The 115,343-nt window shown below is 74.5% G+C and carries 101 protein-coding genes and 1 pseudogene (1 of these 102 running past the window's edge); 39 read left to right on the forward strand and 63 right to left on the reverse strand.

Features of this window, described 5'->3' with window-relative positions:
• The first annotated feature begins 201 nt into the window (after positions 1-201).
• The 3 genes from ACI782_RS10470 (at position 202) to ACI782_RS10480 (ending at position 2,909) form a co-directional block, all read left to right on the forward strand.
• Complete coding sequence (locus ACI782_RS10470; protein ID WP_456908822.1) at positions 202-432, forward strand: acyl-CoA carboxylase subunit epsilon; 231 nt, start codon at positions 202-204, stop codon at positions 430-432.
• Positions 429-1,037, forward strand: a complete 609-nt coding sequence (locus ACI782_RS10475; protein ID WP_456908824.1) for a Maf family protein — start codon at positions 429-431, stop codon at positions 1,035-1,037. Before ACI782_RS10470 ends, ACI782_RS10475 begins: the two co-directional genes overlap by 4 nt.
• Before the next feature lie 111 nt (positions 1,038-1,148).
• The gene (locus tag ACI782_RS10480) at positions 1,149-2,909 is read left to right on the forward strand and encodes an acetyl/propionyl/methylcrotonyl-CoA carboxylase subunit alpha (protein ID WP_456908826.1); all 1,761 of its coding nucleotides are present in this window, start codon (positions 1,149-1,151) and stop codon (positions 2,907-2,909) included.
• A gap of 54 nt (positions 2,910-2,963) precedes the next feature.
• Here the strand turns inward: ACI782_RS10480 and ACI782_RS10485 are convergent, their stop codons facing one another.
• Both ACI782_RS10485 and ACI782_RS10490 read right to left on the reverse strand, forming a co-directional pair.
• Positions 2,964-4,718 (reverse strand): reprolysin-like metallopeptidase, encoded by a 1,755-nt coding sequence (locus tag ACI782_RS10485; RefSeq protein ID WP_456908828.1) that lies wholly within the window; start codon positions 4,716-4,718, stop codon positions 2,964-2,966.
• 181 nt (positions 4,719-4,899) lie between these two features.
• Positions 4,900-6,303, reverse strand: a complete 1,404-nt coding sequence (locus tag ACI782_RS10490) for an NAD(P)H-quinone dehydrogenase (protein WP_456908830.1) — start codon at positions 6,301-6,303, stop codon at positions 4,900-4,902.
• A gap of 117 nt (positions 6,304-6,420) precedes the next feature.
• Here ACI782_RS10490 and ACI782_RS10495 point away from each other — a divergent pair, with 117 nt between their 5' ends.
• Entirely contained in the window at positions 6,421-6,909 is a 489-nt protein-coding gene (locus tag ACI782_RS10495; RefSeq protein ID WP_456908832.1) for a gamma-glutamylcyclotransferase family protein, read from the forward strand.
• Between the two features lie 138 nt (positions 6,910-7,047).
• On the opposite strand, the gene ACI782_RS10500 is transcribed toward ACI782_RS10495, so the two are convergent.
• The 6 genes from ACI782_RS10500 to ACI782_RS10525 all read right to left on the reverse strand — a co-directional run bounded on the left by ACI782_RS10500 (position 7,048) and on the right by ACI782_RS10525 (position 15,732).
• Positions 7,048-7,947, reverse strand: coding sequence for a type IV toxin-antitoxin system AbiEi family antitoxin domain-containing protein (locus ACI782_RS10500; protein WP_456908834.1), 900 nt, complete (start codon positions 7,945-7,947; stop codon positions 7,048-7,050).
• 196 nt (positions 7,948-8,143) lie between these two features.
• Entirely contained in the window at positions 8,144-9,142 is a 999-nt protein-coding gene (gene meaB, locus ACI782_RS10505) for a methylmalonyl Co-A mutase-associated GTPase MeaB (RefSeq protein WP_456908836.1), read from the reverse strand.
• Positions 9,143-9,185: 43 nt separating this feature from the next.
• A complete protein-coding gene (gene scpA, locus ACI782_RS10510) occupies positions 9,186-11,387 on the reverse strand; it encodes a methylmalonyl-CoA mutase (protein ID WP_456908838.1) in 2,202 nt (733 codons plus the stop codon).
• Positions 11,384-13,279 (reverse strand): methylmalonyl-CoA mutase subunit beta, encoded by a 1,896-nt coding sequence (locus tag ACI782_RS10515; protein WP_456908840.1) that lies wholly within the window; start codon positions 13,277-13,279, stop codon positions 11,384-11,386. The genes scpA and ACI782_RS10515 overlap by 4 nt, the downstream gene beginning before the upstream one ends.
• 36 nt (positions 13,280-13,315) lie before the next feature.
• A complete protein-coding gene (locus ACI782_RS10520) occupies positions 13,316-14,563 on the reverse strand; it encodes an amidohydrolase (protein WP_456908842.1) in 1,248 nt (415 codons plus the stop codon).
• Positions 14,560-15,732, reverse strand: coding sequence for a glutamate--cysteine ligase (locus ACI782_RS10525; protein ID WP_456908844.1), 1,173 nt, complete (start codon positions 15,730-15,732; stop codon positions 14,560-14,562). Before ACI782_RS10525 ends, ACI782_RS10520 begins: the two co-directional genes overlap by 4 nt.
• Positions 15,733-15,834: 102 nt before the next feature.
• On the opposite strand from ACI782_RS10525, the gene ACI782_RS10530 reads away from it, so the two are divergent.
• From ACI782_RS10530 to ACI782_RS10550, 5 genes are read left to right on the forward strand one after another with little or no spacing between them, the layout of a single operon-like run.
• Positions 15,835-16,644 (forward strand): purine-nucleoside phosphorylase, encoded by an 810-nt coding sequence (locus ACI782_RS10530; protein WP_456908846.1) that lies wholly within the window; start codon positions 15,835-15,837, stop codon positions 16,642-16,644.
• On the forward strand, positions 16,641-17,504 hold the full coding sequence (locus ACI782_RS10535) for an NAD-dependent epimerase/dehydratase family protein (protein ID WP_456908848.1): 864 nt from the start codon (positions 16,641-16,643) through the stop codon (positions 17,502-17,504). Before ACI782_RS10530 ends, ACI782_RS10535 begins: the two co-directional genes overlap by 4 nt.
• Complete coding sequence (locus ACI782_RS10540; RefSeq protein ID WP_456908850.1) at positions 17,501-19,150, forward strand: phospho-sugar mutase; 1,650 nt, start codon at positions 17,501-17,503, stop codon at positions 19,148-19,150. Before ACI782_RS10535 ends, ACI782_RS10540 begins: the two co-directional genes overlap by 4 nt.
• 4 nt (positions 19,151-19,154) lie before the next feature.
• Positions 19,155-19,853 carry a haloacid dehalogenase type II gene (locus ACI782_RS10545; protein WP_456908853.1) on the forward strand — a complete coding sequence of 233 codons (699 nt, stop codon included), beginning with the start codon at positions 19,155-19,157 and terminating at the stop codon, positions 19,851-19,853.
• Positions 19,850-20,230, forward strand: coding sequence for a VOC family protein (locus ACI782_RS10550; protein WP_456908855.1), 381 nt, complete (start codon positions 19,850-19,852; stop codon positions 20,228-20,230). The genes ACI782_RS10545 and ACI782_RS10550 overlap by 4 nt, the downstream gene beginning before the upstream one ends.
• A gap of 6 nt (positions 20,231-20,236) precedes the next feature.
• On the opposite strand, the gene ACI782_RS10555 is transcribed toward ACI782_RS10550, so the two are convergent.
• Positions 20,237-21,238 carry an ABC transporter substrate-binding protein gene (locus ACI782_RS10555; protein WP_456908857.1) on the reverse strand — a complete coding sequence of 334 codons (1,002 nt, stop codon included), beginning with the start codon at positions 21,236-21,238 and terminating at the stop codon, positions 20,237-20,239.
• 364 nt (positions 21,239-21,602) lie between these two features.
• Here ACI782_RS10555 and ACI782_RS10560 point away from each other — a divergent pair, with 364 nt between their 5' ends.
• Together ACI782_RS10560 and ACI782_RS10565 are read left to right on the forward strand one after the other, a co-directional pair.
• Positions 21,603-22,019, forward strand: coding sequence for a DUF6318 family protein (locus ACI782_RS10560; RefSeq protein ID WP_456908859.1), 417 nt, complete (start codon positions 21,603-21,605; stop codon positions 22,017-22,019).
• 306 nt (positions 22,020-22,325) lie between these two features.
• Positions 22,326-22,928 carry a hypothetical protein gene (locus tag ACI782_RS10565; protein ID WP_456908861.1) on the forward strand — a complete coding sequence of 201 codons (603 nt, stop codon included), beginning with the start codon at positions 22,326-22,328 and terminating at the stop codon, positions 22,926-22,928.
• A gap of 78 nt (positions 22,929-23,006) precedes the next feature.
• Here ACI782_RS10565 and ACI782_RS10570 read toward each other — a convergent pair whose 3' ends face one another.
• Together ACI782_RS10570 and upp are read right to left on the reverse strand one after the other, a co-directional pair.
• Entirely contained in the window at positions 23,007-23,894 is an 888-nt protein-coding gene (locus tag ACI782_RS10570; protein ID WP_456908863.1) for a Gfo/Idh/MocA family protein, read from the reverse strand.
• A 2-nt stretch (positions 23,895-23,896) separates the two neighbouring features.
• Entirely contained in the window at positions 23,897-24,520 is a 624-nt protein-coding gene (upp, locus tag ACI782_RS10575; RefSeq protein ID WP_456908865.1) for a uracil phosphoribosyltransferase, read from the reverse strand.
• Positions 24,521-24,594: 74 nt separating this feature from the next.
• On the opposite strand from upp, the gene deoC reads away from it, so the two are divergent.
• The 4 genes from deoC (at position 24,595) to ACI782_RS10595 (ending at position 29,485) form a co-directional block, all read left to right on the forward strand.
• On the forward strand, positions 24,595-25,590 hold the full coding sequence (gene deoC / locus ACI782_RS10580) for a deoxyribose-phosphate aldolase (RefSeq protein WP_456908867.1): 996 nt from the start codon (positions 24,595-24,597) through the stop codon (positions 25,588-25,590).
• Between the two features lies 1 nt (position 25,591).
• Complete coding sequence (locus ACI782_RS10585) at positions 25,592-27,040, forward strand: aldehyde dehydrogenase family protein (RefSeq protein WP_456908869.1); 1,449 nt, start codon at positions 25,592-25,594, stop codon at positions 27,038-27,040.
• A 73-nt stretch (positions 27,041-27,113) separates the two neighbouring features.
• Positions 27,114-27,986 (forward strand): aldehyde dehydrogenase family protein, encoded by an 873-nt coding sequence (locus ACI782_RS10590; protein WP_456908871.1) that lies wholly within the window; start codon positions 27,114-27,116, stop codon positions 27,984-27,986.
• Positions 27,987-28,057: 71 nt separating this feature from the next.
• Positions 28,058-29,485 carry a hypothetical protein gene (locus tag ACI782_RS10595; RefSeq protein WP_456908873.1) on the forward strand — a complete coding sequence of 476 codons (1,428 nt, stop codon included), beginning with the start codon at positions 28,058-28,060 and terminating at the stop codon, positions 29,483-29,485.
• Between the two features lie 176 nt (positions 29,486-29,661).
• On the opposite strand, the gene ACI782_RS10600 is transcribed toward ACI782_RS10595, so the two are convergent.
• Together ACI782_RS10600 and ACI782_RS10605 are read right to left on the reverse strand one after the other, a co-directional pair.
• Positions 29,662-31,194: a DEAD/DEAH box helicase gene (locus tag ACI782_RS10600; RefSeq protein ID WP_456908875.1), complete on the reverse strand. Its 1,533-nt coding sequence runs from the start codon at positions 31,192-31,194 to the stop codon at positions 29,662-29,664.
• Positions 31,195-31,424: 230 nt separating this feature from the next.
• Positions 31,425-32,501: an adenosine deaminase gene (locus tag ACI782_RS10605; RefSeq protein ID WP_456908878.1), complete on the reverse strand. Its 1,077-nt coding sequence runs from the start codon at positions 32,499-32,501 to the stop codon at positions 31,425-31,427.
• Between the two features lie 317 nt (positions 32,502-32,818).
• Here ACI782_RS10605 and ACI782_RS10610 point away from each other — a divergent pair, with 317 nt between their 5' ends.
• Positions 32,819-34,003 (forward strand): serine hydrolase domain-containing protein, encoded by a 1,185-nt coding sequence (locus ACI782_RS10610; RefSeq protein ID WP_456908880.1) that lies wholly within the window; start codon positions 32,819-32,821, stop codon positions 34,001-34,003.
• A gap of 23 nt (positions 34,004-34,026) precedes the next feature.
• On the opposite strand, the gene ACI782_RS10615 is transcribed toward ACI782_RS10610, so the two are convergent.
• The 8 genes from ACI782_RS10615 to ACI782_RS10650 all read right to left on the reverse strand — a co-directional run bounded on the left by ACI782_RS10615 (position 34,027) and on the right by ACI782_RS10650 (position 43,030).
• The gene (locus ACI782_RS10615) at positions 34,027-34,848 is read right to left on the reverse strand and encodes an ABC transporter permease (protein ID WP_456908882.1); all 822 of its coding nucleotides are present in this window, start codon (positions 34,846-34,848) and stop codon (positions 34,027-34,029) included.
• Positions 34,845-35,750, reverse strand: a complete 906-nt coding sequence (locus tag ACI782_RS10620; protein ID WP_456908884.1) for an ABC transporter ATP-binding protein — start codon at positions 35,748-35,750, stop codon at positions 34,845-34,847. The genes ACI782_RS10615 and ACI782_RS10620 overlap by 4 nt, the downstream gene beginning before the upstream one ends.
• Before the next feature lie 158 nt (positions 35,751-35,908).
• On the reverse strand, positions 35,909-37,189 hold the full coding sequence (locus ACI782_RS10625) for a thymidine phosphorylase (RefSeq protein WP_456908886.1): 1,281 nt from the start codon (positions 37,187-37,189) through the stop codon (positions 35,909-35,911).
• On the reverse strand, positions 37,186-37,635 hold the full coding sequence (locus ACI782_RS10630) for a cytidine deaminase (protein ID WP_456908888.1): 450 nt from the start codon (positions 37,633-37,635) through the stop codon (positions 37,186-37,188). The genes ACI782_RS10625 and ACI782_RS10630 overlap by 4 nt, the downstream gene beginning before the upstream one ends.
• Positions 37,635-38,912: an ABC transporter permease gene (locus ACI782_RS10635; RefSeq protein WP_456908890.1), complete on the reverse strand. Its 1,278-nt coding sequence runs from the start codon at positions 38,910-38,912 to the stop codon at positions 37,635-37,637. Before ACI782_RS10635 ends, ACI782_RS10630 begins: the two co-directional genes overlap by 1 nt.
• Positions 38,909-40,144, reverse strand: a complete 1,236-nt coding sequence (locus ACI782_RS10640) for an ABC transporter permease (RefSeq protein WP_456908892.1) — start codon at positions 40,142-40,144, stop codon at positions 38,909-38,911. Before ACI782_RS10640 ends, ACI782_RS10635 begins: the two co-directional genes overlap by 4 nt.
• Positions 40,141-41,727, reverse strand: coding sequence for an ABC transporter ATP-binding protein (locus ACI782_RS10645; protein WP_456908894.1), 1,587 nt, complete (start codon positions 41,725-41,727; stop codon positions 40,141-40,143). The genes ACI782_RS10640 and ACI782_RS10645 overlap by 4 nt, the downstream gene beginning before the upstream one ends.
• 241 nt (positions 41,728-41,968) lie before the next feature.
• Positions 41,969-43,030 carry a BMP family lipoprotein gene (locus ACI782_RS10650; RefSeq protein ID WP_456908896.1) on the reverse strand — a complete coding sequence of 354 codons (1,062 nt, stop codon included), beginning with the start codon at positions 43,028-43,030 and terminating at the stop codon, positions 41,969-41,971.
• 299 nt (positions 43,031-43,329) lie between these two features.
• On the opposite strand from ACI782_RS10650, the gene ACI782_RS10655 reads away from it, so the two are divergent.
• Entirely contained in the window at positions 43,330-44,598 is a 1,269-nt protein-coding gene (locus tag ACI782_RS10655; RefSeq protein WP_456908898.1) for a D-alanyl-D-alanine carboxypeptidase family protein, read from the forward strand.
• On the opposite strand, the gene ACI782_RS10660 is transcribed toward ACI782_RS10655, so the two are convergent.
• From ACI782_RS10660 to hisC, 4 genes are all read right to left on the reverse strand, one after another.
• A complete protein-coding gene (locus ACI782_RS10660; RefSeq protein WP_456908900.1) occupies positions 44,501-45,502 on the reverse strand; it encodes a YihY/virulence factor BrkB family protein in 1,002 nt (333 codons plus the stop codon). The genes ACI782_RS10655 and ACI782_RS10660 overlap by 98 nt on opposite strands.
• Before the next feature lie 112 nt (positions 45,503-45,614).
• Positions 45,615-46,184 (reverse strand): 2'-5' RNA ligase family protein, encoded by a 570-nt coding sequence (locus tag ACI782_RS10665; protein ID WP_456908902.1) that lies wholly within the window; start codon positions 46,182-46,184, stop codon positions 45,615-45,617.
• A complete protein-coding gene (trpS, locus tag ACI782_RS10670; RefSeq protein ID WP_456908904.1) occupies positions 46,181-47,203 on the reverse strand; it encodes a tryptophan--tRNA ligase in 1,023 nt (340 codons plus the stop codon). Before trpS ends, ACI782_RS10665 begins: the two co-directional genes overlap by 4 nt.
• Positions 47,204-47,266: 63 nt before the next feature.
• Positions 47,267-48,379 carry a histidinol-phosphate transaminase gene (hisC, locus tag ACI782_RS10675; protein ID WP_456908906.1) on the reverse strand — a complete coding sequence of 371 codons (1,113 nt, stop codon included), beginning with the start codon at positions 48,377-48,379 and terminating at the stop codon, positions 47,267-47,269.
• 57 nt (positions 48,380-48,436) lie between these two features.
• Between hisC and galE the strand changes: the two genes are divergently transcribed.
• Positions 48,437-49,393 (forward strand): UDP-glucose 4-epimerase GalE, encoded by a 957-nt coding sequence (gene galE, locus ACI782_RS10680; RefSeq protein ID WP_456908908.1) that lies wholly within the window; start codon positions 48,437-48,439, stop codon positions 49,391-49,393.
• A 72-nt stretch (positions 49,394-49,465) separates the two neighbouring features.
• Here the strand turns inward: galE and ACI782_RS10685 are convergent, their stop codons facing one another.
• Positions 49,466-50,800 (reverse strand): hemolysin family protein, encoded by a 1,335-nt coding sequence (locus ACI782_RS10685; protein WP_456908910.1) that lies wholly within the window; start codon positions 50,798-50,800, stop codon positions 49,466-49,468.
• Between the two features lie 197 nt (positions 50,801-50,997).
• Between ACI782_RS10685 and ACI782_RS10690 the strand changes: the two genes are divergently transcribed.
• A complete protein-coding gene (locus tag ACI782_RS10690; protein WP_456908912.1) occupies positions 50,998-51,879 on the forward strand; it encodes a CAP domain-containing protein in 882 nt (293 codons plus the stop codon).
• 114 nt (positions 51,880-51,993) lie between these two features.
• Here ACI782_RS10690 and ACI782_RS10695 read toward each other — a convergent pair whose 3' ends face one another.
• The 4 genes from ACI782_RS10695 to ACI782_RS10710 form a co-directional block, all read right to left on the reverse strand.
• A complete protein-coding gene (locus ACI782_RS10695) occupies positions 51,994-53,211 on the reverse strand; it encodes an NADP-dependent isocitrate dehydrogenase (protein ID WP_456908914.1) in 1,218 nt (405 codons plus the stop codon).
• Between the two features lie 37 nt (positions 53,212-53,248).
• Complete coding sequence (gene mdh / locus ACI782_RS10700) at positions 53,249-54,202, reverse strand: malate dehydrogenase (RefSeq protein WP_456908916.1); 954 nt, start codon at positions 54,200-54,202, stop codon at positions 53,249-53,251.
• A 125-nt stretch (positions 54,203-54,327) separates the two neighbouring features.
• Positions 54,328-54,627, reverse strand: a complete 300-nt coding sequence (locus tag ACI782_RS10705) for a DUF3017 domain-containing protein (protein WP_456908918.1) — start codon at positions 54,625-54,627, stop codon at positions 54,328-54,330.
• Positions 54,628-54,700: 73 nt separating this feature from the next.
• Positions 54,701-55,573: a bifunctional methylenetetrahydrofolate dehydrogenase/methenyltetrahydrofolate cyclohydrolase gene (locus ACI782_RS10710; protein ID WP_456908920.1), complete on the reverse strand. Its 873-nt coding sequence runs from the start codon at positions 55,571-55,573 to the stop codon at positions 54,701-54,703.
• A 102-nt stretch (positions 55,574-55,675) separates the two neighbouring features.
• Here ACI782_RS10710 and ACI782_RS10715 point away from each other — a divergent pair, with 102 nt between their 5' ends.
• Complete coding sequence (locus ACI782_RS10715) at positions 55,676-56,311, forward strand: hypothetical protein (protein ID WP_456908922.1); 636 nt, start codon at positions 55,676-55,678, stop codon at positions 56,309-56,311.
• 122 nt (positions 56,312-56,433) lie between these two features.
• On the opposite strand, the gene ACI782_RS10720 is transcribed toward ACI782_RS10715, so the two are convergent.
• The 8 genes from ACI782_RS10720 to ACI782_RS10755 all read right to left on the reverse strand — a co-directional run bounded on the left by ACI782_RS10720 (position 56,434) and on the right by ACI782_RS10755 (position 65,462).
• On the reverse strand, positions 56,434-57,102 hold the full coding sequence (locus tag ACI782_RS10720) for a pentapeptide repeat-containing protein (protein WP_456908924.1): 669 nt from the start codon (positions 57,100-57,102) through the stop codon (positions 56,434-56,436).
• Between the two features lie 11 nt (positions 57,103-57,113).
• On the reverse strand, positions 57,114-58,664 hold the full coding sequence (gene purH / locus ACI782_RS10725; protein WP_456908926.1) for a bifunctional phosphoribosylaminoimidazolecarboxamide formyltransferase/IMP cyclohydrolase: 1,551 nt from the start codon (positions 58,662-58,664) through the stop codon (positions 57,114-57,116).
• Positions 58,661-59,266: a phosphoribosylglycinamide formyltransferase gene (purN, locus tag ACI782_RS10730; RefSeq protein WP_456908928.1), complete on the reverse strand. Its 606-nt coding sequence runs from the start codon at positions 59,264-59,266 to the stop codon at positions 58,661-58,663. The genes purH and purN overlap by 4 nt, the downstream gene beginning before the upstream one ends.
• A gap of 131 nt (positions 59,267-59,397) precedes the next feature.
• Positions 59,398-60,594, reverse strand: coding sequence for a cell division protein PerM (locus ACI782_RS10735; RefSeq protein WP_456908930.1), 1,197 nt, complete (start codon positions 60,592-60,594; stop codon positions 59,398-59,400).
• A gap of 123 nt (positions 60,595-60,717) precedes the next feature.
• Positions 60,718-61,983: a hypothetical protein gene (locus ACI782_RS10740; RefSeq protein ID WP_456908932.1), complete on the reverse strand. Its 1,266-nt coding sequence runs from the start codon at positions 61,981-61,983 to the stop codon at positions 60,718-60,720.
• A gap of 198 nt (positions 61,984-62,181) precedes the next feature.
• A complete protein-coding gene (gene sucD / locus ACI782_RS10745) occupies positions 62,182-63,057 on the reverse strand; it encodes a succinate--CoA ligase subunit alpha (RefSeq protein ID WP_456908934.1) in 876 nt (291 codons plus the stop codon).
• Between the two features lie 38 nt (positions 63,058-63,095).
• On the reverse strand, positions 63,096-64,256 hold the full coding sequence (sucC, locus tag ACI782_RS10750; protein WP_456908936.1) for an ADP-forming succinate--CoA ligase subunit beta: 1,161 nt from the start codon (positions 64,254-64,256) through the stop codon (positions 63,096-63,098).
• A gap of 123 nt (positions 64,257-64,379) precedes the next feature.
• Positions 64,380-65,462, reverse strand: coding sequence for a hypothetical protein (locus ACI782_RS10755; RefSeq protein WP_456908938.1), 1,083 nt, complete (start codon positions 65,460-65,462; stop codon positions 64,380-64,382).
• A gap of 188 nt (positions 65,463-65,650) precedes the next feature.
• Between ACI782_RS10755 and ACI782_RS10760 the strand changes: the two genes are divergently transcribed.
• Positions 65,651-66,547: an esterase/lipase family protein gene (locus ACI782_RS10760; RefSeq protein ID WP_456908940.1), complete on the forward strand. Its 897-nt coding sequence runs from the start codon at positions 65,651-65,653 to the stop codon at positions 66,545-66,547.
• A gap of 323 nt (positions 66,548-66,870) precedes the next feature.
• Entirely contained in the window at positions 66,871-67,605 is a 735-nt protein-coding gene (locus tag ACI782_RS10765; RefSeq protein ID WP_456908942.1) for a M23 family metallopeptidase, read from the forward strand.
• A gap of 295 nt (positions 67,606-67,900) precedes the next feature.
• Here the strand turns inward: ACI782_RS10765 and pcrA are convergent, their stop codons facing one another.
• Positions 67,901-70,198, reverse strand: a complete 2,298-nt coding sequence (gene pcrA, locus ACI782_RS10770; RefSeq protein ID WP_456908944.1) for a DNA helicase PcrA — start codon at positions 70,196-70,198, stop codon at positions 67,901-67,903.
• Between the two features lie 287 nt (positions 70,199-70,485).
• Here pcrA and ACI782_RS10775 point away from each other — a divergent pair, with 287 nt between their 5' ends.
• On the forward strand, positions 70,486-70,758 hold the full coding sequence (locus ACI782_RS10775) for a chorismate mutase (RefSeq protein ID WP_456908946.1): 273 nt from the start codon (positions 70,486-70,488) through the stop codon (positions 70,756-70,758).
• A gap of 9 nt (positions 70,759-70,767) precedes the next feature.
• Here the strand turns inward: ACI782_RS10775 and ACI782_RS10780 are convergent, their stop codons facing one another.
• Positions 70,768-71,175: a YybH family protein gene (locus ACI782_RS10780; protein WP_456908948.1), complete on the reverse strand. Its 408-nt coding sequence runs from the start codon at positions 71,173-71,175 to the stop codon at positions 70,768-70,770.
• 167 nt (positions 71,176-71,342) lie between these two features.
• Between ACI782_RS10780 and ACI782_RS10785 the strand changes: the two genes are divergently transcribed.
• Positions 71,343-71,897 (forward strand): carboxymuconolactone decarboxylase family protein, encoded by a 555-nt coding sequence (locus ACI782_RS10785; RefSeq protein WP_456908950.1) that lies wholly within the window; start codon positions 71,343-71,345, stop codon positions 71,895-71,897.
• On the forward strand, positions 71,894-72,865 hold the full coding sequence (sigJ, locus tag ACI782_RS10790; RefSeq protein WP_456908952.1) for an RNA polymerase sigma factor SigJ: 972 nt from the start codon (positions 71,894-71,896) through the stop codon (positions 72,863-72,865). The genes ACI782_RS10785 and sigJ overlap by 4 nt, the downstream gene beginning before the upstream one ends.
• Here sigJ and ACI782_RS10795 read toward each other — a convergent pair.
• Complete coding sequence (locus ACI782_RS10795) at positions 72,790-75,090, reverse strand: putative bifunctional diguanylate cyclase/phosphodiesterase (RefSeq protein ID WP_456908954.1); 2,301 nt, start codon at positions 75,088-75,090, stop codon at positions 72,790-72,792. The two genes, sigJ and ACI782_RS10795, sit on opposite strands and share 76 nt — an antisense overlap.
• 68 nt (positions 75,091-75,158) lie before the next feature.
• Here ACI782_RS10795 and ACI782_RS10800 point away from each other — a divergent pair.
• Positions 75,159-75,967, forward strand: a pseudogene (locus ACI782_RS10800) (PIG-L deacetylase family protein).
• Between the two features lie 69 nt (positions 75,968-76,036).
• Here ACI782_RS10800 and ACI782_RS10805 read toward each other — a convergent pair.
• Positions 76,037-76,225, reverse strand: coding sequence for a hypothetical protein (locus ACI782_RS10805; protein WP_456908956.1), 189 nt, complete (start codon positions 76,223-76,225; stop codon positions 76,037-76,039).
• Positions 76,226-76,466: 241 nt separating this feature from the next.
• Between ACI782_RS10805 and ACI782_RS10810 the strand changes: the two genes are divergently transcribed.
• The 5 genes from ACI782_RS10810 to ACI782_RS10830 all read left to right on the forward strand — a co-directional run bounded on the left by ACI782_RS10810 (position 76,467) and on the right by ACI782_RS10830 (position 82,652).
• Entirely contained in the window at positions 76,467-77,963 is a 1,497-nt protein-coding gene (locus tag ACI782_RS10810) for an SDR family NAD(P)-dependent oxidoreductase (RefSeq protein WP_456908958.1), read from the forward strand.
• The gene (locus ACI782_RS10815; protein ID WP_456908960.1) at positions 77,956-78,828 is read left to right on the forward strand and encodes a glycosyltransferase family 2 protein; all 873 of its coding nucleotides are present in this window, start codon (positions 77,956-77,958) and stop codon (positions 78,826-78,828) included. Before ACI782_RS10810 ends, ACI782_RS10815 begins: the two co-directional genes overlap by 8 nt.
• Before the next feature lie 37 nt (positions 78,829-78,865).
• Complete coding sequence (locus ACI782_RS10820) at positions 78,866-80,101, forward strand: CDP-glycerol glycerophosphotransferase family protein (protein ID WP_456908962.1); 1,236 nt, start codon at positions 78,866-78,868, stop codon at positions 80,099-80,101.
• On the forward strand, positions 80,098-80,901 hold the full coding sequence (locus ACI782_RS10825) for a CDP-alcohol phosphatidyltransferase family protein (protein ID WP_456908964.1): 804 nt from the start codon (positions 80,098-80,100) through the stop codon (positions 80,899-80,901). Before ACI782_RS10820 ends, ACI782_RS10825 begins: the two co-directional genes overlap by 4 nt.
• 107 nt (positions 80,902-81,008) lie before the next feature.
• Positions 81,009-82,652, forward strand: a complete 1,644-nt coding sequence (locus ACI782_RS10830) for a fibronectin type III domain-containing protein (protein ID WP_456908966.1) — start codon at positions 81,009-81,011, stop codon at positions 82,650-82,652.
• A gap of 58 nt (positions 82,653-82,710) precedes the next feature.
• Here the strand turns inward: ACI782_RS10830 and ACI782_RS10835 are convergent, their stop codons facing one another.
• The 10 genes from ACI782_RS10835 to ACI782_RS10880 all read right to left on the reverse strand — a co-directional run bounded on the left by ACI782_RS10835 (position 82,711) and on the right by ACI782_RS10880 (position 97,549).
• Positions 82,711-84,327, reverse strand: a complete 1,617-nt coding sequence (locus tag ACI782_RS10835) for a polysaccharide pyruvyl transferase family protein (RefSeq protein WP_456908968.1) — start codon at positions 84,325-84,327, stop codon at positions 82,711-82,713.
• 257 nt (positions 84,328-84,584) lie between these two features.
• Positions 84,585-88,220: a CDP-glycerol glycerophosphotransferase family protein gene (locus tag ACI782_RS10840; protein WP_456908970.1), complete on the reverse strand. Its 3,636-nt coding sequence runs from the start codon at positions 88,218-88,220 to the stop codon at positions 84,585-84,587.
• Between the two features lie 17 nt (positions 88,221-88,237).
• Positions 88,238-90,049, reverse strand: a complete 1,812-nt coding sequence (locus ACI782_RS10845; protein ID WP_456908972.1) for a CDP-glycerol glycerophosphotransferase family protein — start codon at positions 90,047-90,049, stop codon at positions 88,238-88,240.
• Positions 90,046-91,806, reverse strand: a complete 1,761-nt coding sequence (locus ACI782_RS10850; RefSeq protein WP_456908974.1) for a CDP-glycerol glycerophosphotransferase family protein — start codon at positions 91,804-91,806, stop codon at positions 90,046-90,048. Before ACI782_RS10850 ends, ACI782_RS10845 begins: the two co-directional genes overlap by 4 nt.
• Positions 91,803-92,903, reverse strand: coding sequence for an acyltransferase family protein (locus ACI782_RS10855; RefSeq protein WP_456908976.1), 1,101 nt, complete (start codon positions 92,901-92,903; stop codon positions 91,803-91,805). Before ACI782_RS10855 ends, ACI782_RS10850 begins: the two co-directional genes overlap by 4 nt.
• Positions 92,900-93,646 (reverse strand): ABC transporter ATP-binding protein, encoded by a 747-nt coding sequence (locus ACI782_RS10860; protein ID WP_456908979.1) that lies wholly within the window; start codon positions 93,644-93,646, stop codon positions 92,900-92,902. Before ACI782_RS10860 ends, ACI782_RS10855 begins: the two co-directional genes overlap by 4 nt.
• 3 nt (positions 93,647-93,649) lie before the next feature.
• Positions 93,650-94,498, reverse strand: a complete 849-nt coding sequence (locus ACI782_RS10865) for an ABC transporter permease (RefSeq protein WP_456908981.1) — start codon at positions 94,496-94,498, stop codon at positions 93,650-93,652.
• A complete protein-coding gene (locus ACI782_RS10870; protein ID WP_456908983.1) occupies positions 94,495-95,562 on the reverse strand; it encodes a glycosyltransferase family 2 protein in 1,068 nt (355 codons plus the stop codon). Before ACI782_RS10870 ends, ACI782_RS10865 begins: the two co-directional genes overlap by 4 nt.
• 143 nt (positions 95,563-95,705) lie before the next feature.
• Complete coding sequence (locus ACI782_RS10875) at positions 95,706-96,374, reverse strand: response regulator (protein ID WP_456908985.1); 669 nt, start codon at positions 96,372-96,374, stop codon at positions 95,706-95,708.
• On the reverse strand, positions 96,371-97,549 hold the full coding sequence (locus ACI782_RS10880; RefSeq protein WP_456908987.1) for an ATP-binding protein: 1,179 nt from the start codon (positions 97,547-97,549) through the stop codon (positions 96,371-96,373). The genes ACI782_RS10875 and ACI782_RS10880 overlap by 4 nt, the downstream gene beginning before the upstream one ends.
• Before the next feature lie 175 nt (positions 97,550-97,724).
• Here ACI782_RS10880 and ACI782_RS10885 point away from each other — a divergent pair, with 175 nt between their 5' ends.
• A complete protein-coding gene (locus tag ACI782_RS10885; protein ID WP_456908989.1) occupies positions 97,725-98,609 on the forward strand; it encodes a PspC domain-containing protein in 885 nt (294 codons plus the stop codon).
• Positions 98,602-98,904: a hypothetical protein gene (locus ACI782_RS10890; protein WP_456908991.1), complete on the forward strand. Its 303-nt coding sequence runs from the start codon at positions 98,602-98,604 to the stop codon at positions 98,902-98,904. The genes ACI782_RS10885 and ACI782_RS10890 overlap by 8 nt, the downstream gene beginning before the upstream one ends.
• Before the next feature lie 736 nt (positions 98,905-99,640).
• Here the strand turns inward: ACI782_RS10890 and guaA are convergent.
• Genes guaA through guaB form a run of 3 tightly spaced genes read right to left on the reverse strand, consistent with a single transcriptional unit; the run spans position 99,641 to position 103,920 of the window.
• Positions 99,641-101,203 (reverse strand): glutamine-hydrolyzing GMP synthase, encoded by a 1,563-nt coding sequence (gene guaA / locus ACI782_RS10895; RefSeq protein WP_456908993.1) that lies wholly within the window; start codon positions 101,201-101,203, stop codon positions 99,641-99,643.
• The gene (locus ACI782_RS10900; protein WP_456908995.1) at positions 101,203-102,396 is read right to left on the reverse strand and encodes a GuaB3 family IMP dehydrogenase-related protein; all 1,194 of its coding nucleotides are present in this window, start codon (positions 102,394-102,396) and stop codon (positions 101,203-101,205) included. The genes guaA and ACI782_RS10900 overlap by 1 nt, the downstream gene beginning before the upstream one ends.
• A 3-nt stretch (positions 102,397-102,399) precedes the next feature.
• Positions 102,400-103,920 (reverse strand): IMP dehydrogenase, encoded by a 1,521-nt coding sequence (guaB, locus tag ACI782_RS10905; RefSeq protein ID WP_456908997.1) that lies wholly within the window; start codon positions 103,918-103,920, stop codon positions 102,400-102,402.
• Positions 103,921-104,044: 124 nt separating this feature from the next.
• On the opposite strand from guaB, the gene ACI782_RS10910 reads away from it, so the two are divergent.
• Both ACI782_RS10910 and ACI782_RS10915 read left to right on the forward strand, forming a co-directional pair.
• Complete coding sequence (locus tag ACI782_RS10910) at positions 104,045-104,446, forward strand: DUF5319 family protein (protein ID WP_456908999.1); 402 nt, start codon at positions 104,045-104,047, stop codon at positions 104,444-104,446.
• 290 nt (positions 104,447-104,736) lie between these two features.
• Positions 104,737-106,080, forward strand: coding sequence for an S-layer homology domain-containing protein (locus ACI782_RS10915; RefSeq protein ID WP_456909001.1), 1,344 nt, complete (start codon positions 104,737-104,739; stop codon positions 106,078-106,080).
• Positions 106,081-106,155: 75 nt separating this feature from the next.
• Here ACI782_RS10915 and ACI782_RS10920 read toward each other — a convergent pair whose 3' ends face one another.
• A complete protein-coding gene (locus ACI782_RS10920) occupies positions 106,156-106,905 on the reverse strand; it encodes a LuxR C-terminal-related transcriptional regulator (protein ID WP_456909003.1) in 750 nt (249 codons plus the stop codon).
• Between the two features lie 340 nt (positions 106,906-107,245).
• Between ACI782_RS10920 and ACI782_RS10925 the strand changes: the two genes are divergently transcribed.
• On the forward strand, positions 107,246-107,545 hold the full coding sequence (locus tag ACI782_RS10925) for a WhiB family transcriptional regulator (RefSeq protein WP_456909005.1): 300 nt from the start codon (positions 107,246-107,248) through the stop codon (positions 107,543-107,545).
• 141 nt (positions 107,546-107,686) lie between these two features.
• Here ACI782_RS10925 and groL read toward each other — a convergent pair whose 3' ends face one another.
• Together groL and groES are read right to left on the reverse strand one after the other, a co-directional pair.
• On the reverse strand, positions 107,687-109,330 hold the full coding sequence (groL, locus tag ACI782_RS10930; RefSeq protein ID WP_456909007.1) for a chaperonin GroEL: 1,644 nt from the start codon (positions 109,328-109,330) through the stop codon (positions 107,687-107,689).
• Between the two features lie 150 nt (positions 109,331-109,480).
• A complete protein-coding gene (gene groES, locus ACI782_RS10935) occupies positions 109,481-109,789 on the reverse strand; it encodes a co-chaperone GroES (RefSeq protein WP_089402145.1) in 309 nt (102 codons plus the stop codon).
• A gap of 183 nt (positions 109,790-109,972) precedes the next feature.
• On the opposite strand from groES, the gene ACI782_RS10940 reads away from it, so the two are divergent.
• Positions 109,973-111,193, forward strand: a complete 1,221-nt coding sequence (locus tag ACI782_RS10940; protein ID WP_456909009.1) for a class I SAM-dependent methyltransferase — start codon at positions 109,973-109,975, stop codon at positions 111,191-111,193.
• A 33-nt stretch (positions 111,194-111,226) separates the two neighbouring features.
• Here the strand turns inward: ACI782_RS10940 and tsaD are convergent, their stop codons facing one another.
• The 3 genes from tsaD to tsaB are packed head-to-tail and all read right to left on the reverse strand — an operon-like array spanning position 111,227 to position 113,453.
• Entirely contained in the window at positions 111,227-112,261 is a 1,035-nt protein-coding gene (gene tsaD, locus ACI782_RS10945; protein ID WP_456909011.1) for a tRNA (adenosine(37)-N6)-threonylcarbamoyltransferase complex transferase subunit TsaD, read from the reverse strand.
• Positions 112,258-112,704, reverse strand: coding sequence for a ribosomal protein S18-alanine N-acetyltransferase (rimI, locus tag ACI782_RS10950; protein WP_456909013.1), 447 nt, complete (start codon positions 112,702-112,704; stop codon positions 112,258-112,260). Before rimI ends, tsaD begins: the two co-directional genes overlap by 4 nt.
• Positions 112,701-113,453 carry a tRNA (adenosine(37)-N6)-threonylcarbamoyltransferase complex dimerization subunit type 1 TsaB gene (tsaB, locus tag ACI782_RS10955; RefSeq protein WP_456909015.1) on the reverse strand — a complete coding sequence of 251 codons (753 nt, stop codon included), beginning with the start codon at positions 113,451-113,453 and terminating at the stop codon, positions 112,701-112,703. Before tsaB ends, rimI begins: the two co-directional genes overlap by 4 nt.
• Between tsaB and ACI782_RS10960 the strand changes: the two genes are divergently transcribed.
• Positions 113,427-114,107 (forward strand): alpha/beta hydrolase, encoded by a 681-nt coding sequence (locus tag ACI782_RS10960; protein WP_456909017.1) that lies wholly within the window; start codon positions 113,427-113,429, stop codon positions 114,105-114,107. The genes tsaB and ACI782_RS10960 overlap by 27 nt on opposite strands.
• A 39-nt stretch (positions 114,108-114,146) precedes the next feature.
• Here ACI782_RS10960 and tsaE read toward each other — a convergent pair whose 3' ends face one another.
• Entirely contained in the window at positions 114,147-114,596 is a 450-nt protein-coding gene (tsaE, locus tag ACI782_RS10965) for a tRNA (adenosine(37)-N6)-threonylcarbamoyltransferase complex ATPase subunit type 1 TsaE (protein WP_456909019.1), read from the reverse strand.
• Complete coding sequence (locus ACI782_RS10970) at positions 114,593-115,222, reverse strand: uracil-DNA glycosylase (RefSeq protein WP_456909021.1); 630 nt, start codon at positions 115,220-115,222, stop codon at positions 114,593-114,595. Before ACI782_RS10970 ends, tsaE begins: the two co-directional genes overlap by 4 nt.
• On the opposite strand from ACI782_RS10970, the gene ACI782_RS10975 reads away from it, so the two are divergent.
• A protein-coding gene (locus ACI782_RS10975) for a TIGR04222 domain-containing membrane protein (RefSeq protein ID WP_456909023.1) crosses the window boundary here: on the forward strand, positions 115,167-115,343 show its start. Its footprint extends 546 nt past the window's final position; only the first 177 of its 723 coding nucleotides appear in the window; the start codon lies at positions 115,167-115,169; its stop codon lies off the right edge, out of view. The two genes, ACI782_RS10970 and ACI782_RS10975, sit on opposite strands and share 56 nt — an antisense overlap.

Below are 115,343 nucleotides of genomic sequence, written 5' to 3' on the forward strand. Positions count from 1 at the left end.
CCGGGCCCCACTCCTCACGGCCACCGCGACCAGGTGCCGTCCCCCAGCCGCGAGGAGCCCACCCGGCCCCTCGTCGGGGACCCTCCGGGCCCCACTCCTCACGGCCACCGCGACCAGGTGCCGTCCCCCAGCCGCGAGGAGCCCACCCGGCCCCTCGTCGGGGACCCTCCGGGCCCCACTCCTCACGGCCACCGCGACCAGGTGCCGTCCCTCAGCCGCGAGGAGCCCACCCGGCCCCTCCTGAGCGTGGTCAAGGGCGAGCCCAGCCCCGAGGAGCTCGCCGCCCTCACGGTCGCCGTCGCCGCGATGTCCCAGCGCCCGACCCGCCGGCGGCCCACCCCGGTCGGGGCGTGGGCCGCGTTCGGCGACGCCCACCGCACACCACCGCGCCCCGGCCCCGGGGGCTGGCGCGCCGCAGGGAGGTTCGCATGAGTGTCGATCGTCGGCTGGTGCTCGCGTCGGCGTCCCCCGCGCGGCTGACGCTGATGCGCCAGGCCGGCCTCACCCCCGAGGTCGTCGTCAGCGACGTCGACGAGTCGTCCGTGACGGCCCCGCGGGTGGGCGAGCGGGTCGCGCTCCTGGCCGCCGCCAAGGCCGGCGCGGTCGCCAAGCAGGAGACCGACGCGCTGGTCGTGGGCGCCGACTCGCTGCTGGAGTTCCGCGGGGAGGCGCTGGGCAAGCCGGCCGACGCCCGGGACGCGCGCGACCGCTGGCAGCGGATGAGCGGCAAGAGCGGCGTCCTGCACACCGGGCAGGCGCTGCTCGACGTCCAGGACGGCCAGGTGCTGAGCCGGGACGTCGTCGTCGTGTCCACGGCGGTGCACTTCGCCACTCCCACGCCGCAGGAGATCGAGGCCTACCTGGCCACCGGGGAGCCGCTGGCCGTGGCCGGCGCGTTCACCCTGGACGGGCTGGGCGCGCCGTTCGTCCGGCGGGTGGACGGCGACCCCGCGGCCGTGGTCGGCCTGTCCCTGGCGGCCCTGCGCACGCAGCTGGCCAAGCGCGGGCTGGCGATCACCGACCTCTGGCGCCGCTGACCGCCATTGGTTCCGCCGCGCGCGTGAGGGACGTCGTGGGGCGTCCGCCGCGCTCGGGCTCCTCGGCGCTGGCTACAGTCGAGCGGCTCGACAATCGGGAGGAGAGCGCCGGTGCAGAAGGTCCTGATCGCCAACCGCGGCGAGATCGCCGTGCGCGTCGCGCGCGCGTGCAAGGACGCGAGGCTGACCAGCGTCGCCGTCTACGCCGAGCCGGACCGCGACGCGCTGCACGTGCGGATGGCCGACGAGGCCTTCGCCCTGGGCGGGACGACGCCCGGCGACTCGTACCTGGTCATCGACAAGATCCTGGACGCGGCGCGGAAGTCCGGCGCCGACGCGGTCCACCCCGGGTACGGCTTCCTCTCCGAGAACGCGGAGTTCGCCCAGGCGGTGATCGACGCCGGCCTGACTTGGATCGGCCCCTCCCCGCAGGCGATCATCGCGCTCGGCGACAAGGTCCAGGCCCGGCACATCGCCACGAAGGCCGGCGCGCCGCTGGTGCCCGGCACCAAGGACCCGGTCTCCGGCGCCGACGAGGTCCTCGCCTTCGCCGAGGAGCACGGCCTCCCGGTGGCCATCAAGGCGGCCTTCGGCGGCGGTGGCCGCGGGCTGAAGGTGGCCCGCACGAAGGAGGAGATCCCCGAGCTGTTCGACTCCGCCGTCCGCGAGGCGGTCTCCGCCTTCGGCCGCGGCGAGTGCTTCGTCGAGCGGTTCCTGGACAAGCCCCGGCACGTCGAGGCGCAGGTGCTCGCCGACACCCACGGCAACGTGGTCGTCGTCGGCACCCGCGACTGCTCGCTGCAGCGCCGCAACCAGAAGCTGGTCGAGGAGGCGCCGGCCCCGTTCCTGACCGACGAGCAGCGGGCGCGCATCCACGAGTCGGCCAAGGCCATCTGCAAGGAGGCCGGCTACCACGGCGCCGGGACCGTCGAGTACCTCGTCGGCGCCGACGGCTCGATCTCCTTCCTGGAGGTCAACACCCGGCTGCAGGTGGAGCACCCGGTCAGCGAGGAGACCAGCGGCATCGACCTGGTCCGCGAGCAGTTCCGCATCGCCGAGGGGCTCCCGCTCGACGTCACCGAGGACCCGGCCCCGCGCGGGCACAGCATCGAGTTCCGGATCAACGCCGAGGACGCCGGGCGCAACTTCATGCCCGCCCCCGGCCCGGTGCTGCGGCTGGAGATCCCGCAGGGCCCGGGCGTGCGGTGGGACTCCGGCGTCGCGACCGGCGGCGAGGTGGCCGGCGCGTTCGACTCGATGCTGGCCAAGCTGATCGTCACCGGCGCCACGCGTGAGCAGGCGCTGCAGCGCGCCCGCCGCGCGCTGGACGAGCTGGTCGTCGAGGGCATGCCGACCGTCGTCCCGTTCCACCGGGCCGTGGTCCGCGACGAGGCGTTCACCGGCGAGCCGTTCACGGTGCACACCCGCTGGATCGAGACCGAGTGGGACAACCAGGTCCAGCCGTACTCCGCCGCCCCGGCCCAGCACGGCGAGCCGGAGGAGCGGCAGACCGTCGTCGTCGAGGTCGGCGGGCGCCGGCTCGAGGTGTCGCTGCCCGCCGGGCTGGCGACCGGAGGCGGTGCGCCCGTGGCGGCGGCCGGCGCCAAGCCGCGCAAGCGGGGCTCCGGGCACGGCGGCGCGGCCGTCTCCGGCGACGCCCTCACCAGCCCGATGCAGGGGACGATCGTCAAGGTCGCGGTCTCCGACGGGGACACCGTGGCCGCGGGCGACCTGGTCGTCGTCCTCGAGGCGATGAAGATGGAGCAGCCGATCGCCGCCCACAAGGCCGGCACGGTGACCGGCCTGTCGGCCGAGGTGGGCGCCACCGTCACCAGCGGTGCGGTGATCTGCACGATCGCCGACGGCGAGTAGCGCGCGGCGCCTCGAGGGCCCGCTCCCGGCACCCGGGGGCGGGCCCTGCGTCGTTCAGCTGCGGGCGCGGGCCCGGACGACGGCCCGGCCGGCCAGCGCGACGACGCCGAGGCCGCCAGCCGCGAGCGCCGCGAGCGGCGGGAACGGCGGGAACGGCCACCCGGCGTCGGTCGAGGTCTGCGCCGCCGTCGCGACCTCCACCGCACGCAGCGCGTCCGCGATCGACGGCGCAGCGGCGGTGTCCGGGTTGCCGAGCACCGTGCCCGGCGCCCCCGCGCCGGAGGTGCCGCCGGCGTCGTCCACCGCGACCGCGGCGGCGCGGGCCGGGGCACCCTCCGGACCGCCCGGCAGGACCTCGGGAGCCGCCCCGGTCGGCTCCTCCGACAGCGAGGTGGTCGCGGCGCGCTGCCCGGCGGCGCCGGTCACGGTGACCGTGGCGCCGGCCGCGGAGACCGCGTCCACCGTGACGGTGAGGTCGCCGCCCGAGACGGGGACGGGCACGCCCACCGGCAGGGCCACCTGCAGGTCGTCGTCCCAGTCCGCGGCGGCGGCCGGGGTGGCGTCGAGGAGCAGCGCGGTGTCCGGCAGCGCGCCGGCGCGGTGCAGCAGGACGCCGTCCTGCAGGCCGAAGAGGTTGTCCGCGGCGCCGAGCCAGGCGTCGCGCCCGGTGGCGGCGCGGTACTCCAGCCAGTAGGTGGCGCCCTCGGGGTCGGTCAGCCGCACGGCGCGGGTGCCCTGCCGGCCGGACAGCGGGGCGAGGGTCACCGTGGTGGCCGGGGCGTCCGCCGCGACGGCGAACTGGGCCGAGGCGGGCAGGACGTCGAGCAGCGCCGCCTGCGGGGCGTTCAGGGCGCCCAGGGAGCTCCAGGAGGCGCCCATGACGTCGTAGTAGTCGCGGTAGGCCGCGGTCCGGCAGGCGCCGGTCTCGACGGCGGCGTCGCACTGGTGGCCGGAGGAGTGCCCCAGACCGAAGTTGTGGCCGAGCTCGTGGGCGATCACCGAGGGCAGCACGTCGCGCACGTAGAGGCGGCCGCCCGCGCCGGGGCCCGAGCCGACCTGGCCGAGGGCGTAGGAGCAGCCGGGCAGGTGCCGGGGCAGGCTGCTGACGTAGAGCAACAGGTGGCGGCCCGGGCCGGCCTCGAAGCCGACCCGGGCGGCGACCTCGTTCCACAGCGCGGTCGGGTCCGCGCAGCCCGCGGCCGTGTGGATCCACGGGTGGGTCTCGGTGACGCCGAGGGACACGGCGCCGTCGGTCTGCTCGGCCCAGAAGTCCGCGACCGGCCCGTCGACGGCGGCCGCGACCTGCGCCGGCGTCGTCCGGTCCTCGGTCCCGCCGGCCGGCACCACGAGGGCCACGGTGACCCGGTTGGTGAGGGAGGCGGTTCGGATGGTCGGCGCGTGCTCGGGCGCGGCCTCGACGACCTCGGCCTCGAGGACGTCGCGGGCGGCCTCGTAGCCGTCCTCCCCGGCGGCGTCGGCCAGCCGCTCCCCCACGGTGACCTCGACGGTCGACCCGACGGGCAGGTCGACGACGGCCTCGGTGGGCACCCGCACGGCCTCGCCGCCCTCGGTCTCGACCCAGCTCAGCGGGGCCTCGGCGGCCTCGTCCTCGGCGGAGTCGCCCCCGGCGGGGGAACCGGCGAGCTCGGTCTCGGGCCAGGCCTGCACGAGCTCCCCGACGACGGTGTCGCCGGGCTCGTCGGCCCGCGCCGCCGCGATCGGCAGCGCGAGGGACACGACGACCGCGGTCGCGACACCGGCCAGCGCGCGGAGGCGGCGGGCGGCGGGGGCGTTCCGGGAGGGGTGCATCCCCTACGCCATCGGCGGACGCGGACCCCGTCGGCACCGGCGGCCGGGACTGCAGCCGAACCCGGTGTCACATCCGTCCCGGGTGCCCCCGCCACACCAGCCGATCCGCCGCCTCGGCGTCCTGGTGCCTGAGCCCCGTCCCGGGTCCCGCCCAGGGCCTGGGGAGGACGGGGTCCTCTTCTCAGGCGAGCGCGTCGGCGCCCATCAGCCGCCGTCCGGCCTCGGTGATCGAGCCGGACAGCGACGGGTAGATCGCGAACGTGTGCGCCAGGTCGCTCACCGTGAGCCCCTTGGTGACCGCCAGGGCGATCGGCAGGATCAGCTCGGACGCTGCGGGGGCGACCACGACCCCACCGACGACGACCCCGGTGGCCTGCCGGGCGAACAGCTTGACGAAGCCGTCGCGCATGTCGGCCATCTTCGCCCGCGCGTTGGTGGCCAGCGGCAGCCGGACGACGTCGATCTGCGCGTCCTCGGGCAGCGACTTCTCCTGCACGCCGACGGTGGCGATCTCCGGGTGCGTGAAGACGTTGGCCGCGACCGTCTTCAGCCGGATCGGGGTCACCGCCTCGCCGAGCGCGTGCCACATGGCGATGCGGCCCTGCATCGCGGCCACCGAGGCCAGCTGGAAGACGCCGGTGACGTCACCGGCCGCGTAGATGCCGGGCACGCTGGTGCGCGAGACGCGGTCGACGACGACGTGGCCGGACGGCGCCAGCTCCACCCCGCACCGCTCGAGGTTGAGCCCGGCGGTGTTGGGCACGGTGCCGACGGTCATCAGCGCGTGCGAGCCGTCGACGGTGCGGCCGTCGGTCAGCTCGACCGAGACGCCCTTCTCGGTGCGCCGGACGCCGGCGGCCCGGCCGCGCTCCAGCCGCCCGCCGCGGGACTGGAAGACCTGCTCGAGCACCTCGGCGGCGTCGGAGTCCTCACCGGGCAGCACCCGGTCGCGGGAGGACACCAGCGTGACCGGGACGCCGGCCTCCAGGTAGCCCGAGGCGAACTCGGCCCCGGTGACACCCGAGCCGACGACGACCAGGTGCTCGGGCAGGTCCTCGAGGTCGTAGACGTCGCGCCAGTCGAGGATCCGCTCGTGGTCGGGCTCGGCGCCGGGCAGCACGCGGGGATCGGCGCCTGTGGCGATGAGGACGACGTCGGCCTCGAGGGTCTCGGTCACCGCGCCCTCGCCGTCCACCACCTCGACCCGGTGCTCGACCAGGCCGCGGACGTCGTCGGCCATCCGGCCCTGCCCGGGGAGCACCCGCACGCCCTCGGCGACCAGCCGCGCCTTGATGTCGGCCGACTGCGCGACCGCGAGCCCCTTGACGCGGTGGTTGACCGCGGCGAGGTCGATGCCGACCGCCGCCAGCTCGGCACCCTGCACCCCGAGGGCGGCGGAGTCGCGCACGTTGGTCATCGCGCCGGCCGACGCGATGAAGGTCTTGGAGGGGACGCAGTCGGTGAGCACGCTGGCCCCGCCGACGCCGTCCCGCTCGACGACGGTGACCTGCGCACCGAGCGATGCGGCGACCAGCGCGGCCTCGTAGCCGGCGGGACCGCCGCCGATGATCACGATGCGGGTCATGAGGGTCCTCGGGGGGTGCGGGCGGACGCGTGCGGAGCTCATTCTCCCCGCTGCAGGGGTGGCCGCACGCCATCCGCCGGGGAGGCCCGTGCCACACGACCGTAGGCTCGCGAGGCGATGGGCCTCTACGCCGCGTACGGGTCGAACATGGACCCCGCACAGATGCTCCGGCGCTGCCCGTCCTCTCCGCACACCGGGACCGGGTGGATCCGCGGCTGGCGGCTGACCTTCGGCGCCGAGGAGTACGGGTGGGACGGCGCGCTGGCGACCCTCGTCCCCGACGACACCCTCCCCCCGGGAGCCCCGCTCGGTGAGGCGCTCACCCCCGGCGTCTTCGTGGCCCTCTACGACCTCACCGAGGCCGACGAGCGGGCGCTGGACGCGTGGGAGGGCGCCGACCTCGGCCTCTACCGCAAGCTGCACCTGCGCGTGCACACCCTCACCGGCGACCAGGTGGCCTACGTCTACGTGCTGGACGCGTTCGAGGGCGGGCTGCCGTCGGCGCGCTACCTCGGTGCGCTCGCCGATGCTGCGGAGGCCGCCGGCGCCCCCGACGACTACCTGGTCGAGCTCCGCTCCCGGGAGTGCCGCTCCACCGGCATCTGACCTCGACTGCGGGCTCCGGCTCCGGCTCCGACTCCGGGCTCCCGGCTCCCGGCTCCCGGCTCCCGGCTCCCGGCGATGATGGAGCTGCGGTGGCGACACACCGCCGTCCAGCTGCGTGTCGCCACCCCAGCTCCATGATCACCGCGGGAGAGCCATGCCCAGGGCGCGCGCCGTGGTGGTGAGCATGCGCTCGTGTTGCCGGTAGACGTCCGCGGCGGTGAAGTGCAGCAGTGTCCAGCGCTGCTCGGTGAGCCAGTTGTGGCGCCGCCGGTCGTCCCGGAGCTGCTGGGATGTCAGGTGTGCCTCCTGCCCGTCGAACTCGGCACCGACGCGCTGCTCTCGCCAGCCGGTGTCGAGGTAATGGGAACGCCCGGCGGCGATGATCCGCATCTGGACGTCCGGTGCCGGCAGCCCGCCGTCGATGAACCGCCAGCGCATCCGCGACTCCATCGGCGAGTCGACGCGGCCGTCGGCATGCGGCGCCAGCGCCCGCAGCCGTACGACCTCCCGGAGGCCGGCCTGGCGCTGCGCTTCGACGACGAGGTCCTGCCGCGTGCACCACGCGGTCTCCACTGCCGCGTCGAGGGTCGCCAGACCGTCGATCGGAGCGGTGAGCCGGACGACGTCGCAAGCCGTGCGCGCGGCCGGGGTGCACCAGACGCCGTCCACGAGAACCGCGTCGTCGGTGCCGAGTGACGACGGGTGGACCTGAATCCCCGGCCGCCGCCGGTTCGCCAGGCCGGGCGGCCCGAGGAAGTGCAGGGACGTCGCCCCGAGGACGTCGAACCCCCAGAGCAGCGCCGCCGTGGAGTGGCACGCGACCAGGTCGGGACCCACGACCAGCGCCGCGGCCCTCACCTGCAGCAGCGGTGAATCGGGGAACTCGCCATCCGCGAGGACCCCTCGCCAGCGGGTCCGCCGCCACCGACCGGACTCGACCAGCCGGCGGATCTCCCAGGGACTGTGGCTGTCCCGCGCCTGCGCGGTGGTGAAGACGCCGCCCTGACGGGCGATGGTCCGGTAGAGGGTGAAGTCCACGCGCCGAGGCTGTGGCCGCCGGCGGGCGCAGTCAGCAGCTCGACGACATCTGTGGACGGCGTCGCACCTGTGGACCCGCGGCGATCATGGAGTCGGAGTGGCGACACGCCGCTGGCCCGCCGCGTGTCGCCACCACAGTTCCATGATCGCCGCGGACGGGGGGCGGGCGGAGAGGGGCGGGTGACCAGAGCTGGCGTCAGGGGTCCGGGGCGGCGAGGAAGGTCTCCAGCAGCTGCTGCGCGGCCAGGGCGGGGGTCAGCTCCCCCGCCAGCACCGCCTTCTCCAGCTCGGGCGCGGTCGACCGGATGCCGGGGTGCGCCCGCAGCCGGTGCTCGAGCCCGTCGCGGACCAGGTGCCAGGTCCAGCGCACCTGCTGGGTGCGGCGGCGCTCCTCGAACTCGCCCGAGACCCTCATCCGCTCCTGGTGCTCGACCAGCTTGGCCCAGACCGCGTCCAGCCCCTCCCCGGTGAGCCCGGCGCAGGTGAGCACCGGGACGTCCCAGCCGCCCTGGACGTGGCCGCGCAGCATCCGGATCGCCCCGGCCAGTTCCCGCGCCGCCCGCCGCGCGTCGACGGCGCCCGGCCCGTCGGCCTTGTTGACCGCGATGACGTCGGCGATCTCGAGGATGCCGCGTTTGATCCCCTGCAGCTGGTCGCCGGTGCGGGCGAGGGTCAGGAACAGGAACGAGTCGACCATCTCGGCGACGGTGACCTCCGACTGCCCGACGCCGACGGTCTCGACCAGGACGACGTCGTAGCCGGCGGCCTCCACGACCACCATCGACTCGCGCGTTGCCTCGGCGACCCCGCCGAGCGTGCCGGACGTCGGGGAGGGCCGGATGAACGCGGCCGGGTCGACCGACAGCCGCGCCATCCGGGTCTTGTCCCCGAGGATCGACCCGCCGGAGCGGGCGGACGACGGGTCGACCGCCAGCACGGCGACGCGAGACCCCGCGGCGGTGAGCGTCACGCCGAGCGAGTCGATGAACGTCGACTTCCCGACGCCGGGGACGCCGCTGATGCCGACCCGGCGCGCCGAGCCGGTGTGCGGCAGCAGCTCGACGAGCAGCTCCTGCGCACTCTCGCGGTGGTCGGCGCGCTGGGACTCGACGAGCGTGATCGCCCGCGCCACGGCCCGGCGGTTCCCGGCGAGGACCCCCTCGACCAGCGCCGGGACGTCGACCGGTCGGCTCACCGGGTCCTCCGGACGGCCAAAGTGGCCACTTTGGCCGTCGACCTCATGCGTGGCCGAGGCGCGAGGACAGCGTGCGCAGCAGGCCCTGCGCCGCCTCGGCGATGACCGTGCCGGGGAGGAACACCTCGGCCGCGCCCATCTCCTTCAGCGTCGGCACGTCGTCGGGCGGGATGACCCCGCCGACGACGATCACGACGTCCTCGGCGCCGAGGTCGGCGAGCGACTGCTTGAGCGCCGGCACCAGCGTCAGGTGACCAGCCGCCAGCGACGAGACGCCGACGACGTGGACGTCGGCCTCCACCGCCTGCCGGGCGACCTCGTCCGGGGTCTGGAACAGCGGGCCGACGTCGACGTCGAACCCGAGGTCGGCGAAGGCCGTCGCGATCACCTTCTGGCCGCGGTCGTGGCCGTCCTGGCCCATCTTGGCCACCAGGATGCGGGGACGGCGTCCCTCCGCCTCCTCGAACGCCTCGGCCATCCGCCGGGTCTCCTCCATGGGGCCCGATGCTCCCGCCTCCTCGCGGTACACACCCGAGATGGTGCGCACCTGCCCGGCGTGCCGCCCGTAGACCTCCTCCAGCGCATCGGAGATCTCCCCGACGGTCGCCTTGGCCCGCGCCGCGTCCACGGCCAGCTCGAGCAGGTTCGGGCGATCCCGCCGTCCCTCCGCGGCCGCGCGGGCGGCGTCGGTGAGCCGGCGCAGCGCGTCGGCCACGGCCGAGGCGTCCCGCGAGGCGCGCAGCTCCTCGAGCTTGGCCTTCTGCTGGGCCAGGACGTCGGCGTTGTCGACCCGCAGCACCTCGATCGCCTCGTCGGCCTCGACCCGGTACTTGTTGACGCCGATGACCGGCTGCCGGCCGGAGTCGATGCGCGCCTGGGTGCGGGCCGCGGCCTCCTCGATGCGCAGCTTCGGGATGCCGTCGTCGATGGCCTGGGCCATGCCGCCGTGCTCGGCGACCTCCTGGATGTGCGCCCACGCGCGGCGGGCCAGGTCGTAGGTCAGCTTCTCCACGTAGGCCGATCCGCCCCACGGGTCGATGACCCGCGTCGTGCCCGACTCCTGCTGCAGCAGCAGCTGGGTGTTGCGGGCGATCCGGGCGGAGAAGTCCGACGGCAGCGCCAGCGCCTCGTCGAGGGCGTTGGTGTGCAGCGACTGGGTGTGCCCCTGGGTGGCGGCCATCGCCTCCAGGCAGGTGCGGACGACGTTGTTGAACACGTCCTGCGCGGTCAGCGACCAGCCCGAGGTCTGCGAGTGGGTGCGCAGCGACAGCGACTTGGGGTTGCTCGCGCCGGCCTCCTTCATGAGCCGGGCCCACAGCAGCCGCCCGGCCCGCAGCTTGGCGACCTCCATGAAGAAGTTCATGCCGATCGCCCAGAAGAAGCTCAGCCGCGGCGCGAACGCGTCGACGTCCAGCCCGGCGCCCTTGCCCGCCTGCACGTACTCCACCCCGTCGGCCAGCGTGTAGGCCAGCTCCAGGTCGGCGGTCGCCCCGGCCTCCTGGATGTGGTAGCCGGAGATGGAGATCGAGTTGAACCGCGGCATCTGCTGCGAGGTGAACGCGAAGATGTCGCTGACGATCTGCATCGAGGGCTTGGGCGGGTAGATGTAGGTGTTGCGGACCATGAACTCCTTGAGGATGTCGTTCTGGATGGTCCCGGCCAGCTGCGCCGGCGCCACCCCCTGCTCCTCCGCGGCGAGGATGTAGAGCGCCATCACCGGCAGCACCGCGCCGTTCATGGTCATCGAGACGCTCATCCGGTCCAGCGGGATGCCGTCGAAGAGCTGCCGCATGTCCAGGATCGAGTCGACCGCCACGCCGGCCATGCCGACGTCGCCGACCACGCGCGGGTGGTCGGAGTCGTAGCCGCGGTGCGTGGGCAGGTCGAACGCGATCGACAGGCCCTTCTGCCCGGCGGCGAGGTTGCGCCGGTAGAAGGCGTTGGACTCCGCGGCGGTGGAGAACCCCGCGTACTGGCGGATCGTCCACGGCTGGGTCGTGTACATCGTCGGGTAGGGGCCGCGCAGGAACGGCGGCAGCCCGGGGAGGGTGGACAGGAAGTCCAGGCCCTCCAGGTCGGCCGGCGTGTACAGCGGCGGGACGGCGATGCCCTCGGGCGTCTCCCAGGTCGCGTCGGCCACGCTGCGGCCGGTGGTCTCCTCGAACCGCTTGACCCAGTCGTCCGCCGTGACACCACCTGCGGGACGGCCCAGCTCGACGCCGCCGAAGTCGGGGATGCCGCTCATGCCGTGACTCCCAACTGCTCGTGGACCGTGCGGAGGACGTCCAGCGCGTCACATCCGGCGTACACGTACCCGTCGACGCCGTCCACCCCGAGGGACGGCTTCCCGGCCAGCCACACCTGCGTGGCACCGGCCGCGTGCAGCTCGGCGGCGAGGGCTGCTGCGGACTCGCCGTACTCCCGGTCGGTGCCGCAGATGCAGGCCACCGTCGTCCCGGCGTCGGCGAGGCCGCTCACCCCGTCCCCGGACGGCGTGGCCACCCCGCCCGCCTGGAACAGGTTGGCCGCGAACGTCGCCCGCGCGGTGTGCCGGGCGACCGGACCGATCGTGGCCAGGTAGACCCGCGGGCCATGTCCGTCGCCCGCCCGCCCAGCCGCCTCGGCGCGGTCGCGCAGCTCCTCGTACTCCTGCGCCACGCGCACCCGGGGCAGCCCGCCGGAGGGCTGCCCGGCCGCAGCGGGTTCGCGGGCGGGCAGCTGCTCGGCGAGGTCGGGGAACTCGCTGACGCCGGTGATCGCCTCGGTGCGGTGCGCCAGCCGCTCGGCCCGCGTGGCCCAGGCGGCGGCGAGCCGGTCGCGGACCAGCCCGGAGTCCAGCGCCGCGGCCAGCCCGCCGGCCCGCTCGATCTCGGTGAACCACGCCCAGGCGGCGCGGGCCAGGTCGTCGGTGAGGGTCTCGACGTACCAGGAGCCGCCGGCCGGGTCGAGCACGCGGGCGAGGTGCCCCTCCTCCACCAGCAGGCTCTGCGTGTTGCGGGCGATCCGCCGGGAGAAGGCGTCGGGCAGGCCGAGCGCGGCGTCGAAGGGCTGCACGGTGACCACGTCGGCGCCGCCCACGCCGGCGGCGAAGCAGGCGACCGTCGTCCGCAGCATGTTCACCCACGGGTCGTGCTTCGTCGTCATCACCGAGGAGGTGACCGCGTGCTGGCGCTGGGCGCGCACGTCGGGCGCGGCGCCGCTGACCTCGCCGACCCGGTCCCACAGCCGCCGGGCGGCGCGCAGCCCGGCGATCGTCGTGAACTGGTCCGCCGACGCGGCGAAGCGGAACTCCAGCTGGCCGAACGCCTCGTCGACCGACAGGCCGCCGTCGGTCAGCGCCCGCAGGTAGGCGACCCCGGCGGCGAGCGCGCAGCCGAGCTCCTCGACGGCGCTCCCGCCCGCGTCGGCGAAGACGGTGCCGTCGACGACCACCGTGCGCAGCCCGGGGTGGGCCATCGCCCGCCGGGCGAGGTCCGCGAGACCCGAGAGGTCCTGCGGCCGCCCGGAGGCGGCGTGCACCCCGAGCGGGTCCAGGCCCAGTGAGCCGCCGGGCGCCAGGTCGGTACGGCCCTCGACCAGGGGCAGGTACGCCTCGGCCGCGGGGAGCCCGCCGGAGACCGCCACCGGCGCGAGGTCCAGCAGCACGTCGGCGAGCACCTCGCCCAGCGCCTCGACCGGGATCGCGCCCTCGCCGAGCACCAGCCACAGCGAGGTCACGCCGTTCTCCAGGTCGGCGGCGATCGCCTCGCGGGTGACGGCGACGTCGGGGTGCGCGTGCCGCTGCCGGACGTCCCAGCCGCCGGGCACGTCGCTGCTCGCGGCCCCGGCCCGGCCGCCGCGGACGAACGGCGGCAGGCCCGGGACGCCGACCGCGGCGGGCAGGTCGCCGGCGTCCTCGGCGGTGTAGAGCGGGGCGACGCTCACCCCGGTGGCGACCGGGCGGCGGAGGGCGTCCTCGACCGGGGCGGGGAGCTCCTCGCGGCCGGCCTTGCGCAGCACGCCCGCGACGAGGTCGCGCCACTGGTCGCGGGTGACCGGGGGGAACTCGCCGGCGAGCCGCAGGTCCTCGGGGACCGCGTGCTCGGCGGGCACCTCCGCGTCGCCGGGGTGGGCGGGCTGCTGATCGGGCGAACGCATCGTCGGGTCCCCTCCTCAGGGTCGATCGGCGTCTGTCTACCGCCGCTTGCCCGGTTCCGGGCGGCCGGGGTGCGGCGACGGGCCGGGCGGCGGGGTTCCCGCGTCGGCGGCCAGCGCGTGCAGGGCGGTGCGGGCCATCAGCCGCACCCCCACCCCGATCGCGCGCTCGTCGACGTCGAAGGTGCCGCGGTGCAGGTCCAGCGGGGCGCCGCCGCCGTGCGTGCCCAGCCGGGCCAGGGCGATGGGCAGCACGTCGGCGAACCAGCCGAAGTCCTCCCCGCCCATGCTCTGCGGGGACAGGTGCAGGCCGTCGCTGCCGACCGTCTCCAGCGCCGCGGAGCGCATCAGCGCGACCGCCCGCGGGTCGTTGACCACCGGCGGCACGCCCCGGATGTAGTCGACGTCCACCTCGGCGCCGGTCGTGGCGGCCACCCGCTCGACCAGCGAGCGCAGCAGCCGCTCGGCCTCCTGCCAGGTGTCCCGGTCGAGCACGCGCACCGTGCCGCGCAGGTGCCCGCGCTGCGGGATGGCGTTGGCCGCGACCCCGGCGTTGACCGCGCCCCACACCAGCGACATGCCGGCGCGGGGGTCGACCTGCCGGGACAGCAGCGCGGGCAGGTCGGTGATCAGCCGGCCGAGGGCGTCGACCAGGTCGACGGTCAGCTGCGGCCGGGCGGTGTGCCCTCCGGGACCGGTGAGCGTGACGTCCATGCGGTCGCACGCCGCGGTGATCGCCCCGGTGCGCAGACCCACGCTCCCGGCCGGGATCGAGGGGTCGCAGTGCAGCGCGAAGGCACGGGAGGCGTCGTCGAGCACGCCGGCGGCGACCACCTCGGTGGCGCCGCCGGGCACCGTCTCCTCGGCGGGCTGGAACACGCACCGCACCGTGCCGGGCAGCCCGTCGAGACTCGCCAGCGCCAGGGCGACGCCGAGGACGACGGTGGTGTGCACGTCGTGCCCGCAGGCGTGGCACATGCCCTCGCGGGTGGAGGCGTACGGCGCGTCCTTGAGGTCGGGCAGCGGCAGCGCGTCGATGTCGGCCCGCAGCACCACGACCGGATCGCCGGAGCCGACCTCCACGACCAGCCCGGTCCCGGAGGGCAGCCGCTTGGGCTGCAGGCCCGCGTCGCGCAGCCGCTGCTCCAGGAAGGACGTCGTCTCGAACTCGGCGAACGCCAGCTCGGGGTGGGCGTGCAGGTGCCGGCGGACCGCGACGAGCTGCTGGTACCGCTCGGCGGTCCACTCGTCGACCGCCGTCCCCAGCTTCTCCGGGAACTCCGTCATGCCGGACGTCCCCCGGCGGTGCCGGCCGGGTCGGGGGCGGGGAGGCCGTCCCGCAGCTCCGTGAGGAGGCTGTCCACGACGGCCCGCAGGTCGCCGTCGTGGGCGGCCGCGACGGCCCGCTGCCGCTGGTAGGAGGCACCGACGGCGAGGACCCGGTGGACGTCGGCGAGCTCGGCCTCGCACCCGAGCCGCCGGGCGGTGGGCTCGAGGTCCTCGACCAGGTCGGTGATCGCCTGCCGCACCGGCCGGACGGTGCCCTTCTCGTCGACGACGATGTCGGCGTCGAGGCCGTAACGGGCCGCCCGCCACTTGTTCTCCCGCAGCACCCAACCGGCCGGCACGGGGAGGGTGTACCCGCGGTCGAGCTCGCGGTCGAACTGCTCGACCAGGCACTGGGACAGCGCGGCCACCGCGCCGATCTCGTCGAGGGTGGGCAGCCCGTCGCAGATGCGCAGCTCGACGGTGCCGAAGTCCGGGTGGGGGCGGATGTCCCACCACACCTCGCGCACGCTCTCGATGGCGTGGGTGGAGATCAGCGTCTCCATGTACTGCTCGAAGCGGTCCCAGCCGGAGAGCTGGTACGGCAGCCCGGCGGTGGGCATCCCCTCGAAGACCTTGGACCGGGCGCTGGCCAGGCCGGTGTCGGCACCGACCCAGTACGGGGAGGACGCCGACAGCGCGAGGAAGTGCGGCACGTACTGGGTGAGCGCGTTGACGATCGGGATCGCCTTCTCCGGCGCCCGGACGCCGACGTGCACGTGCACCCCGAAGATCTGCAGCCGGCGGGCCAGCCACTGCATCTTCTCGACCAGCTGGAGGTAGCGCTCCTTGGGCGAGATCTGCTGGGTCTGCCAGTCGGTGATCGGGTGGGTGCCCGCGCACATCAGCCCCAGCCCGCGCCGTTCGGCGGCGGCCCGCACCTCGGCGAGGGTGCCCGCCAGGTCGGCCTTCGCCTCGCCGACGGTGGTGCAGACCCCGGTGATGATCTCGATCGTCGACTGCAGCAGCTCGTGCTTGGCCTTGGGGTGCTCCTCGGCGCCGTCCGGCGCGATCTCGTGGAGGATCTCCACCGCGCCGGCGGTCAGCTGGCGGGTCTCGAGGTCGACGAGCTGCAGCTCCCACTCGACTCCCAGGCTGGCGCGCTCGGAGGAGCGGAACGGTATCTGCACGCTGCGGAGTCTAGGCAAGATCACCTCAACCGGCTCCCGGTGCGAGCTCGCGGCGAGACCTGCAGGCGGGCCACTCCGGCGGCGCTGCGTTAGCGTCCGAGCGTGAGTGCACCTCCGGTCCACGACCCCTCCGACCTCGCCGCCCGGGCGGCCGCCGACCTCACCGCCGCCCTCGGCGACGGCCACGACGTCGCCGTCGTGATGGGCTCCGGCTGGGCCCCCGCCGCCGACGCCTTCGGCGCCGCCGCGGCGAGCGTCGCGATCGGCGACCTGCCCGGCTTCGCCGCGCCCACCGCGGTCGGCCACGGCGGGGAGGTCCGCTCGGTGCGGGTAGGCGACCGCCGGGTACTGCTCTTCCTCGGGCGCACCCACCTGTACGAGGGCCGGGGCGTCGAGCCGGTGGTCCACGGCGTCCGGACGGCGGCCGCGGCCGGCGTGCGCACCGTCGTCCTCACCAACGCCGCGGGCGGGCTGGCGCCCGAGCACCGCGTCGGGCAGGCGGTGCTGATCAGCGACCACCTGAACCTGACCGCGCGCTCGCCCCTGGTCGGTCCCACCTTCGTCGACCTCACCGACCTGTACTCCGCGCGGCTGCGCGGGCTGGCCCGCGAGCTGGACCCGACCCTCACCGAGGGCGTCTACGCGGCGCTGCCCGGGCCGCACTACGAGACCCCGGCCGAGATCCGCATGCTGCGCACCCTCGGCGCCGACCTGGTGGGCATGTCGACGGCGCTGGAGGCGATCGCGGCGCGCGCCGCGGGCCTGGAGGTGATGGGGCTGTCCATGGTCACCAACGCCGCCGCCGGCATCACCGGGGAGAAGCTCGACCACGAGGAGGTCCTCGCGGCGGGCAAGGCCGCGGCCGGCCGGCTGGGCGAGTACCTGGTGGAGTTCGTGGGGCGGCTGACATGAGCGGTCCGGTCCTCGTCACCGGGGCCGCCGGGCGGATCGGCACGGTGCTGCGCGGCGGGTTGCCCGAGCGCGGCTGGGCGGTGCGCTCGCTCGACGTCGTCCCGATCGCCGACGCCCGGCCCGGCGAGGAGCAGGTGGTCGCCGACGTGACCGACCTGGCCGCGGTGGTGGACGCCGTCGACGGCGCCTCGGCGGTGGTGCACCTGGCCGGCATCTCCGGCGAGTCCAGCTGGCCGGCGATCTCGCACGCCAACATCGAGGGCACCTACTGCGTGCTGGAGGCGGCGCGGCGAGCCGGTGTCCCGCGGGTGGTGCTGGCCAGCAGCAACCACGCCACCGGGTACACGGAGCGGCCGGCGGCCGGGCTGCTGCGGGAGGCCGACGCCCCGCCGCGGCCGGACACCTACTACGGCGTCTCCAAGGTGGCGATGGAGGCGCTCGGCTCCCTCTACGCCGACCGGTACGGCCTGGACGTGGTCTGCCTGCGGATCGGCAGCGCCTTCCCGGAGCCGACGACGGTCCGGCACCTGTCGACCTGGCTGTCCCCCGACGACCAGGTGGGCCTCGTCGACGCCGCACTGCGGGCGCCCGCCCCCGGGTTCGCCGTCGTCTGGGGCGTGTCGGCCAACACCCGGAACTGGTGGGACCTCACCGCCGCCCGCGCGCTCGGGTACGAGCCGCAGGACGACGCCGAGGTGTTCGCCGAGGCGCTGGTCGAGGTGCACGGCGAGCCCGACCTCGCCGACCCGGTGCACGCCCGCGTGGGCGGTGAGTACACGACGGCGGAGTTCGACGCCGAGCGCTTCGAGCCGCCGGTCCCCCGCGGCGACATCGCCCCCGGCAGCGGGGTGGAGCGGTGAGCGCCCTGCCCCGGGAGGCCATGCGGCTGCTCGACCGGGCCCGCGACTGGGCCGACGCCGATCCGCACGGGGACGACCGCGCCGAGATCGAGGCGCTCATCGAGGCCGAGAACTGGCCCGAGCTGGAGAGCCGGTTCGCCGGGCCGCTGACCTTCGGCACCGCGGGCCTGCGCGGGCCGCTGCGGGCCGGGCCGGCCGGGATGAACGCCGCCGTCGTCACCCGGGCCGCCGCCGGGCTGGCGCGGTACCTGTCCGACGAGGGGCACGCCGGGGGCGGGGTGGTGATCGGCTTCGACGCCCGCCGCCGCTCCGACGAGTTCGCGCACGTCTCCGCCGCGGTGCTGGCCGGCGCCGGGTTCGCCGTCCAGGTGCTGCCGCGGCCGCTGCCCACGCCGGTGCTGGCCTTCGCCGTCCGGCACCGGGGCTGCGTGGCCGGGGTGATGGTCACCGCCAGCCACAACCCGCCCGACGACAACGGGTACAAGGTCTACCTCGGCGACGGCCGGCAGCTGGTCCCGCCGGCCGACCGGCGGATCGAGACCGCGATCGCGGCGGCCGGGCCGGCCCGGGACGTCCCGCTCTCCGACGACTGGGTCACCCTCGGGGACGACGTCCGCGACGACTACGTCGCCGCGGTCATCGGGGCGCTCGAGCCGTCGGCGGTGCCGGCCATCGTGCGGCAGGGGCTCACCGTGGCCTACACCGCGATGCACGGGGTCGGCGCGGACACCACCCGCGCGGTGTTCGCCGCCGCGGGGTTCGCCCCGCCGGTGAGCGTCGAGGAGCAGGACGCGCCCGACCCCGCCTTCCCGACGGTCGTCTTCCCCAACCCCGAGGAGCCGGGCGCGGTCGACCTGCTGACCGCGCTGTCCGCCGACCTCGACGCGGACGTGGCGATCGCCGAGGACCCCGACGCCGACCGCTGCTCGGTGGTCTGCGGCGGCCGGCAGCTCACCGGCGACGAGGTGGGCGCGCTCCTGGCGGACTGGCTGCTGCGCCGCGGCGTCCGGGGCACCTACGCGTCCTCGCTGGTCAGCGGGTCGCTGATGCGCGTGGCGGCGTCGGCGCACGGCGTCCCCACCGAGGAGACCCCGACCGGCTTCAAGTGGATCATGCGGGCCGGGTCGGACGCGGCGCCGCTGGTCTACGGGTACGAGGAGGCGCTGGGCTACGCGGTGGCGCCGTCGGTGGTGCGGGACAAGGACGGCATCTCCGCCGCGCTCGCCGTCGCGCTGATGACCGCGGAGCTCCGGGCGACCGGCCGCACGTTGCTGGACCGGCTCGACGAGCTCGCCGTCGAGCACGGGCTCTACGTCACCGGGCAGCTGTCGGTGCGGGTGGAGGACCTCACGCGGATCGGCGACATGATGGTCCGGCTGCGGACGTCGCCGCCGTCCCGCCTGCTCGGCCGGGAGGTGGCGGCGAGCGACCTGCTCGACCGGAGCCCCGCCGTGGACGCCGTCCGGCTGCTCGGTGACGGGGTGCGGGTGATCGTCCGGCCCAGCGGCACCGAGCCGAAGCTGAAGGCCTACCTGGAGACGGTGGTCCCGGTCAGGGACGCCGCCGAGCTGGACGCGGCGCGCGCCCGGGGCGCCGACGAGCTCGGGCGGCTGCGGACCGAGATGTCCGTCGCGCTGGGGCTGTAGACCGGTGGACATCCACGCGCTGGTCTTCGACGTGTTCGGCACGGTCGTGGACTGGCGCGGCGGGGTCGCCCGAGAGGTGCGGCGGCTGCTCGGCCCGTCGGTGGACGCCCTCGCCGTCGCCGACGACTGGCGCGGGCGGTACGTGCCGTCGATGGACCGGGTCCGCTCCGGTGAGCTGCCGTGGACGCCGCTGGACGCGCTGCACCGGTCCTCGCTGGACGACGTCCTCGCCGACGCCGGGCTGGCCGCCACGCCTCCCGACGTGCGGGAGGAGCTGGTGCTCGCCTGGCACCGGCTGGACCCGTGGCCCGACGTCGTCCCGGGGCTGACCCGGCTGCGGCGCTCCCACGTGCTGGCGCCGCTGTCCAACGGCAACGTGGCGCTGATCGTGGACATGGCCCGCCGGGCCGGGCTGCCGTGGGACCTGGTGCTCGGTGCGGAGGTCGTGCGGCACTACAAGCCCGATCCGGAGGTCTACGACTCCGCGCCGCAGCTGCTCGCGCTGGCGCCGTCCGAGGTGCTGATGGTGGCCGCCCACGTCGACGACCTCGCCGCCGCCCGGGCCCGCGGGCTGCGGACGGCCTACGTGCACCGTCCCGACGAGTTCGGCGGGCGCCGGGTTCCGCCGGTCTCCGACCCGGACGCCGACCTGTCGGTGTCCTCGTTCGAGGAACTGGCCGACGCCCTGGGGGCCGCGCCGTGACCACCGGCTTCCACACGATCGTCCACTCCGAGGACCCCGACGCGACGCGGCGGTTCTCCCGCGACGTGCTGCGGTGGCCGTCCCTCGACGCCGGCAGCGGGTGGCTCCTCTTCAGGACCCCGCCCGGCGAGCTCGGCGTCCACCCCACGGCGGAGGAGCCGGCCGAGCGCTGGGCCACGGTCCCGTTCCACCAGGCGACGCCGATGTGCGACGACGTCTCCTCGACCATCGTGGAGCTGAGCAGCGAGGGCGTCGACGTGCGCGAGGGCGTCCAGGACCAGGGGTTCGGGCTGGTGACCTCGCAGGAGGTCCCCGGCGCCGGCCGGCCGGTGCTCTGTCAGCCGCGGCACGGGCCGGCGTACGAGCTGGAGGGGTGAACCGGGTCAGCTGACCGGCTCCAGCAGCGCGTCGAGGTCGACCTCCCCCTCGAGCAGGCCCTGGGTCTCGGCCAGGTCGGTGAACACCTCGAAGGTCTCCCTGCTCACCTCGGTGTTCCACTCCGGGAGGCGGACCTGTGCGGCCAGCTCCGGCGCGATGTCCAGGTAGGTCGGCAGGACCGCCCGGACCGCGTCGGGGTTCTCCTGCGCGTAGGTCAGCGACTGCTCCATGGCGGTGGCGAAGCGCTCCACCACGTCGGCGTTCTCGGACGCGAACTGGGCGCTGGTGAAGTAGGTCGAGACCTCGATCTGGACGTCGGTGAAGTCGTTCAGCGGGGTGGTGAGGACCTGGACCCCCTGCTGCTCGGCCAGCGTGACGAACGGCTCGACCAGCCACGCCGCGTCGACGTCCCCCGCCTGCAGCGCCGCCGCCATGTCGGGGAAGGGCAGCTCGACGAAGTCGATGGTGGACGGGTCGCCGCCGTCGGCCCGCACCGAGGCACTGACGACGCTGTCGCCGATGGCGTTGACCGTGTTGGTCGCGACCCGCTTGCCCGCGAGGTCCGCCGGGCGGGTGATCGCCGGGTCGGCGGTGACGATGGTGAAGGGGTCGCGCTCGGGGTCGCCCGTGCTGTCGACGGCGCTGGTGATCACCCGGAGCGGGAGCCCGGCGGAGGCGGCGACGACCAGGGAGAAGTTGTTGCCGAACCCGATGTCGATGCTGCCGCTGGCCACGCCCGGCACGATGGCCGCCCCGCCCTGTCCGGTGCTGATCTCGAGCTCGATGCCCTGCTCCTCGAAGAAGCCCTGCTCCTGGCCGAGGTAGACGGGGGCGACGTCGATGATCGGGATGATGCCCAGCGCGACGGTCTGGGTCCCGGTGCCACCCTCGCCGCCGCCTCCGCCGGCCTCCGACCCCCCGTCGTCGCCCGAGCAGCCGGATGCCAGGAGGAGGGCGGTGACGACGGCGGCGGCCGCCCGCAGGCTGCCCGTTCGGGTGGAGATCATGGGCCGATCGTGGCACGGGTCACGCCCGTGCGTGCGTCGGCCCCGGGGTTGCCGGCGTTGCCCGCGGGTTGCCGGTCCTGCAGGACCCGCACCGGACGAGGAACCCCGGCAATGCGATCGGGTGGTTGTCCACAGGGCTGCGTGCCCGTTCGGCCGACGCTCCGTAATCTCCCCGCGACCGGTGGACGACTCGGGGGTGGACGTGGGACGGGGCTGGAGCCTGCGACTGGTGGCGGGCCTCGCTGTGGGCACGGCGGTGTGGAGCGGGTGCTCGGCGGTGCAGGAGCCGGCGGACACGCTGCCGAGCGCGGACGCTCCCGCGACGGAGACGGAACTCCCGCCCCTCGGTCCGGAGGACCTCCCGATGCCCGACGAGGCACGCACCCAGGACGCCGCCGGCGCCGAGGCCTTCGTCCGCTACTACATCGACCTCATCAACCGGACGTCGACCGTCATGGACGCCGCCCCGTTGCGGGAGTTCAGCGATGGCTGCGCTGATTGTGACCGCATCGCTTCGGCTGTCGAATCGGATGGTGCCTCAGACTACCGATACGAAGGCGGAAATCTCACGGTTACGGAGATCGCCTCACCGCTCATCAACGGCCAGACGGCGGAGATGGCGATGCGCGCCGACCAGGCGGCCCTCGTCGTGCTTGACGCAACTGGGACGAGCGTCGAGAACCTGGGCTCGCCCTCATACGAAGGCCTGAGTGGTGGCGCGGCCTTGACCTGGAACAAGACACGCCACTCCTGGCTCATGACCGCACTAACACTTGAGTGACACATGCGCCTTGCTAAGACGGTCGGCGCGATGGCGATTGCCTGGCTGACTCTATTGATGCCGTTTGAGTCGGCTGCCGCCGCGGACTGCGACCGGCGCTTCTGTCCAGTCGTCGAGAATGCGCCTGGCGCCCTCACTGCTGCCTATGTGGCAGCCGAGCCTGGCTCGTCCTGGGTCGCTAGCACGTCGGCCCCCGAGGCCCACCCGTACACGTACCGACTGATCGATCCCTGCGTCGAGAACGACGCGACGACCGGCAGCTGCCAGGGAGTGGACTTCCGAGCCTGCCCGACCTCACCCGATCGCGTGGCGGACTTCCTCCTCGTCCAGCAGCGGCGACTGGTACTGCCCGACGGGACCACCACCGACGGCTTCGCCGTGACGCCAGGCACGCCTCCGGGGACCGGAGTCGGGCCGTGGCTGAACGTCATCCGCACGTGCGTGGACATCACCGCGCTGAACCCGCCGCCGTCCCCCGGCGAGGTGTTCCGCTACTTCCAGACCCTGCCGCTCCCGCAGCTGCCCACCGAGCAGCAGCCGCCGGGCGACGCGCTCGTCGGCCTGCCGGTTGTCTTCCACACCGACGGCCCGACCACGCAGACGTTCACCGTCGACATCCGGGGCTTCACGGTCGACATCCTCGCCACCGCCACCGGCTTCACCTGGCACACCGGCGACGGCACCGTCCTCACCAGCACCGACCCCGGCGCCCCGTACCCGGACCACTCGGTCAGCCACGAGTACGCCAGCGGCACCTACACCGCCTCGCTGACCACCACCTGGAGCGGCACCTTCAGCGTGGACGGCGGAGCCGGCGCCGACGTCCCCGGCACGACGACCACCGACGGCCCGCCCGTGACGTTCGACGTCCTCGAGGCGCGCCCTGTCCTCACCAACCCGTACGACTGACCGCTCCTGAGGTCCAGGCACCACTCCTGCGGTCGTGCACCACCGCAACAGCGGAGGGAACACCGCAGGAGGATCGACTCAGTCCGACACCGGCTCCCGGCAGCCAGACGCCAGGGCCCGCTCCGCCGTCGCCAGCACCGCGACCACCTCGCGGGCGAACCCGACGTCGCAGGGGTGCGTACCGCCGGTCATCGCCGCCTGGCCCAGCTCCTCGACCGCGGCCGACATCGCCTCGACCGGGTGCTCTGTGTCGGGCAGCAGGACCACCCGGCCGGCGTCCCCGTGCACGTAGAACTCGATGCCGGTCGACATCGGCGCCACGGTGTGCGACAGCGTCACTGTCGACGCCACGCCCGCGGAGTGCTGCAGCACCAGGTGGACGGTGTCCCCCGCGCCGCCGCCGGCCTGCACCGAGGTGACCGGCCCGAGCGCGGGCAGCAGCAGGGACAGCGCGTGCGGACCGATGTCCCACAGCGCCCCGTGCTGCCGGCGCCAGGCCGAGTCGAACGGGCTGCCGGCGAGCGCGCTCAGCCACGTCCCGGAGCCGCCGGCCAGCATGGTGCGGCCCGCCTGGGCCAGCCAGCTCGACGTCCCGGCCTGGAAGCGGAAGGTGAAGAAGACGACCGAGGCGACCCCGGAGGAGCGCACCGCCGCCACCACCCGGTCGGCCTCGGCGACCGAGAGCCCGATCGGCTTCTCCAGCAGCAGGTGCTTGCCGGCGGCCGCGGCGCGCTCGACCAGGCCGACCTGCACCGACGGCGGGACGGCGATCGCCACCGCGTCGACCTCGGCGAGCAGGGCGTCGAGGTCCGCGTACCCGGGCACCTCGAAGGCGGCGCCGACGGCCTTGGCCTTGGCCAGGTCCCGCCCCCACACGCCCACCAGGGACGCCGTCGGGTGCTCGGCCAGCGCCGCCGCGTGGACGGTCTGCGCCCAGTGGCCGGTGCCGAGCACGCCGAAGCGCACGCTCACACCGCCCCGAACTGCCGGTCCCCGGCGTCGCCCAGCCCCGGGACGATGTAGGCCTTGTCGTTGAGCCCCTCGTCGACCGAGGCGGTGAACACCCGCAGCGGCAGTCCACTGGCCTCCAGCCGCGCGAGGCCCTCCGGCGCGGCGAGGGTGCAGAGCACGGTGATCGAGGTGGCACCGCGCTCGGTCAGCAGCCCGCAGCAGTGCACCAGCGAGCCACCGGTGGCCAGCATCGGGTCCAGGACGAACACCTCGCGATCGACCAGGGACGACGGCAGCGACGCCATGTAGGCCTCGGGCTGGAACGTCTCCTCGTTGCGGGCCAGCCCGACGAAACCCATCTGCGACTCGGGGAGCATCCCGTGCGCGGTGTCGGCCATGCCCAGCCCCGCCCGCAGCACCGGCACGATCAGCGGCGGGGCGGCCAGCCGGTAGCCGGTCGTCCCGGTGACCGGGGTGGTGATCGGCTCCTCGGCCACCTCCAGGTCGCGGGTGGCCTCGTAGACCAGCATCTGGGTGAGCTCGCGCAGCGCCGCCCGGAACGCGGCGTTGTCGGTCCGTTCGTCGCGCATGCGGGTGAGGCGAGCGCGGGCGAGCGGGTGGTCCACGACGGTCAGCTGCACGCGCGCCACCGTATCGGCCGGGGCCAGGCCACCGTGTCGGCCAGCGGAGATCGACCTCGGGGGAGAATGCCCACATGACCCACGTGCTCGACCCCGACGCCGTGACGGCGGAGACCCCGCCGCGGCGCGAGCCCCTGGCGCCGTTCAGCGACGTGACCCGCTCGGACGCCGCCTTCCGCGCCTTCCTGCACGGCCTGCCCGGTGTCGACCAGGTCGGCGCCGAGGCCCGTGTCGGCGTGCTCGGCACGCGGTCGATCAAGACCACTGCCAAGGCCTGGGCCATCGACACCGCGATCTCGATGGTCGACCTCACCACCCTCGAGGGCGCCGACACCCCGGGCAAGGTCCGCTCGCTCTCGGCCAAGGCCCGGCGCCCCGACCCGACCGACGCGTCCTGTCCGCAGGTCGCCGCGGTCTGCGTCTACGGCGACCTCGCCGGCATCGCGGTCGAGGCGCTCACCGGCACCGGCATCCACACCGCCGCGGTCGCCACCGCGTTCCCCAGCGGCCGGGCCAGCCGAGCGGTGAAGCTCGCCGACGTCCGGGACGCCGTGGCGGGCGGCGCCGACGAGATCGACATGGTCATCGACCGCGGGGCGTTCCTGGCCGGTCGCTACCTCGACGTCCACGACGAGATCGTCGCGGTGAAGGAGGCCTGCGGCACCGCCCACCTCAAGGTCATCCTGGAGACCGGCGAGCTGGTCACCCTCGACAACGCCCGCCGCGCCTCGTGGCTGGCGATGCTCGCCGGCGCCGACTTCATCAAGACCTCCACCGGCAAGGTGTCCCCCGCCGCGACCCTGCCGGTGTGCCTGGTGATGCTCGAGGCGGTCCGCGACTTCCGCGCCTCCACCGGTCGCCAGATCGGCGTCAAACCCGCCGGCGGCATCCGGACGACGAAGGACGCCGTCAAGCACCTGGTCCTCGTCAACGAGGTCGCCGGGCCCGACTGGCTCTCCCCCGACTGGTTCCGCTTCGGCGCCTCCAGCCTGCTCAACGACCTGCTCCTGCAGCGGCAGAAGCTGCGCACCGGCCACTACTCCGGCCCCGACCACGTGACGGTGGACTGAGATGAGCACTGCCTTCGAGTACGCCCCCGCACCGGAGTTGCGGTCGATCGTCGACGTCGCGCCGTCCTACGGGCTGTTCGTCGACGGCGAGTTCGTCGACGGCAGCGGCGACTCCTTCAAGACGGTCAACCCGGCCACCGAGGAGGTCCTCTGCGAGGTCGCCGAGGGCACCGCCGCGGACGTCGACCGCGCCGTCCGCGCCGCCCGGCGGGCGTTCACCCGCGTCTGGGGCCCGATGCGCCCCGCCGACCGCGGCAAGTACCTGTTCCGCATCGCCCGGCTGCTGCAGGAGCGGGCCCGGGAGTTCGCAGTCCTGGAGTCGCTGGACAACGGCAAGCCGATCCGGGAGTCGCGCGACGTCGACGTCCCCCTGGCCGCGGCGCACTTCTTCTACCACGCAGGCTGGGCCGACAAGCTGGACTGGGCGGGCCTCGGGCCCGGCCCGCGGCCGCTGGGCGTGGCCGGCCAGGTCATCCCGTGGAACTTCCCGCTGCTGATGCTGGCGTGGAAGGTCGCGCCCGCGCTGGCCACCGGGAACACCGTCGTCCTCAAGCCGGCCGAGACCACGCCGCTGACCGCGCTGCTGTTCGCCGAGGTCTGCCGGCAGGCCGACCTCCCCCCGGGCGTGGTCAACATCGTGACCGGCGCCGGCGACACCGGCCGGGCGGTGGTGGAGCACGACGACGTCGACAAGGTGGCGTTCACGGGGTCCACCGAGGTCGGGCGGTCGATCGCCCGGGCCGTCGCCGGCACCCGCAAGTCGCTGACCCTGGAGCTGGGCGGCAAGGCGGCCAACATCGTCTTCGACGACGCACCGATCGACCAGGCCGTCGAGGGGATCGTGCAGGGCATCTTCTTCAACCAGGGCCACGTCTGCTGCGCGGGAAGCCGGCTGCTGGTGCAGGAGTCGGTCCACGACGAGGTCATCGCGAGCCTGCAGCGCCGGATCGGCACGCTGCGGGTCGGCGACCCGCTGGACAAGAACACCGACATCGGCGCGATCAACTCCGCCGAGCAGCTGGCCCGCATCCGCGAGCTCTCGGACATCGGCGAGGCCGAGGGGGCGCAGCGCTGGCAGCCGGCCTGCGAGCTGCCCGACCGCGGCTTCTGGTTCCCGCCGACGGTGTTCACCGACGTCTCCCCCGCCCACCGCATCGCCCGCGACGAGGTCTTCGGGCCGGTGCTGTCGGTGCTCACCTTCCGGACGCCGGACGAGGCGGTCGCGAAGGCCAACAACACCACCTACGGGCTGTCGGCCGGCGTCTGGACCGAGAAGGGCTCGCGGATCCTGAGGATCGCTGACCAGCTGCGCGCCGGCGTGGTCTGGGCCAACACGTTCAACAAGTTCGACCCGTCGTCGCCGTTCGGCGGCTACAAGCAGTCCGGCTACGGCCGGGAGGGCGGCCGGCACGGGCTCGCCGCGTACCTGAAGGGAGCGAACAGCGAGTGAGCACCGCAGCGAAGGCCGGCGAGCGAGGAGCGGAGCGAGCGCGGAAGCGACCCGTGGGCACGGGTGCTGACCGGTGATCGGCAGCGAGCGGCTCGCCGTCCGCAAGACCTACAAGCTCTACGTCAACGGCACCTTCCCCCGCTCGGAGTCGGGGCGCACCTACGAGGTCACCGACACCAAGGGCCACTTCCTCGCCAACGCCGCCTGGGCGTCCCGCAAGGACGCCCGGGACGCCGTCGTCGCCGCCCGCGCCGCCTTCGGCAAGTGGTCCGGGGCCACCGCGTACAACCGCGGCCAGGTGCTGTACCGGGTGGCCGAGGTGATGGAGGGCCGGCACGCCCAGCTCTGCGAGGAGGTCGCCGCGGGCGAGGGGCTGTCGGCCGCCAAGGCCCGCGCCGCCGTCGACGCCGCCATCGACCGCTGGGTCTGGTACGCGGGCTGGACCGACAAGCTCGGCGCCGTCCTCGGCGGGGCCAACCCGGTCGCCGGCCCCTACTTCGACTTCTCCCTGCCCGAGCCCACCGGAGTGGTCGCCGTCCTGGCGCCGCAGCGCTCCTCGCTGCTCGGGCTGGTCAGCGTGCTGGCCCCGGTGCTGGCCGGCGGGAACACCGCCGTCGTCGTGACGTCGAAGCAGCGCCCGCTGCCGGCGGTCACCCTCGGCGAGGTGCTGGCCACCAGCGACGTCCCGGCGGGCGTGGTGAACCTGCTGACCGGCGACGCCGGCGAGCTGGGCCCGTGGCTGGCCGAGCACGACGACGTCGACGCCGTCGACCTCACCGGCGCCCCGGCCGCCCGCGCGATGGAGCTGGAGCGGCTGGCCGCGGGCAGCATCAAGCGGGTGCTGCGCCCGCCGACCGAGGAGCCGGACTGGTCGTCCGACCCCGGGCTGACCCGGCTCACGCGCTTCCTCGAGACGAAGACCGTCTGGCACCCCATGGGCATCTGAGAGGTCCCCCGCCGAGGGCCGTTCCCGCACCTCACGAACCCGGAGGTGCGCTCCCGGGGGGACCGGGCAGGATGTCCCCCGTGGCAAGGCCCAGCATCGTCCCGATCGCCCTCACCCTCGACGACCGCACCGGCTTCACCCTGTGGGCTCCGCCGTGGGAGGAGGACGGCGAGGAGTGGCAGGCGTTCCTCGGGACGTCCGAGGGCGACCGGGCCAGCGTCCACCTCTTCCCGACCCCGGCGGCGCTGGCGGCCTTCTGCCGGAGCCGCACCGACCACGACCTCGCCGACCACCCGGTCTGGCCCGTCGTCGTCGGCCTGGGCGCCGCCGATCTGACCCCGGACGACGACCACCGCTACGACCTCGACGGCGTCTACGACATCGCCGCGGAGAACCCCGACCGCTGGGCGGTGGAGGAGCTCGCCGCCACCATCGACATCGTCAGCCGGCTGGCCGAGTGCCTCGACGTCGCCGACGAGGACGAGCTCGACGACGAGCTCACCGACGAGGACGACGAGCGGGAGGTCGACGCCGACGTCGAGCTCGACCGCCGTCCGGACGCCGCGGTCGAGCGCGGCGGGGAGTTCGGGTCGCTGGCCGAGCTGGTCGGCCGCCCCGAGGTCGGCTCCCTGGGGCTGGGCGTGGACGCCTTCGTCGGCCGCTCGGGGGAGGACGCCTGGCTCGGCGTCGGCAACGCCCTCGACGAGCTGTGGGAGGACGTCCTCGAGGAGCTCGACGCCCACCTCGACTGGACCGGCGGCGGGACGGTCGCGATCGACGACTACCCCTCGGCCACGGAGTCGGAGGACGGCGAGGTCGGCGAGGAGCTCGCGGAGGAGTCCGAGGAGGCCGCGGCCCCCGCAGCTCCGGCGGCGCCGGCCGCCGCGCCCGTGAGCGCCATCGCCCGGCCCGGCCGGATCAGCGCGCCGCCGTCGGAGGTCGCGAAGGCCGCCGAGTTCTGGGAGGCGGTCGGCATCCTGCCGGTCGAGGTCGTCGTCCCGGACGGCGCCGGGCTGACGCTGCGCTGCTACGTCGAGGACCGCGCCCGCTTCCTGGGCCGCGACGGCGAGGTGTACGTCTTCTCCTCCCCCGCCGACCTCACCCGGTTCTGCGCCGGCACCGAGGAGCACGACCTGGCCGAGATCGCCTCCTGGCCGGAGGTGGCCGACACCGACGTCCCGCCGCTGCCGGCCGAGCAGGACCGCTACGACCTCACCGAGCTCGCCGACGTCCTGGCCGAGGTCGCCGACGGGGCCGCGGGTCTCGCCGACCACCGCGCGCTCGTCCAGCCGCTCGAGGGGGTCCGCGACATCGCGGAGTACGCCGGGCTCACCCGGGTCGACGAGCTGCTGCGCCCGTCCGAGCCGCTGGGCCGGGCGGTGGCCCGCGCCGAGCGGGAGCCCGAGGCCGTCCTGCGCGCCGAGGACGCCGCCGAGCTGCGGCGGCCCTGGGACGAGGTGGTCGCCCAGGTCAGCGGGGCGCTCACCTTCCGCGACTGAGAGGGGACCCCGTCCCCCCACCCCTCGCGAGCTCGGGGCGGTGCCCTGGACGGGGCCGCCCTGCCGCCCGCCACTCGCCAGCTCGCAGCGGGTCCCTGCAGGGGGCCATCCATCGCGCGACGACGGCAGCGGCCGGCCCCGGGGAACCGGGACCGGCCGCTGCCGTCGTCAGGTGCTCAGTCGGAGAAGTCCGCCGAGCGGCTGGGCCGTCGACCCTGGCCGCGGTAGCCGCTGGGACGACGGTCCCCGCTGCCGCGGCGCTCGCCGCCGGAGCGCTCGCCGTACGCGCGCTCGCCGTGGGACCGCTCCCCCGCCGGACGCTCGCCGTCCCGGCGCGGCCGCTCCCCGTAGGGACGGCGCGGCCGGTCGCCGTCGCGACGCGGGCGCTCGCCGTCGCGCCGCGGACGGCGGCCGCCGTGCCCGCCGGAGGGACGACGCGGCTCGCGCACCGGGCGCTCGACCGGCTCGACGTGCACGCCGCTGGCGACGAGCTCGGCGAGCGGGGCGTCACCCGGGCGGATCCGGCTCACGACCGGCTCGACGCGCGCCTGGCGGAACCGGCGCTTGGCCTGCCCCACCTGGTCGGGCAGCAGCAGCGACACGACCACGCCTCCGGCGCCGGCGCGCGCGGTGCGGCCCGAGCGGTGCAGGTAGGTCTTGTGGTCGGTCGGCGGGTCGTAGTGCAGGACCAGCGAGACGTCGTCGACGTGGATGCCGCGCGCGGCGACGTCGGTGGCGACCAGCACCGGGCTGCGGGCGTCGGTGAACGCCTCCAGCGCCCGGCGGCGAGCCGACTGCGGCAGCCCGCCGTGGATCGCCTCGGCCTTGATGCCCACGGCCTTGAGGTTCTCGGTCAGCCGGTCGACGCCCAGCTGCGTGCGGGCGAAGACGATGGTGCGGCCCGGGCGGGCGGCCAGCTCCTGGGTCACCGGCACCTTGTCCCGGAACGCCACGCTGTAGGCCAGGTGCTCCGCCGGCGGCGCGTCGTCGCCGGGGCGCTTGACCTCGTGGCGGGCCGGCTCCTTCAGGTAGCGGCGCACGAGGGTGTCCACCTCGCCGTCCAGCGTGGCCGAGAACAGCAGCCGCTGGGCGTCGGGGCGGGTCTGGTCGAGCAGCTCCTGCACGACCGGCAGGAAGCCGAGGTCGGACATGAAGTCGGCCTCGTCGATGACGGTGACCGCGACCTCGTCGAGGGTGCACTCACCCTGGCCGATGAGGTCCTGCAGTCGGCCCGGGGTGGCGATGACGACGTCGACGCCGCGGCGCAGCTGCTGGATCTGGCGGTACATCGAGGCGCCGCCGTAGACGGTGGCCAGCTGCACGCCAGTGGCCTGGCCCAGCGGGGCGAGGTTGTCGTGCACCTGCTGGGCGAGCTCGCGGGTCGGCACGAGGACCAGTCCGCGCGGGGCACGGCGGCCCCGCAGGACGTCCTCGCCGAGCCGGGCGAGCAGCGGCAGGCCGAAGGCCAGCGTCTTGCCCGAACCGGTGGCGGCCTTGCCGAGCACGTCCCGCCCGGCGAGGGCGTCGGGCAGGGCGGAGGCCTGGATGGCGAAGGGGTGGCGGATGCCGCGCCGCTCGAGCGCGGTCACCAGCGGCTGGGCCAGGCCCAGCTGGGCGAAGGTCGGGCCGGCCGGGACCTTGGGCTCCGGAGCGACGACCTCGGGGGTCTCGGGGGTGGTCTGGACGTCGACAGTGTCGAACGTGGTCATGCGGGTGTGGGACTCCGATACGACTCGGGCGCGTCCCGTGGTGGTGCGCGGACACCGGCAGACCGGCGTCCTCACTGGCGATCACGACGTCAGGAGACGCTGCTGATCTGCACGGATGCGCTCATGCCCGGACGGACCGTCCGGGAGGATGACCGGCGAGTGCCGGTCCACTCACGGTAGCAGCGCGGCGCCACCGGGGATTCCCGAGCGCGGGGTGGCCCGCGCCACCCTCAGCCGCGCAGGGCGGCGTACCCGGGGCGGACGACCTCGGCCAGCAGCCGCTCCCGCTCGCCGTCGGGCAGGAACGCGCCGGCCAGCGCCCGCTCGGTGAGCGTCTGGACGTCGTCCCAGCCCCAGCCGAAGGTCGCGGCGACGTCGGCGAACTCGCCGGTCACCGAGACCCCGCTCATCAGCCGGTTGTCGGTGTTGAGCGTGACCGCGAAGCCGAGCCGGTGCAGCCGGTCGACCGGGTGCTCGGCCAGCGACGGGTAGGCGCCGGTCTGCACGTTGGACGACGGCGCCACCTCGAGCGTCACCTGCTCGCTGCGGACCCGCTTGGCCACCGGTCCCAGGGAGCCGTCGACGGCCACCTCGTCGGCGATGCGCACCCCGTGCCCGAGCCGCTCCGCGCGGGCGCCGTCGAGCGCCGCGACGATGCTGTCGACGCCGGCGGCCTCCCCCGCGTGGATCGTGCGGTGGGCACCGGCCCGGTCGAGCAGCGCGATCGCGGAGGGGTGGCGGTCCGGCGGGAAGCCGATCTCGGGACCGGCGAGGTCGAACCCGACCACCCCGGCGTCCCGGTGGCGGACGACGAGGCCGGCCACCTCGTCCCAGCGGTCGTTCTGCCGCATGGCGCACAGCAGCGTGCCGACGGTGATCGGCGTGCCCGCGGCGCCCGCCTCCGCGCTGCCCTTCGCGAAGCCGTCCAGGATCGCCTCGACGGCCTCCTCGATCGGCGTGCCCCCCGCCGTGAGCAGCTCGGGTGCCATCCGCACCTCGGCGTACACGACGCCGTCCGCGGCCAGGTCGAGGGCGCACTCGCGGGCCACCCGCTGCACGGCCTCGGGGCGCTGCATCACCGCGACGGTGTGGGCGAACGTCTCGAGGTACCGCACGAGCGAGCCCGAGTCGGCGGCCTGCCGGAACCAGCGGCCCAGCGCGTCGGCGTCGTCCGCGGGCAGCGCCGTGTAGCCGAGTTCGTCGGCGAGCTCCAGCACCGTCTGCGGCCGCAGCCCGCCGTCCAGGTGGTCGTGGAGCAGGACCTTGGGCGCGCGGCGGAGGGACTCGGCGGTCAGCGGTGCGGGCACCCGGACATTGTGATCGGTCGATCGCGCTCCGCTCCCCCGGGGAGGGCACCTCACCGCGGCGGACCGGTCGTGGGGCCCCGAGGGGTGCGTGCAGAGGACCCGCCGAACTCCCCGTCGCTCGTCAGCCGGACGGCCCGGATCGCGTGGTCTGCGACTTCCAACACCGCGGCGCCGACTGGGACGCTCCTTGCGCCACCCCACTCCGAAGTCAGCGACCACGCCGGGTGGCACCGAGCCCGAAGGAGGGTCTCGTGATGATGCGGAGCAACAGGCGCGGGAGCGGAGGGCGCCAGCGACTCCTGGTGGCGGGAGCCACCATGGCCGTGCTCACCGTCGGGTGGGCGGTGCAGCCCGACGTGACCGCCGCCACCCCGGCTGACCCGCCGGGGCCGGCCATCGCGGACGTCGTCCGGAACGCGATGGCGACCGACCACCTCCGCGCGGTCATCGTCGAGGTCACCCGGGGTGACGAGGTCCTGACCTCGGAGGCGTTCGGCACGTCGATGGACGGCGTCCCGGCGACCACGGACATGCACTTCCGCAACGGTGCCGTCGCCTTCGCCTACCTGGGGACGCTGCTCATGCAGTTCGTGGACGAGGGCACGGTGGGGCTCGACGACACGATCGACCGCTGGATGCCGACGCTGCCCGAGGCCGACGAGGTCACGCTGGAGATGCTGGCGAACCAGACGACGGGCTATCCCGACTTCGAGACCGACCCGGCGTGGGAGGCTGCGTGGAGCGCGGATCCCTTCCACATCTGGACATTCGAGGAGCGGCTGGCCTACGCGTTCTCCCGGCCCGTGCACTTCGCTCCCGGGACGAACTGGAGCTACGCGCACACCAACTTCATGATCCTGGGCGAGATCCTCGCCCGGATCGGGGGGAAGCCGCTGGACAGACTCCTGAGCGAGAGGGTGCTCGCCCCGCTGGGCCTGGCGGGGACCACGGCGACCCTGACCTCGAGCATCCCCAGCCCAGTCCTGCACACCTACAGCTCCGAGCGCCGGGCAGCACTCGGCATCCCGTCGACGACGTCGTTCTACGAGGAGTCCACGTTCTGGAACACACAGTGGGGGACGCCGATCGGAGCCGATCAGACGACGACGATCGACGACATGATCACGACCGCGGTCGCGGTCGGCACCGGCTCGCTGCTGTCGGAGGCCAGCCACGACGCCATGACCGGCCCCCACCTGCTGGGCTTCGGGCACACGGACCCGGCGTGCGCGCCCTCCTGCTTCACCCAGGTCGACGGGTACAACTTCGGCCTCGGCGTCGTCCGCTCCGGGTCGTGGATCCTGCAGAACCCGCAGCTGGCGGGCTTCAGCGCGTCCGAGGCGTACCTCCCCTCACAGGGGATCGCCATCGCGGTGGCCGTCACGTACCTCCCCGCCGCGTTCGACGCACAGGGCAACTACCCGAACGCCGCGGACAGGCTGTTCCGTTCGATCGGAGCCGTGGTGGCACCTGACGACCCCCCTCCGGTTCCCGAGGGCTGAGTCACTCCCGCGAGCCCTGACGCTCAGTCGGTGCCGCGGTCCTGCCAGCGGAAGGTCAGGGCGCAGAGGACCAGGCCTGCGATGCACCAGAGGCCGAGCGCCAGCGCGACGGTGCCGAGCTCCCACGATCCCGCCGGCTCGCGGGCGGCCAGCTCGTCCGGGAGGAACACCGAGCGCAGGCCCTGCGCGAGCCACTTCACCGGGAAGACCGCGGCGACGTCCTGCAGCCAGCCCGGCACCTGGTCGAAGGGCATGAACACGCCGGAGACGAACTCGAGCACCAGCGCGATGGGGGTGACCGTCGCCGACGCCGACCGGCCGTTGCGGGCCAGCGTCGACACGACGATGCCCAGCAGGGTGCACGCCGCCGCCCCGAGGACCGACACCCAGGCGAAGGTCAGCCAGTCGCTGCCCGAGGGCAGGTCGATGCCGAACACGAGGACGCCGACCAGCAGGAGCAGCGCGATCGTCGCGACCGCCACCGCGAGCACCTGCACGACCTTGCCGGCGAAGTACGCGCTCGCGGGCATCGGCGTCCCGGCGAGGCTCTTGAGCGTGCCGTCCGAGCGCTCCGCGGCGATGTGGATCGCCATGTTCTGCAGACTGGCGCCGACGATGCCGGCGGTGATGACCCCGGCCATGAAGTACTGCGGGAAGTCGACGCCGGCACCGAGGTCGTAGTCGAGCACCGCGCCCAGGCCCAGCAACAGGATCACCGGGAAGGCGAGGGTGAAGACCACCGACTCGCGCTGGCGGAAGAACTCCTTGAGCTCGACGCCGGCGCGGGTCCGGTAGACCCGGCCGAACGACGGCAGCGCGGTGCGCCCGGGAGCGGCAGCGGTCACGAGTGGTCCCCGATCATCTTCAGGTAGACGTCCTCGAGCGTGGGCCGGTTGACCGACAGGTCGGGCACCTCGCCGGGGAAGCGGGTGGCCAGCTCCCGCACGAACGCGGTGGGCGTCGCGGTCTCGGCGGTGCGCCGGGTGCCGTCCTCGGTCCAGCTGACGACGGCGGGTGCGGTACCGCGCCCACCCAGCGCCGTCGGGACGGCGACCTCCGCGAGCGCGCCGCGGGCGAGGACGCCGACCCGGTCGGCCAGCGTCTCGGCCTCGTCGAGGTAGTGGGTGGTGAGCAGCATCGTGGTGCCCAGGTCGCGCAGCGAGCGGATCAGCGCCCAGAACTGCCGCCGCGCCTCGGGATCGAAGCCGGTGGTCGGCTCGTCGAGGAAGAGCAGGCGCGGGCGGCCGACGATGCCCAGCGCGACGTCCAGCCGCCGGCGCTGGCCACCGGAGAGGGTACGGCCGCGGGCCGTCGCCTTGTCGGTGAGGCCGACGAGTTCCAGCACCTCGTCGGGGTCGCGGGGCTCGGCGTAGTACGACGCCCGCGCCGTGAGCAGCTCGCGGACCGAGAGCTGGCTGTCCCCCGCGCCCGACTGGAGCACGATGCCCAGCTGTGCCTTCCACCGGCGTCCACCCTTGGCCGGGTCGACGCCGAGCACGCGGACGTCGCCGCCGTCCCGCTTCCGGTAGCCCTCGAGCACCTCCACCGTGCTGGTCTTGCCGGCGCCGTTGGGCCCGAGCAGCGCGAAGATCTCGCCGCGCCGGATGTCGAGGTCCAGGCCGTCGACGGCGGTGCGGTCCCCGTAGCGCTTCACCAGGCCGCGGACGGAGATGGCGGCGTCCGGGTCCAGGGGGTCGCCGGGCCGCGGCCTGCTGTCGGCCACCACGCGCGCGGACGTACTCGTCACGAGGAGACAGTCTCCCACCATGACATCGCGGCCCTCCGGGCCGCACCGCGGCCAGGGGCCGTCCCCCGGCCGCGCGGAGCGCACCCCGGCCCTCGTCGGGGAGCCTCCGGCCCCCACTCCTCACCCCGCCTCGCAGGGCGGCGCACCTCCGGCCGGGATCAGGCGGTGATGCGGTCCAGGACCAGGGGCAGCGGCTCGTCGTCGGTGTCGATGCCGATCGCGCCGTCCAGCGCCGCCAGCGCCCGCTCGATGCGCGCGGGGTCGTCGGTGTGCAGCTCCACCAGCGGCTGTCCCTCGGTGACCTGCTCCCCCACCCCGGCGGTCCAGGTGACCCCGGCCGCGGCCGACACCGGGTCCTCCTTGCGGGCCCGGCCGGCGCCCAGCCGCCAGGCGGCCACCCCGAGGGCGTAGGCGTCCAGGCGGGTCAGCGTGCCGGTGGCCGGCGCGGTCACCACGTGCTTCTCCGCGGGCTCCGGCAGGGACGCGTCGGGATCCCCGCCCTGGGCGGCGATCATCCGCCGCCACACGTCCATCGCCCGGCCGTCGCGCAGGGCGTCGGCCGGGTCGACGTCGTCCCGCCCGGCGCCGGCCAGCATCTCCTGGGCCAGCGCGAGGGTGAGCGCGACGACGTCGGCCGGACCGCCCCCCGCGAGCACCTCCACCGACTCGGCCACCTCGACGGCGTTGCCCGCGGCGCGGCCCAGCGGCCGGTCCATGGCGGTCACCAGCGCCACGGTGCGCACCCCGGCGGCCTCGCCCAGGCCGACCATGGTGCGGGCCAGCTCGCGGGAGGCGTCGGGGTCCTTCATGAACGCCCCGGAGCCGGTCTTGACGTCGAGCACCAGCGCGTCGGCGCCCTCGGCGATCTTCTTGCTCATGATCGAGGAGGCGATCAGCGGGATCGACTCCACGGTGCCCGTGACGTCGCGCAGCGCGTAGAGCTTCTTGTCCGCCGGGGCGAGGTCGTTGCCGGCCGCGCAGATGACCGCGCCGACCTCCCGCAACTGGCCGAGATAGGCCTCCTCGTGGACGTCGGCTCGCCACCCGGGGATCGACTCCAGCTTGTCCAGCGTCCCGCCGGTGTGGCCCAGCCCCCGGCCGGACAGCTGCGGCACCGCGACTCCGCACGCGGCGACCAGCGGCGCCAGCGGCAGCGTGGTCTTGTCGCCGACCCCGCCGGTGGAGTGCTTGTCGGCGGTCGGCCGGCCCAGCGGCGAGAGGTCCTTGCGCTCGCCGGAGTCGATCATCGCCTGGGTCCAGACGGCGAGCTCGTCGGGCGACATCCCGCGGAAGAACACCGCCATGAGCAGGGCGCTCACCTGCTCGTCGGGGATGGTCCCGTCGGTGTAGGACCGGATCACCCAGCGGATCTGGTCGGGAGTCAGCTCGACGCCGTCCCGCTTGGCCCGGATGACGTCGATCGCGTCGAAGGCACTCATGCCCGGCCCGCCCGCTCGGCGGCCGCGGCTCCCCCGGCAGACCGCGTGGCGGCAGCCGCCAGGTCGTCGGGCCCGAAGGCGTCGGGCAGCACCTCGCGCATCGGGACGGTGCCCAGCGAGACGGTCTCGAGGAGCATGTCCGCGCCGCCGTGCTCCCACAGCAGCTGCCGGCAGCGCCCGCACGGCATCAGCGGCTGCCCGTCCCCGCCGACGCAGGCGACCGCGACCAGCCGGCCGCCGCCGGTGCGGACCAGGTCGCTGACCATGCCGCACTCGGCGCACAGGCCCAGCCCGTACGAGGCGTTCTCGACGTTGCAGCCGGTCACGACCCGGCCGTCGTCCACCAGCCCGGCGACGCCCACCGGAAACCCCGAGTAGGGGGCGTAGGCGTGGGTCATGGCCTCCCGGGCCGCCGCGCGCAGCGCCTCCCAGTCCACCTGGCTCACTAGTGCTCTCCTCGTCGGTACACCAGACCGTCCGCCGCGGGCATCCGCAGGCGTTGCGACGCCAGGGACAGCACGAGCAGCGTGGTCAGGTGGGGGGTGAACGAGACCAGGCCCGGCGCCAGCTGGTCGATGGTCAGGAAGGCGACCAGCGAGCCGGCGGCGACCACCGCGGCGATCACCGCGCGCACCGCGCGCCGGTGCACCGCCTGCCACACCGCCACCCCGGCCAGCAGCACGGCCAGCAGCAGGAACAGCGCCACGACCGCGGACCGGCTGCGCAGCTGCAGGGCGTCGGCGAAGCCGAACAGGCCAGCGCCGGCCGCGAGGCCGCCGGGCCGCCAGTTGCCGAAGATCAGCGCCGCCAGGCCGATGAACCCGCGCCCGTTGGTCTGCCCCTCGCGGTAGATGCCGGCGATGAAGACCAGGAACACGCCGCCCATCCCGGCCAGCCCGCCGGAGACGACCACCGCGATGTACTTCAGCCGGTAGACCGGCACGCCGAGCGAGTCGGCGGCCGCGGGGTTCTCCCCGCACGAGCGCAGCCGCAGCCCGAAGGCGGTGCGCCACAGCAGCAGGTAGGACGCCGGGACCAGCAGCACCGCGAGCACGGTCAGCAGGCCCACCCCGCTGGTGAGCCCGCGCAGCACACCGGCGACGTCGCTGACCAGGAACCACTGCTGGCGCTCGAGGTCGCCGAGCAGGTCCGGACCCGAGGAGAGCACCGGCACGGAGAACTCGGGCGGTTCGCTGGACAGGGCCGGGGACTGCGTGACCCCGCCGCCGGCCGGGTTGTCGGTGTAGAGCAGCTCGGAGAGGAAGCGCACGACACCGGCGGCGAGGATGTTGATCGCCACACCGGAGACGACGTGGTCGACCCCGAAGGTCACCGTGGCGACGGCGTGCAGCAGCCCGCCGAGCGCGCCGAACAGGATGCCGCCGACGAGCGCGGCGGCCCACCCCCACTGGTAGCCGGCGAACCCGGCTCCCCAGGTGCCCAGCGTCATCATCCCGTCGAGGCCGATGTTGACCACACCGGCCCGCTCGGAGAACAGGCCACCGAGGGCGGCCAGCCCGATCGGCACGGCCAGCAGCAGCGCGGCCGAGATCGTCGAGGACGACGTGAGCGCCTGCTCGCCGCTGATCACGCGCACGGCGGAGACCAGCACCAGCGCGCCGACCAGCAGCCAGGTGACCCGGCGGGCCCGCCCGCCGCCGAGGAACAGCTCACCGACCGGCCCGCGGGCGGTCCGGGTCTCCGGGGTCGTCGTCGCGCTCACGCTCCGGTCTCCTGCCGCTCGTCGGACTGCTGGCCCGCGCCTGTGCCGCGGCTGACGCCCGCTCCGGTGCCCGCGGCCGCGCCGTCCGCGGTGCGTGCGGCACCGGCGCTGCCGTCACCGGCCGCCGGCGCGGGGCCGGCCTGGGCCGCGCCCCGCTCCGCCGCGCGGAGGGCGACCCGCCGCGCGACCTCGTTGGAGATGACCACGGCGAGCACGATGACGCCCTGGATGATCGTGACCACCGAGGCCGGGTAGTTCGCGATCTGCAGCGGCACCAGCGACCGGTCGAGGAAGGCGAACAGCAGCGCGGCGAACGCGATGCCGACCGGGTTGTTGCGCCCCAGCAGGGCGACCGCGATGCCGAGGAAGCCCAGGCCGGAGGTGAAGTCGGTCGTGTAGCTGTGCGTCGTCCCGAGCAGGTCCGGCATGCCGATCAGCCCCGCGACCGCGCCCGACAGCAGCATCGTCTTGACGACCATGCCGCGCGCGTCCACACCGCTGGCCCGCGCCGCCGACGGCGACAGCCCGGTGGCCCGCAGGTCGAAGCCGAAGCGGGTGCGGTTGAGCAGGATCGCGATCGCGACGCCGAGCAGCGCGGCGACCACGAGGAAGCCGTAGAGCTGCCGCGGCGGGTTGGCCAGGCCGAGCAGGTCGAACAGCCCGTTGAGGCTGGGCATCCAGCCGGACTCGGGGATCTCCGCGGTGCTGATGATCGACGCGCCCTCCGGGCTGCCCCGGAACGGGCCGGTCAGCAGGAACGACGCGATGCCCAGCGCGATGAAGTTGAGCATGATCGAGCTGATGACCTCGCTGACGCCGCGTGTCACCTTGAGGACGGCGACGATGCCCGCCCAGATCGCGGCGACCGCCATGGCCACCACCACGATCAGCAGCACGTGCAGCGGGCCCGGCAGCGCGACCGCGGCGCCGACCGCGGCGGCCATGACCGTCGCCAGCCGGTACTGGCCCTCGACGCCGATGTTGAACAGCCCCATCCGGAACGCGATCGCGACCGCCAGCCCGGAGATGAACAGCGGGATGGCCCGGTTGAGGATCACCACGATCGCGGTGACCTGCTGCGTGGGGGTCTCGCCGAAGTCGACCATCACGGCGAACACGTCGAAGGGGTTGACGCCCAGGACGGCCATCACCAGGCCGGAGATGACGATCGCCGCGGCGACGGCGAGCAGCGGCGCGACCAGGGTCGTGCCGAGACGGCGGAGCACGCTCATGCCGCGCCCGCCGTCGTCCGGGCCCCGGTCATGTGGCCGCCCAGCTCCTCCGGCGTGACGTGCGCCGGGTCGAGGGTGGCGACCAGCCGGCCGCGGAGCATCACGTGCAGGGTGTCGGACAGGCCGATGAGCTCGTCGAGGTCGGCGGAGACCAGCAGGATGCCCAGGCCCTGGGCGCGGGCGTCCTTGAGCAGCTCCCAGATCACCGCCTGGGCGCCGACGTCCACGCCGCGGGTCGGGTGGGCGGCCAGGAGCAGGCGGGGCGACGCGCTCATCTCCCGGCCGACGATGAGCTTCTGCTGGTTGCCGCCGGACAGCGCGACGGCCAGCGTGTCCGGCCCGGGGGCACGGACGTCGTACTCGCGCATGATCCGCTCGGTGTCGGCGCGTGCGCCCTTGCGGTCGATGAACGGGCCCTTCACCGCCGGCGGGCGGGTCTGGTGGCCGAGGATGCGGTTCTCCCAGAGCGAGGCGTCGAGCAGCATCCCCTGCCGGTGCCGGTCCTCGGGGATGAAGCCCAGCCCGGCCTCGCGGCGGGTGCGGGTGCTCCAGGAGGTGATGTCCTCCCCGCCGAGTGCCACGGTGCCGGCCGCGACCGCGCGCAGGCCCATGACGGCGTCCACGAGCTCGGCCTGGCCGTTGCCCTCGACGCCGGCGATGCCGACGACCTCCCCCTCGCGGACGGTGAGGTCGACCGCGTCGACCAGCGGGCGGCTCCCGACGCCGGGCACGGTCACGCCGCGCAGCTCGAGCACCGGGGTGGGTCGGACCGTGGACTCGCGGGTCTCCGGGGAGGGCAGCTCGGAGCCGACCATCATCTCGGCCAGCTGGTGGCTGGTCGTCGTCCTCGGGTCGGCGGTGCCGACGGTGGTGCCGCGCCGGATGACGGTGATCGAGTCGGCGACCTTGCGGACCTCGTCCAGCTTGTGCGAGATGAAGATGACGGTGAGGCCCTCCCGCTTGAGCTCGGCGAGGTTGCCGAACAGCTCGTCGACCTCCTGCGGCACGAGGACGGCGGTGGGCTCGTCGAGGATCAGCGTGCGGGCGTCGCGGTAGAGCACCTTCGCGATCTCGACCCGCTGCCGGTCGCCGACGCCGAGGTCCTCGACCAGGGCGTCGGGGTCCAGCCCCAGGGAGTACGCGTCGGAGATCTCCCGGATGCGGCGGCGGGCCTCGGCGCGGTCCAGCCGGCCGCCGCGGGTGGGCTCGCTGCCCAGGACGATGTTCTCCAGGACGGTGAAGTTGTCGGCCAGCATGAAGTGCTGGTGGACCATGCCGATGCCGGCGGCGATCGCGTCGGCGGGGCTGCGGAAGTGCACCTGGCGGCCGTCGACGAGGATCTGCCCCTCGTCCGGGCGGTGCTCGCCGTAGAGCGTCTTCATCAGCGTCGACTTGCCGGCACCGTTCTCGCCCACGATGGCGTGCACCTCGCCGCGGCGGACCCGCAGCTCGATGTCCTTGTTCGCGACGACGCCGGGGAAGCGCTTGCTGATGCCGCGCAGCTCGACGGCCAGCGGCGCGCCGCCGGCGCCCTCCGCGGGCGTCCCCGTCGGGACACCTGCGGCCCCGTGGTCTGGAGGCATGGTGGGCCCTTCCCCTCGCTGCGCCCTGCAGGTGTGCGGGGCACGTCCACTCTGCTGCATCTGTGGCGCGGGATCGACCGCGACCACCGTTCCCCCGGCCCGGGTTCCGCCGGCCCGCCGCATGATCGCGCACGGGCCGCCGACGGGGTGGGCAGGGTCCCGCCCCGCTCGCGGCAGCGGGCCCGGGGGCGCGTTCGCTCCCCCGGGCCCGCTGCCGGTCGTCCGTGTCAGCCGATCGGCGTCACGGGGTGGTCGGGACGGTGATCGTCCCGTCGACGATCTGCTGGCGGTAGGTGTCCAGGTCGCCCTGGATGTCGTCGATGAAGCCACCGGTGGTGGCCAGGCCCACACCGTCGGACTCCAGGTCGTACCGCTCGTCCTGGCCACCGGCGACGTTGCCGTCGACGAACTCACCGATGAACGTGTCGACCGCGACGTCGACCCGCTTGAGCATCGAGGTCATGATCACGGCCTGGAGGGCGGGGTCGCCGACCGTCTGGTACTGGTCGGAGTCGACGCCGATCGCCCGGCCACCGGAGGCGGCCGCCGCCTGGAACACGCCGATCCCCGAGCCGCCCGCGGCCTGGTAGACGATGTCGGCGCCGCCGTCGTACATGCCCTGGGCGATGATCTGCGCGCGGGCCGGGTCGTTGAAGCCGCTGAAGTCACCGGCCGGCGAGATGTACTGGCTGTTGATGGCGATGTCCGGCTTGACCGCCCGCGCCCCGGCCTCGTAGCCGGCCTGGAACTTCTGGATCAGCGGGGTCTCGACACCGCCGACGAAGCCGATGCTGTTGGTCTCGGTCTTCAGCGCCGCCGCGACACCGGCCAGGAAGGAGCCCTGCTCCTCGGAGAACAGCAGGCCGGTCAGGTTCTCCGGGTTGCCGGCGTCCGCGACCGAGCCGTCCACCTGCGCGAACGTGACGTCGGGGTACTGCGCGGCGACCTCGCCGATGACGTCGCTGTAGGCGAAGCCGACGGCGATGATCGGGTTGAAGCCCTGGTCGGCGAGCTGGGTCAGGAGGTCGGCGCGGTTGGACGCGTCGGCGTTCGGGCTGAGCTTGGTGACCTCGCCGCCGTGCTCCTCGATGGCGGCCTCGACGCCGGCCACGGCCGCGTCGTTGAACGAACGGTCGCCCTCGCCGCCGGTGTCGAACGCCAGGCCGATCTGCAGGTCGCCGGCGGCCTCGCCGCCGCCTCCGCCGGTGCTGCCGCCGCCCTCCTCGTCGCTGGCACAGGCCGCCAGGGCCATGCTGCCGGCCAGCAGCAACGCCGCGGCCTTCATCCTCCGCGCTCGGCGCAAGACGCTCTCCTCTCTGGGGGGACGAGCCGGCCTCGTGCACCGGCCCGGCCCGGTGGGGTCCGGGTCACGCGCCGCCGCACCGGCGCTGCCGGGGCCGCAGCACGCGCGACCTCGGCACGCTAACCGCGGCCGGTGGCCGCGCCGCAGGCCCGGGAGGAGACCGAGATGCGATCGTTGCGAAGGCGCCCGGGCCGGTGGTGTGGGCCACCACGACGGTCGGGGCAGCCGAGGGCAGCCGTCGGGTCTAGCGTGCCCTCGTGCGACGGCGGACGGCGGCAGCCCGGCTCGCATCCGCCGTCGTGGCGCTCGGGATCGTGCTCGCCCCCGGCGCGGCGCTCGCCGAGGACCCGCGGCCCACCGCCGACCCCCTGGCGCCCACGCCCACCGCACCGCTGCCGGGTGGGCCGCCCCAGGGCAGCGGCCCGGGCGGGGTCACCGTCGGCGGCGAGGGCCTGGACACCCGCGGCACCGTCGTCGTCGACGACGCCGCACCGCTGCCCGACGGCGTCGTCGCCCCCGGCTGGCTGGTGGCCGACGCCGAGACCGGCGCCGTGCTGGCCGCCCGCGACCCGCACGGCCGCTACTACCCGGCGAGCACGCTGAAGACGCTGACCCTGCTCACCCTCGTCCCGCTGCTGGACCCCGAGGAGGTCGTCGAGGGGACCGAGGAGGACGAGCGGATGGAGGGCAGCCGGGTCGGGATGGTGGCCGGCGGCCGATATCCGGTCTCGCTGCTGTTCGAGGCCCTGGTCATGCAGTCGGGCAACGACGCCGCGAACGCGCTGGCCCGCGCGGCCGGGGGCGTCGAGGTCACCGTCGAGGCGATGAACGAGACCGCGGCGGCGATCGGCGCCTTCGACACGGTCGCCGGCTCACCGTCCGGGCTCGACGTCGCCGGCCAGACCTCCTCCCCCTACGACCTGGCCCTGGTCTTCCGCCGGCTGGTCGACGACCCGCGCACCGCGGCGATCCTGACCACGCAACTCGCCGCGATGCCCGCCGTGGAGGGGAAGTCCGAGGGCTACCAGATCCAGAACCAGAACCCGCTGCTCACCCGCTATCCGGGCAACCTCGGCGGCAAGACCGGGTTCACCGACGCCGCCCGGCACACCTTCGTCACCGCCGCCCAGCGGGAGGGGCGCCGCCTCGTGGTCAGCGTCATGGGCACCGAGAACACGCCGCTGCGCGCCGCCGACCAGGCCGCCCTGCTGCTCGACTGGGGGTTCACCGTGCCGGCGGACACCAACGGGGTGGGCGTGCTCGTGGAGTCGGGCGCCGACGTCGTCGCCACGCCGTCGGCGACCCGGCGTCCGGCCCCGGCCGCCGTCGCGGCCCCGGGCACCCCTGCGGCCCGCGGGGAGACGGAGGACTCCCCGCTGGTCCCCGCGGCGCTGGCCGCCGCGGCGGTCGGGATCGTCGTCACGACGGTGGTCGGCGTGCGCCGGGCGGTGCACGTGGTCCCGCGGCGGGTCAGCGGTCGGCCGGCGGGACCACGGGATCCGCGCGCTCGCGGACGACGTGGGCGGCCCCCTGGACCCGGGGCAGGGTCGCGGTCCACGCCGCGGTGAAGAACGCGAACCGGCACACCAGGTTGATCCACACCAGGATGCCGACGGCGCCGCCGAAGGCCGAGGCGGTCACGCTGCCGGAGATCAGCGAGAGGTAGAGGCTGCCCAGCAGTTTCATCACCTCGAAGCCCGCGGCGCCGAACAGCGCCCCCGGCAGCAGCCGGCGCAGCGGGTGGGACGTCGACGGCACCACCTTGAGCAGCCACAGGAAGACGAGGACGTCGGTGGCCACCGCCAGGGCGAGGCCGAGGACGAAGGTGAGCACGCCCAGGCCGGGGGCGCCGTGGAGCCCGAGGAGGTCCAGCAGCCAGCCCGTGGCCTGCGTGACCACGCCGGTGAAGCCGAGGCTGAGCAGGCCGGTCGCGCCCAGCATGAGCAGGGCGAGCAGGTCCTGCAGGTTGTCGCGGAGGAACTCCGGCTCGTCGGCCCGGCCGCGCCAGATGCGCTCCATGCCGATCCGCAGCTTGTCCATCGCCCGCAGCCCGGCGTAGACGAAGCCCGCGAGCCCGATGACCCCCACGACACCGGCCGACCCCACCGCCGATCGCAGCTCCCGGACGATCTGCTCGCCGGTGGTGCCCGGGAAGGTGTCACGGATGGCGTCGTACAGCTCGTCCTGCAGCAGTTGGTCCCCCGCCAGCACGAGGCCGATGACCGAGGCGGCCAGCAGCAGGACCGGGACGAGCCCGAGGAAGACGAAGTAGGTGACGCCGGCGGCCATGAGGTCGCCCTGGGTGCGCCGGTAGCGGCCGCCGGCGCGGGCCAGGTGGTCGATCCACGGCTGCCGGCGCCGCAGCCGGGCGACCATCGCGTCCCAGCCCTCGGACAGGCCGGTGATGCGGCTCCGGATCGTCGGCGGCGGGCTGCCCGGTGGCGCGGACCGCTCGGCCCGGGGCGCAGTCATCCGGGCCAGTCTGCTGCCCGGCCGCGTGGTGGGCGACCCGGTCGCCCCCCACCCGTCGTCGACCCCCTCCAGACGCCGCGAGCTCGCGAGGGGTGGGGAGGACGGGGTCCTCCTACAGGGGCGGGCCGGTCAGGGGGTACTCGTGGGCGACCGCCCAAGCGCCGTCGGGGGTCTGCTCGAACTCGGTGAAGTGGGTGACGCGGAACTGCGCGGAGAGGTCGGCCAGCCCGTAGTAGGCGAGGTCGAGCATGTCCGGCGGGACGTTGTGGGCCACGGTCACGTGGGGGTGGTACGGGTAGGACAGGCCGCGGGCCAGCGGGCCACAGCGGACGTCGTTGGCGATCAGCTCGCAGTTGCCGATGCCGCGGGCCACCGCGACGAACACGACCTGCGAGACGGGCGCGAACGTGCCCGTCCCCGACAGGTGCATGTCGAACGGCGGGTGCGCCCCGGCCACGTCGGCCAGGTGGGCGGTGATGGCCCGGCGGTCGGCGGCGGCCACCTCGGTGGGCGGCAGCAGCGTCACGTGCGGCGGGACGAGGCTCGCCTGCCGGTCGCCGACCTTCGTGCGCCAGTCGACGAACAGCTGCGACCACGGCTCGGGGATGGGGACGACCACGCCCAGGACGGCGGTCTCCGGTGCCACGCTGCGGCTGCGCGGCACGAAGGTGTCGTCGTTCACGGCCGCGCCCCCGCCGGTGGGAGGAAGCCGACGCGGTCGTACACCGCGGCGACGGTCTGCGCGGCGACCTCCCGGGCCCGGGCGGCACCCGCGGCCAGGACCCTCTCCAGCTCGGCCCGGTCGTCGAGCAGCTCCAGCGTGCGCTGGCGCACCGGCGTCACGAAGTCGACGACGACCTCGGCGAGCTCCTTCTTGAAGTCCCCGTAGCCGCGGCCGGCGAAGCGGTCCTCCAGCTCGGGGATCGGAGTGCCCGACAGCGCGCTGTGGATGGTGAGGAGGTTGGTGATGCCCGGCTTCTCCACCGGGTCGGCGACCACCTCGCGGCCGGTGTCGGTGACCGCCGAGCGGATCTTCTTCGCGGTCACCTTGGGGTCGTCGAGCAGGAAGACGCAGCCGGCGGGCGGCAGGCTCTTGCTCATCTTCTTGTCCGGCGACTGCAGGTCCATGACCCGCGCCGCGCCCGCGGGGATGATCCCCTCCGGCAGCGGGAAGGTGTCGCCGAAGCGGCCGTTGAAGCGGGTGGCGAGGTCGCGGGTCAGCTCGAGGTGCTGGCGCTGGTCCTCGCCGACGGGCACCTGGTCGGCCCGGTAGACGAGGATGTCCGCGGCCATCAGCACCGGGTAGGTGAACAGGCCCACGGTCGTCCCGGCGGTGCCCTCCCGCTGGCTCTTGTCCTTGAACTGGGTCATCCGGCTGGCCTCGCCGAAGCCGGTGAGGCACTCCAGCACCCAGGACAGCTGCAGGTGCTCGGGCACGTGGCTCTGGGCGAACAGCGTGCTTCGCGCCGGGTCGACGCCGAGGGCCAGCAGCTGCGCCGCCGAGACCAGGGTGTTGCGCCGCAGCTCCGCGGGCTCCTGCGCGACGGTGATCGCGTGCAGGTCGACCACGCAGTAGAACGCCTCCGTGGTCTCCTGCAGGTCGACCCACTGCCGCAGCGCACCCAGGTGGTTCCCGAGGTGGAAGGAACCCGCCGTCGGCTGGATGCCGGAGAGCACACGGGGAAGAGGCACGTCGGCCATCAAACCAGCCGTTCCTGGGACGCGGCGCCGCACGTCCCGAAGGTGCTCGTCACGATCGGCGGGTCACGCGGCGGGTGTGGCGGAACGCACCTGGTCGAGCGCGGCCAGGAAGAGGTCGTCCTCCTCGGGCGTGCCCACGGTGACGCGGATCCCCTCGCCGGCGAACGGCCGGGTGATGACCGCCCGCGACTCCAGTGCGGCGGCGAGGTCCGCGGCGTCCTCCCCCACCGGCAGCCACACGAAGTTGGCCTGGCTGTCGGCGACCTCCAGCCCGCGCTCGCGGAGGGCCGCGGTCAGCCGCTCCCGCTCGGCGGTGACCGCCGCGCAGCGCCGCCGTACCTCGTCCTCACTGGCCAGCGCGGCGACCGCGGCGGCCTGGGCGAGCATGTTGACGCTGAACGGGACGTGCGTCTTGCGCACCGCCTCGGCCACGGCCGGGTCCTCGGCGACGAGGTAGCCCACCCGCAGGCCGGCCAGCCCCCACGCCTTCGAGAAGGTGCGCAGCACCGCGACGTTGCCACGGCCGCGCATCAGCTCCAGCCCGTCGGGGACGTCGGGGTCGGTGACGAACTCGCGGTAGGCCTCGTCCAGGACGACGAGCGTCTCGGCCGGGACGGCGTCCAGGAACCGCTCCAGCTCAGCCCGGCGCACCGCCGTCCCGGTGGGGTTGTTCGGGTTGCAGACGAACACCACCCGCGTCGTCTCGTCGACCGCCGCGGCCAGCGCCTCGAGGTCGTGGGTGTCGGCCGGCCCGCCGGGACGGCCGGGGGTCAGCGGGACCTGGACGGACCTCGCCCCGGCCACCTGGGCCAGGAGCGGGTACATCTCGAACGACCGCCAGGCGAAGGCGATGCTCGTGCCGGGGTCGTTGAACGACTGCGCCAGTTGCTGGCAGAGCATGACCGCCCCGCACCCGGTCACGATCCGGGCGGGGTCGACCCCGTAGCGCTCGGCCAGCGCGGCGGTGAGGACGACGGCACCGTTGTCGGGGTAGCGGTTGCTCTCCGCGGCGGTGGCGGCCAGCGCCTCGACGACGGCCGGCAGCGGCGGGAAGGCGACCTCGTTGCTGGCCAGCTTGACCGCCCGCGGGACCCCGATCTCCCGGGCCAGGTCGGCGGAATTGCGCCCCGGCTTGTAGGCGGGCAGCTGCTGCACCGCCGGTCGTGCGCTGACCACTGGCTCTGCCTCCTGACCGCGCCGTCCGCGGGTCGCGGGGATCTCTAGGGTGGGCGCATGCGCGTTCTGGTCGCCGGCGGGGCCGGCTACATCGGCAGCGTAGTCACGGCCGCCCTGCTCGCGGCGGGCCACGAGGTCACCGTGCTCGACGACCTCTCCACCGGCCACGCCGACGCCGTCCCCGAGGGCGCGCGGCTGGTGGAGGCGTCCCTGCACGAGTCGGGGCCGGTGCTGGCCGACGTCCGCCCCGAGGGGGTGCTGCACTTCGCGGCGAAGAGCCTCGTCGGGGAGTCGCAGGTCCGGCCCGAGATCTACTGGGACACCAACGTCACGGGCACTCTGGCGCTGCTCGAGGCGATGCGCGCTCATGACTGCCGCCGGATCGTCTTCTCCTCCACCGCCGCCACCTACGGCGAGCCCGAGCAGGTGCCCATCCGCGAGGACGCCCCCACCCGGCCGACCAACACCTACGGCGCCTCGAAGCTCGCCGTCGACGCGATGCTCACCTCCTACGCGACCGCGTACGACTTCGCCGCCGTGAGCCTGCGCTACTTCAACGTGGCCGGCGCCGCCTACGGCCTCGGGGAGCGGCACACGACCGAGACCCACCTCATCCCGATCGCGCTGCAGGTCGCGGCCGGCACCCGCGAGGCGCTGACCGTCTACGGCGAGGACTACCCGACGCCGGACGGCACGTGCATCCGCGACTACATCCACGTCGCCGACCTGGCCGACGCGCACCTGCTCGCGCTGACCGCGCCGCAGCCGGGCGAGCACCGGGTCTACAACCTGGGCAACGGCACCGGCTTCTCGGTGCAGGAGGTGGTCGACGCCGTCCGCGAGGTCACGGGGCACCCGGTGCCGGTGGTCGTGGGCGAGCGGCGGTCCGGGGACCCCGCCCAACTGGTCGCCTCCAGCGACCGGATCCGCGCCGACCTCGGCTGGACGCCGCGGCACACCGACCTGGCCGGGATCGTCCGCGACGCGTGGGAGACCGCCCAGAGGCGCGCCTGACCGCCGGTATCGGAAGCGATACCCACGTCTGCGGCGCCGAGCACGTGGGCATCGCTTCCGATACCGGCGTCGTCAGGTCCCGATCGTGCCGGTGTGCACCGTTGCCGGGTCGATCTCGGGCTCGGGGGTCCGGCTCACCGAGATCCGGGCGATCCGCCGTCCGTCGAGCTCCAGCACGGTGAGCGTGCGTCCCTCGACGGTCACGGCGTTCCCGGGCTCGGGCAGCCGGCCCAGCTCGGCGAGCACGTAGCCGGCGACCGTCTCGTACGGCCCCTCGGGCAACTGCAGGCCGGTGGCCTCGCGGAAGTCGTCGAGGTTGAGCAGCCCGTCGACCTCGTGCGGCCCGCCGGGGGCCTCGCCGCCGTCGTCGGTGACGTCCTCGTCGTACTCGTCGTAGATCTCCCCGATGACCTCCTCGATGAGGTCCTCGAGGGTCACGATGCCGTCGGTGCCGCCGTACTCGTCGACGACGATGGCCAGGTGGTGGTTCTCCCGCCGCATCTCCGACAGCGCGGTGAGGACGCCGGCGGTGCCCGGCAGGCGCTTGACCTCGCGGACCAGGTCACCGACGGTCGCCGCCCGGCCCGCGGGGTGGTTGGGCAGGAACAGGTCGCGCACGTGCACGAACCCGATGACGTCGTCCTCGTCGCGGCCGACGACGGGGTAGCGGGAGTGGCTGGAGTCGTGCACCTGCTTGGCCGCGCGACTGGCGGTCATCGACGCCTCGAGGAAGTCGACCTCGGTGCGCGGCGTCATGACCTCGCGCACCTCGCGGTCCCCGGCCCGGAACACCTCGCCGATCAGCCGGCGCTCGTCGGTGCTCAGCGACTCGTGGGCGGCGACCAGGTCGCGCAGCTCCTCCTGGCTGATCGCCTCGCCGCTGGCCTTGGGGTCCCCGCCGAGCACGCGCACCAGCAGGTTCGTGGACTTCGACAGCAGCCAGATCACCGGCCGGGAGATCTTCGCGATGCCGTTGAGCGGGGCGGCCACGAGCAGCGAGAACCCCTCGGCCCGCTGCAGCGCCAGCCGCTTGGGGGTGAGCTCACCGACGACCAGGGACAGGTAGCTGATCGCGATCGTCACGAGGACGAGGGCCAGGGTGCCGGCGAACCGCTCCGCCACGCCGAGGCCGACCATCCAGTCGGCGAACGGCTCGGAGAGGGTGCTGGCCCCGAAGGCGGCCGAGAAGAAGCCGGCGAGGGTCACGCCGACCTGCACCGCGGCGAGGAAGCGGTTGGGGTCGCTCAGCAGCCGGGCCACGGCCTTGCCGCGCCGTCCGCCGGTCTCGGCCATCGCCCGCACCTGGGACTCGCGCAGGCTCACCAGCGCGATCTCCGCCCCGGAGAAGGCGCCGCCGATCAGGACGAAGACGACGACCATGACGATGTTGAGCCAGACGTCGCTCACCGGCGGCGTGCTCCTCGATCTGCTGCGGGCATGACGCCCTCCATGCTGCCCGCCCGCGCCCCGTCAGGCACCGCCCGAGGGGGGTGAAGTCGAACGCGCTGTGATGTCACTCACAGTGCCGTGCCGATCACGCTGTCGTCCCGACTACTCTCACTGAAGTCACAGATCGTTATCGGACAACTCGTGAGGGTCACCTCGTGCACCACGTTCCGGCGGGTCCTCCGCTGTCCTCCCGCATCGTCGCGAGCCTCGGCCGCGTCGTCCGCCGGATCCTCCCCCTGCTGGCCGTCGTCGCCGTTGTGGCCGGTGTGGCCCTCGCCGTCCCGTACGTCTCGCGCGTGACGACCACCGCCTCGGACGAGGTCGCGCTGGACGCGTCGTCCTCGACGTACGGGGCGGCGACCGAGGACGGCTCGTCGGCCGACGGGGACGACGCACCCGGCGGCGCCGTCGTGCAGATGGGTGTGGACGGCGATCCCTCGGCCGCGCCGTCGCCCGCGGCCGAGTCCCCCGCCGAGGATGCGGCGCCCGAGACCACGGAGGAGCCCGCCGGCGAGGCGACCGCGGAGGAGGTGACCGCGGAGGAGGCGGCGCCGTCGTCCACCGCCCCGGCGGCGGAGGAGGCCCCGCAGGCCGCCGCCGAGGAGCCCGCCGACGAGCCGGCCCCGGCCGAGCGCGCCGCCGCCCCCGCGGCGCCGGCCGACCCGAGCGTCGAGGGCCGGGTGCTCGCGCTGGTGAACGAGGCCCGGGCCCAGGCCGGCTGCGCCCCCGTGGCGGCCGACGGCGCCCTCGCGGCCGTGGCCCGGGCGCACAGCGCCGACATGCGCGACCGCGACTACTTCGCGCACGACACCCCCGAGGGGCTCTCGCCGTTCGACCGGGCCGAGCAGGCCGGGGTCGGCTACGCGCGCGCGGAGAACATCGCCTTCGGCCAGCCGGACGCGGCCGCGGTCATGGAGGCCTGGATGAACAGCGCCGGCCACCGCGCGAACGTCCTCGACTGCGACCTGACCAAGCTCGGCGTCGGCGTGGCCGAGGGCGCCGGTGGCCCCTGGTGGACCCAGCTCTTCGGCGCCTGACGACGGCTCCCCGGACGCACGTCGGCCCCCTCACCCGCTGGGTGAGGGGACCGACGTGCGGTCGCCCTGCAGGGGCCACCGCGAGCCTGCGAGCGGTGGGGGCAGGGGGTCCTCTCAGGCCGCCATGGCCTTCTTCAGGTTGCCGTCGATGGCCGCCAGGAAGTCCTGGGTGGTCAGCCACGGCTGGTCCTTGCTGATCAGCAGCGCGAGGTCCTTGGTCATCTGACCGCTCTCGACGGTGTCGATGCAGACCTTCTCCAGCGTCTCCGCGAAGCGGGTCACCTCGGGGGTGCCGTCGAGCTTGCCGCGGTGGGCCAGGCCCCGCGTCCAGGCGAAGATCGACGCGATCGGGTTGGTCGACGTCTCCTTGCCCTGCTGGTGCTGGCGGTAGTGCCGGGTCACCGTGCCGTGGGCGGCCTCGGCCTCGACGGTGCGGCCGTCGGGGCTCATCAGCACCGAGGTCATCAGGCCGAGCGAGCCGAAGCCCTGGGCCACGGTGTCGGACTGCACGTCACCGTCGTAGTTCTTGCAGGCCCAGACGTAGCCGCCCTCCCACTTGAGGGAGGCGGCGACCATGTCGTCGATCAGCCGGTGCTCGTAGGTGAGCCCGGCGGCCTCGAACTGGTCCTTGAACTCGGTCTCGAAGACCTCGGCGAACAGGTCCTTGAACCGGCCGTCGTAGGCCTTGAGGATCGTGTTCTTGGTCGACAGGTACAGCGGGAAGCCGCGCTGCAGCGAGTAGTTCATCGAGGCGCGGGCGAAGTCGCGGATCGACTCGTCCAGGTTGTACATCGCCATCGTCACGCCGGCCCCCGGGGCCTGGAAGACCTCGTGCTCGATGGGCTCCCCGCCGTCCTTGGGCGTGAAGGTGATGGTCACCGTGCCCTCGCCGGGGAAGCGGAAGTCGGTGGCGCGGTACTGGTCACCGAACGCGTGACGGCCGACGACGATCGGCTTCGTCCAGCCGGGCACCAGCCGCGGCACGTTGGACATGATGATCGGCTCGCGGAAGATGACGCCGCCGAGGATGTTGCGGATCGTCCCGTTGGGCGAGCGGTACATCCGCTTGAGCCCGAACTCCTCGACCCGCGCCTCGTCCGGGGTGATCGTCGCGCACTTGACGCCGACCCCGTGCTTCTTGATCGCGTTGGCCGCGTCGACGGTGATCTGGTCGTCGGTCTCGTCGCGCTTCTCGATGCCGAGGTCGTAGTACTCGAGGTCGACGTCGAGGTACGGGAGGATCAGCTGGTCCTTGATGAACTGCCAGATGATCCGGGTCATCTCGTCGCCGTCGAGCTCGACGATCGTCCCCTCGACCTTGATCTTGCTCACGTCTGGACTTCCCTCTCTGCAGCTCTGACCGGGTCGGTCAGAGGTCGGCTACGTCTGCCTGCTTGGCGCGCACGGCCTCGGCCGCCTCGCGCAACCCGGCCAGTTCGCTCTCGGTCAGGTCACCCTCGACCACGCGCCGGACGCCGTCGCGCCCGATCTCGGCCTCCACCCCCAGGTACACACCCGAGATGCCGTACTCGCCGTCGACCCACGCGCAGACCGGCATGACCGCGCCGGAGTCCTCCATGACCGCGCGGGCCATGCGCGCCGCCGCGGCCGACGGGGCGTAGTACGCCGATCCGGTCTTCAGCAGCGCCACGACCTCCGCGCCGCCGTTGCGGGTGCGGTCGACGAGGTGCTCGATGCGGTCGGCCGGCAGGACGTCGGCCAGCGGCTTGCCGTCGACGGTGCAGCGCGAGGGCACCGGCACCATCGTGTCGCCGTGGGAGCCGAGGGTCAGGGTGCGCACCGAGCCCACCGGGATGCCGAGTTCCTCCGCGACGTTGTTGGTGAACCGCGCGGTGTCGAGCATCCCGGCCTGGCCCATCACCCGGTTCTTCGGGAACCCGGTGGCCAGCTGCGCCAGGGCGGTCATCTCGTCGAGCGGGTTCGAGACGACGATGACGACGGCGTCCGGCGAGGTCTGCGCGATGTTCTCGGCGACCTGCCGCACGATCTTGGCGTTGGTCTCGATGAGGTCCATCCGGCTCATGCCCGGCTTGCGGGGCAGCCCCGCGGTGATGATGACGACGTCCGAGCCCTCGGTGCCCTCGTAGGACCCGCCGCCGACGCCGACGACCTTCGTCTCGAAGCCCTCGATCGGCCGGGACTGGTTCATGTCGAGGGCCAGGCCCTCGGGCTTGCCCTCCACGATGTCGGTGAGCACGACCGTCTCGAACAGGTCGTACTCCGCGAGGCGCAGGGCGGTGGTCGAGCCGTAGAAGCCGGCGCCGACGACGGTCACCTTGCCGTTCCTGGGCTGCTCTGCCATGGCGGCCAACCTATCGCTGAGCGGGGCGCGCCGCCTGAGCGGGTCGGGCGGCCCCGCCCCGGACCCCGTCATCCCCGTCCGGGGGCTCGCCGCGCACCGGCGAGCGGTGAGGACGGGGTCCTCCTTCAGTCGCCGGGGATGGCGAGGGCGAAGGCCGTGAGCGTGACCCCGACCCCGACCAGCAGGACGACGTCCACCGGCCGGCTGCGGACGGCGAGGAATCCCACCCTGCGCAGCGGGAGCAGCAGCCGGAGCACGCCGCCGCCGACGAGGGCCAGCCCGACGACGACCAGCCCGCGCCGCCAGTGCTCGAAGGTCACCACGAGCAGCCCGACCGCCACCCCGACCAGCACCGCGAGCAGCGGCAACTGCCGGAGGAGACCGGCCAGGAAGGGCCGGCGGGTGTAGAGCGGCGGACGGGTCACGTGTCCTCCTCGCTGGCGCTCACCGGCCACGTGGCCCGGGCCGCACCGCCGCCCCGGGAACTCGCTCGCCCGGTCACGACGCGGTCAGCATCTCCTCGGCCGCGGCCTGCTCGGCGGCGAGGACCACGTTCTGCAGCAGCATCGCCCGGGTCATCGGCCCCACCCCGCCGGGGTTGGGGGCGACGAACCCGGCCACGTCGGCGACGTCCCCGGCGACGTCCCCGGCGATCTTGCCCTCCACCCGGCTGACGCCGACGTCGAGGACGGCGGCCCCCGGCTGGACGACGTCCCGGGTGACCAGGCCGGGGACGCCCGCGGCCGCGACGACGACGTCGGCCCGCCGCAGGTGCGCGGCCAGGTCGCGGGTGCCGGTGTGGCAGAGGGTGACCGTGGCGTTCTCGGTGCGCCGGGTCAGCAGCAGGCCCAGGGGCCGGCCGACGGTGATCCCGCGGCCGACGACCACCACCTCGGCGCCGGCGATCGGGACGCCGTACCGGCGCAGCAGCTCGACGATGCCGACCGGGGTGCACGGCAGCGGGCCGGGCACGTTGAGGACCAGCCGGCCCAGGTTGACCGGGTGCAGGCCGTCGGCGTCCTTCGCCGGGTCCATCCGCTCGAGGACGGCGCTCTCCTCGATGCCCTTCGGCAGTGGCAGCTGGACGATGTAGCCGGTGCACGCGGGGTCGGCGTTGAGCTCCTCGACGACGGCGAGGACGTCCTCGAGCGTGGCCGTGGCGGGCAGCTCGCGCTGGATGCTCGCGATGCCGACCTGGGCGCAGTCGGAGTGCTTCGCGTTGACGTACCAGCGGCTCCCGGGGTCGTCGCCGACCAGCAGCGTGCCGAGGCCGGGCCGGTGCCCGGCGGCGGTGAGGGCGGCGACGCGTTCGGTCAGCTCCGCCCGGATCGCTGCTGCGGTGGCCTTGCCGTCGAGGATCGTCGCGGGCACGGCCGACAGTCTGCCCGAGAGGGCTCCACACGACCGACCGCGGCCCTACCCTCGCAGGACAGCGGGCGCCTTTCCCCGCCTGCCGATCCGCGAGGAGAGCAGATGACCGAGCGCGACCAGTCCCCGGCCGGCACGCAGGGCGGCACCGGCGACTGGCGGGAGCAGACCAGTCCGGGGCTCGTCCCGATGGGCGGCCCGCAGACCGACGCCGGGCAGCCCCGCTACGGCGGGGCGGCGACGACGTACACCGCGCCGGAGTACTCGACCAGGCCGGTGACCGTCCGGCGTCCCGACACCCTCGCCAGCCTGCTGCTCATCCTCGCGGGCATCGCTGCCGCGGTGAGCCTGATCCTGCGCTGGCTGCCCGGCAGCGACCTGACCGGCCTGGACCTCGTCCGCCGGGGCCTGGACGACGCGGAGCAGGGCGTCGGGCAGGTCTTCGAGACCGGGTTCTGGCAGCCGATGGCCGTGGTCCTCGGCGGCGGCGTCCTGTTCGTCCTGGGCCTGCTCATGGTGCTGCCGGCGCGCACGCACCGTTTCCTCGGGGTCCTGGCGCTCCTGGTGAGCCTGGTGGCCGCGGCCGGCGTGGTGGTGCCGCTGGCGGACATCGGGTGGGACGTCGCCGAGATCGACACCGGGTTCTGGTTCGCCGTCGCCGTCCCGGCGCTGGGCCTGCTCGGCGCCCTCAAGGCGATGTTCACCGGCCCCAGGTACGGGACCCACGTCCCGCGGGACTGAGCCTTCGCGGTTCACGCGACTCCCGGGATGGCCTCCAGGTGGGGGAGGCAGTGCATGCGTTCTCGCGCTCAGAGCGTGTGCACTGGCTCCTCCGCCTGTGGCGCCCTCCGATGCAGCTGGGCTCAGTCGGCGACCAGGGCGCCGTAGGCGCGGGCGAACGCGACCGCCTGGACCAGGTCCAGCCGCACACCGGTGAGGTCGAGCGCCCGCCAGTCGACCGCCTCGGTCGAGGCACCCCGCAGGTCGGCGCCGCGCAGCTCGGCGCCCTGCAGACGAGCGCGGTCGAGGTCGGCGCCGGCGAGGTCGCTCTCGCGCAGGTCGGCGCCGGTCAGGTCGGCCTCGCGGAACCGCTGACCCGAGAGGTCGAGCCCGGAGAGGTCGACCCCGCGCAACGACGTCCACGACCAGTCGCAGTCGGAAGCGGTCATCGGCCGCAGCGTCGCGCCGGGGAACTGCGAGCCGGTCAGCTTGCAGCCCTCCCAGACGACGTCGAACAGCCGGGCGCGGTCGAACCGGCAGGACAGGAACGCCGTCCCCAGGTGCCGGGAGCCGCCCATCCGGACGCCGGTCAGCACGCACGAGTCGAACACGCACCGGCCGGTGACCAGCTCCTCCAGCCCGGCGTCGTCGAACCGGCAGCGGGTGAAGGTCACGCCGTCGAGGTGTGCGCCCCACCAGTCGACCCGGGCGAGGTCGGCGCCCTCGACCTCGGCGCCCGGCTCCGGTGGGCGGACATGGGGCCGTGGCCCCGTGCCGGGACCCGCGCCGAGCTTGCGAGGTGTGGGGGGCACGGGGTCCTTCTTCAGTGGGCGAAGTGGCGGGTGCCCGTCAGGTACAGCGGCACGCCGGCGGCCGCGGCGGCCGCTATGACCTCCTCGTCGCGCACCGACCCGCCCGGCTGCACGACCGCGCGCACGCCGGCCTCGAGCAGCACCTGCAGCCCGTCGGCGAACGGGAAGAAGGCGTCGGAGGCGGCGACCGAGCCCGCGGCCCGCTCCCCCGCCCGCGCGACGGCCAGCCGGGCGGCGTCCACCCGGTTGACCTGGCCCATCCCGACACCGACGGTCGCCTTGTCGTGGGCGAGCAGGATCGCGTTGCTGCGGACCGCGCGCACGCTGCGCCAGGCGAACACCAGGTCGTCGAGGCCGGCGGCGTCCAGCGGCTCCCCGGTGGCCAGCGTCCAGGTGGTGGGGTCGTCGCCGGGGGCGTCGATGCGGTCGGCGGTCTGCAGCAGCAGCCCGCCGCCGACCGGCCGCAGCTCGGTCGCCGGGCGGCCGGCCTCGGGCAGCCGCAGCAGCCGGATGTTCTTCTTGGCGGTCAGCACCTGCAGGGCGTCGCCGGTGAAGGACGGCGCGACGACGACCTCGGTGAAGACGCCCGCGACCTGCTCGGCCATGTCCAGGTCGACCTCGCGGTTCGCGGCGATGACGCCGCCGAACGCGGACACGGGGTCGCAGGCGTGCGCCTTGCGGTGGGCCGAGGCGATGTCGGTCCCGACGGCGATGCCGCAGGGGTTGGCGTGCTTGATGATCGCCACGCAGGGGTCGGCGTGGTCGTGGGCGGCCCGCACCGCGGCGTCGGTGTCGACGTAGTTGTTGTAGGACATCTGCTTGCCGTGCAGCTGCTCGGCGTGCGCGAGCCCCGGCCGGCCGCTGCGGTAGAGAGCGGCCCGCTGGTGCGGGTTCTCGCCGTAGCGCAGCACGTCGGCGCGCTCCCAGCTCGCGCCGACCCACGCCGGGAGGCCGGACTCGTCGTCGGGCGCCACGACGTTGCCCAGCCAGGAGGCGACGGCGATGTCGTAGCTCGCGGTGTGCCGGAACGCGGCCGCGGCCAGGCTCTGGCGCTCCGGCAGCGTGAAGCCCCCGGCGGCCACGGCGGCCAGCACGTCGCCGTAGCGGGCCGGGTCGACGACGACGGCGACCGACGGGTGGTTCTTGGCCGCGGCGCGCACCATCGCCGGGCCGCCGATGTCGATCTGCTCGACGCACTCGTCCGGGGTGGCACCCGAGGCGACGGTCTCGGTGAACGGGTAGAGGTTGACCACGACGAGGTCGAACGGGGCGACGCCGAGCTCCTCGAGCTGCTGCACGTGCTCGGGCTTGCGGCGGTCGGCCAGGATGCCGGCGTGGACGGCGGGGTGCAGCGTCTTCACCCGGCCGTCGAGGCACTCGGGGAAGCCGGTGACCTGCTCGACGGGGGTGACCGGGAGGCCCGCCGCGGCGATGCGCCGGGCGGTGGCCCCGGTGCTCACGAGCTCCACGCCGGCCTCGGCCAGCCCGCGCGCCAGCTCCTCGATCCCGGTCTTGTCGTAGACACCGAGCAGCGCGCGGCGGATCGGGGTGCGGTCGCTCATCGGGGGTCCTCCACGTTCCGGGTGACGAGTCGCGCCACCGTCTCCACCAGGAGCTCGCGCTCCACGGCCTTGATCCGTTCGTGCAGCCGCGCCTCGTCGTCCCCGGGGCGGACGGGCACCTCGCGCTGGGCGAGCACCGGGCCGGTGTCGACACCGGCGTCCACCAGGTGCACGGTGCTGCCGGTGACCTCCACGCCCGCGGCGAGCGCGTCCCGCACGGCGTGCGCGCCGGGGAACGCGGGCAGCAGCGCGGGGTGGGTGTTGATGAGCCGGCCGCTGAAGGCGTCCAGGACCGCGGGGCCGACGATCTTCATGAAGCCGGCGGAGACCACCAGGTCGGGGTCGTGCGCGGCGATGGTGGCGGCCAGCGCGCGGTCCCACTCGGCGCGGTCGGCGTGGTCGCGCAGGGCGCAGACGAAGGTCGGGATCCGGCGACGGCGGGCGTGCTCGAGGCCGGGGGCGTCGCGGTCGCCGCCCACGGCGACGACGGTCGCGGGGTAGCCAGGGTCGTCGGTGGCCTCCAGCAGCGCCGCGCACAGGGACCCGGTGCCGGACAGCAGGACGACCACCCGCGCCCGCGGGAACGGCTCGGGTGCCGGCACGCCAGCGACCCTACAAGGACCCCCGGAAGGACCCCGTCCTCCCCACCGCTCGCAGGCTCGCGGCGGTGCCCGGGACGGGGCCGCCCGGCCCTCGCACGCTCGGCGCGAACCTCCGGACGGGGCCGGAGGGGTCAGCCGAGCGAGCGCCAGCGGGTGATCGCGGCCGCGAGAGCAGCGGCGATCCCGGCCTGGGCGGCCACGGCGAGCCCCGTGGCGACGGCGGGCGCGCCGACCTCGGCCAGCGCGCCGTCGCCCAGCGACCCGCCGGCCACCCAGGTGAACAGCCCGCAGACCAGGCCCAGGAGCCCGCCGGTGAGCACGCCCCACAGTCCGGCGGTCACCGAGCCGCCGTCCCCGTCGTCCAGCCGGCGGCCGAGGGCGGCACCGGCGACGAGCCCGGCCAGCGCGGGCACCGCCTGCGACGCGAAGGCGACCAGGGGGACGGCCTGGGTGTCGGGCAGGGCCGCAAGCAGGGGCAGGGCCGGGACCGCGCCCAGCGTGACGCCGTGCACCGACACGAGGGTGCCGGTGCCGACGACGAAGCCCGGCCCGGCGGCGAGCCCGATCGCCGCGGCGGCCGCGTTGGGCAGCAGGAGCACGCCGAGCGCCAGGAGCCCGACCGTCCCGGCCCCGGCGCCGCCGAGCGACCCGGACAGCGCGGCGTAGCCCCGGGCGTCGGACGCCAGGGCCACCGCCACCACCGCGAGCCCGAGGGCCAGCGCGGTGAGGAACCCGGCCAGCACCCCGCGCAGCACCGGCCGCAGCGGGACGGGCAGCCGGTCCAGGCCTGCGTCGAGGACGCCGGACTCGCGCGCCGTGCCCCAACCCGCGGCCAGGACGGCCAGCACTGCGCAGCCGAGAGCCCCGCGCAGCAGGTCGACGTCCGCTCCCGCGCCGTCGACGGCGAGCCCCACGAGGACGGCCACCAGGACGTGCGTGGCGACGAGAGCGGCCAGGACGGCGCCGGCGGCCCGGCTCCCCCGGACGTCGCAGGCCCGGACGACGCCGCGGCCGGCGCGCGACAGGCCCCACGCGATGCCGAGGGTCAGCAGCAGCGGCGCGAGCACCAGCGGGCCGGACTCCAGCGTGAGGCCGCCGCCCTGGGCCAGCAGCCACAGCCGGCCGGCGAGCCGGGCGGACCCCGCGACCGGCAGACCGCCGGCCGGGTCGAGGGTCTGCACGACGACGACCGCCAGCCCCAGTCCCAGGAGCTCCAGGACCGAGACCGCCGCCGCGGCGACCCCCGCCAGCACCGGAGCGGTCCGGGGGCCGCGGGCGGCGGGGTCCCGCTGCCCGGGGAGGGACAGGCGTGCGAGCAGGGAGACCACGCCTCCACTGTCGCAAGGCCGGACCGCGATCGCCGGGACCCGCGCCCGAACGCTCGCCACAAAGCCGACGGGGCCGGCGGCGCGCCGGCCGCCGGCCCCGTCGTCAGGGTCGGTGGGGAGAGGTCAGGCGTTGCCCGAGGGCTGCCCCGACCCGGAGCCGGAGGCGGTGGACCCGCCGGACTCGTCGCGGCCCGGGTCCCCCGCCCCGGGGTTCGTGCCCGGAGCCGTCCCGGATCCCGGCGCGGACGGCGGCGGGGGCGAGAAGCGCGCCTCCTGGGTCAGCCCCGAGGACTGCTGGCCGGACGGCGGCGAGGCCGGCCCCTGCGAACCGGGCTGCCCGTAGGACTGTCCGGGAGCCTGCTGGCCGTAGGGCTGCTGACCGGGGCCTGGCTGACCGTAGGGCGGCTGCTGCTGACCGTAGGGCCCCTGCTGGCTGAAGGGCTGCTGTTGGCCGTGGGCCTGGTGCTGACCGCCGGGGGGACCGAACGGCGACGTGGGCTGGTCGGCCCACGGGGCGGCGTTGGTCTGCCCACCCGCGAGCGCCGGCCGGTTCTTCAGCTCCGGCAGCAGGGCGAGGACGGCGAAGGCCAGGATCGCCAGGGCCACGAGGAACCCGAGCAGCGCCCAGATGGAGAACGAGAAGCCCTGGCTGAACGAGTCGAGCCACCCGAGGAGGGCGAACAGCACGCCCACGGCCGCCAGTCCGACGGTGACGAACGACCGCGGGAAGCCCAGCCGCAGCTGGACGAACGCCGGCAGGAGGGCCCACACCGCGGCCAGCAGGAAGAAGAAGAACGCCGTCTTCACCTGGCCGGACGCCCAGCCGCTGAAGCTGAAGTCGGTCCCGAAGAAGGCGCCGTCGAACTGGTACCAGGGGAAGAAGGACAGGATCAGGAAGAGCAGCGCGCCACCCGCGACGACGTAGTCGGCCCTCTTCAGCCGCTTGAGGTCGAAGCCGGCACCCGCGCCGGCCGGGCGGCCGTACGAACCCTGGCCGTACGGCTGGGCGTACCCAGGCTGCTGGCCGTAGCCCGCCTGGCCGGGACCCGGCTGACCGGGCGGCTGCTGTCCGTACCCCAGATGTCCCCCGTACGGCGGCTGCTGTCCGTACCCCGGCTGTCCCCCGTACGGCGGCTGCTGTCCGTACCCCGGCTGTCCCCCGTACGGCGGCTGCTGGCCGTACCCGGGTTGCTGCTGGCCGCCGTACCCGGGTTGCTGCTGGCCGCCGTACCCGGGTTGCTGCTGGCCGCCGTACCCCGGCTGCTGCCCGTACGGGGGCTGGCCGTACGGGGGCTGGCCGGGCTGCTGCCCGTACGGCTGAGGCTGCCCCGGCTGCTGGCCGTACGACGGCTGCCCGTGTCCGCCGGGGGGCGGCGGCTGACTGGTCATCGGGGGGCACTCCTCGGTGGTTGCGTGATCACTGACCGCATCCTGGACAGCGGCCGAGACGGGCGGCAACGCGGCGCGCCTGCGCTTCCCCGCCCGTGACGGTATCGAGTCCCCCCGCAGACGCCGCTGCCCGGCGACCTCGCGGAGGTCGCCGGGCAGCGGCGGCACCGGCCGGGACCGGCGTGGCGAGTCGTTCCGTCAGCCGACGATCTCGCGCATGAGGCGCGCGGTCTCCGACGGGGTCTTCCCCACGCGGACGCCGGCCGCCTCGAGGGCCTCCTTCTTCGCCTGCGCGGTGCCGGCCGAGCCGGACACGATCGCACCGGCGTGGCCCATCGTCTTGCCCTCTGGCGCGGTGAAGCCGGCGACGTAGCCGACGACCGGCTTGGTGACGTTGGCCTTGATGAAGTCGGCGGCCCGCTCCTCGGCGTCCCCACCGATCTCACCGATCATCACGATGGCCTCGGTCTCCGGGTCGTCCTGGAAGGCCTGGAGGCAGTCGATGTGCGTGGTGCCGATGACCGGGTCGCCGCCGATGCCGACGCAGGTGGAGAACCCGATGTCGCGGAGCTCGTACATCATCTGGTAGGTCAGCGTGCCGGACTTGCTGACCAGCCCGATCTTGCCCTGCTTGGTGATGTTGGCGGGGATGATGCCCGCGTTCGACCGCCCGGGGCTGATGAGGCCGGGGCAGTTCGGCCCGATGATCCGGGTGGCGCCGCCCTGGGCGTGGGCCCAGAAGGAGGTCGAGTCGTGCACCGGGATGCCCTCGGTGATGACGACGGCGAGCCCGATCGAGGCGTCGACGGCCTCGATGACGGCGGCCTTCGCGCCGGCCGGCGGCACGAAGATGACGCTGACGTCGGCGCCGGTCTCCTTCATCGCCTCGGCGACCGAGCCGTACACCGGCACGCTGGCGCCCTCGAAGTCGACGCTCTGGCCGGCCTTCTTGGGGTTCACCCCGCCGACGATCGACGTGCCCGAGGCCAGCATGCGCTGGGTGTGCTTGCGCCCCTCGGAGCCGGTCATGCCCTGGACGATGACCTTGCTGTTCTCGTTGAGGAAGATCGACATCTGTTGGGAGTCCTGTCTCAGGAGTGGAGGGGCGGTCTTCAGGCGGCGAGCTCGGCGGCCCGGCGCGCGGCGCCGTCCATCGTGTCGACCAGGGTGACCAGCGGGTGGTCGGCCTCGGCGAGGATCCGCCGGCCCTCCTCGACGTTGTTGCCGTCCAGCCGGACGACCAGCGGCTTGGTCGCCTCGTCACCGAGGAGCTGCAGGGCCGTCACGATGCCGCTGGCCACCGCGTCACAGGCGGTGATGCCCCCAAAGACGTTGACGAACACGCTCTTCACGGCGGGGTCGGACAGGATGATGTGCAGGCCGTTGGCCATGACCTCGGCCGAGGCGCCGCCGCCGATGTCGAGGAAGTTGGCCGGCTTGACCCCGCCGAACTCCTCACCGGCGTAGGCGACGACGTCCAGGGTGCTCATCACGAGCCCGGCGCCGTTGCCGATGATGCCGACCTCGCCGTCGAGTTTGACGTAGTTGAGGTCCTTCTCCTTCGCGGCGGCCTCGAGCGGGTCGGCCGAGGCGGTGTCCTCCAGCTCCTCGTGCTGCGGGTGCCGGAAGCGCGCGTTGTCGTCGAGGGTGACCTTCGCGTCCAGCGCGAGGACCGTGCCGTCGGGCGCCTTGGCCAGTGGGTTGACCTCGACCAGCGTGGCGTCCTCCTTGCTGAAGGTGTCCCACAGCTGGACGGCGATGGCGATGACCTGGTCGCGGACCTCGGCCGGGAAGCCGGCGGCGTCGACGATCTCGGCGGCCTTGGCGGTGTCCACGCCGACCGTGGCGTCCACTGGGATGCGGGCCAGCGCCTCGGGGCGCTCGACGGCGAGCTGCTCGATCTCCATGCCGCCCTCGACGCTGGCCATGGCCAGGAAGCTGCGGTTGGCGCGGTCGAGCAGGTAGGAGAAGTAGTACTCCTCGGCGATGTCGCTGGCCTGGGCGACCATCACGCGGTGGGTGATGTGGCCCTTGATGTCCAGGCCGAGGATGTCCTGGGCACGAGCCCGGGTGTCCTCGGGGTCGTCGGCCAGCTTGACGCCGCCGGCCTTGCCGCGGCCGCCGGTCTTCACCTGGGCCTTGACGACGACGGTGGTCCCGATCTCGCGGGCGATCGCCTCGGCCTGCTCGGGGGTCTCGGCCACGCCGCCGGGGAGGACGGGTACGCCGTGCGACGCCAGGAGGTCACGGGCCTGGTACTCGAAGAGATCCACGAAGGAGCACGGTAACGCCCGGCCGACCCCGTCGTCCCACCGGCACCGGGAGCCGTGGTCGGCATCACAGCGGGCGCCAGCAGGATCCTGCAGAGCGGAAGTCGCGTCCCCGCCAGGGCCGCCTCAGGCCATCGAGGGCGGGCGGCGCAGCCGCCAGGCGAGCACGGTCAGGGCCGCGTAGCCGACCCCGGCCACGAGCAGCCCGGCGCCCGGCAGCGTCCACTCCAGCTCGTCGGAGACGGCGGCGTCCCGCAGCCCGGACAGCGCCGCGGAGAGGACGACGGCGGCGATCGCCAGCAGGCCGCCGACCGCGCCGAGCCGGGGCCGCAGAGAGGGCGCCAGCACGGAGCACAGGACGAGCGCCCCCGCCAGGAGCAGGCCGCCCAGCAACGCCAGCCCGGGCCGCTCGAGCAGACCCTGGGGGCCGTCCTGCTCCACGACCGTCTGCATGCCGGTCGCCGGGTCGGTGACCAGCCGGTCGGGGACGTCGGCCGCGGGCAGCACCAGGCACAGCACCGTGCCCACGCCGAGGAGTGTGGCGATCCCGGCCAGGGTCGGGCGGACGGGGTCGAGCGAGCCGCCGTCCTCCATGACGGTGCGGCCCCAGGCGACGGCGGAGACCAGCCCCGCCAGCACGGTGAGCCCGAGCGAGACCGCGCCCAGCACCCACCCGGCGCCGATCTCCACCGAGCTGGTCAGGACCTCGCGGCCGGCCAGCACCTCCACGGCCGGACGGACGGTCGAGGTGCGGGACCGGTAGACCTCGATGAGCAGCAGGCCGAGGTCCAGGGCGCCGGCCATCCCGGCGTAGGCCAGGCCCAGGCGCGGGACCCGCCCCGCGGCGAGGACCCCGCCGACGACCGCGCTGACGACCGGGGTGAGCAGCACGACCAGCGCCCCGCCGAACCCACCGGCCTGGGCCAGCTGCTGCCCGCCGACGACCAGGTAGGTCGGGACGGCGCCGGCCATCCCGGCGAGACCGGCGAGGACGAGCAGCACCCCGCACACCCGGGCGACCACCGGCACGTCGCCGACGACCAGGCCGTCGGCCGGGCCCACCCGTGCCGGGGTGGCGGGGCGGCGGGGTCCGGCGCGGCGGGCGGCGGCCGTCCGGTCCCGGGTGGGCACCGGGCGGGCGCCGTCCCGGTCGGGACCGGCGGCCCGGGCACGGTCGCGGTCTCGGGTGGAGCCATCGCGGGCGGCCACGGTTCCCCCTTCGTCGGGTAGGTCACGAACCGGCGTCGATCCGGCCTCGGCGCGGCGTCGTCGTGTGACGGCTGTCACACGGCAGCTTTACCGTCGGGTTAACCGGGCATGACTGAGGGCGGTTGTCACCACCGGCCGACGTCCAACCCGGGCTCCACCGGTGGTCACGAACGGGGAGGGACAGACAGATGCGCCCACTCGGCGACCCGGAGTCCGGACCAGCCTCGCACACGATCGCCACCGAGCCGCGGACGCCACGGAGCGGGCTGCGCTCCCTGGTGACCCGCACCGCGCTGACCGGCGGCATCACCGAACTGGCCCTCGTCGGAGCGCACGTGCTCATGTACCCGCTGGGCGCGCGCACCGACCCGCTGCGCCTCGACCCGCGGTGCCGTCCGGGCGACCAGCCGCCCGACGTACGGGCCCTGTTCGCCGCCGATCCGCTCGCCGCGCGCGTTCCCGTCGTCCTCGTGCACGGCCTGGTCGACAACCACTCGATCTTCGCGGTGATGCGCCGCAGTCTCCGGCGGCGCGGGTTCGCCCACGTCTGCTCCTGGAACTACAGCCCCCTGCTGTCCGACGTCGCCCGCGGCGCCCGGGACCTCGGCGCGCACCTCGAGCGGATCTGCGAGCAGACCGGGCACGAGCGGGTGCACGTGGTCGGGCACAGCCTGGGTGGTCTGATCGCGCGCTACCACGTCCAGCGCCAGGGCGGGGACCGCCGGGTGGAGCACCTGGTGACCCTCGGGACGCCGCACCAGGGGTCGGTCCTGGCCCACCTGCTGCCCACGCCCCTGGTCCGCCAGTTGCGCCCCGGGTCGCGGGTGCTCCGCGAGCTGGCCGAGCCCGCGCCCGGCGTCCGGACGCCGGTGACCGCCGTCTACAGCGACCTGGACCAGGTCGTCATCCCCACGTCCGCCGGCCGCTGCGACCACCCGGACCTCCGGGCGCGCAACGTGCTCGTCCGCGGGGTCGGCCACACCTCCCTGCCGTTCCACCGCGGCGTGCTCGACGAGGTCGCCGCCACCCTGGCCGGGGTGCGCACCCCGCGGCCGCTGCGACCGGCATCGACCGCCGTCGCCTGAGCCGCTCCCCCGCCGCGGCCGGCGTCTGCGCGACGGCCCACGCGGATCACAGGTTGCAGACATAGCGACACGGAGTGTCGTTGACCGTCGGTGACCTGACAGATCGTTACGGTCCGATCACGGCGCCGGCACCCGCCGGCGGACGTCCGCACCGGACGTCTCATCCGCCGTCGCTCCCCCGACGGTGTGCCCCCGCGGGCACCGGTCGGGAGGGTCGCTGACGAAGAAGGTGCTCCGTGACCCCGCAGACCGGGCCCGCACTGCTGGAGCGACCCAGGACCGACCGTGAGCGGGGTCCGGTCGTCCCGGCCCCGCGTTCCTCCGTGGAGCCCGTCCCCGCCGTCCCGGCGTCCGATCCGGCTGCGGCCACCGACGACGTCGCCGGGACGCCCGGCCGCCGCCGCGCGGTCCCCCGCCCGCCGGGCAGGCGCGGCCCGCTGTGGCTCGCCGCGCTGGTCGCCGGCGCCGTGGTCGCCGCCCTGCCCAGCGCGCTGGGGTCCGACGCCACCGAGATCAGCGTGAGCGCCGCCGAGTACGGCCTCGGCACCGCCTCCGACGTCGGCCTGATCAGCGACATGGAGGACGCCGGCGTGCGCCGCGGCATCTCCGAGGCCGAGGCCCAGGCCCGCCTCGGGGAGCTCGCCGCGTCCCGGGCCGCCCGCGAGCCGAAGACCGTCCTGCCGACCCAGGGCCGGATGAGCACCTGCTTCTGCACGCGGTGGGGCGCGATGCACTGGGGCATCGACCTGGCCGCTCCGCTGGGCACGCCGATCGTGGCCGCCGTGGACGGCGTCGTCATCCGCGCCGGCGCCGCCTCCGGCTACGGCAACGCGCTCTACATCCAGGACGCCGACGGCGACGTCCACGTCTACGGCCACATGCGCTACTACTCGGTGCGCGCCGGTGACATCGTGCACGCAGGCGACGAGATCGCGAAGGTCGGCAACGAGGGCCAGTCGACCGGGCCGCACCTGCACTACGAGATCCACCGCGGCGGCATGACGGGCCGGCCCATCGATCCGCAGGCCTACCTCGCCGAGCGCGGCGTCACTCTCTGACCGGAACGGGCTCCGCCCTCACGACGCACTCGGTGGGCACATGAGCTCACCCGGAGCCCACCCGGCCTCCTGCGACGTCTCGCTCGCCTTTGCGGTGGTGCAACACCGCAAGACCGTGCCGAGCACCGCGGCAGCAGCGCCCCGCCTCACCGGCGTCGACTGCTCGGCCCGCCAGTCCCGATCCTGCCGCACTGCCGGGGTTCCTCGTCCCTTGCGTGTGCTGCAGGATCCGCAGTGCGCGAGGAACGCCCGCAGGGCAGGGTGGGCCGCGTGGTCGTCCGGCAGCCCGACCGCGTCAGAGCTTGACGAGGGGGGCGTAGCGCAGGACGAGGCGCTTCGTGCCGCCCGAGCCGAAGTCGACCGTCGCCTGGGCCTTGTCGCCCGCGCCGGTGACCTCGACGACGGTGCCCAGGCCGAACGCGTCGTGACTGACGCGGTCGCCGACCTCGACGGAGATGACCGCCCGGTTGCCCGCCCCGCCACGGAGCCCACCGGTCGAGAGCCCGGTGGCCGCGACCCGCTGCTGCGCGGAGCGGTACCCGGTGCTCGGCGCCGGGACCGGCTCCTTCCCCGCCCAGTGCACGGTGTCGCCGGGCAGCTCGTCGAGGAAGCGGGACGGCGGGTTGTAGGCCGGCTGCCCCCAGCTGGTGCGGACCGTGGCCCGGGAGAGGAACAGCCGCTGCTGGGCCCGGGTGATCCCCACGTAGGCCAGTCGCCGCTCCTCCTCCAGCTCCTTCGGGTCGCCGAGCGCGCGCAGGTGCGGGAAGACGCCGTCCTCCATGCCGGTGAGGAAGACGACCGGGAACTCCAGGCCCTTGGCGGTGTGCAGCGTCATCAGCGTCACGACGCCGGCGTCGTCCCCGGCGACGGGGATCTGGTCGGCGTCCGCGACCAGCGACACCCGCTCCAGGAAGTCGGTGACCGAGCCCCCGGGGTTGGCCGCCTCGAACTCCGCGGCCACCGAGATGAGCTCGTTGAGGTTGTCGACCCGACCCTCGTCCTGCGGATCGGTGCTGGCCTGCAGCTCGGTGAGGTAGCCGGTGCGGTCGAGGATGCTCTCCAGCAGCGCGGCCGGCCCCGAGCCGGTCTCGACCAGCCGCTCGAACTCCTCGAGCAGGGCGACGAAGTCCTGGATCGCCTTGAGCGATCGGGTGGCGAGGTCGCCGATCTCCGAGCACCGCCGCAGGGCCGTGGCGAAGGCGACGCGCTCCCGGTCGGCGAAGTTCTCGATGCAGGTCTCCGCGCGCTCGCCGATGCCGCGCTTGGGGGTGTTGAGGACCCGGCGCAGGCTGACGACGTCGGCCGGGTTGGCGACCACCTTGAGGTAGGCCAGCGCGTCGCGGACCTCCTTGCGCTCGTAGAAGCGCACCCCGCCGACGACCTTGTAGGGCATGCCGACGCGGATGAACACCTCCTCGAAGACGCGGGAGGCGTTGTTGGTCCGGTAGAAGACCGCGATGTCCTTGGGCGTGGCCTGCCCCTCGTCGACGAGCGCGTCGATCTGCTCGGCGACCCAGGCGGCCTCGTCGTGCTCGTTCTCCGCGACGTAACCCTCGATCAGCTCGCCGTCCCCGGCGTCGGTCCAGAGGTTCTTCGGACGGCGGCCGGTGTTCTTGGCGATGACCTGGTTGGCCGCCTTGAGGATGCGCTGGGTGGAGCGGTAGTTCTGCTCCAGCAGGATCGTCGTCGCGTCCGGGTAGTCGCGCTCGAACTCGTCGATGTTGCGGATCGTCGCGCCGCGGAACGCATAGATCGACTGGTCGGCGTCGCCGACCACGCACAGCTCGGCCGGCGGCACCGGCCCCTCGCCGGTGCCCACCAGCTCGCGGACCAGCACGTACTGCGCGTGGTTGGTGTCCTGGTACTCGTCGACCAGGACGTGGCGGAACCGGCGGCGGTAGTGCTCGGCGACGTCCGGGAAGGCCTGCAGCAGGTTGACCGTCGTCATGATCAGGTCGTCGAAGTCCATGGCGTGCGCCTCGCGCAGCCGCCGCTGGTAGAGGGTGTACGCCTCCTTGAGCACCTTCTCCGGTGCCGTGACGGGAGCGAACGACTCCTCGTCGACCAGTTCGTTCTTCAGGTTCGACACCTGGGCGGCGAGACTGCGGCCGGGGTAGCGCTTGGCGTCGAGGTCCAGGTCGCGGGCGACCATCGTCATCAGCCGGACCGAGTCGCCCTGGTCGTAGATCGTGAACGACGACTTCATGCCGAGCTTGGCCGCCTCGGCGCGCAGGATCCGCACGCACATCGAGTGGAACGTCGACACCCACATGGCGCGGGCGCGGGGACCGACGAGGGCGGCGACGCGCTCCTTCATCTCCCCGGCGGCCTTGTTGGTGAAGGTGATGGCCAGGACCTCGCCGGGCTGCACACCGCGGGCACCGAGCAGGTAGGCGACCCGGTGGGTCAGCACCCGGGTCTTGCCCGAGCCGGCGCCGGCGACGATGAGCAGCGGGCTGCCCTCGTGGACGACGGCCTGCCGCTGGGGCCCGTTGAGACCGGCCAGCATGCGGTCCAGCTCCCGCCCCACGGAGCCGGAGGCGGAGCGCTGGAGGGCGGCGGTACCGGGGAGGGCCTGCTGGACGCTGCTCATGACGACATCACTGTAAGCCGGTCGGGTGACGCTCCCCCGGGCCGCAGGACGCACCGCCCCACCCGCCCCGACACCCCGCCCGGGGACGCCGTGGCCATCCCGCCCCGGGGTGTGGTAGACTCTCCGCCGTGCTCGCCGCGCTCAGCTTTCACTACGGCCACCGGGATCCGGTGTCCGTCACCGCTGGCTGAGCACACGCCGCAACAGACGCCCCGGGCCCGAGGAGCCCGGGGCGTTTCTCGTTCCCGGGGTCCGACGGCCTCCCACCCGCCCCGGAGGGACCCCCGATGACCGCCACGATCCCCGCCGCCGCTGACGCCGACGACCGCATCGCCGAGCTGCGCGAGCAGATCGACGACTGCGACGCCGAGATCATCCGGCTCGTGCAGCGCCGGCTCGCCGTCTCGCAGCAGATCGGCGAGCTGCGCCGCGCCGCCGGCGGCACCCGGCTGTCCCTCGCCCGTGAGCAGCAGGTGCTCGCCCGCTTCCAGGACGCGCTCGGCCGCGACGGCGCCAGCCTGGGCATGATGCTGCTGCGCCAGGGCCGCGGCCGCCTGTAGCGGACCCCGTCAGCCGCGGCGCTGGTCGGCGGGCGGGAAGTCCGCGTGGCGGTGCACCAGCCACCACTCGCCGTCCACCCGCTTGTAGGCGTGGGTGACCCGGAGGGTCATGGGTCGGGGTTCACCGCCGTCGACGCGGACGGTCCCGCGCTGCGTCCCGACCGTGTAGGCGAGGTCGCCGGCGACCTCGACGACGTCGTGGGTGGGCACGAGCGCCCCGTCGTTGAACCGGCTCCCCACCCACTGGAACGTCGTCGTGACCGCGTCGTACCCCTTCTCGATCGGCCCCCAGGCACCGAAGAGGGTGACGTCGTCCGAGCGGGCCCACAGGGCCGTGTAGGGCGCCGGGTCGCCCGCGCCCATCGCCGCCAGGACCTCGGCCGTCCGCCTCAGGGTCTTCGGGAAGTCCGGGTCCACGTCCGCTCCTCCCCCGGTGGTCCCGCCGCGCGGACCACCGGAACCGGCCCCCGCGGGCCGACCAGGCTCCTCCGGACGGCGTCGTCACGGAACCCCCGCGCAGGCGTGTCACGTCCGGGCCGGCTGTCCCGTCTCCATGAGCACACCCGACGGAGAGGACGACGACCATGGCACGCATCCCGCTCGACCCCCCTCGCACGCCGATCACCCGGCTCGCCGAGTGGTACGCGCGCCGGACCTACGGCGTGCTGCCCGACCCGCTGGCCGCCATGGCGCACCACCCGGGGGTCCTGGTCACCGACGCGGGGTTCGAGACGGCGCTCGCCCGCTGGGGCCGGCTCGACCGGACGCTCAAGGCGCTCGCCGTCATGGCGTCGGCCGTCGCGATCGGCTGCTCCTGGTGCGTGGACTTCGGCTACTGGACCAGCAGCCAGGAGGGCGTCGACCCCGACAAGCTGCGCGCCGTCCCCACGTGGCGGGACAGCGACGTCTTCACCGACCTCGAGCGCCAGGTCATGGCCTACGCCGAGGCCGTGACCGCCACCCCACCGGCCGTGACCGACGAGATGGTCGCCGGGTTGCGACGCGAGCTCGACGACGCGCAGCTGGTCGAGCTCACGATGATGGTCGCCGTGGAGAACGTCCGGTCGCGGTTCAACAGCGCGCTCGGCCTCACGAGCCAGGGCTTCCGGGACCGCTGCGAGCTCCCGGCCGGGGCATGACCGCCCCGCTGGCCGCCTTCGACCGACACCGGCGGCTGCTGTTCAGCGTCGCCTACCAGATGCTGGGCAGCGTGGCCGACGCGGAGGACGTCGTCCAGGACGCGTGGCTGCGCTGGTCGGCGGCCGACCGGTCCGACGTCGCCGACCCGCGGGCCTACCTGGTGCGGACCGCCTCCCGGCTGGCGCTGGACCGGCTCGACGCCGCCCGCACCCGGCGGGAGAGCTACGTCGGGCCCTGGCTGCCCGAGCCGCTGCTCACCGGTGCCACGCCGGTCGCCGGCGCCGCGCCGCCACCGGACCCGGACGACGCCGCCGAGCTCGGTGAGCAGGTGTCGCTCGCGCTGCTGGTCGTCCTGGAGACGCTCACCCCCGCGGAGCGGGCCGTCTTCGTGCTGCGGGAGGTGTTCGGTCTGCCCGCCGCGGAGGTGGCCGCCACCCTGGGCCGCAGCGAGGCCGCCGTCCGGCAGATGGCGCACCGGGCACGGGAGCACGTGCAGGCCCGGCAGCCGCGCTTCGACGCCGACCGGGCGGCGCACCGCGCGGTGACCGAGCGCTTCCTCGCCGCCTGCGCCGGTGGGGACGTCGAGGCGCTCCTGGCCGCGCTCGCGCCGGACGCGGTGCTGGTGAGCGACGGCGGCGGCCGGGCCCGGGCGGCGCTGCGGCCGATCACCGGCGCGGACAAGGTGGCCCGCTTCCTGGTGGCCACGACCGCGCAGGGCCTGGTCCTCCCGGACCTGCGCGTCGACGTGGCGGACGTCAACGGTGCACCGGGCGTGGTCGTCTGGACGGAGGGCGCGCCGTTCCTGACGCTGTCCCTGGTCGTCGTGGACGGCCTGGTCCAGCAGGTGCTGATCGTGCGCAACCCCGACAAGCTGCGCGGGCTCCTCCCCGGTCAGCCGGTCAGGACCGCCGACCCGTCCAGCAGCCCGGGCACGGCGGAGGCCGAGACCGGCCGGCCGAGCAGGTAGCCCTGCGCCCGGGGGCAGCCGAGGCCGCGCAGGGTGGCGAGCTGCCCGGGGCGCTCGACCCCCTCGGCGACCACCGGGAGGCCGATGTCGCGGGCCAGCCGGAGGACGGCACCGAGCAGCGTCGCCTCCCGCGGGTCGCTGTCGGTGCGCCCGAGGAACGACCGGTCGACCTTCATCGAGTCCAGCGGCAGCGTCCGCAGCCGGGCGAGGGAGGACTGGCCCACGCCGAAGTCGTCGAGGCAGATGCCGACCCCGCGGGCCCGGAGCCGGGCGAGCTCCCGCTCGGCCGTCTCCGGGTCGTCGAGCAGGCACCGCTCGGTCAGCTCGAGGACCAGCTGCCCCGGGGCCAGCCCGTGCCGGGTGACCAGGTCGCCGACGGCCGCGACGAAGGCCGGCGCGGCCAGGGACGACGGCGCGACGTTGGCGTGGACGGCCACGGGGGTGCCACGGTCCGCGGACCACTCGGCCACCCGTGCGCAGGCCTCACCGAGCAGGTGCACGGTGAGCTCGTCGATGAGCCCGACCCGCTCGACCAGTGGCACGAACACGTCGGGGCCGACCTCGATGCCGTCGGGTCGCCAGCGCGCCAGCGCCTCGAGCGCCACGACCCGGTGGGTGCCCAACTCGACGATCGGCTGGTACTCGAGCCCGATCTCGCGCGCGGCGATGGCCGCGAACAGCCGGTCGCGCAGCTCGCCCTCCTCGACCTCCAGGAGGTTCAGGCCGTGCGTGTAGCTCACCACCTGGTCCTTGCCTGCGCGCTTGGCGGCGTACATGGCCAGGTCGGAGCGGACGAGCAGCTCGTCGACGTCCACGGTGGCATCGGCCGCCCCGAGGGTGCTGACACCGACGCTGGCCCGGACCAGCAGGGAGCGTCCGCCGACGGAGAAGGGCGCCCGGAGCGTCTCGAGCAGGCGCGCCGTGGTGGCCGGCGTGTCGGCGCCGTCCTCGAGGAGGACGGCGAACTCGTCGCCGCCGAGCCGGGCCACCGTGTCGCCGGCGCGCACCGCCTCCCGCAGCCGTTCGGCCACCTGGACCAGCAGCTCGTCGCCGGTGGCGTGCCCCAGCGTGTCGTTGACGACCTTGAAGTCGTCGAGGTCGAGGAACACCACGGAGACCGGGCGCAGGTCGCGGGTGTGCAGCTGCAGCGCGTGGTGCAGCCGATCGCGGAACAGCGCCCGGTTCGCCAGCCCGGTGAGACCGTCGTGGAAGGCCTGGTGGCGCAGCATCGCCTCCCGCGCGGCCAGCTCGTCGGCCAGCCGGACGTTCTCCCGCAGTGCCACGCACTGGCGCGTGAGCAGCAGGGCGATGACGACGGTCGCCAGGAGCATCTCCGCCCGGCCGAGCGGTCGCCCGACCAGGGTCACCGTCAGGCTGCTGGTCAGGGCCACGGCCACGGGCACGTACGGGAGGAAGGTGGTGCGCACGCCCCGGCCGGGCGCCCGGACCGCTCCGCCGGGCGTCCCGGGCCCGCGCAGGACACCCGCCACGCAGAGGGCGAGGAAGGCCAGGACCCAGCCGCCGTCGACGAGGCCGCCGTCGTAGGTGCCGGTCGCCTGGAGGAAGACGAACGCGCTGTCCGAGACGCTCAGCCCCACCAGCCCGGCGCCCACGAGCACCAGGTCGGCGCCGCGGCGCCGGCTGCTGGCCAGGGTGAGCACGGTCATGACGACGAGCAGGACGTCGAGGACCGGGTACGCGACGAGGAGCAGGGTCTCCAACGGGTCGTTGGTCGCGCGCTCGGCGACCACGGCCTCGAGGGCGGTCTGCCAGCTGACCAGCCCCACGGCGGCCGACGTCATCATCGCGTCGGAGGCCCGCTGCCGGCGGCCACGCACGCCGTCGTCGGCGGGGTGCAGCAGCAGGCCGACCGCGGCGAACAGCGGGAAGGCGAGGAAGCCGGCGTCGGCCATCGACGGGAAGGGGACCGACCAGCCGGAGAGGCTCGCCGTGGTCCAGTACGCCTGGCCGGCGGCCCAGCCGGCACAGGCCAGCGAGAAGGCCGCCCAGGTCGCGCGCAGCCGGCCGGCGGACCGGACGGCCCGCCACGCCGTCGTCCCGGTGGCCGCCGCGGCCGCGGTGAGCTGGGCGAGGTCGGAGACCGCCCGGGAGACCACGCCCTCGGGGAGCCACACGCTCGCCGCGGCCCAGGCGAGGACCACCGCGGCCGCACCGACCACGACGGTGCGCGCGACTGCCGTCGGCTGAGCGGGATCGCGGCCCATGTCGCCCCTCGTCTCCGGGCGCTGCTCGCCCTCTCCTCCTGAGATCGGCGTCCGAGGCCTCCGGCCGCATGACCCGGGAGAGGGAGATCCGGTCCGACCCGGTCCGCTGCGCCGGCGCCATCGGGCGACCCGGGCTCGGCCGGGTGACCTCGCCGCTGCTCCGCCGTCCCGCGGAGTCCGTCGACCGCGCGCTGTGCGTGCTCGCCCACCCCGACGACGTCGACTTCGGCAGCGCCGGGACCGTGGCGACCTGGACCGCGGCCGACACCGAGGTCACCTACCTCATCGTCACCGACGGCGACGCGGGCGGCTTCGACGAGACCCCCGCGAGCACATGGGGCCGCTGCGGCGGGCCGAGCAGGAGGCGGCGGCGAAGGCCGTCGGCGTCACCGACGTCCGCTTCCTCGGCTACCCCGACGGCCGGCTGGAGCTGACCCCGGGCCTGCGCCGCGACATCAGCCGGGTGATCCGGCAGGTCCAGCCGCATCGGGTGCTGACCAGCTCACCGGAGCGGTTCCACGAGCGGATCGGCGCCAGCCGCCCCGACCACATGACCGTCGGCGAGTCGGCCCTGCGGGCGGTCCACCCCGACGCCCGCAACCCGTTCGCCTTCCCCGAGCTGCTCGCCGAGGAGGAGCTCGAGGCGTGCACGGTGGGCGAGGTCTGGCTGACCGCCAGTCCGCGCGCCGACCACGCCGTCGACGTGACCGACGTCGTCGAGCTGAAGTTCGAGTCACTGAGGAGCCACGTCACCCAGGTGAGCCACCGCGACGACCTCGAGGCGTTCGTCGGCGGCTGGATGCGGCAGACCGCGTCCCGCTTCGGCCTGCCCGCCGGGCGGCTGGCCGAGGCCTTCCACGTGGTGTTCACCGCCTGAGCGGGCCACCCGTCCGGCTCGCGGCGCCCGGCCGGTCCAGGAGCGGACGGCGAGCGGCGCCCGGCCGGTTCAGGAGCGGACGGCGAGCGGCGTCCCGCGACGCGCCACGAGGTGGGCGACGAAGTCACGCACCGAGAGGCGGTAGCGGTCGCACCCGCAGCGCCCGCAGTCGGTACCAGGGCGGTTGTGCTCGTGCACGGCGCGGGGGTGCGCGCAGGTGGCGCAGCGCGGCGTGTCGTCGGCGGGATCGTGGAACACGCCTCGCACTCTGCCCAGGGCGGGCGCACTCCCACTCATCCGTTGGGAGGGAGTTCACCCGGCCAGATGGTGACCGGCAGCGTGTCCCTGACGGTGCGGAGTGGGTCCAGTACCGATGTGCACGGAGCGGCGGCCTGTGAAGGACCCGTCCCGCCCGTCACCGGCGCGCCGTTCGCCCCAGACGTCCCAGGGGGCGCGTTCGTGTCGGGAGCCCGCGTCGCAGCGCCCTTACAGTCGAGCGGTGACCAGATTGCGGAACGTAGCGGTCGTCCTCGCCGGCGGCACGGGTACCCGGGTCGGGCTGTCGATCCCCAAGCAGCTGATCAAGGTGGCCGGGAAGCCGATCATCGAGCACACCATCGGCGTGCTGCACGCCTCGCCGCTGATCGACGAGATCATCGTGCTGATGGCGCCGGGCCACCTGGACGCCGTGCGGGCCATCCTCCGCCCCGGTGCCTACCCGAAGGTCACCCAGGTCCTCGAGGGCGCCGACACGCGCAACGCCACGACGCAGCGGGCGCTGGACGCGCTCGGCTCGGAGGAGTGCAACGTCCTCTTCCACGACGCCGTCCGGCCGCTGCTGAGCCAGCGGGTCATCGCCGACTGCATCGACGCCCTGGAGCGCTACGAGGCCGTGGACACGGCCATCCCGTCGGCCGACACGATCATCCAGGTCGACGAGGCCACCGGGCAGACCATCGACGAGGTCCTGCGCCGCCCGCTCCTGCGCCGCGGCCAGACCCCGCAGTGCTTCCGGCTCTCGGTCATCCGCCGCGCCTACGCGCGTGCCGCAGAGGACCCCGACTTCGAGGCCACGGACGACTGCACCGTGGTGCTCCGGTACACCCCCGACGTGCCGATCGCGGTCGTGCGCGGCGAGGACCGGAACATGAAGGTCACCGAGCCGATCGACGTCTACATCGCCGACAAGCTCTTCCAGCTCGACAGCCACGAGGCGCCCCGCCCGCGCTTCGACGCCGAGTACCGGGAGGCGCTGGAGGGCAAGACGATCGTCGTCTTCGGCGGCAGCTACGGCATCGGCGCCGACATCGTCCGGCTGGCCGAGGCCCACGGCGCCACTGCCATCGTGTTCAGTCGGTCGGCGACCAAGACCCACGTGGAGCGGCGCGCCGACATCGTCGCCGCCTGCGAGCAGGTGCTGGCGACCACCGGCCGGGTCGACTACGTGGTGAACACGGCCGGGGTCCTGCCCCGCGGCGAGCTCGCGGAGACCTCCGAGGAGACCGTGTACATGGCGACCGAGATCAACTACCTCGCGCCGATCCACATCGCCCAGGTCTTCCAGCCGCACCTGAAGGAGACCGGCGGCTCACTGCTGCTGTTCACCTCCAGCTCGTACACCCGGGGCCGCAGCGGCTACAGCCTGTACTCCTCGGCGAAGGCCGCGGTCGTCAACCTCACCCAGGCCCTGGCCGACGAGTGGGCGGGCGACGGGGTACGGGTCAACTGCATCAACCCCGAGCGCACCGCCACGCCGATGCGCACCAAGGCGTTCGGCGCGGAGCCCGCGGACAGCCTGCTCTCGTCCGAGGCGGTGGCCGAGACCTCGCTCGACGTGCTCATCTCCTCCTTCACCGGGCACATCGTCGACGTCCGCCGCGAGGACGCGCTCGCGTCCCACCTCAACGCCTCGGTCGCCGCGGAGGAGCTGCACGAGGAGGAGCCGGGCGACGTGCTGCCCGATGGCGTGGAGTCCGTCGCCGTCCACGGTGGCTGACCGCCCCGTCGTCGGCGTCGTCGTCCTCACCCAGGGCCGTCGCCCGGCCGACCTCGACCGGGCGCTGCGGTCGGTGCTGGCCCAGGAGGGGGTCGACACCGACGTCGTCGTCGTCGGCAACGGGTGGGTGCCGGAGGCGCTGCCGGACGGCGTCCGTGGCGTGGCACTGCCCGAGAACGTCGGCATCCCGGCCGGCCGCAACGCGGGCGTGCCGCACGTCCGCGGTGAGCTGCTGTTCTTCCTGGACGACGACGCGGCGCTCCCTGACCCGGGCTTCCTGGCCGAGGCGGTGCGGCGCTTCGCGGCCGATCCGCGACTGGGCCTGCTGCAGCCGCGGGTGGACGGCCCGGGTGGTGTCCCGGGCCCCCGGCGCTGGACGCCGCGCCTGCGGGTGGGCGACCGGCGGCGGTCCAGCGCGGCCTTCTCGGTCTGGGAGGGCGCGGTCGTCGTCCGCCGCGCGCTGTTCGAGCGGGCCGGCGGGTGGCCCGCGCCGTTCTTCTACGCGCACGAGGGCATCGAGTTGGCCTGGCGGGTGTGGGACGCCGGCGGCCGGGTCCGCTACGCCGGCGACCTCGCCGCCGAACACCCCCTGACCGCGCCCACGCGGCACCGCGACTTCCACCGGCTCAACGCCCGCAACCGGGTGTGGCTGGCCCGGCGCAACCTCCCCTGGCTGCTCGGCGTGCCGTACGTGCTCAGCTGGACCGCCCTGCAGGTGGCCCGCTCGATGCGCCGACCCGCGACGCTGGTGCCCTGGTTCCGGGGCTGGTGGGAGGGCTGGCGGACCGATCCCGGGACCAGGTCGCCCATCGCGTGGGCCACGGTCGCCCGGATGGCCGGTCACGGCCGGCCGCCCGTCGTCTGACGGGTAGCGTGCAGGCGGCCGATCCGAGGAGCCGTACGTGCCTTCCCCCTTCCCCCCGTTGTCCGCCCGGCTGCGCTCGACCGGCGGCCGCCTCGTGCGACGACTCGGGCTGGTGCCCGGCGGCGAGCCCGACGGCATCGGCGAGGACGACCGGCTGGCCGGCCGGGTGCTGGAGCAGCGCGTGGTGGCCTTCTTCCCGGAGCCGCCGCGCAACGCCTACCAGCTCGAGCAGTGGCTGGGCCCGCTGCGCGCACTGGACGAGCGGCACGGCGTCGCGCTCGTCACCCAGGACAGCCGCACCACGGGCCGGCTGCAGGCGGCCACCGACCTGACCGTGCTGTGCGTGGCCCGTACCGCGACCCTCGACGGGCTCGTCGCCCGCAGCCGGGTCGCCCTCGCGCTCTACGTGAGCCACCACCCGCGCAACTTCCAGATGCTGCGCTTCCCGAGCGTGGCCCACGTCTACCTGGGGCACGGGGAGAGCGACAAGGCCGTGTCGGCGTCCAACCAGCTCAAGGCCTACGACCGGACCTTCGTCGCCGGGCCGGCGGCGGAGGAACGGGTGCTGCGCGAGCTCATGTGGTTCGACCGCGACCGGATGGTGCGCATCGGGCGGCCCCAGGCGGCCGTGCCCGGCGCGCGACCTCGTGGGGCCGCGCGGCCGACGGTGCTGTACGCACCGACCTGGGAGGGGGCGCAGGCCTCCATGGCGTACAGCTCGGTGACCACGCACGGCGCCGCCCTCGTCCGGTCGCTGGTCGGCGCCGGGGTCCGCGTGGTCTACCGGCCACACCCCCGGACCGGCGCCAACCGGGTCGACGTGGCAGCCGCCGACGCCGCCCTCCGCGAGCTCCTCGGCGGGGACGACGCCCGCGCCACCGGCTCCGTCATCGAGACGGCCGTCCCGTTGGAGCGGGCGTTCGCCGACGCCGACCTGCTGGTCACCGACGTCTCGTCCGTCGCCGTGGAGTGGCTGCCCACCGGACGGCCCCTGGTGGTCACCGTCCCCGCCGACCCCGGCGCCGTGGTGGGCGAGTCCCCGCTGCTGGCCGCCGTGCCGCGGCTGGCGGCTGCCGACGCCGCGCGGGCGGCGGAGCTCGTCCGGCGCTGCCTGGACGACGACCCGGAACGGGAGCGGCGGTCGGCCCTGGTGGAGCACTACCTGGGTGGCGCCGACCCCGCCGCGGCGCTGGCCCGGTTCCTCGAGGCCTGCGACGACGTCGTCCGGGAGCGCGACGCCCTGCAGGCCGCCCCGGCGCGGGCGGGCCGGTGAGGGCCGATCGTCCGGCCTGGCCGAGCATCGCCCGGCTGCGCGAGGTCACCCAGCCGCCGGCGATCCGCGGGCGCCGCAGCGCCGAGCACTGGACCGGGGACCTGTACATGCGGCGGATCTCGCCGTACCTGACCCGCCTGCTGGTACGCGCGGGCCTGTCGGCCAACGCGGTCACCGCGCTGATGATCGTGACGGGCTCCGCGTCCGGGTTCGCGCTGCTGATCCCGGGGCTGTGGGGGGCGGTGCTGGCCGTCCTGCTCACCCAATTGCAGATGCTGTGGGACGCCTCCGACGGCGAGGTGGCCCGGTGGCGCGGGACGTCGAGCCCCCTCGGGGTCTTCCTCGACCGGGTGGGGCACTACCTCACCGAGGCGCTGATCCCGATCGGGCTGGGGGTGCGCGCGGCCGGCGGGCTCGACGACCTGGCCTCCGGCTACGGGTGGACGACGCTGGGGGCGCTCCTGGCCGTGGTCATCCTGCTCAACAAGGCGCTCAACGACATGGTGCACGTCGCCCGGGCCGCCGCCGGGATGGCCCGCGTCTCCGACGACGAGGCCACCACCGCACCGCGGGCGCGCGGGCTGGCCAGGCTGCGCCGGCTGGCCCGGTTCGTGCCGTTCCACCGGCTCTACCACTCCATCGAGCTGAGCCTGCTCATCCTGGCCGCGGCGGTCGTCGACCTCGTCGCCGGCGATCTGGTCGGCACCCGCGTGCTGCTCGTGGCGCTCATCCCGGCGTCCCTGCTCGCCGTGGCCGGTCACTTCGTGGCGATCGTGACCTCGTCGCGGCTGCGCTCCTGACCGGGACGGGTCCTCGCCCGTTCGGGTGGTCCGCGATGCCCAGGCCTCTGGTGTGCGGCGCCTCCGGCCGATGTCCTGGGGAACCCGCACCCCTGGAGTGGTAGGCCATGACGAACACACGACGGCGTTCCCCGCTCGTCGGCGCGGTCCTCGCCCTGACCGTGCTGATCGGCCTCACGTCGGTGGTGACCGCGGCGCCCGCCTCCGCCGCGCTCACCGCCCCCGCGGCCCGGATCGCCTTCGGCGACCGGTCCCTGACCCTGGCCTGGGACCAGGTGCGGGGGGCGACGTCCTACCAGGTCCAGTACAGCCTCAGCAGCAGCTTCTCGAAGCCGGTGACCGTCGATGCGGGAGCACGGTCGTGGCTCCAGGTCCGGGGGCTCCAGAACGACACCCGCTACTACGCCCGCGTCGTCGCGGTGGCCGGCAGCGGGCGGGCGGCGAGCCGGACCCTGTCGGCCAGCCCGGACAACGGGTACCCCCGCCAGTTGACCGTCAGCGTCGTGCCCGCCGGCCGCGACGCCGTGCGGGTGAGCTGGACGGGCCAGGGCCGGGCCACCAAGGTCGTCGTGCTCGCCGGGTCCAACTCGACCGTCGACCGGCACTCGTTCAACTCGGGCTGGCTCCCGGCCACCACGACGTCCGTCGTCCTCACCGTCCCGGCCGCCTACCGCTCCGTCCTGGGCACCGGGTCGGGCAACCCCGTCTTCGTCAAGGTGGGGACCTACAACGACCTGAGCGCCGGGTCGGCCGTCCCGCTGGTCCGCAACGAGGCGGCCGCCTACCGGCTCTCCCTGGCCGGGCCGCACACGCAGGTGGGCACCGTCGCCCCGGCCGGCACCCGACTGCGGGTCGCCGAGTACAACGTCAACAGCGTCGGAGCCAGCGCCGGCTTCCGCGGGTACACCTGGCGGGACCGGCGGACGAAGGTCGCTGCGGCGATCGAGGCGTCCGGCGCGGCCCTGCTCGGGACCGCGGAGCTCGCCACCAGTGACGCCGGTCTCGGCAACGGCAAGAAGCAGTGGGAGGACCTCCGCGACCTGCTGGCCCAGTCGCGGTACGGGGGCTACGCGATCGCCAACACCGTGACCGCGGCGACGCGCAACGGCGACACCAACGCCACCGTGGGGGCGCACCTGTTCTACGACCCCGACCTGCTCACCCGCGAGGCCGGGGCGTTCGTCTCCCCGAAGGGTCTGATGGGCAGCGCGTGGCCGGCCGGGCTCACCGACCGCTACTTCTCCTGGGCCCGCTTCCGCGTCAACGCCACCGGTGCGCGGTTCTACGCGGTCGCGGTGCACCTGCCGTCGCGCAGCGAGCCGCTGAGCTACCCGAAGCTGCGCACCAAGGAGGTCGCCGCGATCGACACCCACATGTCGAGGATCGCGGGCAGCACGCCGATGGTGCTGCTGGGCGACCTCAACTCGGCGTTCGCCGACGACCCCGGTGGCCCGGCGAGCTTCCTGCTCAACCGGGGCTACTACGACGCGGCCGCGACGACGAGCCGGACGAACGCCCGGTACAACACGGTGAACACCAGCAAGCAGGTCGACAACCTCGCGGTCCCCGGCTACCCGACCCGGCCCTACGCCTACCAGTACCCGGCCCCGCGCATCGACTACGTCATGACCAAGAACGCGCCCGGCTCCTGGCGGTACACGAACCAGGTCCTGCTGACCGACGGACGCTTCACTCCCGCGTACCAGGGATCCGACCACAACCTCCAGTGGGCGGAGATCGGGATCCGCTGACCGGTGCTGGGCAGGGCACCCCTCGCCGAGGGGTGCCCCGCCCAGCGGCCTCGTCAGCTCAGACGGAGGCGCTGCTGCCGGACCGGGCCCGGCGGACCAGCCCGCCGACCACGTCGGCCGCGCGGACGGCCTTGCGGCTGCGGACCCGCTGCAGGTCGGCCTGGAGCCGGGAGTTGCGGGCGCGCAGCTTCGTGGCCTCGCCCTCGACGGCGCGCAGCGCCGCCAGCTCACCGCGCACGGTCTCGAGCTCGGCGACGGCCTGGTCGCGCTGGGTCTCGGCACGGCGCGCCACCCACTGCGCCCGCTCGACGTCCCACTTCCGCCGGACGTCCTGCGCCTGCAGCCGGTCCTCGGTCGCCCGGATCGCGGCGGCCTCGTCCCGCCACGGACCCCGGCCCCGGAACTCGGGGACCTCGGCGAGCTGGGTCGGGCCGGCCGGCGCGGGCGTGCCGGAGAGGCCGGCCACGAGGGCGTCCCACCAGGCGCGCCCCTCGGGCACCCGGACCTCGCGGACGGCACGCAGGTGGGCGCGCAGCTCGGCGTCGCGTTCGACGATCTCGTCGACGACCGCCGGCAGCCGTCCGTTCTGCCAGGACCCCTGCGGCAGCGCGAAGTCGGTCAGGCCGACGTTGCCGAGGGCCCCGCGCATGCGCACCGACGAGTAGTAGCTGAGCACCAGGCAGACGGAGGGGACGCCGACCGCGGGGCCGAACACCGTCGGGTGGTACCGGGTGGACAGGTTGAGGAGCGCCCCCTCGGTGAGCGCGATGACCTGCCGCGCGGGCAGCAGGGGCATGGCGCGGACGCGGCCCGAGCGCGACTGCGCGACGATCTGGTCGTTGGTGAGCTGGTCGTGCGACTTCTCACCGGCGACGAAGGTCCCCAGGTGCGGCACGAGGAGCACGTCGGCGTCCAGCCTCTCCGCGATCACGTCCAGGTCGGCGGCGAGCGCGGCGGTGTACCGCGCCGCGGACAGGCCCGAGGTGCCGGCGTGCGTGGTGAAGCTGCCCACCACGTAGCGCGCGGGCAGGTCCAGCGCGGCGACGGCGTCGCGGTCGGCCGGTCGCGGCTCGAGCCACGCGGCGTCGTCCATGGTCAGCGCGGCGACGCCGGGGGCGACCCCTGCCTCCTGGACCAGCTGGTGGGAGTCGCGCTCGCGCGTGCCGACCCGGACGGCGGACTGCAGGAGGCGCTCGAGCCGCGGTCGGTCGGCCGACTTGAACAGCGGACCGAAGGTCTGGCTGGTCAGCGCGAACGGCTTGCCGTAGTGCTCGGCCATGCGTCCGATCGCGACGCGCTCGAACAGCTGCGCCGGGAACGACGAGGCGATGTTGCCCCCGCCGGCGATGAGCACCGCGTCGGCGCCCTCGACGGCGGCCATGACGGCGCGGGCCGGGTCGTCCGCCGAGAGCGCGGAGCGGTCCCCGTTCATCGCCTTCTCGATGTCGCGCAGCCGCTCCTCGCGCCAGGCCAGGCCGTTCTTCCCCCGGAAGTTCACCCGGGGCACGGCCGAGGTGCCGAAGGTGCGCTCCGCGGTCGGCACGTCGGCGGACACCAGGCAGATGTCGTCGATCCCGCGCTCGCGCAGGGCATCGACGGCGTACTCCGTCATGGCCTCGTCGCCCAGGTGGTACATGTTGGGCCAGCCGACATCGCCGACGACGATGATTCTCATGATCCTCCGTAGGGCGTGACGGCGGTGCCGTCGCACGACAGCGCTCGAAGTTGACAGCGCTCTGCTTCCGCCAGCTCACAGTACGTGGCGATCCTCGCCCTCCCCGAACGCGCGAGGAGTGAGGGACGAATGGGGAGGAATGATGCGACGGACCCGTCCCGACCGCTCCCCCGTCCCGCCAGCACCGCCTCTCCCCGGCACGGCGGAGGGGCCCGCTCCCCCGGGAGCGGGCCCCTCCTCGCCGGTGCACCGGGCGCTCAGCGCGCGGGTGCGTCCCCCCGCGGCACGAAGACGGCGTCCACCAGTCGGGCGCTCGCGGCGCCGTCCTCGCGCGGCAGGTAGTCGCGGCGGAACCGGGCGTAGGCCTCTGCGTACCGCTCCCGGACCCCGTCGAGGTCACGCAGCTGCGCGACGAGCTCCGCCCGCTCGGCGGTGAGCGGCCCGGGCGCCGTCGGCTCGTAGTCGATCAGCCAGCCCCGGGCCTCGCGGTAGCGCTCCAGGTCGGGGACGTGGAACACCATCGGCTTGCCGGTGACCGCGAAGTCGAACCGCAGCGACGAGTAGTCGGCGACCGCGGCGTCGGCGGCCAGGTAGAGGTCGGAGACCTCGGGGTAGTCGGTGACGTCCCGCATCGTGCCCCGGCTGCCCAGCCGCTCCCCCGAGCGCGCGTTGAAGGCGTGGCTGCGGTTGAGGACGACGTAGCCGTCGCCCAGGTCCCCGGCCAGCTCGTCGACGCCGACCAGGTCCAGCAGCTGGGCCCGGTGGTTGTCCTCGGCGACGTAGTCACGGAAGGTCGGCGCGTAGAGGACGGCCACCTGGTCGTCCCGCAGGCCGAGCGACCGCCGCACCGTCGCGCGGACCTCGTCCGCGTCGGGTGCCAGCAGGGCGTCGTTGCGCGGGTAGCCGATCTCCAGGACCTCCCCCGGGAACCGGAACTCGCGGCGCAGCAGCGGGGTGGCGTACGGCGCCGGGGAGACGACGTAGTCCCACTGGGCCGCACGCCGGTCGTAGGCCTCGACCAGCGTCCGGGAGAAACCCGCCGCCGCCCAGTGGGCGTGGCCCATGAGCTTGAACGGGTAGCCGTGGAAGGTCTGGATCAACACCTGGCCGGCGGGCTTGTCGTGGAACACCGGCTGGTACATGTTGTCCATGTAGTAACGGGAGGTCCGCAGCAGCCGGTACCACTCGGGGCTGCTGTGCACCACCGGCTCGACGCCGTCGGGCACCGGCACCGAGAAGTCCTTGACCGCCCAGCGGACCGGTAGGTCGGCGCCCCGTCGCCGCAGTTCCCGGAGCAGCCCGATGCCGCTGTCGGTCGCCGACTCCCCGAAGTAGGAGCGCAGCAGCAGGCCGTCGTACCGCTCGGGCAGGAACGCGGCCGAACGCTTCGCCAGATCGGTCTGCGCGGCCCGGGAGCGGTACGCGTCGCCGCGTGGGGTCAGCAGGCTGAGCTGCAGTCGTCCCCACCCCGTCCGCGTCATCCGGCCGGCGAGCCGGTCGGCCTCGAACGCCTGCGGGAACCGCCGGGTCAGCTGCCGGTCCACCACGACGGCGGTCTGGGGACCCTCGGCCGGCACCGAGTCCAGCCAGTACTTGCCCGCGGCGAGCGGCAGCTCCCCGAAGCGGCCCCGGCGGGCGGTGAGGGGGATGCAGGCGGCGAACCGCCCGTCCCGCGGCTCCACGGGTACGCCCTCGGTGTCCCCCAGGACGCCGGTGACGCGCAGGGCGACGCCGGCCGGAACGCCCTCGGCCGCGCCGCTGACCTCCAGGACGCCGTCGTCGCCGATCCGCGCGTCCTCGACCACCACGACGGCGTTGCGCCACTCGATGACCCCGAGGTTGCCCCGTCGCGTGCGCTCCAGCGCCAGCACGCTGTCCCCGTCCCGTCGGGGCGCCAGGAGGTCCTGGTCCCAGGTGCAGGTCAACGCGGCCACCGCGCCGGTGGCGGTCTCTCCGCGCAGCGCCCACCGCTTCTGGACGGGGGAGAGCAGCGGGCCGTCGTCCGGCAGCGGTGGCAGGGAGAGGACGATCTCCTGCGTCCCGTCCTCCGCGGGAGCGGCGACCTCGACCCGGTGCCGCTGCTCGTCCTCCCCCGGGGTGCCGGGGACCACGACGTGCGCGGCGGTCAGCGGCCGGCCGGCCACCGGCCGCACGGTGGCGCGCAGCGTGCGGCCCTCCAGCGCGGCCGCGAGCACGACCGGCCGGGGCTTGTCGCGGAACAGCTGCAGGGGACCCCTGGCCCGGTGGTCGAGGACGAGCCGGAGCCCGTCGGGCTCGACCAGCGCCTCGAGCAGCGCGGACGACCCGGTGGTGGCCACCGACGTGACGGCGGTCGTCACGGTGAAGCCCGCGGTCCGGACCTCGAGCTCGACACGCCACCGCTGCCCCGGCCGCCCGTCCACGACGAGGTCGGTGGGCAGCTCCACGCGGAACGCGGACGGCGAGTACTCGGCGTGGTCGGCGTTGCCGGCCGGGTGCAGCGCCGGGTCGTCGACGGAGGTGGCCGGGACGAGCACCCGCTCGTCGCCGTCCTCGGTGCGCAGGACGGCGACCACCTCGGTGCGGTGCTCCCGCAGGTCCAGGTGCGGGATGTGGGCGTGGCCCTCGAGGACCAGCCGCGGCCGGCCGCCGTCCTGCGTCGCCCAGCGGATCCGGCGCACCTGGTGACGCACCGTGAGCTGGTCGGCGCGCAGCAGGAACAGCTCGTCGCCCAGGCCCAGCTCGACCCGGTCCTGCAGGGGCAGGTGCAGCAGCACGCCGTCGGGCCGCACGGTCGCGGGGAAGGTCTCGGTGCGCTGCCCGTTCTCCCTGCGGAACTCGAGGAACTCCTCGCGCAGCCCCCGGCGCACCAGCTCGATCATGACCCGCCGGTGCGGCGGGGTGCCGTGCCAGACCTGCTCGGGGACGCCGGCGGCGAGATCGGCCAGGGACTCGTGCAGGACCTGCCAGTACTCCTCGTCGTCGATCGCCGACCGGTTGTCCAGGTACCAGTGGAAGTGCGTGCTGAAGAGGGTCTGCAGCCAGGCCTGGTAGACCTCTTCGGAGGCCTCGGCGCCGAGCGCCTCGCGGCTCACCCGCCACGCCGCGACCCGGTCGCGGAGGTCCTTGACCGTGCCGGTCTGCTGGCTGATGGAGCTGGCGTCCTCGCGGGCGCGGTACTCGTAGACGGTGGTGCTCAGGACGTCGATGCCGGAGGCGCGCACGAACAGCTGGCTGACGATCGGCTGGTCCTCGTACGCGACCCCCTCACGGAACCACAGGCCGCACTCGTCCCAGAACGAGCGCCGGTAGACCTTGCACCAGGTGTAGTTGTTGCGCAGGAGCGCGGGGAACTCCTTGATCGTCACGCCGATGCGGTCGCTGTCGTGCACCGTGGTGATCCACTCGGGCGCCCAGGTCCGGGTGGAGTTGAACCGCACGATCGAGCCGACCGCGAGGTCCGAGCCGCTGCGCTCGCAGGACCGCACGAGCGCGGAGAAGGCGCCGGCCGGGAGCCGGTCGTCGCTGTCGACGAACATGAGGTAACGCCCGACGGCCTGCCGCAGACCGGCGTTGCGGGCGGCGCCCAGCCCGGCGTTGGCCTGGCGGTGGATCCGGATGCGCCGGTCGCGGCGGGCGTAGGCCCTGGCGATGGCGAGCGACTCGTCCGGGGACCCGTCGTCGACGACGACGACCTCGAAGGAGGTCAGGTCCTGGGCCAGGATGCTGTCGAGGCACTCGGCGAGGTACTCCTCGACGTTGTAGATGGGCAGCACCACGCTCAGCAGCGGCGGGCCCCCCGGGGCGATCCGCCCGCGGACCGCCTCCGGGAGGCGCTGCGCGAGCCGCTTGCCCGTGCTGATCACGCGCCGCGGCGTTCGTGCCGCCACCGTCTGCACCAGCTGTGACCTCATCGCCTCGTTCGTCCCCCTCATGCGATGCGCCGGTCACCCTGGGCGGGCGACGACGGCACCACGGTCGAGCCCGGAGCAGGCTCCGGGCGGTTGGTCCTCAGCGGGCCGGATCGGACGACGTCGCGCACGGCGGCGGCGAAGCGGTCCTGCGGATCGCCGTCGTCGTCCCCGAGCAGGTGGCGCCGCACGCATTCCCGCTCGGGCCGACGCCGGTCGCCCCCGCTGGCGTCCAGCACGTCCGCCTCCAGCGTGGACAGCGCCGGGTCCCACAGGGCGGCGCCGGCGGACGACGGGAACTCCCGCCGGTACTCGTCCTCGGCCAGCTGCTGCGGGTTCGTCATCACGTACGGCTTGCCCGACCACAGGAAGTCGGTGACGACGCTGGAGACGTCGGTGACCAGCAGGTCGGCCTCGTTGAACGCCCCGTACAGCCCCGACAACCCGTCGACCGCGGCGTGCGGCGCGCCCCGGCGGCGGACCGCCGCGACCACCCGCTCGGCAGCGCCGCGGTAGGCCTTGTCCACCGAGCCCGACGCCGGGTGCGGCTTCACGAGGACGCGGACGCCGTCCATGGCCATGAGCCGCGTGACGATCTCCTCCCCCATGGGCAGCAGGGAGGAGTAGCTCCAGGCCGCGTAGAAGCCCTCCCACGTCGGCGCGTACAGCACGGTGAACGGGCGGGCCGGGTCGTGGGCGCGGTGGCCGCGGACGCGGGCGATCTCCGACAGCTGGGGGCGGCCGACCTCCCGGATCTGCTCGTCCCGCACGCCGACGCGGGCGGTGCGGTAGCGCTCGCGCCCGGCCGGCCCGGCCACCCAGACCTCGTCGTAGATCCGGCTGATCGGGGTGGAGCTGCCGCCCTTGTCGCTGTCGCCGTGGCCGATGAAGACGTCGGTGATGCCGGGGACGCGGATCAGGTGGTTGTTCTGCACGATGTTGGTCGGGTACAGCGCGAGCGACATCGAGGGGACGACCACACCCTCGACGTCGGTCGCGCGCGGCACGCACAGCGCCGGCAGCCGTCGGCTGTCCAGCTGCTCGAGGTGGACACCCTGGCGCACCATGACGAGGACCGGCTCGTCGAGCCGCTCGAGCACCGGGACCCAGGTGTTGAGGGCGTGCGTGCTCGTCGGCGGTCCGCCGAAGTACACGACGACCCGGGGCGCGAGCACCTCCAGCGCCTCCCGCACCGCTGCCACGACGTCGTCCCGCTCGCGGACCGGGAGCCGGCGGACCCGCCACCGCAGGGTCAGCGCCACGGTCGCGTCCACCAGGACGACGAGGGCACCGGCGGCGGGCAGCCAACCGGGCGCCCCGCCGTACAGGACCGCCAGCAGCCCGCCGGCGACGAGGAGGTCGGCGCCGTAGACGGCCTCCGGGCCCACCGCGCGCAGCCACCGGCCGAGCGGGTGCTCTGCGGGCAGCGCGAGGGCGGGCACCTCGAGGTGTCGCCACTGCAGGGGCCAGACGCTCCTCGCCCGCAGCTCCCGCGCAGCGTCTGCGACGAGCGCCCGGCCGAGGACGAGCACGACCGCGCAGAGCAGCACGGCGACCGGCAGCCAGCCCGGCCCCCCGTCGGCGCGCAGCGCGAGCACCAGCAGCAGCGCGATCCGGACGACCCAGCGCACCGGCCGGCCGAACTGCGCCAGGTCCAGCGCCCGGGTGACCGTGGGCAGCCGCGCGGCGATCCACGCCTCCAGGCCCACGGTGGCCGCCAGCGCGACGACGAACGCCGTGGGCGACGGAAGCAGGGCCGCCACGGCGAGCAGCAGGTGGAGCACCGCGAGCGGGCCCAGGGAGGCGCCCCACTTGAGCACGACCGACCTCACCGGGCTCCCTCCACCAGGACGGGACGGTCCTCCACCGCCGCGCGGGACCGCGCCACGAACGCGGCCACCTCGTCGGCGAAGTCCGCCACCGGGTCCTCCCGGCGCGGACCGAGCAGGTAGCGCGCCAGTTCCTCGCGCCGGGCGGCCAGCGGGTCCCGCACCACCGCCTCGTCGACGAGGGCGAGGACGTCGTCCTCCGGGGACAGCACCGCACCGCCCCGGGTCGTCGGGAACCGCGTGTGCAGCTCCTCCACCGCCAGGCCCCGGGGGTTGGCGACGACGTAGGGCCGGCCCGTGGCCAGCCAGTCGCTGAGGACGCTGGACACGTCGGACAGGAGCACGTCGGCCTCGCGCATCGCCTCGTACAGCGCCTCCGGGCCGTCGTCCACCCGCCGGTGCGGCGAGTCGGCGAGCAGCGCCTCGATCTCGGGCACGGCGGCCGCGACGTCCTCACGGCGCTCGCCGGAGGCGGGGTGCGGCTTGAACAGCACGCGCACGCGGCCGGAGCCGACCAGGGTCCGGACGGCGCGCACGCCCAGCTCGCCCAGCGAGCAGTAGTCGGAGTGCTCGTAGAAGCCCTCCCACGTCGGCGCGTACAGCACCGTCGGCACGCGGGAAGCCGGCCCCGCGGGCTCGGCGGCCCGGGACAGCCCGGCGAGCTGCGGGCGGCTGACGAACCGGATCTGCTCGTCCCGCACGCCCTCGTCCACGGCCAGGTAGCGGTCCCGGCCGGCCGGGCCGGCCACCCAGATCTCGTCGTACACGCGGGTCACCGGGCTGAAACTGCCCGCCTTGTCGCTGTCGCCGTGCCCGATGAAGGCGTGCCGGATCCCGGGCAGCCGGATCATGTGGTTGTTCTTGACGACGTTGGTCGGGTAGAGCGCCACCCGCATGGAGGGCACCTGGGCCAGCTCGACGTCCTGGGCGGCCGGCAGGACCACCACGGGCAGGCCGGTGAGGTCCAAGGCCTCGAGGTGGTGGGCCTCGCGGAGCACCACGACGACCCGGTTGCGCAGCGCGCGCAGGGTGTCGAGCCACACCCGCAGGGCATAGGACCCGGACGCCGGGCTGCTGAAGTACAGGACGACCTCGGGAGCGAGCTGCTCCAGCGCCGTCACCACGGCCGGGAGGACGGTCGCGGTGGGGGCGCTGCGAGCGGCGCGCTCGCGCAGCGCGGCGCGGCCCACGAGGACGCCGGCGCCGGCCAGCACCGCGGCGAGCAGCGCCCAGCAGGCCACCCCCGTCGCTCCCTGCACGGGGACGATGACCGCGAGGAGGGCGGCGGCCAGGAACCCGCCCTCGAGCAGCGCGAGCGCGTCCTCGTCGCGGTTGGGCGCCGGCTCCTGCACGGGCACCGCCGCCGGGCCGGTCGTCGCGCCGGCCACGTCGAGACCCTGCCAGCGCACCTGCTTGCGGATGTGCCGCCGGGCGCGACGCCACAGGACGAGCAGCGCGGAGCGGGTGAGCGCCAGGGCACCGGCCGCGACGACGAACCCGGTCAGCACCACCAGGGCGGTCCCCGCGCCGGCGACGGCGTACAGGACGAGCGCCGCGCGGACCGGCCAGCGCACCTCGGCCCCCAGCTGCAGCCGGCGCAGGGCCGCCGCGCTGCCCGGTGCCGAGCGCCGGACCCACAGCTCCGCGAGGATCGCGACGCCGATGGCCACGCAGGCCGCCCAGCCGAGGCCGGTGACGGCGACGGCGGCCGCGTACGGCAGGGCGAGCACCGCCTGCCAGGGGATCAGCGAGGAGGTCACGAGTCCCGAGCTCCCGCCCGGTTCCCGGAGCCCGTGGGTGCAGGCCGCACGAGCCACGGCACTCGCGGCTCGACGAGCCAGCGGGAGCCCCGGCGGACCGGCTCCGTGGACAGCACGCAGGTCCACGCGACCGCCAGGAGGACCAGGAGGGCGAACCGCGGTGCGGAGTCGAACCAGTCCAGCACCCCGGTCTGCTCGCGGAGGAGGTAGATCGGGAAGAGGTGGAGCATGTAGACGTACATCGTCGCGGTGCCCCACCGGGTGACCCGGCTCGCGGACCGCGGGACGAGCACGAGCACGCAGGCACCGAGCAGCACCGCGAGGCCGAGCAACCCCAGCCGGACGAGGCCGGCCCACCACTCGGGCACGCCGAGGTCGACGTAGTTGGACTGCATCTGGGTGAAGCCGCGCAGCTGCCACTCGCGGACGTCGTCCACGCGCAGCCAGGCGACCACGGGCGCCGCGACCAGGACCGTGGCCGCGGCGAGCCGGGCCCGCCGGGTCGGCCGGCTCAGCACGCCTGCCCACCAGCCGGGCCGGCCCCGTTCCTTGACCAGCCAGCCCAGCACGAAGAACGGCAGCATGCCGAGGATCCGGCCGTTGTCGAAGCTGCCGCCGGCCCCCGGGAAGTAGCCGGAGACCACGGCCACGGCCACGGCCACGGCCAGCGGGTGGCGCAGCGCGGCGAGCACGGGCAGCAGCAGCCGCCAGACGGCCAGCGCGAGGAGGAACCACAGGTGCGACCACGGACGGGTCAGGTCGAGGGTGGCGTCCTCCTCGACCGTCAGCCGGACGAGGAACCAGATCGCGCTGAACGCCACGTACGGGACCAGCAGCTGGGTGACCAGCTTGCGGCCGGCCGAGCGGTCGATCCGGTCGCTGGCGAAGCGGCCCGAGACGAAGGCGAACAGCGGCATGTGGAAGGCGTAGATCGCGACGTACAGCGCGGCCATGAGGTCGGCGTCGCTGAGCTTCTCGATCGAGTGCCCCACGACGACGAGGGCGATCGCCACGAAGCGGACGTTGTCCCAGAACGGTTCACGGGCCGTTCCCACTTGCCGCACGACGTTGCGCTCCCGGGTGTCGATGACGGTCACGGGGTCGACGTCTCCTCCTCGGAGTACGCGGTGAGGACGTCGGCCATCGGGCCGTCGGCCACCAGCTGCCCCTTCCGCAGGTACAGCCCCCGGTCGCAGAAACGTCGCAGGTCCTTGTCGCTGTGCGAGACGAGGAACAGCGTCCGTCCCGAGGCGAGGAGCTCCTCGATGCGGGCATAGCACTTGCGCTTGAAGGCCTTGTCGCCGACGGCCAGGACCTCGTCGACGAGGATCACCGGCTCCTCCAGCCGGGACACGACGGCGAACGCGACCCGCACCTTCATCCCGCTCGACAGGTGCTTGTAGGGAGTGTCCAGGAAGTCGGCGATCTCGGCGAACGCGACGATCTCGTCGAAGCACTCGGCGATGGCGGGTCGGGTCATGCCGTGCAGCCCCGCCGTCAGCCAGATGTTGTCCCGGACGGTGAGGTCGCTGACGAACCCACCGGTGATCTCGATCAACGGCGCGACACCCGCGCGCACGTCGACGTGGCCCCGGTCGGGGAGCATGACGCCGGCGATGAGCTTGAGCAGCGTCGACTTGCCCTGGCCGTTGCGCCCGACGACGCCGATGCCCTCGCCGGGCCGCACGTCGAAGGAGACGCCGTCGAGCGCCCAGAACTCGCCGGGGCGGGCGCCCCGGTCGCCGCGGATGAGGAAGTCGCGCACGCTGCGGTGCCGCTTGCCGCGCGTGAAGCGGACGCCGGCGTCGCGGACGGAGATCACCGGGTCGAGGGTCGCCACCGCTCAGACCTCCTTGAGGACGGTGCGCTCGAGCCGTGCGAAGACCCACCAGCCGACGAGGAGCAGGCCTACCGAGAACCCCACGCTCACCCCGACGTGCCCCCAGTCGACCGCTCCCGGGAAGAACCCGGCGCGGCACAGCTCGAGGATCCCCGCGAGCGGGTTGAGCGCGAAGAGGGCGTCCCAGGGCTCGGGGACGTCGCGCACCGCGAAGATGACCGGTGTCGCGTAGAAGCCCAGGCGCAGCGCGATGCGCACGACCCGCTCCAGGTCGCGGACGAGCACGACGAGCGGCGCCAGGAGCAGCCCGACCCCGAGGGCGAGCACCGTCATGAGGAGGATCCCCGGGATGAGCAGGACCAGGTGCCAGTCGACCGGCGCGCGGTAGACCAGGGCGAACAGCAACAGCACCGGCAGGCTGAGCAGGAACTCGACGCCCTTGGACAGGACGACGCGGACGACCCAGACCTCACGCGGCACGTTGGTGGACCGGACGAGCTTGGCCTCGGTGTGCAGGGCCTTGGCCGCGTCGGTGACCGCGCCGTTGAACCAGGTCCAGGGCAGCAGCCCGGCCAGGAGGAAGACCATGTACGGCTCGGCGCCCACGGTGCGCGTGAAGACCTGCGTGAAGATGAACCAGTAGATCCCGGCCAGCAGCAGCGGCTCGAGGATCGACCACAGGTAGCCCAGCGCCGACGAGGCGTAGCGGACCTTCAGGTCGCGGGCGACGAGCAGCCGCACGGCGCGACGGCGCTGCCACAGCGCGGCCGGGCGGGCCAGCGCGCCGGGACGCCGGGTCGCGGGGCCGGAGCCGCCCGCGACGGCCGTCGCGCGCGCCTCCGTGGCCGTCACCGGCCACCGCCCCGCAGGCCGGGGCGCCGGCCGAACAGGAAGCCGCTGCCCCAGCTGAGGTGGACGGTGGCGAGCACGGCCGGCAGCCAGGCGCGGGCCCGCCAGGAGAGGTCGTCGGACTCGGCCGCGGCCGCGCCGACCACGCCGGCGCCGTAGAGCACCGGGGCCAGCCAGCCCCACCGGAGGGTGGAACGGCCGGTGACGGCGCCGAGCACGCCCACCGTCGTCCCCACGAGGATGGCGGCGGTGGCCGTCGGCGGCGCGAGGTAGCGGGGCCGGATCGAGTCGGGGTGCTGCCGGATGACCTCGCGGCGCCACTTGCCGGTGTGGAAGAACTGCCGGACCAGCTCGGTCCAGGACGAGCGCGGCCGGTAGGTGACCGCGAGGTCCGGGGAGAACCAGACGACGCCGCCGGACTGCCGGATGCGGTGGTTGAGCTCCCAGTCCTGCGCGCGGTGGTAGTGCTCGTCGAAGCCGCCGAGGCGCTCGAGCACCTCCCGCCGGAACACCCCGAGGTAGACGGAGTCGGCCGGGCCCTCCGTCCCGCCGACGTGGAAGCTGCCGCCCCCGAGGCCGACCTTGGAGGCGTAGGCGCGGGCGACCGCCTGCTCGAAGCCGGTCTCGCCGACGGCGAGCATCAGACCGCCCACGTTGGCCGCACCGGTCTCCTCGAGCAGGCAGACCGCCCGCTGGAGGTACCCGGGCAGCAGGATCCCGTGGCCGTCGACCCGCGCCACGATCCCGTGGCTGGACGCCTGGACGGCGACGTTGAGGCCGGCGGGGGTCTTCCCGCTCGGGTTGCGCACCAGCTTGATGCGCGGGTCCGCGGCTGCCAGCTCGCGGGCGATCCGGTCGGTGTCGTCCCGGGACGGGCCCAGGGCGATGACCAGCTCGACCTCACCGCCGTACTCCTGCGCGAGGATCTCCGCGACGCTCGTGGCCAGGTGCCGGGCCTCGTTGAGCACGGGCATGATCACCGACACCGACGGCCACGCACGTTCCACCCCCGCGATCATCCACTCGTGTGGGTGACCGTCGGAGGCGGGCACGTACGTCTCTGTCATGGCACTGCGACTCTAGGTTCCGTGACGGTTCGGATCCGCCCACTGTCGTCGATTCGTCGACATGTGCCAGCCGCGACACGCCACTGGGTTCACACAGGGCACGCGGATCCCACCAGAGGGACGGACCACTCCGTCCGCGGCCGTCAGAGGAGCCGGTTGGTGGCCGCCCACCGGGTGAGCTCGTTGCGGTTGGACAGCTGCAGCTTGCGCAGCACGTTGGACGCGTGCGACTCCACCGTCTTCACCGAGATGAACAGCCGCGAGCCGATCTCCCGGTAGGTGTAGCCGCGGGCCAGCAGCTGCATGACCTCCCGCTCGCGGGCGCTGAGCAGGTCCAGTCCCGGGTCGGTCGCGGGGTCCTCCGACGGCGCGGGCGCCGACGCGGAGGTCGCGGCGAAGGCGTCGAGCACGAAGCCGGCCAGCCGCGGGCTGAACACCACGTCCCCCTCGGCGACCCGCTGGACCGCGTCGAGCAGGTCCGGGCCGGAGATGGTCTTGGTGACGTAACCGCGGGCGCCGGCGCGGATGACCGCGATGACGTCCTCGGCGGCGTCGGACACCGACAGCGCCAGCCAGCGCACCTCCGGCAGCTCCGCGCGCAGCTCCTGGAGCACCGCGTGTCCGCCACCGCCGGGCAGGTGGACGTCGAGCAGGACGACGTCGGGCACCGTGGCCCGGATGCCCTCGACGGCGCCGGCGACGTCGGCCGCCTCGCCCACGATCGCCACCGCGTCGCCGAGCTCGGTGCGCACGCCCGACCGCACCATCGCGTGGTCGTCGACGAGGAAGACCCGCGGCCGCTGCCCGGTCACGCGGCCTCCTCCCGCGGCAGGTACATCTCGACCTCGGTCCCCTCCCCCGGCGCGGAGCGCACCGTCGCCGTCCCGCCGACCCGGGACAGCCGGCCGGTGACCGAGTCGCGCAGGCCGCGCCGGTCCCCGGGCACCGTGGCCGGGTCGAACCCGGCGCCGCGGTCCCGGACGAAGACCGACACCTGGGCCGGCGTCACCTCGGTGTACAGGTCCGCCGACGTCGCACCGGAGTGCTTGGCCGCGTTCACCAGGGCCTCCTTGGTCGCGGCGCCGAGCGCGGCGAGGGCGTCGTCGACCGGTGCGTCGCCGACGACGACCGACTCCACCGTGAGCGCGTGGTCGGCCTCGACGTCGGCCACCAGCCCGGACACCAGCGCCGCCCACGTCCCCTCCGCCGACTTCTCCGGCTCGTAGAGCCAGGTGCGCAGCTCGCGCTCCTGGCTGCGGGCCAGCCGGGCGACGGCCTTGGGGTCCTCGGCGTGCCGCTGGATGAGCGCCAGCGTCTGCAGCACCGAGTCGTGCAGGTGGGCGGCGACGGCGGCTCGCTCCTCGGAGCGGACGCGGGCGGTCCGCTCCGCCTCGCGGGAGGCCAGCAGCCGACGCCACAGCGGTGCGGTGGCCAGCGCGATGCCGACGAGGATGACCAGGGTCGCGGCGAAGCCGTTGCGGGCGTTGGCCAGCTGGCCGGTGGTGGCCAGCAGGAGCACCAGCCCGACGATGCCGAGGGCGATGCCCCCGGCCAGCACCCACGGGACGCCGGGCCGGGCCAGGGTGCGGTCGGTGTCCAGCTGCCGCCAGATGACCGCCAGCCCGGCGCCGACGAGGACCAGCGGGACGACGAGGCCGCTGTTGCCCCAGGTGGCCAGGTTGGTGACCAGGACCAGCGCCCCGAAGCCGAGCAGCGTCAGGCCGAGCGCCTGGCGACGGCTCGGCTCCATGTCCGGCACGGCGATCTCGGGCACCGCGTCGACGTCGGCCACCGGCATGAACCACCACAGCAGCGCGTAGGCGATGACGCCGATGCCGGTGACGGCCAGGACGACGAAGGCGATCCGGACGACGATCGGGTCCAGCCGCAGGTGCACCGCCGTCCCCGCGGCGACACCCGCGAGCAGCCGTCCCGAGCGCGGGCGCGCCAGTTGCGGGCGCTGTGGCACCAGGGCGGTCGTCGTCACGCTGACGATCGTCGCACCCGACGGTGCCGGCCCATACCGGTGATCACCCTGGAGTACCGGACCAGGGTCGATTGGGGGCCTTCCCTGATGTCCGGGGAGGACGGCGCGGTGCAGGCTCTGTGCCATGACCTCCGTACCGCCTCCTCCCCCGACACCCCCCGCTCCCCCGCCGCCCGTGCCACCGGCCGCGGAGTACCCCCCGCCCGGCCCGCCGGTCCGGCCGCAGCTGCGGCGCAGCCGCACCGACAAGGTCATCGGCGGTGTCTCCGGTGGCCTGGCCGAGTACAGCGGCGTCGACCCGCTGCTGTGGCGGGTCGGCTTCGTCGCCCTGACGCTGGCCGGCCCCGGCATCCCGGTCTACCTGCTGCTGTGGCTGTTCATGCCGGCCGGCCCCGGCGGCACCGGGCTCGCCCACGGGATCCGCGACCGGGCACCGGCGGGTCCGCGCTCCCCGGTGCCGGGGGTGACGCTGGCCGGCCTGCTCATCGTCGTCGGCACGCTGGTGCTGATCAGCCGGTTCACCGACTGGTCGATCGGCCCCCGGTGGGTCCTCGGCTCAGGGCTGCTGGTCGTCGGGCTGGGCCTGGTGGCCGCCGCCTTCGCCGGAGGACGCCGGGCCAAGGGCGGCTTGATCGTCCTCGGCGCGGTCCTCTCGCTGGCGCTGCTCGCGGCGGCATCCGAGCCGTGGCGCGACGCGGAGAACGGCATCGGCGACCGCCCCTACCGGCCGGCCACCGCCGCGGAGGTCCGCCCCGAGTACCACCTCGGGGTCGGGGACGCCGTGCTCGACCTGACCGACCTCGACCTCGCCGGGCGGGACGTCCCGGTCACCACCCGGATCGACGCCGGGGTGGGCGACGTGGAGGTCCTCGTCCCCCGCTCGGCCGACGTCCGGGTCGAGGTCGAGACCGGCATCGGCGACGTCGACGTCTTCGACGAGGGCGCGGCCGACGGCTACCACGCCGGGTCCGGGCCGGCGCCCTGGAGCAACGACGGCGACCCCGAGATCGTGCTGACCATCAACGCCGGCATCGGCGACGTGGAGGTGTCCCGTGCCTGACTACAGCGAGTTCCCGACGACCCCCACCGCCTGGCAGGAGCACGCCTGGGGTGACGTCACCCCGGTCGCCCCGCTGCCCGTCGAGGACCCGCCGCCGCCCCGGCGCCGCGGCGTGGACCTCACCGCCCTGGTCCCCGGCGTCCTGTTCGTCGTCCTGGCGATCTCGGTGATGGCGGGTGCGGCGTTCCCGCTGGACCTGTTCGACGACGGCGGGCTGCTGTGGCTGCTGCTCATCGGGGGCGGGGTGGCCCTGCTGCTCAGCGAGGTCCGGAAGGCCCGGCGCAGGCGGCGCTGATCCACACGGGGGTGGAGACGAGAGGGCCCGGGGAGCGATCCGCTCCCCGGGCCCTCGACGTGTGGGACGGCCTCGCTGCAGGGACCCGCGTCGGGTGGCTCAGCGCGGTGGTCGGGAGGTACCAGGTCGAACCCCTCCGCGGCGGCGGCGTCCCTCAGTCGGTGGCCGAATGCGACGACCGTGGAGCACTCCGGCACTGCGCGGCGTGCCCCTACGGCGCTCGCCAACCGGACAGCGTCGGACGCGCGCAGCCCGTGTACGGCGCACAGTCGAGCTGCCTCGTCGAGGAGCGCTGCCGTCGTGGCCACGGCGACGAACCGTGGGGCTTCGTCCACGGACCCGGACCAGTCCGCCTCGAAGGCAGCGGTGAGCACACGGGCGCCGTCCCGGTCCAGCTCGCCGAGTCGCTGCTTGCGCCGCACCGCCGAGGCACCTCCACCCGCGCCAACTGGGCGACGACGAGGTGGGCCGGTTCCCGGACCTGCTCGTGGCCGGGCTCGTCGGCATAGAGCTTGACCAGCGCGCTCGAGTCGGCGAAGGGGGTCACGACCGGTCGGCCGCCACGATGTCGGAGAGCGGCGTCCCGCGACCGGCCGCCGCCCGCGCCGCCGATCGCACCCGGTCCACCAGGTCATCGGTCGTACGCATGGCGGGGCAGGATGACGTACTGGAACGGCCCCGTCGCAGGGACCCGCGGCCGAGCGTCAGCGAGGGCGTGGGGGCGACGGGGGTCCTTCTACTCCCACTCGATGGTGCCCGGCGGCTTGCTGGTCACGTCGAGCACGACGCGGTTGACCTCGGGCACCTCGTTGGTGATCCGCGTCGAGATCCGCGCCAGGACGTCGTAGGGCAGGCGGGTCCAGTCGGCGGTCATCGCGTCCTCGCTGGACACCGGCCGCAGCACGATGGGGTGGCCGTAGGTGCGGCCGTCGCCCTGGACCCCCACCGAGCGGACGTCGGCCAGCAGCACCACGGGGCACTGCCAGATCTCCCGGTCGAGGTGGGCCGCGGTGAGCTCGGCACGGGCGATGGCGTCGGCCTTCCGCAGCACGTCGAGCCGCTCCTGGGTGACCTCGCCGACGATCCGGATGCCGAGGCCCGGGCCCGGGAACGGCTGCCGCCAGACCAGCGACTCCGGCAGCCCGAGCTGCAGGCCGACCTCGCGCACCTCGTCCTTGAACAGCGTGCGCAGCGGCTCGACCAGGGTGAAGGTGAGGTCCTCGGGCAGCCCGCCGACGTTGTGGTGGCTCTTGATGTTGGCCGTTCCCGTGCCGCCGCCGGACTCGACGACGTCGGGGTAGAGCGTCCCCTGCACGAGGAAGTCGACGGTCTCCCCGTGCGCCTGCGCGTCGGCGACCACGTCGGTCGCGGCCTGCTCGAAGACCCGGATGAACTCCCGGCCGATGATCTTGCGCTTCTGCTCCGGGTCGCTGACCCCGGCCAGCGCGGTGAGGAACTGCTCGCGGGCGTCGACCACCCGCAGGTCGGCGCCGGTGACGGCGACGAAGTCCCGCTCGATCTGCTCGGTCTCGCCCGCGCGCATCAGCCCGTGGTCGACGTAGACACAGGTCAGCCGGTCCCCGATGGCGCGCTGCACGAGCGCCGCGGCGACCGCGGAGTCGACCCCGCCGGAGAGCGCGCACAGCGCGCGACGGTCGCCGATCCGGGCGCGGATCCGCTCCACCTGCTCCTCGACGACGTTGGCCATCGTCCAGGTCGGCTCCAGGCCCGCGATGTCGAACAGGAAGTGCTCGAGCACCGTCTGACCGTGCGCGGTGTGCCGCACCTCGGGGTGGAACTGGACGCCGGCGAGCTTGCGGTCGACGTCCTCGAACGCGGCGACCGGCGCCCCGGTGGACGTCGCGGTCACGGTGAACCCGGGCGGCGCGGCGCTGACGGCGTCCCCGTGGCTCATCCACACCGACTGCTCGACCGGCAGCTCCCCGAACAGCCGCGCCTGCGTGGTCACGGTCAGCGGCGTGCCGCCGTACTCGCGGTCGCCGGTGCGGGCGACGGTCCCGCCCAGGCTCTGGGCCATGGCCTGGAAGCCGTAGCAGATGCCGAACGCGGGCACCCCGGACTCGAACAGCGTCGCGTCCACCTGGGGCGCCTCGGGCGCGTAGACGCTCGACGGCCCGCCGGAGAGGACGATCGCCGCGGGCTTGCGGGCGACGATCTCCTCGGCCGGCACGTCGGACGGGACGATCTCGGAGTAGACCCCGGCCTCGCGGATCCGCCGCGCGATCAGCTGGGCGTACTGGGCGCCGAAGTCGACGACGAGGACGGTGGGGAACTCCATCAGGCGTCCTGCTGGGGCTGGTGGCCGCCGATGCTCTGCTGCCCGGGGGCCCCGTCCCGGGGGGCCCCACCCCCTGTGACGAGGTCGACCCGCTGGAACTCCTTGAGGTCGCGGTACCCGGTCTTGGCCATGGTCCGGCGCAGCGCGCCGAACAGGTTGGTCCGCCCGTCGGCGGTGCGCGCCTCACCCAGGAGGACGTCGTGCAGCGACCCGACGGGGGCGACCGGCGCGGACGTGCCGCCCCGGGGCAGCCGCGGGTGGGCGGCCACCGAGTCCCACCAGATGCCGCCGCCCGGGGCCTCCGCCGCCGCGCGCAGCGGCTCGCCGACCTGGACGGCGTCCGCACCGCAGGCCAGCGCGCGGGCGATCGCGCCGCTGGTCTCGATCCGGCCGTTGGCGATGACGTGCACGTAGCGACCGCCGGTCTCGTCGAGGTAGTCCCGGCGGGCCGCCGCGGCGTCGGCGATCGCGCTGGCCAGCGGCACCCGGATGCCCATGACCGTGTCGGTCGTGGAGTAGCTGTCGGCGCCGACGCCGACGATCACCCCGGCGGCGCCGGTGCGCATCAGGTGCAGCGCGGTCTGGTAGTTGGCCGCCCCGCCGACGATCACCGGGACGTCGAGGTCGGCGATGAAGTCCTTGAGGTTGAGCGCCTCGCCGGAGGTGGTGACGTGCTCGGCGGAGACGATCGTGCCCTGGATGACCAGCAGGTCGACGCCGGCGGCGAGCACGGTCGGGGCGAGCTGGAGGGTGTGCTGCGGGGAGACCCGCACCGCCGTCGTCACCCCGGACTCACGGATCTCCTTGACCCGCGCGGTGACCAGGTCCGGCTTGACCGGCTCGGCGTAGACCTCCTGCAGCAGCGCCACCGGCGGGGCGCCGTCGCCCGCCGCCTCGCGCAGCCGCCGGTACACCGGCGCCGGGTCGTCGTAGCGGGTCCACAGGCCCTCGGCGTTGAGCACGCCCAGGCCGCCGGCCTGCCCGATGGCGATCGCCGTGGCCGGGCTGACCACGGCGTCCGAGGGGCTGGCCACGAGCGGGATCTCGAACCGGAAGGCGTCGATCTGCCAGGCGGTCGAGACGTCGTCCATGTCCCGGGTGCGCCGGGACGGGACGATGGAGACCTCGTCGAGGTCGTAGCCGCGGCGGGCGAAGCGGTTGAGGCCGATCTCCACGGTGTCGCGCACGCTCATCGGTCAGCGCCCCCGGTAGTTCGGTGCTTCCACCGTCATCTGGATGTCATGGGGGTGGCTCTCGACCAAGCCGGCCGAGGTGATCCGGGTCAGCTGCCCGCGCTCCTGCAGCTCCTCGACGCTGGCCGCGCCCGCGTAGCCCATCGAGGCGCGCAGGCCGCCGACGAGCTGGTGGGCCACGCCGGCCAGCGGGCCGCGGTAGGGCACCTGCCCCTCGATGCCCTCGGGGACGAGCTTGTCGTCGGAGAGGACGTCGTCGGCGAAGTAGCGGTCTCGGCTGTAGGACTGGTTGCCGCGCTTCTGCATCGCACCCAGCGAACCCATGCCGCGGTAGGTCTTGAACTGCTTGCCGTTGACGAAGACCAGGTCGCCCGGCGCCTCCTCGACGCCCGCGAACAGGCCGCCGATCATCACCGTGTCGGCGCCGGCGACCAGCGCCTTGGCGATGTCGCCGGAGTACTGCAGCCCGCCGTCGGCGATGACCGGGATCCCGGCCGGCTTGGCGGCCAGCGCCGCCTCGTAGACGGCGGTGACCTGCGGGACGCCGACGCCGGCGACCACCCGCGTGGTGCAGATCGACCCCGGGCCGACGCCGACCTTGACCGCGTCCACCCCGGCGTCGATCAGCGCCTGCGCGCCGGCGCGGGTGGCGACGTTGCCGCCGACGATCTGCACGCCGCGCTCGCCGGAGCCGAAGTCGGCGCGGACCCGCGCCACCATGTCCAGCACCGCCCGCTGGTGGCCGTGCGCGGTGTCGACGACGACCACGTCCACCCCGGCCTCGACCAGCAGGCCGGCCCGCTTGTAGGCGTCCTCGCCCACACCGACCGCGGCGGCGACCATCAGCCGGCCGTCGACGTCCTTGGTCGCGAGCGGGTACTGGTCGCGCTTGACGAAGTCCTTGACGGTGATCAGCCCGCGCAGCCGGCCGGCGTCGTCGACCAGCGGCAGCTTCTCGACCTTGTGCCTGGACAGCAGCCCGAGCGCGGTGTCGGGGTCCACCCCCACGGGGGCGGTGATCAGCGGCATCGGCGTCATGACGTCGCGGACCAGGCGGTTCTTGTCGGTCTCGAACCGCATGTCGCGGTTGGTGCAGATGCCCACCAGGACGCCGTCGGCGTCGACGACCGGGGCACCGGAGATCCGGTAGCGGGCCGACAGCGCGTCGAGCTCGGCGAGGGTGTTGTCCGGGGAGGCGGTCACCGGGTTGGTGACCATGCCGGCCTCCGAGCGCTTCACCAGGTCGACCTGGCCGGCCTGCTCCTCGGCCGCGAGGTTGCGGTGCAGCACGCCGATGCCGCCGACCCGTGCCATGGCGATCGCCATGCGGGCCTCGGTCACGGTGTCCATCGCGCTGGAGACCAGTGGCACCGCCAGGCGGACGCCGCGGGTAAGCCGGCTGCTGGTGTCGACCTCGGCCGGGACGACGTCGGACGCCCCGGGGACGAGCAGGACGTCGTCGTAGGTCAGGCCGAGCGGCGCGAACTTCGCCGGCAGCTCGGGGACGAACTCGTCGGGCTGCATGGATGCCGCCACCCCTCCGGATCGGCCGGCACCCTCTCCTGGGCGCGCGGGGAGCCTGTTCCGATCGTAGGCGGCGGCCTTCCGCGCTCGATGTGATCCCCGTCAGGCCACTACCGTGGAGCCCGTGAGTACGTGGGACGACGCTTCCGGGCCCGACTTCGGGCCCGCCGACCAGCCAGGTCCGCCGCCGCTGACCATGGAGGAGCGGGCCGGCGTCCTGGACGACCTCGCGGAGCTGGAGGTGTTCCGGACCCTGTTGGAACCGACCGGCATCAAGGGCATCGTCGTCGACTGCCCCGACTGCGACGAGGAGCACCACGTCGACTGGGCGCTGATGCAGGCCAACCTGCGCCAGCTGCTCGAGGAGGGGCAGACCGGCCGGCACGAGCCGCCGTTCGACCCCGACCCGGACGACTACGTGAGCTGGGACTACGCCAGCGGCTACGCCGACGGGGTGGCCGCGATGGCCGAGCGCGAGGAGCCCGGCGGCGAGGGTCGCGGCGGCAGGCACGCCCGCGACGACTGAGCCACCGCGGTCCTCCGGACCGCACCGCGGCCGGTCGCCGTCCCCGGTCGACCCTGTACCCACCGCCGCCGCGAGCGGTGCCCGGCCCGGTGGCCGTGCGCCTCTCCGACGACACCCACCCCTCCCTTCCCGGCGGGACCAGCCGTCACACCGACGCGTCCCGGGTCCCCGACCGGGCGTCGTCCCGTTGATACGAACGCCTCGGTCCCACTCGGGACCGCACGGCTGAGCCGGTCGCTCCCCCTCGCGACGTCCGGCACCGGACGACGCACGGAGTGGGTGATCCCGGCATGGGTCTGCGACGGACAGCGACGATCGTGGTGGGGCTGACGCTGGCGCTCCTGGTGGCGGGGCTGCCCCTGGCCGCTCCGGCGCCCGCCGCAGCAGGCGGCTTCCGGGACGTCCCGGCCGGGTCGCAGTTCGCCGCGGACGTCGACTGGCTGGTCACCGAGGGGATCGCCAGCGGCTACCGGGACGGCACCTTCCGGCCCACCGCCCCGGTGACCCGGCAGGCCATGGCGCTGTTCCTCTACCGGTTCTCCCACCCGGGCGGCGGGACACCGGCGTGCGACCCCGACGATCCGGGCCCGTTCTCCGACGTCGCCCCCTCCGACGCCGCGTGTGGGGCGATCCGGTGGCTGGTCGGCGTCGGGGTGACCAGCGGCTACGACGGCGGCGTGTTCAAGCCGGGCGCCGCCGTCACCCGGCAGGCCATGGCCCAGTTCCTTTACCGGCTCAGCCACGGCAGCGCCGCGGCCCCCGGCTGCACCAGCGGGCCGTTCTCCGACGTCGCCCCCTCCGACGCCGCGTGTGGGGCGATCAGCTGGCTGGTCGGCGTCGGGGTGACCGGCGGCTACGCGGGTGGCGTGTTCAAGCCGGGCGCCGCCGTCACCCGGCAGGCGATGGCCGCCTTCCTGCACCGCTACTGGCAGGTCCTCAACGCCGATCTCGGGGCCGACGTCTCCTACCCCCAGTGCCCGAGTTCCCGACCCGCCGGGCAGGCCTTCGGGATCGTGGGGGTCAACGGTGGCAAGCCGACCACCTGGAACCCGTGCCGCACGGATCAGCTGAGCTGGGCGGCCGGTTCCACCGGTGCGACGTCGCAGCCGCGGGTGCAGCTCTACGTCAACACCGCGAACCCCGGAGCGGTGACGCCCCGGGTGCCGTCCTGGCCGACCGCCGGCACCAACCGGTACGGCACCTGCACGGGGGGCAACGACAGCGCCTGCGCCTACGAGTACGGCAGGGCACGCGCGACGGAGGACCTCGCCGCGGTGAGCAGCCCCCCGGACTTCGTCTGGTGGCTCGATGTCGAGACGCTCAACTCGTGGGACGACACTCCCGGTGGCACCACGCGCAACGTCGCGGTGCTGGAGGCCATGACGGAGACGCTGAGAGCCGCCGGGGTCACCACGGTCGGCCTGTACTCGACCGGCTACCAGTGGGGCGTCATCGCCGGATCGAGCGTCGGGCCGGACAGTCCGCTCAACGGCCTGCCGAGCTGGATCGCCGGGACGGCCGATGTCACCTCCGCCTGGCGCAACTGCACCCGGCCCCCGCTGACCGCCGGCGGCCGGGTCGTCCTCGCCCAGTTCATCGCCGACGGCTTCGACCGCAACCACCCCTGCGTCTGACCGCAGCCCGACACGCGCTGAGCGCCCTCCCCCGGCTCGGGGGAGGGCGCTCAGCGCGTCGTCAGGACGGCGACGTCACTGCATCATGCCGCGGCGGAAGCCGGTGGCCACCGCCTCGGCGCGGTCCTTGGCCCCGAGCTTGCGGAACAGCCGCCGGGCGTGGGTCTTGATGGTGTCCTCGGACAGGTACAGCTCACGGCCGATCTGGGCGTTGCTCTTGCCTTGGCTCATGCCGGTGAGCACCTGCATCTCCCGCATCGACAGGCTGACCGGGGCGGGCTCGCGGACCGTGGAGCGCACCGTCGTCGGGCTGACCCCGGCCAGCGGGGACGCCCCGGTCCACGACGGCGCACCGGTGGAGGCGCCGACCGACGCGAGCGGCACCGGCTGCTGCGGGATCGCCGGCGCCGGGCCGCGCCCGTCGACCCGCAGACCGACCCGGGAGAGCCCCAGGCCCATCTCCAGGGCGGTGGCGTCCCAGCGCAGGTAGCCCCGGGCGCCGACCGCGACCGCCGCGCGGACGGTCTCGGCGTCGTCGGGTGCGCCGAGCACGAGGACGGGCAGCCTCGGGTGGGCGCGCAGCGCCTGGGTGGCGACGGTGAGCCCCGAGTCCACGGCCCGCTGGGTGCCGATCAGGAGGACGTCGGGCATCCGGGTGGCCAGCCGGGCCATGAGGGCCGCGGCGTCGCCGACGACCTCCACCCGGCCGACGAACGGCAGAGCCACCAGCCGGCCCGCGATGTCGTCGCGGACCCGCCGCCGCTCGTCGTAGACCCACACGGTCGTCGTGCCGTGGCCCGGACCGCGCATCCTGTCGTCGATCACGCCTGCTCCTCGCTCCCCCGGCTCGTGTCGGCCGAGTCCCACCGCCCGGTTCCCCCGGCCGGGTGTCGCTCGGGCGGGAGCTCCCCACCCGGGGACCCACCGCCGTCGCTCCGGTCGCGGCCGACGCTCCGGACGGGTGTCCCACGCCGCAGTTCGGCACGACCTACAGCCACCTTGATCGACCGGAGGGCGAGACGACAGCCGCTCTCACCCAGCGGGGGGAGACGTGAGCCGCGAAAATGCGGCGTCACGGTGTGTTTGACCCACGGACACGTCGGGCACCGGCCCCATGCAGCCGGACCGCCCCCTCCGGCTCGCGCCGAGCCGAGGAGGACCTGAGATGGCCGACATCCGCCGCCTGCCCACTCCCGTCGCCGAGGTCTGGGACTGGCAGCTGCACGGAGCCTGCCGTGGCGAGAGCACGGCCCTGTTCTTCCACCCCGACGGTGAGCGCGGCCCGGCCCGGGCCCGTCGCCAGGCGGCCGCCAAGGCCGTGTGCAGCCGCTGCCCCGTCATCGACGCGTGCCTCAAGCACGCGCTGGCCGTCCGCGAGCCCTACGGCGTCTGGGGCGGCATGAGCGAGGAGGAGCGGGCCCGGCTGATCGCCGCGGAGCCCGCCGCCGTCGCCGCGGGGGTGTAGGCGGACCTCCCTGCCCCACGGGACCTGCAGGGAGGCGGAGCCACAGACGACGGAGGGCCGGTCCAGCGAATCGCTGGACCGGCCCTCTCGTGTCCGGCCCCGTCCCGGTCGCGCCGCGCGCGAGCGGGACGGGGCCGTCGTTCAGTGGGCGTGCCCGTGGCCGTGCGAGTGCCCGTGCGTGTGGTGCCCGGCGCCGGCGTGGTCGTGCTCCTCCTCGGGAGCCTCGACGACGGCGGAGTCGGTGGTCAGCACCATCGCGGCGATGGACACGGCGTTGTTCAACGCGGCCTTGGTGACCTTGACCGGGTCGATGACGCCCTGGACCGCCAGGTCGCCGAACTCGCCGGTCGCGGCGTTGAAGCCCGAGCCCTTGCCGGCCTCGCGCACCTTGGCGACGACGACGCGGCCCTCGAAGCCGGCGTTCTCGGCGATCCGCACCAGCGGGGCGTCGAGCGCGGCCTTGACGGCGCGGGCACCGGTCAGCTCGTCACCGGAGAGGTCGAGGGAGTCGATCGCCGCGGTCGCGTGGACCAGCGCCGAGCCACCACCGGGGACGACGCCCTCCTCCACCGCGGCGCGGGTGGCGGCGATGGCGTCCTCGATGCGGTGCTTCTTCTCCTTCATCTCGACCTCGGTGGCCGCGCCGACGCGGATGACGCCGATGCCGCCGGCGAGCTTGGCCAGCCGCTCCTGCAGCTTCTCGCGGTCCCAGTCGGAGTCGGTGGCCTCGATCTCGCGGCGGATCTGCGCCACGCGGTCGCCGATGGCCTCGCGGGTGCCGCCGCCGTCGACGATCGTCGTGTCGTCCTTGGTGACGGTGACGCGGCGGGCGGTGCCGAGCACCTCCGGGCCGACCTGGTCGAGCTTGAGGCCGACGTCCTCGCTGACCACCTGACCGCCGGTGACGACGGCGAGGTCGGTCATGAAGGCCTTGCGCCGGTCGCCGAAGTACGGCGACTTCACCGCGACGACCTTGATCGTCCTGCGGATCGAGTTGACCACGAGGGTGGACAGCGCCTCGCCCTCGACGTCCTCGGCGACGATCAGCAGCGGCCGGCTGCCGGTGGACAGGACCTTCTCCAGCAGCGGCAGCAGGTCGGCCAGCGCGCTGATCTTGCCCTGCACGAGCAGGACCAGGGCGTCGTCCAGGACGGCCTCCATGGCCTCCTGGTCGGTGACGAAGTACGGGGAGAGGTAGCCCTTGTCGAACTGCACGCCCTCGGTGACGTCGAGCTCGGTGGAGAGGGTGTTGCTCTCCTCGACGGTGATGACGCCGTCCTTGCCGACCTTCTCCATGGCCTCGCTGATCAGCTGCCCGACCTCGGCGTCCTGCGCCGAGATCGTGGCGACACCGGCGATGGCCTGCTGGTCGTCGACGGGGGTCGCGACCTCGTCGAGCGCCTTCGTCACCGCGTCGGCGGCCGCGCGCATGCCGGCACCGAGCGCCATCGGGCCGGCACCGGCGGCGACGTTGCGCATGCCCTCCTTGACCAGGGCCTGGGCCAGCACGGTCGCGGTGGTGGTGCCGTCGCCGGCGACGTCGTTCGTCTTGGTGGCGACGTTCTTGGCCAGCTGGGCGCCGAGGTTCTCGTACGGGTCCTCGAGCTCGACCTCGCGGGCGATGGTCACGCCGTCGTTGGTGATCGTCGGCGCGCCGAACTTCTTGTCGAGGACGACGTTGCGCCCGCGCGGGCCGAGGGTCACCTTGACCGCGTCGGCGAGCTTGTCGACGCCGCGCTCGAGCGCGCGGCGGGCGTCCTCGTTGAACTTGATGATCTTGGCCATGGGCCCTTCCGATCTCGGGTGGTGCGGGACCGACGACGACCGCCCCGGGACCCGGTCAGATGCGGGTCGCCGGGGCGGTCGGGTGACGTGCTGGAACGGCCCCGTCTAGAGGCTCGTCCCGAGCACGCGAGGGATGAGGACGGGGTCCTTCTACTTCTCCACGACGGCGAGCAGGTCGCGCGCGGAGAGGACCAGGTACTCCTCACCGGCGTACTTGACCTCGGTGCCGCCGTACTTGGAGTAGATGACCACGTCGCCCACGTTGACGTCGAGCGGCACGCGGTTGCCGTTGTCGTCGATGCGACCGGGGCCCACGGCGATGACCGTGCCCTCCTGCGGCTTCTCCTTGGCGGTGTCGGGGATGACCAGACCGGAGGCGGTGGTGGTCTCGGCCTCGTTGGCCTGGACCACGACACGGTCCTCCAGCGGCTTGATGGTGACCTTGGTAGCGGTCGTCACGTCGGCGACGCCCCCTTCGGTGTCGGACGGCTGGTGGGTGCGGATGCGTGGCACGGTGCGGACGGCCTGCCGTCGCGGGGATCAGGCACCTGCCCGTGTCGATTGGCACTCTACCCATGAGAGTGCCAGCCGCTCAACCGGGTCCCCCGACCGGGCGGAGAGCCGGTGCGTCACGCTGGGAGCGTGCCCGACCAGCCCGCCATCGACGCGCTGGCCCGGCTCCGGTGGCTGCAGACGCCGGAGGGCCGGTCGGCCGCGGCCCGCGCGGCGGGGCTGCTCGCCGAGGGCGCCGACCCGCTGACCGGGCTGGGCCGGCTGCGTGCGGAGGTCGGCCCCGCACACGCCGGGCCGGCGTGGGAGCTGGCGCGGCTGCGTGCCCGCGCGCGCCCGGTGTTCGGTCCGGACGCCGACGCCCTGTTCCTCACCGCCGACACCCTCGAGCAGGCCGGCCGGCCTGGCCTGGCCGCCCGGCGCGCGGCCCGGCTCGTGTCCGCCGGCGACTCGGCCGCCGACCTGGGCTGCGCCTCCGGCACGGACACCGTCGCCCTGGCCCGGGCGGGCGCCTCGGTGGTCGCCGTCGACCGGGACCCGCTCGCCCGGGAGCTCACCGCGGCCAACGCCGCGGCGCTCGGCGTCGCCGACCGCGTCACGGTGCTCGACGGGGACGTCGTCGACCTCGTCGCCGCGGCGGACGGCGGCGCGGTGGCCGGGTGCGGCGCCGCCGTCCTGGACCCCGCCCGGCGGGCCGGCGGACGGCGGCAGCTGGACCCCGACCGCTGGTCCCCGCCATGGTCGACGGTCGCCGCGCTGCTGGACCGCGTGCCACGCGCCGTGGTGAAGGTGGCGCCCGGACTCGACCACGAGCGGGTGCCCGCCGGCGTGGAGGCGGAGTGGGTGTCGGCCGGGGGGTCGATCGTCGAGGCGCTGCTGTGGGGGCGCGGGCTGTCGGCGACGTGGCGGCGGGCGTCCCTGGTGCGCGCGGGCGCGGTGCTGGAGCTGACCGCCGACGCCGACCCGGGGCCGGCACCCGTCGGCCCGGTGCGCGGCTGGCTGCACGAGCCCGACCCGGCCGTCATCCGCTCGGGCCTGGTCGCGCTGGTCGCCGCGGACCTCGGCGCGACGCTGGTCGACCCGACGATCGCCTACCTCACCTCCGACGCCGCGGCCGACTCCCCGTGGGTGGCCTCGTACCGGGTCGGCGAGGTGCTGCCGTTCAACGTGAAGAAGCTCAGGGCCCTGCTGCGGGCGCGCGGCGTCGGCCGGGTCGTGGTGAAGAAGCGCGGCTCGCCGATCGAGCCCGAGCAGCTGGCCCGGCAGCTCCGCGGCCCGGGTGCCGGCTCGGCGGTCGTCGTCGTCACCCGGGTGGCCGGCGCTCCGACGACCCTGGTCTGCGACGCCACCTGACGGCCTTCGTGGCCACTTCGGCCGCTCGACGGCTCAGCGGGTGACGACGTCGATCGGCAGGGAGCTGTCCGCACCGAGGTCGGGGGCGGACGGCGCCACGCCCGCCTCGACCAGCCGCGAGCCGAGCGCGGCGACCATCGCGCCGTTGTCGGTGCACAGCCGCGGGCTGGGGACGCGCAGCACGATCCCCGCCTCCGCGCACCGCTCCTCGGCCAGCGCGCGCAGCCGCGAGTTGGCCGCGACCCCACCGCCGAGCACCAGGTGGTCGACGCCGTGCTCCTGGCAGGCCCGGACGGCCTTCCTGGTCAGCACGTCGGCGACCGCCTCCTGGAACGACGCCGCGACGTCGGCGACCGGCACCGGCTCCCCCGCCCGCTGCCGCGCCTCGACCCAGCGGGCGACCGCGGTCTTCAGGCCGGAGAAGGAGAAGTCGTACGGGGCGTCGCGGGGGCCGGTGAGCCCGCGCGGGAAGTCGATGGCGTCGGGGGCGCCCTCGCGCGCGGCCCTGTCGATCGGTGGTCCGCCGGGGAAGGGCAGGCCCAGCACGCGGGCCACCTTGTCGAAGGCCTCCCCCGCGGCGTCGTCGATGGTGCGGCCCAGCGACTGCACCTCGCGGGCGAGGTCGGGCACGAGCAGCAGCGAGCTGTGCCCGCCGGAGACGAGCAGCGCCAGCGACGGCTCGGCCAGCCTGCCGTGCTGCAACTCGTCGACGGCGACGTGCGCGGCCAGGTGGTTGACCCCGTACAGCGGCTTGCCGAGGGCCAGCGCGTACGCCTTGGCCGCGGCCAGCCCGACCAGCAGCGCGCCGGTCAGCCCCGGGCCGGCGGTCACCGCGATCGCGTCGACGTCGTCGGCCTGCACACCCGCCTCGGCCAGGGCGCGGTGCACCGTGGGGACCATCGCCTCCAGGTGCGCCCGCGAGGCGATCTCCGGGACGACGCCGCCGAAGCGCTCGTGCTCGGCCATCGAGGTGGCCAGCGCGTCGGACAGCAGCGTCCGCCCGCGGACGAGCCCGACCCCGGTCTCGTCGCACGAGGTCTCGAAGCCCAGGACGAGCGGCTCGGTCACAGCTTCTCCCGCTTCATCACGACGGCGTCGGTGCCGCTCGGCTGGTAGTACCTCGGCCGCCGGCCGACCTCGGCGAACCCGCGCCTCCGGTAGAGCCCCTGGGCCACCTCGTTGTCGGCGCGGACCTCCAGCAACACCACCGGGCTGCGCCGGTCGGCCTCCGCCAGCAGCGCGTCGAGCAGCTGCGCGCCGATCCCCTCACCCTGCCGGGCGGTCGCCACCCCGATCGTGGCCACGTGCGCCTCGTCGTCGTAGGCGATCAGCCCCGCGTAGCCGACGACGCGGTCGGCGTCCTCGGCCACCAGGTAGTACCGGGTGTCGGTGCGGGACAGCTCGTCCCGGTACATCGCCGCCGTCCAGGTGTCGGGGGCGAAGAGCTCCTCCTCGAGCTCCAGGACGGCCCCGAGGTCGGCCAGCCGCATCGGCCGCAGGCGCACGCTCATGTGGTGGTCACCGGCTTGAACGACGTCGGCGGGACGGCGTCGGGACGGCGCAGGTAGAGAGGCACCAGGGGGTCGGCGGACGAGGGGTCGGCCAGCTGCGCCGCAGCGGCCCGCAGCAGCCCCGCCGTCGTCACCTCGGCCGGGGTGACCTCGGTGCCGAGCCGCTCGGCGAACCGCGGGTCGCCGACCACCGGGCCCTCGACGAGGAGCTCCTCCGGCCGGACGACACCGGGGCCGGTGGTCCGTGACCCGTCGGACGCGTACGCGGCCCAGTAGACCTCCTTGCGGCGGGCGTCGGTCACCACCGTGCGGGCGCCCTCGCCGATCGCGTCCAGCGAGCAGACGCCGACGGCGGGCAGCCGGCGGGCGTCGGCCAGCGCCGCGGCGGTGACCACCCCGACCCGCAGCCCGGTGAACGGGCCCGGGCCCAGCCCGGTGACGACGGCGTCGACGTCCGCCGTCGACCGCCCGCTCTCCTGCAGCACCTCGGTGACGGCGACGGTGAGCAGCTCGGCGTGCCGGTTGCCGGACGGGACCGCCCGCTCGGCGAGGACCTCGACCGGGCCCTCCGGGGACCAGCGCGCCAGGCCGGCGACCAGCGTCGGGGTGGCGGTGTCGAGCGCGAGGACGAGCACGACGGCCCAGCGTAGTTGCGCCTCCCGGCCCCCGGCCGGGTCGGGCATGATCGGCCGCCCCCACGCCTCGACGGAGAGGACTCCGCCATGACCGCGACCCTGCTGCTCGTCCACGGCGCCTGGCACGGCTCCTGGTGCTGGGAACCGCTGCGGGACGCGCTGGACGGCGTTCCCGTCCGGACGGTCGACCTGCCGAGCGTGGGCAGCGACCCGGCCGCCCTGGGCAGTCTGGACGACGACGCGCAGGCCGTCCGCGCCGCACTGGCCGACATCGAGGGCCCGGTCGTCGTGCTGGGGCACTCCTACGGGGGCATCCCCGTCACCGAGGCGGCCACGGCCGACCTCGGCGTCGCGCACCTGGTCTACCTCTGCGCCTTCCAGCTCGACGTCGGCGAGTCCCTGGTGGGCAGCCTGGGCGGGCAGCCCCCGGACTGGCAGGAGGTGCACCCCACGCACGTCCGGGTCACCACGCCCGAGCCGGTCTTCTACAACGGGGTGGACCCGGAGCTGACGGAGCGGGCCGTGAGCCGCCTCCGCCTGCACTCGGTCAGCTCGTTCACCCAGCCCCTGAGCCGCGCCGCCTGGACCGAGCTGCCCAGCACCTACGTCGTCTGCGAGCAGGACCAGGCCATCCCGGTGTCCGCGCAGGAGGCCATGGCCCGGCGGGCCGGCGAGGTGCTGCGCATGGACGCCGGTCACTCGCCGTTCCTGTCCCGGCCGGCCGAGCTGGCCACGCTGCTGCGGCCGGTCCTGGACCGGGCCGGCTGAGCCGACCCCGACCCCGCGGTACTCGGCCGGTGAGGGGCGTCAGCCGTCGAGGCGCCGCTCCCAGCCGGGCCCGTGCGGCACGAGCAGCGCCGTCCGGACGTCGTCGTCGCGGCGGTCCAGCCGCACCTCCAGGTGCTCGTCGGCGAGCTGCTCGACCAGGCCCTGACCCCACTCGACGACGGTGACCGACTCCTCGGTCGAGGCGTCGAGGTCCAGGTCGTCGACGTCTGCGACGCCGCCGAGGCGGTAGGCGTCGACGTGCACCAGCGGCAGCCGGCCGCCGCGGTGCACGCGGGCGATGACGAACGTCGGGGAGGTGACCGGCTCCCGCACGCCGAGCGCCTCCCCGACGCCCTGGGTCAGCGCGGTCTTGCCGGCCCCCAGCGGACCGACCAGCACGACGAGGTCCCCGGGGCGGAACAGGCCGGCCAGGGCCCCGCCGAGGGCACGGGTGTCCTCGGGGGTGGGCAGCACGTGCTCGCGCTTCACGGCAGGCTCCTCGCGACCGCGGTCAGGTCGGCGAGCAGCCCGGCCCGCGGCGCCCCGTTGGGCCCGAACCGGATCGCCGCCGACGGGTGGTAGGTCGCCCACACGGCCCGGCCACCCACCTCGTGGGCCCGGCCGCGGACCTCGGCCAGCACGGTGCGCGGGCCGAGGAACCACTTGGCCGACGACAGGCCGAGGGCGACCACGACCGGTGGGTCCAGCAGCTCCAGCTGCCGCCGCAGCCAGCCGCTGCACCGCGCCACCTCCGGCGCCTTCGGCGTCCGGTTGCCCGGCGGGCGACACTTCACCACGTTCAGGACGGCGGCCTGCCCGCGGTCGAGCCCGGCCTCGGCCAGGAGCTGGTCGAGCAGGGCACCCGACCTCCCGACGAACGGCCGCCCGGTGGCGTCCTCCTGCGCGCCGGGCGCCTCGCCGACCAGCGCCAGCCGGGGACGTCCGGCGGCCGGGACGTCCCCGACCACCACGTGCTGCCGGGTGGCGGCGAGCTCGGGGCAGGCCACACAGGGGCGGGCCGCCGCGGCCAGGGCGGCCCAGTCCGGCGCCGCGGCGGCGGTGCGGGCCACCTCCTCCGCGGCGGCGTCGAACCGGGGCGGACGGGGTTCGGCCACGACCAGCACCCTACGGTCCCGGACCGCGGCGGCCTTCCGCACCCGAGCGGCCGGTGGCACCGTTCCTCCCACCGGGAGGTGGGTCATGACGGGTCCCGCGGCGTTCCCCGCCCTCGACCTC

The organism is Geodermatophilus sp. SYSU D00703, from assembly GCF_054050155.1.

Bases quoted from the DNA above. Each gene is read 5' to 3' on its own strand.
- ACI782_RS10490 (WP_456908830.1), bottom strand. From the start codon at position 6,303: ATGACCCGCATCGTGATCATCGGCGGCGGTCCCGCCGGCTACGAGGCC.
- ACI782_RS10740 (WP_456908932.1), bottom strand. From the start codon at position 61,983: ATGACCAGTCAGCCGCCGCCCCCCGGCGGACACGGGCAGCCGTCGTAC.
- ACI782_RS10610 (WP_456908880.1), top strand. From the start codon at position 32,819: ATGGCCGTGCTCACCGTCGGGTGGGCGGTGCAGCCCGACGTGACCGCC.
- sigJ (WP_456908952.1), top strand. From the start codon at position 71,894: ATGACCGCCCCGCTGGCCGCCTTCGACCGACACCGGCGGCTGCTGTTC.
- mdh (WP_456908916.1), bottom strand. From the start codon at position 54,202: ATGGCAGAGCAGCCCAGGAACGGCAAGGTGACCGTCGTCGGCGCCGGC.
- sucD (WP_456908934.1), bottom strand. From the start codon at position 63,057: ATGTCGATCTTCCTCAACGAGAACAGCAAGGTCATCGTCCAGGGCATG.
- ACI782_RS10595 (WP_456908873.1), top strand. From the start codon at position 28,058: ATGTCCCCCGTGGCAAGGCCCAGCATCGTCCCGATCGCCCTCACCCTC.
- purH (WP_456908926.1), bottom strand. From the start codon at position 58,664: ATGAGCGACCGCACCCCGATCCGCCGCGCGCTGCTCGGTGTCTACGAC.
- ACI782_RS10915 (WP_456909001.1), top strand. From the start codon at position 104,737: ATGGGTCTGCGACGGACAGCGACGATCGTGGTGGGGCTGACGCTGGCG.
- ACI782_RS10795 (WP_456908954.1), bottom strand. From the start codon at position 75,090: ATGGGCCGCGATCCCGCTCAGCCGACGGCAGTCGCGCGCACCGTCGTG.
- ACI782_RS10475 (WP_456908824.1), top strand. From the start codon at position 429: ATGAGTGTCGATCGTCGGCTGGTGCTCGCGTCGGCGTCCCCCGCGCGG.
- ACI782_RS10485 (WP_456908828.1), bottom strand. From the start codon at position 4,718: ATGCACCCCTCCCGGAACGCCCCCGCCGCCCGCCGCCTCCGCGCGCTG.
- scpA (WP_456908838.1), bottom strand. From the start codon at position 11,387: ATGAGCGGCATCCCCGACTTCGGCGGCGTCGAGCTGGGCCGTCCCGCA.
- ACI782_RS10870 (WP_456908983.1), bottom strand. From the start codon at position 95,562: ATGACAGAGACGTACGTGCCCGCCTCCGACGGTCACCCACACGAGTGG.
- galE (WP_456908908.1), top strand. From the start codon at position 48,437: ATGCGCGTTCTGGTCGCCGGCGGGGCCGGCTACATCGGCAGCGTAGTC.
- ACI782_RS10660 (WP_456908900.1), bottom strand. From the start codon at position 45,502: ATGACTGCGCCCCGGGCCGAGCGGTCCGCGCCACCGGGCAGCCCGCCG.
- pcrA (WP_456908944.1), bottom strand. From the start codon at position 70,198: ATGAGCAGCGTCCAGCAGGCCCTCCCCGGTACCGCCGCCCTCCAGCGC.
- ACI782_RS10645 (WP_456908894.1), bottom strand. From the start codon at position 41,727: ATGCCTCCAGACCACGGGGCCGCAGGTGTCCCGACGGGGACGCCCGCG.
- guaB (WP_456908997.1), bottom strand. From the start codon at position 103,920: ATGCAGCCCGACGAGTTCGTCCCCGAGCTGCCGGCGAAGTTCGCGCCG.
- ACI782_RS10555 (WP_456908857.1), bottom strand. From the start codon at position 21,238: ATGATCTCCACCCGAACGGGCAGCCTGCGGGCGGCCGCCGCCGTCGTC.
- ACI782_RS10495 (WP_456908832.1), top strand. From the start codon at position 6,421: ATGGGCCTCTACGCCGCGTACGGGTCGAACATGGACCCCGCACAGATG.
- ACI782_RS10600 (WP_456908875.1), bottom strand. From the start codon at position 31,194: ATGACCACGTTCGACACTGTCGACGTCCAGACCACCCCCGAGACCCCC.
- ACI782_RS10960 (WP_456909017.1), top strand. From the start codon at position 113,427: ATGACCGCGACCCTGCTGCTCGTCCACGGCGCCTGGCACGGCTCCTGG.
- ACI782_RS10830 (WP_456908966.1), top strand. From the start codon at position 81,009: ATGACGAACACACGACGGCGTTCCCCGCTCGTCGGCGCGGTCCTCGCC.
- rimI (WP_456909013.1), bottom strand. From the start codon at position 112,704: ATGAGCGTGCGCCTGCGGCCGATGCGGCTGGCCGACCTCGGGGCCGTC.
- ACI782_RS10535 (WP_456908848.1), top strand. From the start codon at position 16,641: ATGAGCGGTCCGGTCCTCGTCACCGGGGCCGCCGGGCGGATCGGCACG.
- ACI782_RS10715 (WP_456908922.1), top strand. From the start codon at position 55,676: ATGACCGAGCGCGACCAGTCCCCGGCCGGCACGCAGGGCGGCACCGGC.
- ACI782_RS10625 (WP_456908886.1), bottom strand. From the start codon at position 37,189: ATGAGTGCCTTCGACGCGATCGACGTCATCCGGGCCAAGCGGGACGGC.
- ACI782_RS10785 (WP_456908950.1), top strand. From the start codon at position 71,343: ATGGCACGCATCCCGCTCGACCCCCCTCGCACGCCGATCACCCGGCTC.
- guaA (WP_456908993.1), bottom strand. From the start codon at position 101,203: ATGGAGTTCCCCACCGTCCTCGTCGTCGACTTCGGCGCCCAGTACGCC.
- ACI782_RS10925 (WP_456909005.1), top strand. From the start codon at position 107,246: ATGGCCGACATCCGCCGCCTGCCCACTCCCGTCGCCGAGGTCTGGGAC.
- deoC (WP_456908867.1), top strand. From the start codon at position 24,595: ATGACCCACGTGCTCGACCCCGACGCCGTGACGGCGGAGACCCCGCCG.
- ACI782_RS10640 (WP_456908892.1), bottom strand. From the start codon at position 40,144: ATGAGCGTGCTCCGCCGTCTCGGCACGACCCTGGTCGCGCCGCTGCTC.
- ACI782_RS10835 (WP_456908968.1), bottom strand. From the start codon at position 84,327: ATGAGAATCATCGTCGTCGGCGATGTCGGCTGGCCCAACATGTACCAC.
- ACI782_RS10760 (WP_456908940.1), top strand. From the start codon at position 65,651: ATGCGCCCACTCGGCGACCCGGAGTCCGGACCAGCCTCGCACACGATC.
- ACI782_RS10900 (WP_456908995.1), bottom strand. From the start codon at position 102,396: ATGAGCGTGCGCGACACCGTGGAGATCGGCCTCAACCGCTTCGCCCGC.
- ACI782_RS10775 (WP_456908946.1), top strand. From the start codon at position 70,486: ATGACCGCCACGATCCCCGCCGCCGCTGACGCCGACGACCGCATCGCC.
- ACI782_RS10585 (WP_456908869.1), top strand. From the start codon at position 25,592: ATGAGCACTGCCTTCGAGTACGCCCCCGCACCGGAGTTGCGGTCGATC.
- ACI782_RS10520 (WP_456908842.1), bottom strand. From the start codon at position 14,563: ATGACGGAGTTCCCGGAGAAGCTGGGGACGGCGGTCGACGAGTGGACC.
- ACI782_RS10515 (WP_456908840.1), bottom strand. From the start codon at position 13,279: ATGCGTTCGCCCGATCAGCAGCCCGCCCACCCCGGCGACGCGGAGGTG.
- ACI782_RS10560 (WP_456908859.1), top strand. From the start codon at position 21,603: ATGCCCGACGAGGCACGCACCCAGGACGCCGCCGGCGCCGAGGCCTTC.
- trpS (WP_456908904.1), bottom strand. From the start codon at position 47,203: ATGGCCGACGTGCCTCTTCCCCGTGTGCTCTCCGGCATCCAGCCGACG.
- groL (WP_456909007.1), bottom strand. From the start codon at position 109,330: ATGGCCAAGATCATCAAGTTCAACGAGGACGCCCGCCGCGCGCTCGAG.
- ACI782_RS10840 (WP_456908970.1), bottom strand. From the start codon at position 88,220: ATGAGGTCACAGCTGGTGCAGACGGTGGCGGCACGAACGCCGCGGCGC.